Source organism: Allobosea sp. NPDC055353, assembly GCF_053644975.1.
Genome location: NZ_JBSHMC010000001.1, coordinates 2,334,578 through 2,449,920, shown reverse-complemented (window position 1 = coordinate 2,449,920; position 115,343 = coordinate 2,334,578). Strand labels below are relative to the sequence as shown.

Here is a 115,343-nt window from a genome sequence, read left to right as displayed (position 1 = left end):
GGCAAGGGTCTGCCTTGAGTTTCTGGTCGCCCAACTGCAGCTGGTGAACCTACAGATCGTGGAGACCGATCGACGGATCAGGACCAGCGCACGGTCCACCGAGGTCGGCCGCAGGCTGATGAGCATCCCAGGCGTCGGGCCGCTGCTGGCCAGCGCCCTGGTCGCGACGGTGGCTAATCCGACAGCCTTCAAATCCGGCCGTAACCTGGCAGCCTGGATCGGGCTCGTGCCGAAGCAGAACTCAAGCGGCGGCAAGGACCGATTGGGCGGGATCACCAAGCAAGGCGACCGCTATCTGCGGCAGCTCCTGGTCGTCGGCGCCTTGGCCGTGGTTCGCTACGCCGAGCGACACGGGACCCGCCGGCCGTGGCTCGTTCACTTGCTGGCGAAGCGACCGACGAAGGTGGCGACGGTGGCTTTGGCCAACAAGATCGCCCGGATCGCCTGGGCCATCATGACGAGGGGCGAGAGCTACCGCGAGCCGGAGCCGGCTGCCGCGTAGCTCAGGCGCTGGGGCGTCGACGAACTTGGGAAGGGCTCCGACGGACTAACGCATCCAGCCGGTCGATACCGAAGGACAGGAAAACCCTCTTGCGCCACTGCGCCTCCAAGCGCGCGGAATTGGTCGGGACCCGTCCTCGCGGAAGGTATTATGGCCAGCGGCTTTATGTGCCGCACCAACAGGTCGAACACATGGCCGCACCGACCAGCGCTGCCGCAGTCCAACTAGACCCTTGCCAACGGAGAGCCGTCCAAACATGGCGCAGAGACGAAGCGCGCTACGCGCCGATTTTGAGAGCCTAACTCACTGGCAGCACGCAGCTCGGAGCCAAGTGTATCGTTGCTTGTCCAACACGGCTGCGCGGGAAAGTGCGGAACTCCACCTACATTCGCGGTAACACTATACCTCGCTTCTCACAATCGGCGGCGAAGGGCTCTTCTTGAATATCTCTGGGATGTCGAATTATTTCGCGCCTGCGATGACGGTTCGCATTTGCACCGGATTCGGCCAACTGGAATCACCGAAGCGGCCTATGCGGGTCACCACACACTTGGCGCTGGCACATTGCCGTTTAGCTGACCGTCCACAGAGTCCGCTGGCCAGTTTCTCAGGGCGCGCCATAGACCTTCGACTGCTTCGAGGTCCCAGACCACCTGCGCCCCGATAGGTGAGAGATGCGTCTACGTGCAGTTCTAGAACTGTGCCTCGCCGCTGCTTAGCGGCGAGGCATTTTTTAGGTGCGGCACTCTTCCGATCACATCGAGGCGCGCTTTGGGTCAAAACGGCCATCGTTCGGGAGCGACTTCAAGAAGTGTGATGAGAGGGAAAGATCCCCGCAGCCACACGGATTTCGCCTTATTTCATTGGAGCCGTTGCATGACTGTCGTCTTCACACTTCCGCAATAGGGTGCAAAGCTCCTCCGCAAACCAGACGCTCGCCGCGGAGTTTCCCTTCGCTTCGGGCAGCAAAAAGCCCGGCTCGCGTCGTGCGAACCGGGCTTTTTTCTGATCAACGTTGGTTAGAGGTTTTGCGGGATTTCCGCTCGCCGGTAGAACGTGGCCGGTATGGCGGGCTTGCCGAAGCAGGGCGTGATGCCATGCTTCATGAGAGCCTTCTTCAGGGGTGCGAAGTGAATGCCGCGCTCGCGAGCGATCTCTTGGAGCGCCCCGAATGTCGTCTGAAATGTTTTCAGGTCAGCTGCTCTGACGGCCGTGTAAGGGCATCTGTTGATCGGACTGATGGCAGTCTCGGATGGAAGGATGCCAGATCGAACGAGCGCATCAACAACTCCAAATGTTGTCCGTAGGGATTTCTGGACGATCATCAGTGTCAGCATGTCGCCGTGGTCACCGCGAACAAGTCGCCGGATCTCCGCCACGTTGACCAGCATGGCCATGTAGCCGGTCTCGCTGCTGATCTGGCCAACCCAATCCAGCTTGCCGTCCAAGATCGCGCGCACGATCTCCATTGCACTGCAGTTGGCGCGCTTTGCTGCCTCAGGGATCCGATAGATCGGATCGGCGTGGCCTGCCATGACCTGCGCCTTTGCAGATAGCGCTGCGAGGAATCCTTCGAGTTCCCGTGAATCGTAAGCGTAAACTTTGAGCACCTCTTGCCCGGATGAAACGAAAGGCGTGATGAATTCAGCCTGCGCCAAGAGCCTGGTATGGACCCGCCCGGCATTCAGGTAGTCTTGGGCGTCGCGTTCGCTTATTGCGTGCTTGGCTTTTAGCAGGAATTCCTCGGCCTGCGCCGCGGAGAAGAGTACGCGGTCATCCGTCAACTCACGATGGTAGGGCGGAATCGTGCCGAAGGCGGCGAGAAGGCGGCGCAGCCGCTTCGGATGGAGGCCGGTTTCGAGCGCTGCAGTCCTGATGGAATGCAGCCGCCGATTCTCAACGATCTGGCGACCGTACATTCGATCATCCGGTCCGACCGGCGCCGTCTCGCGAACGAAATCAATCAGGACATCCCGAAGAGGATCGTAGCCGTCGTCGTCCATACCGGCCAGCCAAGTGTGGAGTCGTCCGAACCAGGCTTGCGGGCCGCTGCCATCGCTGTTGGATTCGGGATATGTGGACCGCATCCGCTCCAGAAACGCACGGATGCCGAGGTGGCCGCCGCTCGCGATCTCGTAGCCTGCAGCTCCTGCCTCTCGCCATTGATCGTCCGTCAGGGCCTTTATCGCGGCCTTGCGCCCGAAGACCTCGACAGCCCCGATCATCTCGCAGGTCCGCGCAGCCGCATACCAGGGCAACGCGCCCAACCAGGTTGGGTCCTGCTGCCCTTCAAGGCGATCGATCAGGTGTCGCTCAAGAGGAGACGGCCGCACCTCCTGAGCCTCGGCCGCCAAACGCGGGATCTTCACCAGAGAGGGGGCGACGCAGCGCGCGAAGTCGTGCAGCGGGGCCGGGGGATCCTCGTGACCGATCTCCACGAGCATCACCCCATGATGCCGGCAAGCCCGAATAGGATCGAGGAGCCAGTGGACGCGACCGCTGGCCATCCAGGGACTGGCCTCGTATGCAAGGTCCTCAGCGATGCACCGCGGGCAAACCAGCACCCTGGCGCGCCTCAAGCTCGCCTTCTGCACCTTCTGGCCGCGGTGGTTGAAGCCGGAGCCGATCCTGGTGATCGTCGCATTCTGGAGCGGCTCGACCGGGCAACCAACCAACTCAGCGACAAGCTGAACCGCTTCCGGCTTGCCATCGACGATGGCTTGGAATGGTGCGCCCATGTCGAGGGCGAAGCTGCGGACGGACAGGGCGTTGTGGCGAACCGCCAGTCTGGAGATCAGGCTGGCGGGGGTCTCGTCCAGGCGCGGCGGCACGGTGGGAAAGATGCGCATCAGTGCTTCCCCTTCTTCGACTTGCGGCCAGCCGACTTCGGCTTCGGATCGTCGGCGAAGACGGGGTCGGGCGGCATCCGATCGAGTAAGACCAAGCTGGCATCGATGTCGGGCCAATCCGGCGCGACGAACGGATTCATCCGATCCCCGCATCCGGTCCGGTCTGCGAATGCATTCGCGAAGTGGTGCATCGCGAGTTCGTCCTTGGCCGACATGAGACAATCCTCGATCGCCTCGTGGATCAGTTCCACGGCGATGCCGTAGCGATTGAGAGCGGCGTGTGCGAGCCGAGGCCCAATCGTTTCCGCAAGGCCCGCGGGCGTCGCGATCGCTGCGGCGGAGCAGCAGCGGGACAGCGCTTCGGCAATGAGCATGTTGTCGCTCGGCATCGACAACGTCGGCAGCTGGATGAAGCGCCCACGACGCCGTACCTCGTCGATTTCGCGCATGGCCGGGACGAGGCTGGGCAGGCCGCTAAGGACGAGGCCGATCGGCCAGTCGTCCGAGACCATGATCGACTTCATCGCCTTACGGATCGTATCGATCTCCAAGACGTTCGCGTTGTCCGTGAGATTATGCAGTTCATCGAGGTGCAGAAGCAGGATACCTGCCGTCTTCAGCGCCTCATGGACGCGCGCCCAAAGCAAATGCTCGCGGAGATCCCGCGCCAGCGGGTACCCAAGGCCGTGGAGTATCGTCATGCCGAGCGACTTGAGCGTGCACGGCGCCGGAACCGTGACGCTGACCAAAGGGCAACCAGAACCAGGCTGCCCGTAGCCCTTCAAGGCCGGGTGGGTTCGGAACAGCCGATCGATGGAAGCGGTCTTGCCCGTCCCGGCTTCGCCAACCACGACAATGGCACGAGCTTCCCTACGTGGCGAGTTGACGGCGGTCTGAGTAAGTGCGCGCTTGCTGACCATCGTGCGGATCAGGGCGTCCAAGCTCTTGCGAAGGCGGTCGTCCAAGTCGGTCTCGACGTACTCGGCACGAACCTGCGCCATCGTGTTGACGACGCGCAGTTCGGACTGGGGAAGGCATTCGCGGAGCTTTTCGACCGCGGAGGTGAAGGGAGTGTCGCTCACGCGGTCAGTTCCTCGACTTGATGATGCGGGAGGGAGCGGACCGCGGCTGCGGCGGCTCCGAGCTCGACTTGCCACTGGGGATGGCCTTTTCCAGCGGATCTGCGGTTGCCGAGGCTGCTGCAGTCGCGGCATCCTTCTGAGAGGGGAAGCCGAGACCGATCTGCAATTCGAGGGCATCGAGCTCGTTCTGGCTCGGCCGCGTTGCGAGGATGCCGGCGCGGAGCTGAGCCTTGCGGGCCATTTCCCAAGCATCGCGAACGGCTGCGGCCACGACGGCATCGGTCAGCTTTGCCTCGACGGCGTAGCGGCGCCTGAGGTCCCTGGACGCGGCCAGCCAGATGGAGGCGGGCACATCATCGAAGCCCGGGCGCATGCACGGAACTGCGACCCAACCCGCTCCGAGGCGCACGGACACGTGGCCCATGTCCGATGGATCGAGCTTCACCTCGATGGCGGCATCGCCGTGCCGCCGCCGGTGGGCCTGAAGCTCAAGGCAATTGTAAAACAAGCCCAGGCACCGGATGCCCCTAGGGGACGCGGTGCGCTTCAGGTCCGTGCCGAAGATGGCGCGACGGACATGACGATCGGGGGGCGGGATGATCCCGAACTTGGCGACGAGGCGAGACCAGGCGTTGGCCGGCGTCTCGCCGCCGAGACCTGCATGGGGCGTGTTGTGGTAGACGTCGACGACCCACCTGACCAAGACGTCGCAAAGCTCTTCGACGTTCAGGCTTGCCCGTTCCTCGGGCTGGTAGTCACCCTTTGCGTCAACGGAGCCGAACGTCCGCCCGGTGAAGGGGGCCAACGCCTGATCATGCATCGTGCGGAATGTCCGTTCTATGGTTCCGCGCAACCAGGGCACCCCGGCCGGAGGAGCGTCCGGATCGCAACCAAGGTCGATGATCACGCGTCGGAAGGATCCCGCCATGAAGGCGGGGCCCTGATCGTGAACGATGGACTCTGGGCTGCCGTGGTGTTCCCAAGCGGACCCCGCGCCGACAGCGTCCGCATACCGCCGCTTCGGCGTGACAACCATCTCCATGGTCTCGATCGCCAGTTCGGTGCTGACGCCTGGCGCGACCTTCATTCCGAGGATGACGCGGGTGGCGGCGTCGATCGCCACGCAGGCCCAATGCCGCTTCTTCTTGAGTTCGTCCTGCTGCTCCGGCGACAGTACCTCTAGGATCCCAGCATCCTGAATGAGCGTCATGAGGTCGATGCGCCACTCGTCCATCTCGACGCGCTGCAGAGGGCGCACAATATCGGAGCCATTTGCCACCATCTGGAAGCGCTTCATCGCAGCCGGCAGGCCGTATCGCCCAGCGTAGACGTCGAGCGCCGGCAAGGTCCTGATCTCGATGCCCAGCCGCTCATAGGACGGTGCCTTCAAAGCCGGGAGGCCATGCGCGACACGCTCGCGATTGATCGCTTCGAGAGCGGCCAGAAGTCGGCGGTAGACAGCGCGGATCGTCGGTCGATTCTCCGACGCATACTGGAGCGCGAATTCGGCAAGCAAACGCCGGATAGCCGGATCGAGCCGGACGGTGACCCGGTCTCCACAGCGCCGGTATCGAGAGCGCAGCGCCGTGGCGCGCAGTCCCGCGTTCTCGAAAGCCTTCACCCAGTTCCTCAGGGTGCGAGGGCTGATCGAGAGCGCCGCCCTCTTGTTTCCCGGGCGGACAGGGATGAGATCGCCATCGTCGTTTCGCTTGGCCTCTGCCTTGTGGAGATGGTCGACGTAGGCCTTGTCGATTTCTTGGATGGCCAGCTTCATCGAGGCGTCGGACCTCGTGGCCTTCTTCTCGGCCTCCATCTTGAGGAACGCCACCGCATAGAAACGGCGCCCCAGAACCATTTCGCGCTCGTTGACTGGAATATCCGCGACGATATCCGCGTCGCTTTCCGAGCGAGCCGCGATTGCGGCGAGATCGAACGCGCCGCGATCGAACCGGAACCTCGCAGTCTGAGACAGCAGGTGCAGTCGCTCATCGCTGAAGTCCTCGATAACGCCGGGGTCGTCGACGCGGGCGAGCACGTACCCCTGGGGCAGGCGCTGGCGCATGCGGTACTCAATGCCGTCGATGCCGAGACGGTCGTTGGGGCCGATGCGGAACATGGGGACACGGACGTTCATCACGCGACCTCCCCATCGTTTGCTGCCGTGACCGGCGTCGCGTAGCCGATGCGCGACTGGCCAACGACCGCGATCAACCCGTTGGCAATCAAGCGGGTGACAGAACGAAAGGCTTCCCCGCCTCTGCCGCTCTCGCGGACGAGTGTGCCGATCGTGGTGACCGAGGTCGCCCTGGCCAGTTTCAACACCGCAGCGTCGAGACCCTGATCAGGCGCTCTACGGGCGTGATGCAGGAGCGCCGAGTTGTGGACCAGGTCGCGTGGCAGGTCGGCATCCGTGATCAGCAGGACGCCGTCTGCGAAGCCGCGCGGGAGTTGGGTTGCGATCGAAGAGAGGACATCGGCGAGACGGTGGCGCTCGGCACGGGCCTTCGGCTTGACCGCCACGGCCAGCTTGCGGCCATCCTTCAGGGTGACGAGGAAATCGAAGGTATGGCGGTGCCTCTGGCCGGCGGCGTCAAACCATACGACCGATGGCGGCTGCTCGCTCAGGTCGGCGACCTTGGGATGTGTCAGGAGGAAATGCGCGGCCTTCTTTTCGAGGCCGCTCTCGCACATGATTTCCCGCGGCTCTGCACCACCTACGACGGACGGTCGGCAAGCGCCGCGGCTTTTCCCGTGCACATTGCGGGACGTGACTGAGGGACCTGGAGGGCACCAGATCGGAGCGGGGGAAGCGGGGAGGTTCTGCACTTGTTGGGTTCCAGTCGGTAGACGTGCGACCGCAATCCCGATCCGTGCAGTAAAAGACTACTTGCGTAACATTACGCAAAATGCTTCCACTGACGAGCGCCGGGCTTGGTCTTGCACTGAGTTGGGTTGCGATCCGCTTCCAAGGTTTCCTAGGCCTCGAATGGAAGCGGAAGATGGATGGGCATTCCGGTCGTTGATCGGAGTGCCCTTTATTTTCTATTTGATGGCCATGAAGTATCGGCTACGCGATGTATTAATGCGTATTCTCTATCTTCGAAAATGGCCGTGAGGCGCTTTTGCGCTACAGAGAAATTGTATTCGTTGTTACGATCTCCGCTGCTGTTTTCCATCTCTGCGCGTCGCGGCAAATCTTCGCCGCTTCCGCCCGAACAGCTATGATCGAATCTGCTTGGATCGTCGATTCAGCGATCTTGTTGGGCGTGCTGCGACCGGGCCAATCATCCGTGGATTGGAAGCTGTTGAAAACTTGCTGGCGCTTGACATGTGGGGTTGACGAACGACTGGCCCAGCCATGGACTGGGATGATCAGAACTGCTTCATCTTCCGCAAGCGTCTCGAGGATCGGAAGAATTTCGCTCGGAACGGCCGCTTAGCCGTGCAATGCATGCACGAGGGGCGCGGGTTAGAAAAAAGAGCCAGGGTCGAAAATTTTTCTTCCCCGCTATCCACCATTTCGGTGTTGCAGGCAGTCCTTTGGTCGATTCTCGTCGTCGCATCGCGCTCGTTCAACGCCTCTCGCGTGATTGGTCGCGGCACCGTTTAGGTATCCCGCCCGCACACATCAGCGGCGGCGCAGCACGTCGTGCAACGATGTTTCGGATCGGAACGTCAGAGATCCGACGAACCTAGAAACGTGCGTTCGAGGTAGGCGCGAATTTCGGCTAACGACGCGAGATCGCCTCTGGTCATTATGTCCACCGGCTGAAGACCGCCGAGAGCCGAATTCGGTCGCTTTACCCACGCGTAGCCGCGAGCCGGTTCCTTGAACAGCAGGCGAAGGTTCTTGTGAATTCCGATCAGCAGTGAGAGCCGGACCGCCAACTCGTGATCGAAGGGGCCATATTCAGTAGCACTCTTCCAGCGCGCGAACGTTTCTCGATCGAGATTTCCGAGGATCTGACGCGATTTTTCGTCTGAGAGCTTCCACTTCTCGAAAAGTCTGACAACGGCAGCGGCTGCCGCTTCCAATTCCGTAATCGTGAAATCTGGCTCGGCGGAAGCTGCTGAGGTCGCGCTAGCCCCGCGAGATGCCGCTGAACGCTTCCTAGCAGACCTGTCCCGCCGACCACTGCCCTTCAGCTTCCGCCGCGCCCGCTTCATCAACCGGGGGCCCGCGTCTGGCATGAGAAGAACGTGAAATCCGCGTGCCGCGGCACGCGCCTGACTTGCGTCATGAGATAGTCGACGACTGCCGCGATCGGATAGGGACCGTGCGTTTGGACCGGCTCCGTCTCGACAACACGAGACGGAGGACTGATGTCGGCGGGTTCGTCAAAAAGCGGCCTGAGAAGGACGATGACGACGCTGAGTGAGAGGAGACGGCGCAACTCTTCCGCTGCGCGGACCATGTGAAACTTCTCGCAGTCGGGAACGCCAATAAAGCTCATGGGCCGCCGGCTTCCAACTCTGGCGACGGCGCGTCAGTGGGCGGCGATGCGCAGTTCCCAAGGCGATACCAGCGCGAAAGCGTACGAGCGATGGTGCGATCCTGACTGATCCAGATTAGTGGGCTCGTGGTAATGTACCGATCTCCGAGGATCGGATGCCCGGTCGATCGGCCCCAGAACACTGTTTGACCGGTGACGGGATCGCCCGCGATCATCCAATCCTCAAGGATCACGGCATCACACAGATCAGCCGGTGAAGGCATCCACCCCTCTTCGAGCCGCCGCAGATCCGCAGCAGCTGCCCTAATCTTCTGCACCAGTTCCTGCATGGACCGTTCTCCCAATATGTCGCGAGCGAGCAGCCGGCCTCGTCGCCGGCTGCGACGGCGTTGCAGCGATGTCGAGAGGCCTGTTAGCGCTGGAGAGTTATGGTCGCTCCGGGTGGTCTCTTCAGCCGCTCGAAGTCGGCGCGCCGTTGGACAACGGATGCCAGCGCGCGCATTGCATCCACCGGATCGACACCCAATGTGGCCGCGAGATCACGTGTCGCCTTGAGGAGCCGGGTTTCGACCTCGGGCAAAACTTCTGCCATCCGATCCTTCTTGAGCACGTCGTCGAGATGGGTCACGCACACCTCCCAAATTCGTCCTGCGCCTCGCTGAGTTCGACAGGACCGATCTCGACAATCGATTTGATGTCGTCGCCGGATAGGTAGCCCTGGGCATCCAGCGCATTGGCGAGCGCGATCAATCTGCCCCGCTTTCGATCCAGCAGGAGCCGAGCTTTGTCCTCGGCCTCGTTTAAGTGCTCGTTGACCGCCTTATGCAGCTCCGGATGCTGGGCAAGATTCCTGACCTCGGCGAGGTACGCGCTGCCCGACGTGCCCAGCCCGCACTGCGTCTCGATGAGCATCGCGAAGCCGGTCGCTCTTGCCAGGTCGGACGAGATGTTCATGCCAGCTCCGGCACTCGCATCTCCCAAGATGAGACGCTCGGCAGCCCGCCCGGCCATGAGCACAACTATCTCGCTCTGAAAGCGATCGAATGTGGCCGACCCCGTCAGGTTGCTTTCGAACTCGAAGAACCCACCCCTGGAATGGATAGAGATTCCGCAGACCGTCCCGGCATCCAGCTCGTAGGCGGCCAACGCATGACCACTCTCATGCACCGAGATGCGCCAACGTGCCTCCGGCGAGAGGGCCGGTGCGGTTGCGGCTATGGCCGACATCAACGCTTCGAGCGTGAGTTCCCGCTTGGCGCGCCGGGCAGCGCCTTTGGCGCGACGCACGAGTGCCTCAACATCAGCGCCAGTCGCTCCGCGTGAAGCCAACGCCAGCGGCGTGAGGTCGGTGGACGGGGGGAGTGAAGCGCCAACGTAGAACCGGAATATCTCGACCAGCGCCGCGGTATCCGGTCGCTCGATCTGAATCTCCTGATCGAGTCTGCCCGCCCGTTTGATCGCGGCATCGATCCTATCGGGATGGTTCGTCGCGGCAATAACGACGACGCCGGGCCGTTCCTCGATGCCCGCTAGCTGTTCGAGCAGCAGGTTTACGATTTGCGTCCAGTACTCGACGTAATCGCCTTGCAGCTTGGACCGGTCAGAGATGCCGTCCAGTTCATCGATGAACAGGATGCTAGGTGCCTGCCTGCGCGCCTGCGAGAACGCATCCCGGATAGCCTGCAATGTGCCCGACAGGAATGGCGCGGTATTCCACTGCGCCACCGATGTCGCGACGAGCGGAACCCGCGCGGACTTGGCCAGAGCGCGCGCAAACTGGGTTTTGCCCACGCCAGGTGGCCCCGACAGGAGAAGACCCTTGTGGTCGATATCAGCCCAGCTGAGCTTCCCCGCGCGGTACTCATTCAGATCGTCCGCCAGCTGCAGACCCCATTCGCGGGCCGCGCCGTATCCCGCCAGCTCCGTGAGAGAGGGGCCCCCAATAAGGTACTCGCCCTTCTTCCTGACAACGTCTTCGATCGCGTCGAGGCATGCGTCGCCGGCTCGTCCAAAGCGGAATGCCAAAGGGAGATCGTCGACATCGAGCAGCCGGATGAGGTCCGGGTCCATTGCGCGTGTCGGTGCACGACCCGTCACCACCTCGATGACCAAGGCAAGGGCGGTTTGATCCAGCGTGGGAAGAACAAGACGAAACTCTGCGGTCCGCATAAGCGCCTGTGGCAGGTGCCGTGTCGGGTCGGGTGCGATACCCATCACCGGAATCCGACGCTGGAGCGCCGCTGCGATCTCCTTATTGCCCTTCTCGGGCCGATCCTCTCTCGCCGAACCATCCCGGGCCACGAGGACGGCTCGGGTCTGCGAGCCGACAATTGAGCCGGCCTCCACCACACGGGAGTGCGACGGCAGCACGCAGCTCTGCACAACCTCCTTGGCCATTTCGACGAGGTTCGGGCTATGAGTAGTCAGCACGACGATGGGAGCGTCCCGGCGGATGCGACGCGCCAGGCCAGAGACGCCCTCAATTGCCCGGGCGATCAGAACCGCGACAGCCGCCAGATCGGGCCTGAGGATCGAGACACCACCACCGTCGAAGCTATCCTCAAGGTCGTCGATTAAGCGCTCCAAGGCCTCGTCGGTGTAATCAGCGCGGAGCATAGGCTGGATTTTTGCTCCCGCCTCGCGGGCAAGGATTTCGAGGTAAGCCCGCGCCAGCAGGTCCTTGCGGGCTGGAATGGAGTGGTGGTTAGCTGCAGACGATTTTCCACGCTTCATGAATCCTCCCGTGCAATGTTGGCCAGAGAAGGCGATTGGCATGTGAGGTGCGCGCCGAAGACGCGCGGCAGCCGTCGGCCCGCTCAGTAGATCAAGGTTGGTTTGCCAGCCTCAACAGTCGCTCAGGCTGCCAGAATTGCCATTGCGGCCAGGTCGGGCCGCAGGAAAGTTCGGTCGTCGGCCATCGGCTCCTTCTCAAGATCCTCCAGAACCTCATCGATCGGATCCCCCGAAAAGCTTTCCTTGCAGTATGATGTTGGCCTTTGCCGCGTGCTCGGCTGCGAAAATGTGCAGAAGTGCTCGCGCAAGCAGTTCGCCTGATGGGGCCTCCGCTTCGGAAGAAGAAATGAGCTTGGATGAGACATAGCCACTCGTGCGGGCCTCCGGTCCACCTATTCAGGATTTGACGGCTATTCGCGCGGTGCCCGCCGATCCCTAAGGAGAGGCGGCCGAGAGGCTTTGTGCGTTTCGCGGTTGATCAGACTTGGTTTGCGATCCGCAATAAGAACTCCGGATCGCACTTCAGCTCATCGAAATCGTCATCGATGAATTCCAACGGAGACGGGTATTCTTCCAGTGCCCGTCGGTTCACTTCGCGCAAAACTGTTAGGCGGGACTTGATGGAAAGCCTGCGGTCCCTGAAGTTCTTGCTGCTATTGCCCGAAGTGCGGAAAGGATGACGGCGAGAGTATCCGCTGCGACAATGCGCTGGCATGCGACCTCCAGAAAATGAACGTTGGATTGGAAAAACCACGGCCATGTTCGGCACAGGGCGGAAGGCATGAGAGGATCGAAGCGGGGCGGCGGTGATCAACGCCGCACGTCCAAAGCGGTAGCGTTAAACGCGACTTAACGGGCGCCGTGTGCCAGCCTCAAAGACATGCGTATTATAAGGGCGCACATTGTGCGCTTTCAATGCTAAAATCTTAACGATCGATTTTACTTGGTGTTATGGTTAACGGGCCGGATCGGTGCCTTCTTTGGCAACGGGCGGCGGCGGATGAGAGCGGGTGAGCTTACGGCTTTCGTGCCCAGTGAAGAATTGCCGACCGAGCAGTTTCTGGAGGCCATCCTGCATCTCGCGCTGCTTCCAAAACCGCCTCGAGAATGGGGGTCAACGTTGACGTCGCCTCTTCAAGCGACGCCTTGTGATCGATCGAATGCGCGGAGCCGTTTGGCGGCGAAACCTTGTAGGTGAGCGCAAACTTCAACAGCTCGGCGATGTAGTCGGGAGGGCCCTTCGCAGCCCAGTTTTGCACCGTTCGGCGCGATACGCCAAAGGATCGTGCAAATTCGACCTCGGTAAGGCCCAACTGCGCGCGAGCTGCTCGAAATGCTGTTGAGTCCATCCCTAGGTGTTCTCGCGGAAGGAACGACGCGCCCAGTCGAAACATGGACAAACGACTCTCGGCATAGGACGCGGCGCGACACCATGATGTCAGACCGTAGATCGCACGCCAAGGATTGCTGGATCAATCCTTCTTCAGATCGCCAAAAACTCCATGCGGGGCTCAGCCTGGACACGTTCCCCCGGGTTGCAAGGCCAGCTCAAATTGCCTCTGTGCCGTGGTTTACCGCGCATGGCATGCGGCAACTCACCCATCGCGCGCCCCGCTTCTAGGCGGCAGCGAAGTAGACCCACTTCAAAAGATCTACGACCGCGGTAGAAGCAAACCTTTCTCGCGACTGGAGGAGAAAGGCCAGGAAAGCATCGTCGGAGGCTGATGGAAAAATCGCCTCCGTATTGAGTGGAGAAGTCCAACTAGCATGACCTCTCAGCCGCGCCGCCACATACACACGGTCCGCAGCTCGATTGACGGAGTCGCCCCAGGCGGACCCAAAAAAGAACGCCTTTTGCGCTTTTGGCCTTGCGCAATTCAACCAGGCGGGGGCGAGCTTTTCGTCCTCAAGCAGATCGTTTTCGAACACGCCTATTCCATAGATGATTGGGTCGTCTTCATCAGTCGCACGTCTGACCGACATCGCTCCGGTGATTGGATTGGTCTCGAACCGATGGAGAGCAAAATACAGGGCCACCCTGATGTCAGATGTAAGGTCTAGGCCAACGCTCGGAACCCCGTAATGCTGGGCCGTGGCGAGTCCCCAACCGCGATAATTGTAGCTAGCACGGAAGGACGCAGCCTGTTGACGGCGACGCTCCGATTGCGAAGCATCAAGGAGCTTTAAATTTTTCAGGTGTTCATCAATGTATATATCGAGTAATCCCGACCATGTCTCAAACAAATATGGGAAGTATATATTTTTTCGCGCGGCGGATGGCAGCAACGACGGCTCGTCAGCCTCAAGGTTGCCATATAGACGCAATTTATCGACTGATTCTCGTTTTAGGGTCCAATGCTGCGACTGTCCGCGCCACATTCCGGTTACGCTGGGGTCCTTGGATGTATTCCCGCGGCCGAATGCGAGCACTTCATCTACAGAGTGAAGATCAATAACTGGTATGCGTCGGAACGGAACGCGAAGAACGGCCTCTCCGTCGTCGAAGGGCCCTCGCGGTACAGCCTCGGTTCGGCCGTAGAGAGCAGCTTCGGGAGTCGGTATCCAGCTCCACACATTGCCAAACTGGCGGTCCCTGTAGATGCCGCCTTCGCCCACGTCTTGAAGCGACGGGATGTCGGCCGCGACCGACAAGCGGTCTTCGTACCAGTGTGCGTTTGTCAGATGGAGCGGTTCGCGATCAACCGAGGTCATCGAGCATCTTTTCCATTAGGACGCGCGCATATCCGACCAAATCGACATCTATTGGCGGGCGGCACCTCACGTTTACCGCTCGGTACGAGCGGTCGATTTCGCTCAAATGCATGGGGGTCGTGTAGGGGCCAATTGCATGCCCAAACGCATAAAAGCAGAGCGCCTCCAGCGTGGCGTAGAGGCGGCTGTCGGCATAAGGCCGGTGGAAAATCGTCGGGGCGCCGCCAGTGGTTTTCTTTGCCTCAGCTTTCAACGCGTGAGCACTTTCGGCTGACTCGTATCCAAACGTCAGGATGTCCATAAGGCATTGCAGCGGCGCCTGCAGAATCTCGATAACATGCGGCTCATCCTGAACAACGAATGCATTCGGCCCACCCGGAGGTGGCGGAACCGAATGGTCGAAAGCGACCAGCGGTGCCCGACTTATGGTGCCCGAGAAGCGTGCGGTGCGCAGGCGCTCAGCGGTCTCGTCGGAGATCATCGGATCAAGCGAGCGCGCTAGCTCGATCTTGCCAGTGGGCACCGCGTAGCCCGCAGCCATCCAAGTGACCGCGTGAAGAAACACCGCTTCGAACAATGCTCCGTGCCGCATCGGCATGATGAGTTGACTGCTAATCTCGTCGGTCGACAGGCTCCGCACCTCTAAATGGCGGGCGGCGGCCGAGATGGCCTGGACCGATGTCCAAGCGTTGAGCTCCGCAGCGACAGCAACGCATTGTTCAAGTGGGAAGAGACGCGCTTCTTCCGTTTGATCTTGGTCGGTCGCCATGAGCAGTCTTCGCGCTGGAGGATTGCGGATTGTCATTCTCCGGCTGACCCAAAGAATCGACGTGCTCAGCCAAACACGTCAATTCCTTGTTTGGCTACCAAGGTCGGTTAGCTGAATCCACTATCTTAGATTCTGAGGGGGAAACTGACCTGGCCCAACGATCGAAGCTCCCAAATTGCCAATGAGTCGCCAGAAATTTGGGCGCTGTCCATCAGACTGGCAAGCGCGCTTGTCGGATTCAACGGTCAGGAGATCATGATTATAGCGGTCTCAGCGGTGAAGATTTTTTCCTTGGCGAGTTGCAGAATCAGTTTTTCCAAACAGCAAAAATACCGACACTCTAAGTGCTTTGCCCAGCGGTCATCACGATGGGCTCCAACGCATGGCAATAGTGCTCACAGTCGAGGATACTTGGATTGATATCTCTCTTGAGGAGCTACCCATTCTGAGAGAAATCGAAGGGGGTCTTGCTCCCCAAGCATTGATCTGGCCAACGCGAGGCGCGCTTCAATTTCGGCCCGGCGCTCGTTATCGACCTTTGCTAGGCGCATTTCTGCCTCCTGAAAGAAGCGTTCAACTGCGGTTGCGGCCGCCCACTTCTCCATGATCTCCGCAAGCTGCTCCTTGCTGTCTGCCAGCGCTCGTTCGACAGCTCTACGGTCCTCTTGGCGGCTGTACCGTTCTTGCGATTCGGCCCACTCCTTACGGCGCTGGGCGGCAGCCTTTTCCTCTGCGAAGATCAGAGCTCTGAGCTCCGCCTCCGAGCTTTGCAGCCGTGAGACTATCGAAGGGACAAGCGACTTGAGGTCAGCCGAGTGTGTGTCCTGCCAACTCGCGGACCATTCGATGTTCGCGAGGGGGCAGTAAGCGACGAACCGAAAGCGGCCGCAGGGTAGGTCTTGCTCCGTGGTCCAGGAGTGCGTGAGTTGCCAAGGCCGGGCGGAGCGCACCAACTTGCTGTCTTCGCGCACATAGGAGCCGTCGAGGTACCGCATTGTCACGCGCTCAGTCATCTCGGTCAGCACGAGACCGACGGGGATCGAGCCGACGTAGGTGACCGTGGGACGGCGCGGCGACCAGATGCTGCCCGTCTGATAGCGCCCATACTTGCGGTCTTTGCGCGGAACCTCCTGCTCGTCGACGTGTATGCGCCGCATCTCCTGGTCTGCGGGCGCAAACATGACGCGATGCCCTCTCTGGTCGAGGGCGTTGTAAATCTCGTTTGCGATGTCGAGTGCGGCAGGCAAGTGGTCGGCCGAAGCCACGATATCGGGCAGGAGATACTTGTAGGGCCGCAGGAACTCGTTCGTCTCGTCGGTGCGCGACTTCCGGAAGAACTCGTCGACGCCGATTAGCATGGGATGGCGCGTCGGCCTTCGAGCGCGATCGGCCGCTTTCCGGTCCAAACGGCGGTACACGCGCTTCAGTGGAGGTGCTGAGAGCGGTGTGCCTCTATCCCAACAGACTTGGTCTCCGGGCAATGCGGCGGGCAGGTCGGGACGGGGCGCTTCCTTACCCACCGCCTTCTTCTGCCAGTATCCAGCGGGTGGTCTTGGCACGTTGAGCGCCTCGCAGATGCGTGCGAGTCGGTAGCTGTTCATGCCGAGCTCGTCGGCCAAATGGTTGATCGGGGTGGCCCAGACGCGCTCGTAAAGGTCTTCGCGTGTCATGCCAGCAGAAGCAGATGCTGCGGTTTCCAAGCTCATTGGTGCTCGCGGTTACATCCAGTCGGGCCTCACAATCTCTTGCAGGCGCACGCTTCATGGAAGTCAAAATAGAGGACTGTGGCCTACCTTAGAACGCGCCCGGTGATCTGAGCCCTTAAAACTGGATCGTTTTGAGCTAGAATTTTCCGCGTCGTTTCCCTTGGGCTGGCATGAAGATCAAGCCGCTTTCCAAGGCAAAGCTTGCCGCGCTCTTTGCGAGTGATCGATTTTGTGCCGCTGCAAAAAATATTCTTTCGGTGTCTCCATTTTAGAGGAAGTAGTTTTATTTTTTATCGAGGCAGGGGTATCGTCACGGGTAGCATACTGAATTTTGATCAAGGCTGAGTCGACCCGCTGGGACGTCGATCATAGTGCCCGTGATTGATTGCAGGCCGGACGGGCGTCGCTTTAGTCAAGTTTGATTGCCAGAAATGTCCCGTGCGCTGCGTTGGATATCGAGAAGGGGAGCGCTAGCGCGGCAATCTGTTCCTGGACCGGCGACTCGTGATTGAAAGGTGTCGGTTCCACCCGCCACGAGCCCACCCCCTGATCCAGGAACAGCGAGCCGGCACCCGCCGTCGTCACGATGCGCAGCTCTCGGCGATGCTGGATCTTTTCCTGGTGGCGCACCTTCGAGAGAGGGGACACGGTAGACAGCCCACCGAGCAAGACCAGATCGCGGGTGCCGAAGTCCTTCCAGTCGCCTGAAAGTCCGCCACTCCTTCGTCCAGGGCTCTGCCTCTGCGCCAGCGTCACGACTTCGACCCGCGTCGCAGGGTTGGCGAATGCTCTCACGACTTCCGTCACGAGCCGAACGACCAGAGGGCTTGAGACGTATTTGTCGGTGTACGTTATCGCGATACAGGACCCTGACAGCACTCGATCGAGCTCCGGCGATCCTGATCTCAGCAGAGTTTTGAGACGCTCCCCGAAGCCGTCGACAGATCCGTCGAGTTCGTCGCCCAAATCGAAGACCATCTCCCGCGCCGACTCCTGCAGCAGGCTCGCCGGTCCGATGGCGTCGGGGAAGACTGGGAGGTCGATCGTGCCACGCACAACTGGCGCGCCGGCCGGCGTCGAACTTCCCGGCGGCCGAATGCTGGATTCCCAAGGGATTCCCGCATGCCAAGCCATCGCCTTTCCGTTGGCGAGAACCAGGCCACTCAGCGGCATGCCTGCGGGACGGGAAACAAGGATCGCACCAACACGTTGGGCCCAGAAGACGATGTTGCGGCGGGTCACGGCGTCGGCGGCCCTCAAGGAAGCCTCGTCGACCACCAGATGGACGGTCCGCCCCCGTCTGCTCCAGCGCTCGATGACACGACCCGCGGGCCAGTTCGAGAAGTCCCATTCGCGGGGATCTTCGTCCAACCAGACCCACAGGCGCGACTCCTTGTCCCGCTCCATCGCCTTCGAATACGCCTCCGTCAGCGGCGAGGTTTCGTAGGCGGTCCCTGGCCCGAACAGTGCGTATCGGGCAGGTAGGTCGAGCCTACGGACGATATCGTCCAGTAGTTCGAATGCCGCCCTTCTGTCGGTGTCCTCCGCCGCATGCTGGCTATCTGCCGCAAGGACGCACCGTGGGCACGCGTGCACCGATTGCGGGTCCCCACACCTGCCGTCGGCACGACAATCAAGAAGGTCCCTGGCGGTCTTGATGAGCGCGACGGGGTCGCGGGCGAGCTCCGCCGAGAAACCCGCGCCGCCGCTGGCTCGATCGAAGACCACTGCGCTCCAGTTGGGAGCATCCGCGGGATGAACGGCCGACGGGGCGGAGAAGCCCATCTCGTCGGCATCGACGCCGAGGCGCCGTCCTATCGCCTCGCGCAGCGCCAGAGCGATGGTGAGCGCTGTCGCCTGGCTGCCGCATTGGAACAGCTGGAGCTCGGCGACGTCCGTGCGGATCTCGTGACCAAGATCCATGTTTCTGGCGGTTCCGAATGGGTTGATCTCAGGCGCGCCGCTGCACGTTATGTTGTCGGCCGCGCGAGGCCCTCCGCGCAGGGGGCGATGGCCTCCCAGGGCAGATATAGCGTCTCGGGACGTCTCTGGCTCCGATCTGCCGCAATGGAGGCAGATCTCGAAACCGAAGTGGTGGGGACCGGGATTGAACCAGAACACGAGGCCGTCGGGACCGATGCGCAGGCGGCCCAGGTCAGGATCGGGAAGCGAACGCCATTCGGTGGCACGGGTGGATACCCAGGGCGCCACGGGAGGTGGCGAGCCGACCTCGCTTGCGTCGTCGTGCACCTCGTAATTGATGTCCACCGCGAAGCCGGCGGGAGCCAGGTACGCCCGGGTGCTGAACTCGGACCCGCCGCAGACCGGACACGGCCGCTGCGTCACTGCCTGGGGAGAGGACAGCAACGCACCGCAGGTCTTGCACGATCTCATCAGTCGAAGGCTCTGGACCTCGCGTACGCCGGCCTCGTCGGCGGGACGCTTCCAATTTAAGGTGACCCCGCCCGATTTTCGCACCACGCCGTCGATTACGATGCTGCGCGCGGGCGCATACTCGAAGATCGCGATGTCGCGTTGCCGCGACGGAAAGCTACGCGACGTGAAGCGGCCGTCTTCCTCTGCATCTCGCCGTCGCTTCTCGTCCCCGGTCTCCGTAACGAAGGCGACGACGTCGCTCGGAAAACCGTGGGACGGCAAGAAGCCCTTACCGGAGAGCTCCCCGAGAAGGTATGCGCCCTGGAGGCGCTTGCGTTGAAACTCCCGGGCGCGGCCTGCAGCCACGTCCGAAGATACCCTCTCGTCCCGGAGCGCGTCCCATTCCGCCTCAAGCCCCGACCGCACCCGCTCGATGGCGTCCCGCGCCGCTTCGAACAACTCGTCATCCACCTCCACTGGCGTACCCCGCAGCAGGTCGAGCAGCTTGTCGCGTAGGCCGGCGTCGTCCGTCTCTGCGTCCAGCCAGGTTAAGAAGCGCTCGTACGGCGCGGGTCGGCCCGTTGGATCCGGATCGAGGCCCAGCGAGAAGAAGGCTCCGTTGGTCAGTTTGTGCAATTCGGCATTCTGGCTCCTGAGGAAGGTGGACAGAAGCAAGGCGTGGGCGTGCCGCCTTGCGATCGTCGGGCTTTCGAGACTCACCTTCGGAGCCGGCACCTGACGGGCCAGAAACGCTCCGGGTGCCGCGAAGGCCATGCGGTCCAGAGGGCGGTCCTTGCAGAGCGTCAGGCCCAGGGCGATCGGCTGGCCGCCGCGGCCCGCCCGGCCAATCCGCTGGCGATAGTTGGCGATCGCCGGCGGGGCATTGGTGTTGAGAACGGCCTCGATCGTGCCGATGTCGACACCCATTTCCATCGTCGTCGAGCAGCCCAGGACGTTGATGCGTCCCTTCTTGAACTCGGTTTCGTAACCCCGCAGGACGAAGCTCGGCTGCTGCGCGGAGTGCTCCGCGGTCCTTAGCCAGGGCGTGAACCGGGCCGCACGGTCCTGTTGGTCTCCCCAAGCTCCGATGTGACGAAGTTTCGCAATCCGTTCGTCGGACTTGAGCCATGAGTCCACTGTCGGCTCGCCGACCTGGCGTCCTTCGGCATCCCGCCCGCGGATGAAGGGAAGGATCGGCATGTCGTGCAGGACCGCGCGGGGATGAGTCCCTCCGGACGGATTGTAGGGGCTCAGACCGCGGAACGTTGTGTCGACCAACCGTCGCGTGGTGGGGCAGAACCAAGCCTTGTCCACGGGCGCCAAGGCGAGACCGTCAAGTTTGAGCCGGAAACCGCCGTCGACGGGACGCATGTACGGAAACAGTGCCTTCCAGACATCCTCGCAAAGCTCGGCCACTTCCACCCGCGCCGCCGCGTCGTCCAGGCTCAACGAGAGTGCCTGGGACACCATCCTCACGACGCGGCTTGGCCGTCTCGCATATGGATTCGGCCAGACTCGCGTTCGGGGAGGGAGCGCGAGGTTGGGCTCCCATCGAACAGCCGCGACATGCGCCTGGCGCCTGTCGATCCACCTGCGCCATTTGTAGAAATCAAAGTCGAGGATGACGTTCGTCCGAAGGAAATGCGTCACGAACAATCTGACTAGATCCTGCCAGTCTTCCACCGTGAGCCCCAGGCGCACGGCCGAAGGCGGGAGTCGAGCCGTCGGACCGTCGATGCCGGGCACGAGAAGTCGAGCCAGCCCCAGCGTTTCGGCACTGTTCGCGCGAACGGGTCGGCGCATGATCTCGCGGTAGAGAAGGAACTCAGCAAGCCGCTCGGGATCGTCGAACCCCTGGTCTCGTTGGGACCACAGCTCGCGCAGGAAATCCTGAACCGTATTTTCGGCGGCCAGGGCTCGGACGACCTCGCGCCACGGCCTTGCAGGTGGGGGCCCTGATGCCTTGGCGCGATTCTCGCGCGCCATGGCCAGGATGTCGGCAAACTCCGGCCCCATTCCTTCCAGCTTCGCGATATTTGCGTCCATCGTCGCGAGCGCCGCAGCATCTTGAGCCGGGCGGTCCTGCAGCAGATGATACAGGAAGCTGCGAACATACCCCCGCTCGGCCGCCACCTGTATCGTCGCGGCGTGACGAGCCGTTCCCTGGCGCGCGTCGGTGAACGTTATCAATTGCCGCCCCGATAACGGCAGTGGTGCCGCGCCAGGTGGCCACGGCGTCATTCCGCCGACCAGCCCCGGCGTGATCTGGGACATGAGGTAGGGAGCACCCGCCGCCAGCGACCGGAGGGCCGGTCGAGCGCCGGCGGACGGCGGTTGCGTCGCGCTGCAGCAGGGGCAGGCGTCCAACCCGTTGCTCGCCTCGAACCGCAGGCCCTCGGCCCCGAGGCCATCCTGGATGGCGCCGGTTTTTCGATCGAGCACGAGCCTGCGCGAAGGTCTTCCACGGTCCGCGGCCAAATATCGTCGACGCAACGCCGGCGGCCCGGCGTCCTCGACGTCTTCGTCGTCGCTCTCCTCGCCGTAGGTCTCGTCCCGATCCAAGGTCTGCTCGAACTCGTCGTTCCTGACGACCCCGGACCACGGACCGATCGCGCGCCCGCTGGGCGCCTCTTCTGCTTTGAAGGCGCCATCGCCGCATTGCGTGCAGAACGCCCATTCCAACACCATGGCCTCGCAATGGGGGCAATGTTCTCGCGGGTCGACGAATATCGCGCCGAACGCCCAATCGGCGGCGGCCCCGATAGCGCGAGGGCGCCCAGGGCAGGCGGGGTCGATGCAGGCCCAGAGGCCGACGAGCGTGCGGTGAAAGAGATGGACGCGAACAGGAAGAATCGCATCGGTCTTCGTGCGCTTCGTCGCTTCGTCGGCGTTCGGATCCCGGGCGGTCGCGGCCTGGATTAGAACCTCGATCGGGTCGGCATCGGCACCTGCGACCAGGTCCACCTGCTCGCGCCAGCCACGCCACGACAGGCTCTCTCCGTTCAGCAACCGCGTTCGGACGTCCCGCATGGCGCCGGAGCCAGCGAAGGATATCCCAGCATCTAACGGTTCGGATTTGCCCACCGTCTCCATATCGAGCGGCCGTCGGGAAAGACTCGTCGGAGCGGGCGGCAACGGGGCCCTTCGTCCGCGCACGACGTGCACGTTCTCCTCTGGCGCACCCGACAGGTCACGAAGGAACGCCTTCAACTCCCCGACGTCGTCGCCGCCGATCGTGGCCGACGTCGCGACCCAGCGCACCTCCTCGGGTCTACGCCCGAATGCCATCGCCACGCGACGTAGCAGCAGCGCGATCTCGGCGGCCTGCGCTCCGACGTAGCTGTGCGCCTCGTCGAGCACGACGAAATCCAAGGTGCCAGCCGATCGCGCGAGGATGGGGGCGTCCTGTTGGCGGATCAGCATGTATTCGAGCATCGTTACGTTGGTGACGAGCACCGGCGGGGGCGACGCGCGCAGCGTGCTCCTGTCGGCCACCTTCCAAGGTTCGATACGGCCGGCCGTGCTGCGAACGGAGGTCGGGGTGTCGCCGTTGTAGAGGCAGTATCGGAAGAGGCCGCCGAATGGCTCGAACCACTTGGATAGACGCTCTTCCTGGCTCGAAATGAGTGCGTTCAACGGATAGAGCATCAAGGCCCGAACCCCTTCGAGACGCGTCGTGCCGCTGGAGGATGCCTTCACCAGTCGGTCGAGTATCGGCGTCAGGAAGCATTCGGTCTTGCCGCTGCCTGTTCCGCTGGTCACGATCACGGACCGCGGAACGTCGCTGCACAATTCCACCCATGCCTCGACCTGGTGATCATAGGGGGCATGAGCAACCGTCTTGAGCACCTCCACCGTGCGCGGATGCAGCAGACCGTGCGGAAGTCCCTCCCAACCGCTGTCGCGTAGACGCCACGGGAAGGCGCCTTCGAGAAAAGGCTCCGCCAAAACCGAGCCCGGCGCGCCGGCCGGGCCTCCCAGCGATGCCGCCAAATGCGTTTTGAGGTCGACGGAGTTCAGGCGCGCCATCCCGACGATTGCCTCTGCGGCGTCGCGAGGAAGGATCTTCAGCAGACGCGCAAGCTCGATCATCTCGTCTTCTCCAAGACCGGCGTTTGCGCTTCTGTGAGCAACGCTGCACGGAATGCGTCCTCGAAATATTCGCGATCCCATGTCCAGGCCGCGCGGCATGCCGCGACGGTCTGAGAATCTGCTACGATGCGCCCTGCGGCCGAACGCGCCGCAACGACCGGCGCGGCCAGCACTTCTGCGAAACGCTGGCCGTCACCGAATTTCCTGCACAAATCGGCCTGGTTGCCCGCGAGATCTGAAAGCCGGGGCAGGGCAATGATCCTATCGTCGGGGCGCCGGGCGACGAGCCGTTGGGCGACTGTGGCTAGGTCGTCGTGCTGCAGACGCCGGGTCAGCACATTTGGGATGTCGATGGACGACACGTTCCCGAGACCGTGAATGCAAAGGCGGGCGTGGGTCGACAGGACGGGCAGCGCATCGACGATTTGCCCTAATCCGCGCAAAACCGCCCCTGCTGCGACCGAAGCATAATCGTCGAAACCCGCTGCCTGGAACTGTCCGCGAAGGGCGGCGTTCGCGGCGGAGAATGCCGATTGCCAACCTCTGATCTCGGTCATGCACCACATGAATGGAAGACTGCCTTGAACCTCCAGGACAGCGTAGCGTTCATCCGGCGTCCGGCATGCCGCCAAGACCGCAGGGGCCAGACGGTACGACTTCGAAAGCACCCGCAGGGCGTCCACTGCCACATAGGGCGCCTCTATCGATTTTGCCGCCGTGCATAGGTCGATCAGCCACCGCAATTCCTCCCGGCTTACGGCCACTGCGCTTCCGGACCCGTCGGACAGAGTGTCGTCGACTGCTCCGGCAAGTTCACGGACCGCCGATGTCGGGTCGGGAAGCGTCGAGCTTCCTGGAATATCCGGGACGACGACGGGACGCATGACCGATCCGTCGGAAGCCGTGCCCGTACACAACCAAGGACCTGGGGCAAGCTCGCGCCGAAGGACATCTGAAAGCATCACCGGGTCGTTCTCGACCAGGTCAGCGAGCAATCCCGCGGAGGGCGCCTGTAGGCTGATCGCTCGCCGGCGTCCCGTATATCTCGTCGCCAAGGCTGCAAAGACGGAACCTGTCCGTGTCGGTTGGAGCGGTTGCCTAGTTCCCCACCTCCTCACCTCGGCAAACCAGTCCCCACGGTTCGCCCAGTTCAGCCTCACAGTGGCATCGAGATCGTCGAAAGCGCCCAGCAGTTCCTCGATGACTTGCTCGAATGCGGCCAGCGGCATCGATCCAGACGTGATGCGGTGGATTTGGATGGGCTGCGACCCTGCCGAGCGTCCCTCGAACGTCAATTCGTTCGCGCCTAGCGACAGCAACCGATATCCCTTTAGGCGGGAAAGGGTCAGAGAAACGTGCGGGGGTGCCTGCGTTCCGTTTTCTGCCAGGAGCATCGGCTCTGCCAAAGGGTCGTCAAGCGACAGCTCCAGCACCGATTCCCAGGTCAGCGCCAAATGCAAGGTGGTTCCCGGCGGCAGCCGTCCCAACGGGGCGGTGAATCCCGAGTGGGTCGCCGTGAGCGTCAGTGCCGATCGGTCCACTTTTGCCCGAACCTCGGCGCCGGCTAGGCCGTCGATCAACAATCGTCGCTCGGCACGGTTTGTAAGGAGCCGGAGGCTGCGAGGCGCCACAGTCGTCCGACACATCACGGTAGCTTGCCCGGCGCGTCTCACGGCAATGTAGATCGAGCCATGCGGCGTCGCGGTTGAGACCGTTCGCCACTCGCCCCGTCCTACGGGCTTCCATTGAACGTGCGACGGGCGGACCGATGACATGCAACCGTCGCTCTCCAGCCAGACCGTAGGTGGTCCGCTGAACACGGATTCGCGTACGTCGGGCACGCGAGGGCCGACAAGCACAAGTCGATCGGTCAGCTCGGCGCTCGCATTCGTCCTCCAGACGAAGACCTCGCTTTCGATCGATATGCGGACGCTGCCGCTGAACGCAAGCAGCCGACGGCCGTCCCGCGTCGTCTGGGGCAGGTAGTAGTGGTCGCCTTGCACCGAGGCCTCCGCAGCGGCCTTATCGCCTAAAGCGAGGACGAGCCAAGGCCGCGTCGTGGACACAGGAGACGTGCCTAGCACTTCCAGGACGCGGGCTTGGCGAGGGTCATCGGTATCGCCCAAACGAAGCGCTATTACGGGCCCGACCAGCGACTCGCCACCTAACGGGACAAAATCCGCGGTCTGATGTGCGCCGGCCTCCACGGCCAACCTCACCTCTTGGTGGTGGTCCAGTGAAGGCTGGTATCTGGCGACGAGCGGACGCAGGCACCATCGCTCGCCACCGCAGTCGTCCGGCTCGCGCTCCAGCGCGGCGATCGGCGTCGTCCAGCGTGCGGCCTCGCCACGCGGATAGAGCCTGGCGCGGGTGTAGCCAGCGAGCCCGGCCATGAGATCGGGCGGGGCCCGCGTATCGTCCAGGGCGCCGTTCAACTTCATCTCGGCTTGGCCGATCCAGACGCCCTCCAAGAGGACGTAGCGCCTTTCCACGCGCAGCGCCGGGTCCTCGCCCTGTCGGGCGACGACCAGCTCCTCGACCAAGTGGCGAAAATCGTCGTCCCGCACGTCGAATGGCAGGCTGGCTCGCCAGGAAGGCTCGCAGCGATCAAGTGCCGCCAATGCGTCGCCTGGCGCGCCGGCCACTTTCGCCCGTAGTCTTACGATGGCCTCGCAAAGCTTCACGACCGAAGGAAGGAGGACTTTGGCCAGCGTCTCCGGTGCGCGCCAGGCCTCGCCGGCGACGGCCTCGTAGGCGTCCAGGCCTCGCTCGGCGGTGAGGACCGCCCGACGAAGCCATAACCCTAGGCGCCCCTTTGCGACGTCGGCGGCCGGAAAGCCGCTTTCCTGGACGACGGTGGTCAGCAGCGAACCCCGGGCCGGGACAGGCCGTCGCCACAGCCGAAGCCCGGTCTCGACACAATCTCTAACCTCAGGATATCGAACGTCGGCTCCAGCGGCGGTGGGGTGATAACGGATGCCTATGAGTCCAAGCGGGGTGACCCAATCCCATCCGCCACCGTGGCGCTCGCGTCGAAACCATTCGGCCAGGTACATGACTAGAAGGGCGCCACCCGCAGGGTCGCGGAGCGCGTTCGCACCGCCCCTGCGAAGGAGTTCTCGGACCCCGTCGAACTCACTGGCCTCGAATCGGTAGTTATAAAGCGGCGAGCCGTCCGGCACCGCCATGTGCCTAGAAAACAACAACGCTTGCCGCGCCCCATTCAGGGTCAACTGCGGTTCGACCATCTGATTCTCCCGCAATATTACGCACGCTCCCGGCATGGTTGTGAAGGCCGAGCACGAGTTGATGATCTTGATCTGACATCGTCTGCATTCACATGCCGGCTTGAGAGGATGGCTGCATGTAAAAGGGCCCGAAATACTGGCCCCGAACCGGAGTGTGCCTCATTAGAGGGATACGCGCGGCGGGCGGTCACGCCGCGTATCAAGCTGCGTTTCGAGCGCCGTTTGGAGCTGCGGCGCAAGAATTTTGCGGCCGAATGCGGTTGAAACGACGAGGTCGCAGGTTTCTAATTTGGGGTGTCTTCCGTGGCGCGGGCTGACCTCATCCACCGCGCCCGCCGAGAAAGGCCGCGTCAGGCTTCTGGTTTCTAATCCGCGACATGGAAGGCGTATTATTCCGTCGGTCGGAATACCCAATAGTCGATCCCGTCCTTCGCTTTCGTTTGGAGGCCGGGCCGAGATGCAGGTGGCAAGTCCGTCAAGATCAGGTTTTGAAGATCGGCTTGGAGCCGCACGCTTCGCATCATGTAGCCATGGCCCTTGTCGCAAGGGCTCGTGATCCAACCCAGCGCCGGCCACCGGTCGGTGGAAAGGAAAGGCGCTGTCGGCTCCGCTTCCGTTGCGTCTATCGTCTCCAAGCCGCTAGCGACGAAGATATCCGGTCCCGCCTCGCCAAGGCGTCTGTTGCCGCCATGGACCTTGCGCGAGCAGAGCAGGGCCGTGTCCTTGTTCGAGGCGTAGATCGTCACCCTAGTCGTTCGACGTTGAAATGCGGGCGACGCGGTCTTGAAGATGTTCACGTAGACGTCCGGGGCAGCCATGACGGCATGGTGGAACAGCTTCGCTTTGCCATCTTGCGACGAACCGTCGAACCGATCGATCGCCTCCAGGATCAGCCTGTTCCCCATGCTGTGCGCGGCCACGTGCAAGCGTTCGACGCCTGCCGTCCGGCTCACCTTGTCGACGAACTTCAGGAAGTTGTCGCGGCTCGCTCTCACTTCCTCCTCGTCGCTGCCATATCGAGTTGCGGCTCCGTCTGAGGGCCAGCTGAAGAGGATCGGAACCCCGCCGAAGTGGACGTCCGAACTAATAAGTGCGAGCGCTCGGGACGCACTCTCGAAAGCATTGTTGAAGCCGTGGACGAAGATCACGATTTCCTTCTTAGTGGCGACCTCAAGAGCGGCCGATAGTCTCGTCTCGAACTCGGAGCCGGAGAAGGAACCAACGTCGGTCATCCTGGCTTGGCCTTCGTCCGTCGCACCCATTCGCCGGCTAGGGTCGATGTTGAACGTGGCCAGACCGAAGGCCAATTCGCCCCGGCGACCCGTGATCCTATACCGAGGTTCCGGATCGTGCTCGAATGCCCGGTCCGTAGCGAAGAGCACTTCGCCCGGCTTGAGACCGCGCGGCCCGATCGCGGATGCGGGCTTGACGAGGGGATCGTTCAACGCTCCCCTTCTATCGGGGCTCGCCCCAGTCGACGGGCTCGATTTTCGGATTTCCTCGATGATTGGGAGGATTGTGTCGTTGAATCGCGCGACGTCGATGTCCTTGGCTCGATTCCAGACCGGTAGGGCGGACTTTGAAAACGCTACCGACGAAACCGGTGTGATCGACGCTCTTTTCGAAAGCGACTCGAACGCTTCGCTGTCCTGCTTGAATGCACTCTCCGTCGCCGACGCCGACGCCTTCTCGCTCTCCTCCGCGATAATCGATTGCGCTCGATAAGGGAGCTTTCGCCAAACCGCCTCGCTGATAAGGAGGGCGGAGACGTTCGGACGTATTGGAGTCACCGCCGCGTAGGGAAGCGAGCCACCAGCAGGTGAAAGCAGGATCGCTGTTTGCGTGGAAGTCTCAAGTCCGTCGACGGCACCCATCGCCAACGCCGCGGAAACTTCGGCTGCCTGCATCGTCACGGGGCTGGCGCCTAGCTGAGAGATCGCCGAACCGCCGGATTGGGTCGCCACGCGGATTTTCTGGCCCTGGAAGTCGGCGGGAACCTTCGGCACCGTCCGCGTCAGGACCGAATTGACGCCGTTGTTGAAATAGTTGAGCCCCACAAAGCCACTGCCTTCGAGAGCGGCCATGGCGACGGACCCGGCTATCGTTTGCTGGACCGCTGCGACCTCTTTGGCGTTGGCGAAAAGAAACGGCAGATCGAACAATGCGAACGCACCACGGGCAACTCCGCCCAGTTCAGTAGTCTGGGTGATTGCGATTTCGGCCCGGTCGCCCTTGAGCATCGACAACGAAGTATTTTCGTTCGTTCCGTCTGGAGAGCGCTCTGGCCGCACGACGCTTACCGAGTAACTCGGTCCTAGACGCTCTTGCAGGCGAGACGCGAGGCGCTGGACGGCAGCCCCGACCGGAGTGTCAGTTGCGAAGGCCGAAACGATCCTGATCGGCGACGTCGAAATCGTTTGGGCCGATGCGGAATTCGTCGCCGTGAAGATGATAACGATAGTCGCGATAAACTTCGTAAGACGGAACATGAAACCCCCGTCGCGCGCTTTTCGATTGTTGAAGCAGGGGGTCATGCAAGCGGTTGTGCTGTCAATGGTCATTCTTAAGGACGCCTCGGGCCTTCCGGACCGCCGGCATTCATCACTGTCGCTCAATCTGGGTATCCGTCCTGGACTTTGTGCCGAGGCTCGGAGGATAGCGGCGCAACACGGGCAACGGTTTTTGGGACAAAGGCCACTCAGCGTCCCATCGAACCGGCGCGATCGCGACGCGTTGGCGGTTCGAGCGCGAGGCCGACGATGCGGGCCGGTACGCGGCGATACGTCATCGATTGAAACTTTCGCTCTTCGATACGACAATTCCTAACTTGGATTCGCCTCGGCTTTCGGGGCGGCTTTTGGAACACGCATGAAGATCACGGGACTGTTCGCCGGTATTGGTGGCCTAGAGGCCGGCTTGTCAGCCGCAGGCCACCAGACATCGCTCCTTTGCGAGATCTGGTCGCCGGCGCGCGCCGTCCTGTCAGTTCGTTTCCCCAACGTCGACGTCGCACCCGACGTGCTGAAGCTGGCGTCCCTCCCGGCCGACACCGAGGCGGTCGTAGGAGGGTTTCCCTGCCAGGACTTGAGCCAAGCCGGAAAGACCCTCGGCATCGGAGGCGAACGCTCGGGCTTGGTGGGCCAGGTATTCCGACTGCTGGATGATCGGCGCGTTCCCTGGGTCGTGCTCGAGAACGTCAGCTTCATGCTCCATCTCGACCAGGGCAAGGGCATGCGGATGCTGGTCGAAGCCTTCGAGGAGCGTGGATATCGCTGGGCCTATCGGGTCGTGAACTCGATGAGCTTCCTGCCTCAGCGGCGCGAGCGGGTGATCTTCGTCGCGACGACGACCGACGTGGATCCGGCCAGCGTCGTCATGGCGGACGAAGCCGTGCCCCCGCCCCATCCGACCGAGCTCTTCACGCACGCCCACGGCTTTTACTGGACGGAAGGTATCCGTGGGCTCGGGTGGGCTGCCGACGCCATTCCTACGTTGAAGAACGGGTCCACCGTCGGCATCGCTTCGCCGCCGGCCATCCTTATGCCTGACGGCGCGGTCATCACGCCGGACATTCGCGACGCCGAGCGCCTTCAGGGCTTCGACGCAGACTGGACTCTTCCGGCGGAAATGGTCGGCCGGCCTTCCTTGCGATGGTCGCTCGTCGGCAACGCCGTCTCAAAGCCCGTCGCCGAATGGCTGGGCGATCGCCTGATGACTCCAGGCGTGTACGAAAGCGATCGCGACCGTCCCCTGGCCGACGGTGAGCGGTGGCCCCGCGCCGCCCGGTTCGACGGGTACGCGCGGCGTCGCGTCGAGATCGGGGCCTTCCCGGTTTGGCGGGATCGCGAGCCCTTGGCGGAATTCCTACGCCATCGCGGAAAGCCGTTGTCGGCTCGAGCCACGCGCGGGTTCCTTTCCCGTACCGACAAGGGGACGCTTCGCTTCGTCCCGGGCTTCCGCGAGCGCCTTCGCCGCCATCTCGCGCGAATGGAAGCTTCCCCTGGCCTCGATGGCGACGTGCTGGCGGAAGCGGCGATCGCAGCCGAATGAACTCCGGTCCACTGACCGACCCGGCTCGAAGCGAGCTGATGCGCCGGATTCGGGAAAAGGGGACCGCAGCTGAGCTCGCCGTCGCCGCCGAATTGAGGGCGAGGAAGGCAACCTATCGCCTGAACGTGCGCTCGCTCCCAGGCTCGCCGGACTTCGCCAACAAACGGCGGAAATGGGCGATCTTCGTCCACGGGTGCTTCTGGCATCACCACAAGGGTTGCCGGCGCGCGACCGTGCCCAAGACCAATTTCGAATTCTGGTTGGAGAAGTTCCGGCGCAATCGCGAGCGCGACGCGGCGGCGATCCATGCCCTGCGGCGCCTCGGCTTCCGCGTCGGCGTGATCTGGGAATGCGAGATCCGCGACGCCGATAGGCTGTCGCAAACGCTAGCCGAGATCCTTGAACCGCGTGGCGTAGATGTGTCCGAGCCGGTCGATCATTGAACCGTACTCGTAGATGTCGCCGGATTGTGGCGCCGGCGGCGACGAGGACAAGCGAACCGGTCTTCCGTCGTTGGCGCAGTCAATAACGATGATGGAGAGCGCGTCGTAGCCTACGTCGCCGACCCTTGACCGCTTCGGCAGCTGGCGGATCTTGTCCACCGCCAATCCGGCGTCCCTGGGCTGCTTATGCTGGCTCCACTCCGGGAAGGCTTCCCGGTTCCTCTTGTTGAGATCGGGGCTGAGATAGCGATCCGCTATATTGACCATTGCGAATCCAGCCGCAATCGCCTGATCGGAGGCGCCGTGGACCGTGAGGTGCGAGCTATTCAGCTCGTCGTAGAGCCGGGGCAGGGCACGCTGATGCGCCGTCATGCATGCCTTAGCTTCCAGAGCCATGAGTACTGGTCCGACAGGGCTACGGGCCAACGTCGGCAAAGCCGCCAACTCCACCCTTTCCTGTCCCGACAGCTCGATCTCGTAGTCGTCCGCCAGCGAAGCTAACGTCTGATGACCCGGCGCCTTACCGGATCCGGGCGTGCAAAGCACCAGATCGAGGTTCTTCTTCCGATCGTGAACGAAATCGCGCATCTCGTGGTTGATGCCAAACTTCACGGTCCCGTCCGCTACATGCCTACGAAGCAGCGGGCTCGTCCGCAAAAGATCGAATACGATACCCCAACAGGCGACCTTCGAATGGTGATCGCTGCGGGAATGATACTGCCAGAGGTTGCCGAAGCGATCCTCCCTGGTGGCGTTGCTCAGCGTTCGTGCGAGTATTTCGGGACCGAGCATTGACGACTTTCGTGGGAATCACGGCTGGGCAACGATACGCTATATGGCCAAACCCAAGCCAGGGGCGAGCCAGGCCAAAAAAGTCGCTCTAGGCTGTAGACTCATAAGCTCGGAGCCACAGGCGCATTGAGGCGAGCTGGACCATGGCGAGGAAGTTGTCCGCGAGCTTGTCGTAGCGGGTGGCGACACGGCGGAAGTGCTTCAGCTTGGAGAAGAAGCGCTCGATCAGGTTCCGCTCGCGGTAGAGCCGTTTGCTGAAGCAAGGCTTCCACTTGCGGTTGCTCTTCGGCGGGATGTTGGGCGTGGCGCCCTGATCCTGGATCAGCGCGCGGATGCGGTCGGCGTCGTAGGCCTTGTCGGCCAGCACGATGGTGCGCGGTCCGAGGTGGTCGAGCAGCGTGTCGGCGATCTGCCCGTCGTGCGTCTGCCCGGCGGTCAGGCCGAGCCGGATCGGGAGGCCCTGCGCGTCGACGACGACGTGGATCTTGGTCGTGAGCCCGCCGCGTGATCGACCGAGACAGTGATCTGCATCCCCCTTTTTGCCGTCGCAGCCTGCTGGTGGGCGCGAACAGAGGTGCTGTCGATCATCTGAATGTCGCCGTCGTGTGCGGCAGTGATGGCGTCCATCAGCCGGTCCCACACGCCTGCCTTCCGCCATCGCACGAAGCGGTTGTAGCAGGTGGTGCGCGGGCCATAACGCTCGGGCAGGTCGCGCCACGGCGCACCGGATCGCAGCACCCAGAAAACCCCGTTCAGCACGCGGCGATCATCGACGCGCGGCACGCCCCGCGGTTTGTTGGGCAGGAGCGGTTCGATCACGCGCCACTCAAAGTCGGTCAGGTCATATCGGCTCATGCCGATGCTGAATCAGACTTCTGCGTAAGGTGGAAGTCCCGGCTCCAGATTGCCGCAGTTGCCGACGTTGAGCGAACGTGGGAAGCACCCTCATGCAGATCAGCATTTATCAGGACGGAAACGTCATTGGCACCGCGATCCTTGAGCATCTAGACCCACCTATGGGCGTCGCCTTCGGCCCCTTCTCGCCGGTGGAGCAGTATGATCGCGACCAGCACGCGAACACCGTTGAAGGTGAGTACATCGCCGACCGGGGGCAATCATTGTCGGTGGTTTCCGATCCGCACGGTCGCCTCGAAACCGCGTCGATCGCGATTGAGGATTGGAGCGATCCCCAACTCGGAATGCAGCTGACCGTTTGGTTCAAGGATGGTCATACCTTTGCAGCGCTATTCTCAGCCCATGCCGATTACCGCGCCTACTACGATCGCTAGGCCATCGTCCCACGGCGTTACGCTTCTGCTCAGTTTATGAGTGCACAACCTAATGGTGTCCGAAGGCAAATCTTCTTCTTCGGGCGGAAGCGTCAGGCAGGTAAAGTGCGCAAGGCATCTCCGGAGGGCCTACGGCGCGTTGCCATGCTGGTTCCATCAATCCGAGCAGATCACCCGTAAATCTACATCCACGGTCTGCTTGATATACGCAGCCGCCGCCCCCAGCACGATCGCCTGATCGTCGGTCATAGCAAAGTGACGCGAACAATCACCTCTGGACAGCGCATGTCAGTAGCTTTGCTCGGCACGATACGATCAGAACCGATATTTCCACGATAACATCGGTTCCTCGCCCGCTCGTAACGCTGTGAATTTCACCGCGCTTTGAAAACCCGCCCAGATGGCATCCTAGGTTCGTATTCTACAGCGATTATGGAATGCTTGGCGCTTTAACGAAGAGGAATGGCGGAGGCCGTCCTTGGATGATCATGATCAATGGCGTCGCGAGGCAAGCTTGACTACCTCGTCGATCAGTTCCGACGCCGACGCCACCGTAAGCCAGCGCGCGGTCGGCACGTGCGCTGTCACCAGTTCGCCGATCTTGTCGCCGGCGAGCTGCCTGAAGGCGGCGTCGGCGTCGCGATCCGGCCCCAGCGGAACTCGCTTGTCGAGGACCGTCGCCGCGAACCAGTCGTAACGAGCCTGATGGGCCAAAGCGATCCGCTCCAATTCCAGGCGCCGGATTTCGTCAATGCGGCGGCCGGTTGCGTCCAGGGCGGCCAACAGGTAGCCCAAGGCGTCGAGAAGCGGGCGATCGACGAGGACCACCTCGAACTTCAGGGCTGCCTCCATCTCCTGCCGCAGCCCTTCGGCCATGATCCAGAGCGTGCTTTCGTAGACATGGTCCCGGAGGATCGGGAAACCGGCTGCGCGGGCTCGGGATGCGGTGTCGACAACTCTGCCGACCGAAACTCCGTTGGCGAGCAGCCGCCTTTCAACCTGGTCCAGGAAAGTCGACTTGCCTGTCGAGTGCGTGCCGGCGACCGCGATCGTGGTATGCGCGAACCTCACAGCATGAGCCCTGTCTGCCTTCCGATGATGTCGGCCTCGTCAAGCAAAGCGGACCTCTTCGACTCCGGCGTGCTCAATAGGAGCTCGGCGAAAAGAGCAACGGTGACGGCGACGTCGTAGGGGGCCGAATGCGCGCCGGTGCGATAGTCGCCTTCCGTTTCGGGGGTGACGCCAAGCCCTTCTGCAAGTTTCGTGAGAGCGTAGGACTGCAAGCCCGGCCTCACTGATTTCGCCAACCTCAAGGTGTCGATGGCGGCCCGAGGGGTCCAATCCGGAAGAACCCGCTTCAACGCTTCGAGGTCGACCTTCACGTTGTGGCCGACGATGGCGGCGTTCTCGATCCAGACCAATACATCATCGGCGATCTCATCAAAGCTCGGCGCGCCCGCGACGTCCTCGTTCCTGATGCCATGGATGCGCGTGACCGCCGCGGAGATTGGCTCATTCGGGCGAATGAGCCAATGACGCCGGTTACCCGTGGGGACCAACGCCTTGATCTCGGCCATCGCCAGCTCGACGATTTCCGGGGGAGTGGCACCATTTCCTTCGACATCGACGATCCAGAATGCATCATCCCACTTCATGACCATCCGACCTCCGCTCGTCCATGCCTACGGGGCAGATGAGGCAGCGCCTTGTCGTGGACCTGGTAATTCAACGCATGCTGGATAAAGTAGCGCTGTTGCTCCGTGCTGTTCCCGACCTCGATGCGTCGCTGGTCGATGTCGAGGTGGTCGAGCGATAAGCCGCACTCGTCGGCGAGCGCCCCTAACGTTTCGATTGATGGGGCCGCATGAGCGGCAGCGCAACGCTCGATCTGTTCCGTAGGGCAGATGTCGCAGACGTCCTTCAGCCCAAAATGCCCATTGTAGTCGACAGTGCCGTGAGCGAACCCGATGCCGCACGACGTCTTCCGAAAAAGCGGCCTTCCGGCGAATGCCTCCAACACCCGAGCCTCCAGATCCCTCGGCAGGATCTTGCGCCGTGCCACTTCCGGATAGGTGTCCTCCACTCCCACCGAGCGAAGATAGGATCGGATCTCCTCGCGGTGAAAAAGCCCGCTGAAAACGGTTGCCGACACGTGTTCGGACAGCTCCCGGGCGCGCGCGAGATGCTCGTCGGTGTCGTTGATCCCAGCGATCAGAGGACGCCAATAGAGGATCGCCTTGGTCCGGCCCGCGGTCGATCCCAAGGCGTGAAGAGATGCTTCCGCGATCCCGCTATCCACGGGCTCCAGCCTTTTATCTTCGATGCCCGACCACGTCACCAGGATCGTCAACCGGATATGTGAGAGGCGATCGAGCCATTTGACGTCGTCAGGCGTCACCTCCCATCGCGTGATCACCAATATCGGGTTTCGCAGCCGCTCTCTGTCGAGTATCTCCAGTGTCCGGAACAAGTGGTCCTTCACCCCAGGAAGAAAGGGGTCGGTCGCCCGGTTTAGCAATTGGATGGGAGTGAGGTCCCGTCGGAAGGCCCAGTGCTCCATAAGTTCGCGAACGGCCGCCTCGTCGTCTACGACCAGATGCGGCTTCTTCATTTCGAAGTTCGCGAAAAGGTGGCGGACGCAATATCCACAATCGAGCGGACAGCCGACGATGTGGTTCAGGCTAAGCCCGCTCTTGCGATAGTCGACGATCTGCCGGAGCGATGCCGGCAGATCGGACGGGGCGTTACGCAGTCGGATATCGGCTCTCATCTTTCGCTCGCTGATCAGTCAACCATGCGCAACTGACAAGGCGACGGATCGACCGTTGTCATGACGGGCCGCGTCAAGTGCGTGAACGAACACAATGCCTGTCCCGGAGCGAGGTTCGGAAGCGACTTCCACGTAGCCTCATTAACGCCAGGCACGACCTTGCGCAGCCGATTGACGACGCCGCTGTCGGTGAGCTTGTGAAGCATCCAATTGTTCACCAGGCCGAGAACTTCATCCGGAAGATGGCTGGGCAACTGGGTTACGAACACAAGGCCGAGATACCGTTTGCGCCCGCGGCGAGCGATGCGCGCAACCTGGTCAAAAAGGTTCGGCATCTGCTTAATGCGTTGCGCTGACAGGAATTCGTGCGCCTCCTCGATGAAGATGTTGACCCTTGGCATCGGGCGCTGTTCGACGCCGTCGCGCTGGGCCGCTTCCCGGGCAGTGTAGAGTTCATCCTGTCGAACTTGAAGCGCCCGGAGCATCTGCGCGATCACCAGGTTGCGCAGGTAAGGGCCATCCATGTCACTCAGGTCGATGATCGCGATTTGACCGGGGACAATCAACTCGTCGATGTTGATCCTCTCCCTCGGATGGTTCGAGAAGACATCCGCCTTCTTCATGCGCCACAGTCGCTTGGCGATGGCCTTCCAAGACCTCGCATCCTTCTCGATCTTGCGAGCGTTGATGTTCTGGAACAGAATTGACTCCTGATCACGAAACTCAACGCTCTTTGCCTTGAACCCGTCTGTCGTCCCGTCCGCGTTCTGGATTGCCGCGCTAACCGCGTCGAGCATCATGTCGACCGTCATGCGGGGCCAGCCCCGGGCGAGTTCGTCGATATCGAGAGCTTCCAGTTGTTCGGCGGGCGTTGACGGGTAGATCTGCAACCGCTCCATCGTGATGCGGCAGATGTCATAGGCCTCCATCAACCGGCGCTCTTGGGGCTCACTGAGATCCAGCACCTCCGCCAGGACGGCTGGGGACAGTTCATCGAATGGAATCTTGAACTCGCGTCGATTGGGATGAGCGGGGTTGGCTGGCACACGGCCTGTCAGATGAAACAGTCGCGTGTTCTCCGCGCCGCGGCTCGGCAGCGCGCGCCTCTTCAGGGCGGCCAGCATCTGCGGGTTCGCCGTCGGTTCGTTCATGGTGGTGTATTCGCCCTCGATATCGAAGACGACCACAGCGTTACCGGCATCGGCGAGGTTCGTCACCATGCCGGACACCGTCGTGCTCTTGCCGCCGCCTGTGGTGCCGAGGATGGCGGTGTGCTTGAAGAGCACGGATTTCTTGGCGGCAGGGATCGTGACCGGTAGTGCCTCGCGGCCGCCGAGCAGCCCAAGCCTGAAGGGCTTCTCGTCGCCTGGGACGTCGAGCCCCAGAACCTTTTCCACCTCGGCGTCGCCAAGGAGGAAGACGGCGCTGTTCGGGCACGGGCGACGCACGGGCGGGATCACCGTGCCGTCGATGCGCTCCCCGAAGATCTCGACCTGGGCGATGCCATGATACTTGGGCGTCAGGACGGCGCCATGCGCGGCCGCCACCACCAACGTCGGAGCATGGGCGCCGAGTGCGTCAGGCTCCGCGAAGGGGCCCGAGGAGACGGCACCAAGATACTCGGCCTCGACCTCCTTCGTCCTCGCATGGATGCTGGCGATTCTGACGTAGGCCTCGCGCGGCACGTTGCCAATCTGGATTTCGGGGATCAGGATGGTGACGGTCCCATCCTCGGAACCTGGCCGATCGAACATGGTGCGGGCCACCGAGCCACGGTAGGCCTCAGGCTCCTGATACGGGCCTCCGTTCTCGTTGGCGGTCTGCTCAAGAATTTCGGCGGCGGCGGCGATCTTGTCGACGGGCATTTCGAGCTCCGATGCGTTGATTTCAGGCGCGCGTGCTGCGCTCCCCGAGAAAGCGGAAGGGTGAGCCAGTGCGAGCCAGTGCGGCGTGAACCTGCGCGGAGACCCCGCTGGCGTCGAAGATGCCCTTGCAGCACCGGTCCGCGACGTCGATGAGGTTGGGAAAGCCACGCGCTTCCTGGAGCGCGCTGTCGGCCATTACGATCTGGGCGGCTTCGTGGACGTGGTCCTCGTGAGCGTAGAAGATCTGCCCGGGGCAGATTGCCGATGCCCTGTAGACTCCCAGCACGACTTTTGAGCCGGCATCCTCCTGGAACGCGCGGACAGCCTGATAGAGCCCCGATTTCTGGTAGTTCGGACGATTGAAGCTGCTGCCCTGGATATAGCCTTCGATGATGTCCCTGGTATTCCGCAGGACCGCGTATTGCAGCGGCTTGAGGGCGTTCGCGATCGTGACGATGGCTTCGTCGCTGATCTCGCTGGGCACGAAGATGAAGCGCTTGTGGTCGAGAAGCAGGCGTCGAAGCATCTCCATGCTAGCGAACGACATCTCGTTGCGGCCAGACCCCGTGATCAATTCGTGCGGCATTGGGCCGCCATGGCCCATCCTCCAAGCCGCTTGGGAGCGGTCACAGAGCATCGCGCGTTCGACATAGATCATGAGGGCCCGGCACATCATGTCACTGATGCCAAGACTCTGACCGTCATCGCCGAACCGTTCTTGTGCCAGTTCCGACTTCTTCCGACGCGCTCTGCGGCTCAGGAAGTCCAAGACCTCTCTCTCCGGGTCCTCGTTGCGGCGCATGATGTCTTGCCGATAAAGGCGATTGCCAATCGTGCCGCCGTCCCCCGTTCCCTGGTAAGACGTCATGCAGATCCCGATCTGGTACACCGTCACCGGCAGCGTAGGCACGGTGATGCGGGTTCCGTCAGCCGCCTCGACGCACCCATTGAAAAGGATGTTGCGGGTCGCGTTGACGACGTTGTCGACGGTCAGGGTGTAGATGCCGCTCTCGGTCGAGCGGTCCGGCGCGGTGGGCAGGCCCGCCTTCAGCGCTGCCATGACCCGCGGCCCGATCTCATCCTCGAACTTGGCGGCCAGTTCCACCTCGCGCTCCAGACGGGCAGCCAAGGTGTCCATCCGTTCGCCGCTCGTCCACGAATTCAGGTCCAGCGCTTGCAGAAACTCGCTACCGGCGTCCCCGGCATCGTGGTCGTCGTCCGGCGCGGAGGCATCACGGGCATCGATGTGGAAAGCATCGGCATCGCCGTAATCGTATTCGCCGCCGTCGGCGTCCGCGAGGATCTTCTTTATTTCGTCGAGAGCCATGCCGGTCTCCGGTTCATCCAGGCAATCCTTCGATTGGGACGCCGGAAGTTCGACAACTTATTTTTTCCCGAACAGACTAAGCACTCCAGGCATCGTTCCAGCAGGCGAGATCAACGCGGCCAGTCGGGTCGCAACCGACGCGGGCAGACCGAAACGTTGCCGGAGTGCACTCGGCGCGGCCCCGCGCATCTTCTTGAGTTCACGCCACGGAGCCAACAACTCGATCGCCAAGTCGTCGGCCTCGTCTTCCATGGCCCCGACCGCTCGGCCATGGACTGGCGAGCGATCCATCGCATGTTGATACGGCTCGATTGGAACGTTCCTCAGGGCGGAAGAGAGTCGTTCGCCAATCGTTGGCGAACGGGTCCGGTCAAGCACGGCGATGATGCCGGGGCCGAACGCTGTGACGGCGTCCTCGCGCGGCTGAAGATAGTGTAGCAGCAGATGGGCCACTTCATGGGCCACTGTCATCCGCCGTTCGTCCTCTGGATCGTGCTGATCAACCAGAACCATGGCCTTACCGCCGTCGGCGACGAGGCATCCTCGGAGCAATCTCGGGGATTTATCCAGCCAAGGACTCGCGCCAATCCCTGCCAAGATCTGCGTCACCAATTGAGTGTCGAGATGAGGGATCAGCCTCACAGCAACAGGCAGGACGAAGGCTGCCGCAAGCCCGATGTCTGCGGGTTCGCCAAACCGATCGCGACCGCCCGCCTGCTTCCAGAAACTCTCCGCAATTTCCTCCCTAGGGCGAGGCGGCATCACTCTTCCTCGTCGCGGTCACGGGCCGCGAGAAGCATACCGACAGCGGCGTTTTCAGTTGGGTGAGCATCGCCCAAGCGCTCGATCGCTTCCGCTGTTCGCAAGAAGATCGCCAGCCGCGCCTTGTCGATGTCGAGAGAGCCCGCGATCTCCTCCACGTCTGCCATCCAGCTTTCGGTCCGAGGGCGGAGACATAGCGAAAGCTCTGACAGGTTCTGCATCCGGCAACCGAGTTCAATCTCAGGCTGACCACTTGGGAAGGCCTTACGCCAACTCTTGACGAGGGTAGCGATCAGCGGCGCCGTCGATCGCGCTGCACGGCTGGCCGCCCGCTCCAGATCCCCATCCCCGTTGCGTTCAAAGGTCATTCCGCAGCCTCTTCAGACGAAGCAACATGCGATCCTTGGCCTGCTTGACGATCTGATCTACCTCGGCAGCGGAAGGGTCTACCCCAAGCGCTTGTGCAAAGGCCTCGGTTCGCTTTTCCTCATTGAGGATGAGAACGAGAACGTTCGCCTCTGCTTGGTTGGTGACCAACCTGCCGCCGTGCAACCTCATGATCCTTCGCGCATCGATCGCATTTTCGCCATCCGAAGTATCTTTCGAGCGAGAGGCCCAGAACTCGACATCCGTCTCGACTCTTTTCTGCAGAAGCGCGTGGTCCCGCGCTTGCTTGCGCGTCAGGTCGATCGCGTCCCGCTTGGCAATCGTGCAGAGAAAACTCCAGAGAGAGCTCTTGCCGGGATCGCAGATTGAAGGATCACCCAGATATTCGAGGATGGCGTCATTCGCGAGGTCGTGGATCTCGTCGTCCGAGAGTCTTTTGAACTCGTTCCGAAGGAACCCCCCGAGAGGACCAGCAGCCTCGCGGAACAGATCCAAGGATGCCGTCCGACTGCCGGCCAGAAGGCGCACATGGATTTGATCGAGGCGTGCCTTCAGGTCCACGGCGGCGCCTTATTTCGGCTCGATGCCATTCAGGCGCTGACGGGATAGATTGACGTAATGGCTACTTAGCTCGATGCCGATCGCTGGTGATCCCCTGTCCAGGGCCACCTGCAACGTCGTGCCGGAACCGGCATAGGGGTCAAGCACGACGCCACCTGCGGGGCAGCCAGCAGCCAAGCACCGATCGACAAGCGCCTCGGGGAAAGGCGCGGCGTGTCGGAAGCGGCGCTTCGCATTCGGGGCGGGGATGTCCCAAACGTCTTCCTGGCCGTCGAGTCCTGATCTATCGAAGTGATAGCTGGACGATTTCGCCAAGATGAAGATCGTTTCGGTGGTGGTCCAAGGGCGGTCCTTGACACTGGGCTCTGCGAGCCCCTTCGGCTTACGCCAAACTACCGCGGACCTCAGCACCCAGCCATCCGCTTGCAGTGCCAGCGCGACTCGCCACGGGATGCCGATGAGCGATTTCTGTGGCAGGCCGAAGCCCGGGCGGTCCACTGCTCGGTATTTTCTGCGCGCGAAGCTCCGCCAGATTTGCTTCGGATCGCCTCCCTTGGGCTGTCCGTTTCCGGAATAGTAGGTATCGCCGATCACGATGAAAGCCGTGCCACGCTTTTTCAGCACGCGACGAACTTCCTTGAAGACCTGGACCAATGCCCTGACATAGGCCTCGACGGTATCTTCATGCCCTGTCTGGCCTTCGACCTCGTAGTCCCGCTGCCAATAGTAAGGGGGGCTCGTTACCACACAGTCGACGAATTCGTCAGGGAGCCGGGAAACACCCGCATGGGCATCGTCGTTGCTGACGACCCAAGGTGAACCGCCTCGATGGCCCCACTTGGGGCTCTTGAGCGACGCGAGCTCCAGGAGTTCGAACGTAGGTGCCTCAGGGCCGTCGAGCGTCGAAAGGCGCGGCTGGACTTCCCGGACCGTCGGGTGAGGTTCCTGGAGTGTCCTGAGGATATCCTTTATGGTCTTTTCTGTTTTCACGGCAGCCGCCCAAGTCGAATCTGTATGATCACCTGACGACGTGCGGAGAACAAGGGGCCCCGCCGCCTATTCTGCAGAGTTAGCAATTGGAGAAGTTCGCCCTCCTTAACCTAATCGGTGGGAAGAGCTCGCCTGGGAGGGGGGGCATGCTTTGCCTAGGTCGGCGAAGGGGGGCGGCACTAAGTGCCGCCCCCCTGTTTTTGCGGAAGTCGAAGCTCAAAAACGGGGAACTTCGCCTCTCATTTCAAGAAGAACAAGCAGTCGGAATAATCAACTGCACCCGGTTGTGGATCCGCAGGTGTTGCACTTCAGGCAGGTGCCGTTGCGGACCAGCGTGAAGTTGCCGCATTCGCCGCAGGAGTCGCCGACATAGCCCTTCATGATCGCCTCGGCTCGCCGTTCCGAGGCCGTCGGCTGGGCGGCCGGCGCCGCGAAGCCGAGCTTGGCCATATCCGCCTCGCCATAGGCTTCCGGCTCTTCCTTCAGCGCGGTGGCGCCGGCGGTGGCGAGGCCGATCGCCGAGGTAGTCGAGCGGGCGACCGCATCGTTCGCAACATAGCTTCCCTGGCCGCCGCCCTGGATGGCGAGCAGGTTGATCGGCTTCCCGCGGCGGAAGCCGGTGGAGGCGAGGGGGGTCGTCACGATCGGGGTCGCATCCGGGGCCTTGTCCTGGCCGACGCCGCTGCCCAACACGTCATGGCCGATCTCGCTCGGATCGACATGCGCGAGGTCGTTGCGGCCGAGATAGGAGATCGCGAGCTCGCGGAAGACATAGTCGAGGATCGAGGTCGCGTTCTTGATCGACTGGTTGCCGGCGACGAAGCCCGAGGGCTCGAAGCGCGTGAAGGTGAAGGCCTCCACGTATTCCTCCAGCGGCACGCCGTATTGCAGGCCGAGCGAGACCGCGATGGCGAAGTTGTTCATCATCGCCCGGAAGGCCGCGCCCTCCTTGTGCATGTCGATGAAGATCTCGCCGAGGCGCCCGTCCGAATACTCGCCGGTATGGACATAGACCTTGTGGCCGCCGACCGTGGCCTTCTGGATATAGCCCGTGCGGCGATCCGGCATCTTCTCGCGCTCGCGCTTGCGCTCGATGCGCTCAACGATGCGCTCGACGATCTTCTCCGAGATCTGCGTGGCGCGCGCCGCCATCGGCGCTGCGACCAGCGTCTCGACGGCGTCGTCGGCCTCGTCGTCCTCATCCGAGATCAGCGCCGAGTTCAGCGGCTGCGAGAGCTTGGAGCCGTCGCGGTAGAGGGCGTTCGCCTTCAGCGCGAGCTTCCACGAGAGCATATAGGCACTCTTGCAATCCTCGACCGTGGCGTCGTTGGGCATGTTGATGGTCTTGGAGATCGCGCCCGAGATGAAGGGCTGGGCCGCCGCCATCATGCGGATATGGCTCTCGACCGAGAGATAGCGCTTGCCGATGCGGCCGCAGGGGTTGGCGCAATCGAAGACGTTGTAGTGCTCGGTCTTGAGGTGCGGAGCGCCTTCCAGGGTCATCGCGCCGCAGACATGGACGTTGGCGGCCTCGATCTCGGCCTTGCTGAAGCCGAGGAAGGGCAGGAGCTCGAACGACATGTCGTTGAGCTTCTCGGCCGGGACCTTCAGCGTGTCGGTGAGGAAATCCTCGCCCAGCGTCCACTTGTTGAAGACGAACTTGATGTCGAAGGCGCTCTTCAGCCCCTTCTCGACCGCCTCGATCTTCTCGTCGGTGAAGCCCTTGGAGCGCAGCGAGCCGGGGTTGATGCCGGGCGCCTGCTTCATCGAGCCGTGGCCGACCGCATAGGCCTCGATCTCGGCGATATCGGCCTCGCGGTAGCCGAGCGCACGCAGCGCGTCCGGCACGGCGCGGTTGATGATCTTGAAGTAGCCGCCGCCGGCGAGCTTCTTGAACTTCACCAGCGCGAAATCGGGCTCGATGCCGGTGGTGTCGCAATCCATGACGAGGCCGATCGTGCCGGTCGGCGCGATCACGGTCGCCTGGGCGTTGCGGTAGCCGTAGCGCTTGCCCTGCTCCAGCGCCTCGTCCCAGACGATGCGCGAGCGCTCCGCCATGGTCACGGCCGAGCCGCCGAGGCGGGCGAGCGTCGCATGGTCGAGCGGGACCGGGGTGACGCTCAGGCCCTCATAGCCGTCGGCGAGGCCATGGGCTGCGGTGCGGTGGTTGCGGATGACGCGCAGCATGTGGCTGGCGTTCTTCTTGTAGCCGGGGAAGGGGCCGAGCTCGCCCGCCATCTCGGCCGAGGTCGCATAGGCGACGCCGGTCATGATCGCGGTGAGCGCGCCGGCGAGAGCGCGGCCCTCGTCGGAATCGTAGCCGAGGCCCATGGTCATCAGCAGGCCGCCGATATTGGCGTAGCCGAGGCCGAGCGTGCGGTACTCGTAGGAAAGCTCGGCGATCTCGCGGCTCGGAAACTGCGCCATCGTCACCGAGATCTCGAGCACGACGGTCCAGAGCCGGCAGAGATGCTCATAGGCCGCGACGTCGAAGGCCTTGGTCTCGGTATCATAGAACTGCAGCAGGTTGGCCGAGGCCAGGTTGCAGGCGGTGTCGTCGAGGAACATGTACTCGGAGCACGGGTTGGACGCCCGGATCCGGCCGGAAGCCGGGCAGGTGTGCCAGTCGTTCATCGTCGAGTTGAAGTGCAGGCCGGGATCGGCCGAGGCCCAGGCGGCGTAACCGATCTTCTCCCAGAGGTCGCGGGCCTTCAGGGTCTTCATGACCTTGCCGGTGGTGCGGCCGGTCAGGTTCCAGTCGCTATCCGTTTCCACCGCGCGCAAAAAATCGTCGGTCAGCGAGACCGAGTTGTTCGAGTTCTGGCCGGAAACGGTGAGATAGGCGTCGGAATCCCAGTCGGTGTCATAGGTGTCGAAGGAGATATCCTTGTAGCCCTGCTTGGCGAACTGGATGACGCGCTTGATGTAGTTATCCGGCACCAGCGCCTTGCGGGCGAGCTTGATCTCGCGCTTCAGGGCCGGGTTCTGCTCGGGGTCGAAGCAGGAATCGCCGTCGCCCTCGCAGTTCACGCAGGCCTTGAGCACGGCCTTCATGTGCTTCTTGACGGTCTTGGAGCCGGTGACGAGGGCGGCGACCTTCTGCTCCTCCTTCACCTTCCAGTCGATATAGGCCTCGATATCGGGATGGTCGGCATCGACCACGACCATCTTGGCGGCGCGGCGGGTGGTGCCGCCCGACTTGATGGCGCCGGCGGCGCGGTCGCCGATCTTGAGGAAGGACATCAGGCCGGAGGACTTGCCGCCGCCGGCGAGTTTTTCGCCCTCGCCACGCAGCATCGAGAAGTTCGAGCCGGTGCCGGAACCATACTTGAACAGGCGGGCCTCACGGACCCAGAGGTCCATGATGCCGCCCTCGTTGACGAGGTCGTCCTGCACGCCCTGGATGAAGCAGGCATGCGGCTGCGGATGCTCGTAGCTCGACTTCGACTTCACCAGCTTGCCGGTCTTGAAGTCGACGTAGAAATGGCCCTGGCTCGGGCCGTCGATGCCATAGGCCCAGTGCAGGCCGGTATTGAACCATTGCGGCGAGTTCGGCGCGACGCGCTGGGTCGCGAGCATGAAGCGCAGTTCGTCATGGAAGGCCGCGGCATCTTCCTCGGAGGTGAAATAGCCGCCCTTCCAGCCCCAATAGGTCCAGCAGCCGGCAAGGCGGTCGAAGACCTGCTTGGAGGAAATTTCGGAGGCGTAGCGCTCGCCCTCGGGCAATTCGGCGAGAGCGGCCTCGTCGGCGACGGAGCGCCAGAGGAAGGAGGGGACGTCGTTCTCTTCGAATTTCTTCAGGCGCGCGGGCACGCCGGCCTTGCGGAAATATTTCTGCGCGAGCACGTCGCTCGCGACCTGCGACCAGGCCTCGGGAACCTCGATGCCTTCGAGCCGGAAGACGACGGAGCCGTCCGGGTTCTTGATCTCGCTGACGGCCGATCGGAACGGGATCGCGGCATAGGGCGACTGTCCGGCGGAGGTGTAGCGGCGCTCGATGCGCATGATCTTCATCCCTTGATCTGCCGCGGACTTGCCTTGAAGCCACGCGCGGCCGGTTGATCACCGGCTCCTGATGTCAGCCCAAACTCGGTTCGATGCCCTGTGGGGCCTCGGCGGTGTCACCCCGCCGATGGTCCCGGACGCGCTCAAATGCCCGCGCAAATCCGTTCGCTTCCGCTGTTGATGGCGGATGCGGCGGCAGGCCCGGAACACACTGGAAAACTAGGGTTTCGCAGTCATCCAGAGGGGGTGCCGCCGGCCGTCATGCGATGGTCAAAATCTAGTGCAGATGCCGGTCTGGCGTCAAGGAATAGTGTCTATCGATCCCTGTGGACACGACATCTGGTAGGTATATGTGGGTTACGGGGATAAGTTGCAAGGCGCCCGCTAAGCCTCGGAAATCGCCGGGGAATCGGATTCAGCTCGGCAAGATTGCCACAGTGTGGGAGGAAGCGCAGTCCCTAAAATCCCCGCTATCATGGTTGACGGGCGATGAATCCGGTGGGTCCGCGACCTGGCCGCGCGTTCCGCTTTCAAAGCCTCCCGGAAGTGGCTGATCTCGGAGCACTTCCCGGCGAATGCAGTGCAGGCGGGCCGCCCCGAATCGCGGCCGAATCGTGGCGGGCGATTCACAAGCGCACAGATTTATCGATCCGCGGCGTGCGCAGCTCGCGGCGGGCAAGCCGGGCAGAGGAAGCCGCGCCCGCGGCGGGGGCTCATTCGATTGTGATGCGGCCAGGGGCGAACATTGCGTGGTCGGCAGGGTCGGCCTATCGCGGGCTGGACAGCGGGCGGTGCGAGAGCCATAAGTCGCCCGATTGTTTCAGCATCGCGCGCACGGACTTGAGGACGATGAAGGACTGGCTGCTGCAGATCTTCACCTGGTGGAACGGCCAGACGATCGGCACGCGTTTCCACACCTGGCGCTTCGGCGAGCGGGTGGGAGAGGATGAGTTCGGCAATGTCTATTACCGCACTGCGGGTGGGGTGAAGGACAAGGCGCTCGGCTTCCAGCGACGCTGGGTGATCTACAAGGGCGATGCGGAAGCCTCCAAGGTGCCGCCGGGCTGGAACGGCTGGCTGCACCATACCGTCGATGTCGCCCCCTCCGAGGAGAGCTACCAGCCGCGCGAATGGCAGCAGCCGCATCAGCAGAACTGGACCGGCACGGCTTTGGCCTATCGCCCGCAGGGCTCGACGCTCGCCGAGGGTGAGCGCCCGGCCGCAACCGGCGACTACGAGGCCTGGACGCCCGGCCGCTGAGAGAAGACCGCCTCTGAGAGAAGACCTGCAAGCCGAGCTTGCGAAATACCAGGCCGCTCCTTTCGGGGCGGCCTTTTTGCTGCCAGTCGGAGGTTTGGCCGTCATACCCCAAGCTTTCAGGGGCGATGCCCTTTTTCCGCTGCGATTGCCGTGTTACTGCGCGCCATCGCGGTCCTTCCGCGCCGTCGAAGAGATTCGCGCCCGCATGCCGTCGTTCTTTCGCTTCCCGATCCTGGCAGGCCTCGCCTCGAGCGCTCTGGCGACGCTGGCGGCCACGGGCCCGGCACAGGCCGATCGCATCCGCAATCCGACCGCGGTCTTCGCCGGGCTCGACAAGATCACCGGCCGCATCATCTCCTTCGAGGTGGCGATCGACGAGACCGTGCAGTTCGGCGCACTTCAATTGACTCCGCGAGTCTGCTGGACGCGCCCGCCGACCGAGGCGCCGCAGACCGATGCCTTCGTCGAGGTCGACGAGGTCACGGTCAAGAACGAGTACCGGCGCATCTTTACCGGCTGGATGTATGCGGCGAGCCCGGGCCTGCACGGTGTCGAGCATGCGATCTACGATGCCTGGCTGACCGACTGCAAAGGCGGCACCGAACTCGTCGTCGATCCCAAAGAGCCGGAAGCGCCGCCAGCCGAAGACCCGCGCCAGCCACGCACGCCCAACCAGCCTCCGGCCGCGCAGCAGCCCGCTTCGCCGCCGCGCGGCGGGCGTATCGATGTCGAGCCGCCACGTGGCGTGCCGGTCCAGCCGCAGCGGCCGAGCCAGCGCTTCTTCCCGACCAATCCCTCGCCGGGCCGCGATCCGACTGCCGGCGGCGGCTGATCCTGCCGGTAAGGCGATCCGGCGCTCAGAGCCGGGCGAGGGCCTCCCGGCCGCTCATCGCTGTTGAAACGGGCCAGGCGTGCCAGTCGCCGAGATGCAGCAGGGCGTCGTCGAGCAGGCGGCGATAACCGTCGCGCGGAATCTCGATCGTGCCGAACTGCGCGAGATGGCCGGTCTGGAACTGCGTATCCAGCAAGCGATAGCCGCCATGCCTCAACCGGGCGACGAGATGGACCAGCGCGACCTTCGAGGCATCGGTCTCGCTGTGGAACATGCTCTCGCCGAAGAAGGCGCTCCCCAGCGAGAGGCCGTAGAGGCCGCCGACCAGCCGGCCTTCGCGCCAGCATTCGACCGTGTGGACATGGCCGAGCGCGAAGAGTTCGCCGAAGATTTCGCGGATGCGCGGGTTGATCCAGGTTTCCGCGCGGTCCGGCTTGGCCTCGGCGCAGGCCGCGATCACGGCGTCGAAGGCGGTATCGACCCTGATCTCGAAACGATCCGAGCGCACGGTGCGGGCGAGCCGGGAGGAGAGGTGGAAGCGGTCGAGCGGAATGATGCCGCGCAGCTCCGGCTCGACCCAGAACAGGCCGGGATCATCGGCGCTCTCCGCCATCGGGAAGATGCCGGCAGCATAGGCGCGCAGCATGATCTCCGGCGTGATCGCAGGGGTGCGGACGGGCACGGAACGAGCCTTCATGACCGGATGGGAGCGCGGGGCGGGGCTTGTGTCAAACGAGGGCCGATCGTCATTGCGAGGAACGGAGCGAGGAAGCAATCCAGGTAGCGGGGCTCAACCATTCAACCCAGTCCTCCTGGATTGCTTCGCTACGCTCGCAATGACGGCTGGTGCCGAGATTGCGCTGGGGAACCTCCGCGTCATCCCGGGTCAAGCCCGGGATGACGGCGTGGTTCGATGCGAATCCTGGTACTCCCACTGCGGGCGCCATGGCTTCAGACATTGCATGAAGCCATGACCGCAAGAGGCTGACAGATCAGTCTTCCGTAGGCTCGACGTTCGGCGCTTCGTCGTTCGGCTCGGCGTCTTCGTCACCTTCACCATCGTCGTTGATGCACTCGACCGAGACGACCTTCTCGTCCTTGGCGGTGTTGAACACCGTCACGCCCTGCGTCGAGCGCCCGGCGATGCGGATGCGGTTGTCCGGGCCGGCATCGACCGGCACGCGGATGAGCTGGCCGCCATCGGTGACGAGCATGAGCTGGTCCGAGTCGAGGGCCGGGAAGGAGGCGACGAGCTTGCCGTTGCGGTCGTTCACGACCATCGCGACGATGCCCTTGCCGCCGCGCCCGGTGACCCGGTACTCGAAGGACGAGGTGCGCTTGCCGTAGCCACGCTCCGAGATGGTCAGGATGAACTGCTCGGCCGCGCCCATTGCGGCATATTTCTCCTGCCCGAGCTCGATGTCGCCGGCGCTCTCCTCGGCATCGGCCTCGACCGGAACTGCGGTTTCCGCGCCATCCTCGGCCTCGCCGGTGAGCGCCCTGCGGGCGGCCGCGGCGCGCTTGAGATAGGCGGCGCGCTCGTCCGGCGTGGCGTCGAGATGGTGCAGGATCGCGAGCGAGATCACCTCGTCGCCCTTGGCCAGATTGATGCCGCGCACGCCGGTGGAGTCGCGGCCCTTGAAGACGCGCACCTCGGGCACGGCGAAGCGGATGCACTGGCCGAGGGCGGTGGTCAGCAGCACGTCGTCGTTCTCGGTGCAGATCTGCACGTCGACGATGTGGTCGCCCTCGTCGAGCTTCATCGCGATCTTGCCGGCGCGGTTGACGTTGACGAAGTCGGAGAGCTTGTTGCGCCGCACCCCGCCCGAGGCTGTCGCGAACATCACGTCGAGCGTCTCCCAGCTCGCCTCGTCCTCCGGCAGCGGCATGATCGTGGTGATGCGCTCGCCGGCCTCGATCGGCAGCATGTTGACCAGTGCCTTGCCGCGGGCGTTCGGCGCCGAGAGCGGCAGTCGCCAGACCTTCTCCTTGTAGACCTGGCCTTCCGAGGAGAAGAACAGCACCGGCGTATGGGTCGAGGCCACGAAGAGGCGGGCGACGAAATCCTCGTCCTTGGTCGCCATGCCGGAGCGGCCCTTGCCGCCGCGGCGCTGGGCCCGGTAGGTCGAGAGCGGCACGCGCTTGATGTAGCCGCCATGGCTGACGGTGACGACCATGTCCTCGCGGGCGATCAGGTCCTCGTCGTCGAGGTCCGAGCCCCAGTCCTGGATCTCGGTGCGGCGCGGCGTGGCGAAGGCGTTCCTGACCTCGGCGAGCTCGGTCTTGACGATCGACTGGATGCGGGCGCGCGAGCGCAGGATGTCGAGATAATCCGCGATCTCCCTGGCGAGCTTCTCCAGCTCGTCGCCGATCTCGTCGCGGCCGAGGGCGGTGAGACGGGACAGGCGCAGTTCGAGGATCGCCTTGGCCTGCGCGTCCGAAAGCCGGTAGGTGCCGTCCGGGTTCATCGGGTGGCGCGGATCGTCGACCAGCGCGATCAGCGGGGCGATATCGTCGGCCGGCCAGTCGCGCGCCATCAGCGATTCATGCGCGGCGGCCGGGGTCGGTGCCGTGCGGATCAGGCGGATGACCTCGTCGATATTGGCGACGGCGGTGGCGAGGCCGCAGAGCACATGGGCGCGCTCGCGGGCCTTGTTCAGGAGGTAGCGCGTGCGCCGCGAGACGACCAGCTCGCGGAACTCGACGAAGGCCGAGATGAAATCCCGAAGGTTGAGGACTTCCGGGCGGCCGCCGTTCAGCGCCACCATGTTGGCGCCGAAGGAGGTCTGCAGCGGGGTGAAGCGATAGAGCTGGTTCAGCACCACATCGGCGACGGCGTCGCGCTTGATCTCGATGACGACGCGCACGCCCTCGCGGCTGGATTCGTCGCGCAGGTCGGAGATGCCCTCGATGCGCTTCTCGCGCACGAGATCGGCGATCTTCTCGACCATCGTCGCCTTGTTCACCTGATAGGGAATCTCGGTGACGACGATCGCCTCGCGTTCCTTGCGCATTTCCTCGATATGCGTCTTCGAACGCATCACGATCGAGCCGCGGCCGGTGTGATAGGCGGAATGGATGCCGCTGCGGCCCATGATCGAGGCGCCGGTCGGGAAATCCGGGCCGGGCACGATCTCGATCAGGTCGTCGATCGAGATCTCGGGATCGTCGATATAGGCGACGCAGGCATCGATGACCTCGCCGAGATTATGCGGCGGGATGTTGGTGGCCATGCCGACGGCGATGCCGCCGGCGCCGTTGACGAGCAGGTTGGGATAGCGCGCCGGCAGGACCGTCGGCTCATGCTCCTTGCCGTCGTAGTTGGGCTGGAAATCGACGGTGTCGAGATCGAGGTCTTCCAGCAGCGGCATCGCCGCCTTGTCGAGGCGGGCCTCGGTGTAACGATCGGCGGCTGCGCTGTCGCCGTCCATCGAGCCGAAATTGCCCTGGCCGTCGATCAGCGGCAGGCGCAGCGAGAAATCCTGCGCCATGCGCACCAGCGCGTCATAGACCGCGAGGTTGCCGTGCGGATGGTACTTACCCATCGTGTCGCCGACGATGCGGGCGCATTTGGTATAGGGCCGCTCGGGCACATTCTTGTTCTCGTGCATCGAGAACAGGATGCGGCGGTGGACCGGCTTCAGGCCGTCGCGGACATCGGGCAGAGCGCGGCTCACGATCACGCTCATGGCGTAATCGAGATAGCTCTTCTTCATCTCGTCGGTGATCGCGATCGGCTTGATGTCGCCGCCGAAATCCGGGGCGTTGTCGCGCTTGTCGTCGGTATCGTCGCTCAAGGGGAAATGTCCCGATTCCTGCTGGTTTTTCAGCCTTCTGGCTATCCGATTCCGGCAGGAGAAGCCAGTAAAAGCAGGCTCTGTCCAAGCAAAAATTCTTTAAGTGAATTCAATGTCTTATGGGTAACTTTCGGATGCCTTCCGGCGCGTCGCCATATTCCGGCCTTTCTTGGCGCGTGACGGCGGGCTTTGGGCATGCTGATGTGGCGCCATGTTCGTCGAATTCGCTACCGCAGCCCTCGTCACCATGCTGGTGACGCTCGACCCGCCGGGCCTTGCGCCGATCTTCCTCTCGCTCACGCGCGGGATGTCGAAAAGCGAGCGCAAGCAGGTCGCGATCCGCGCCTCGATCATCGCCTTCTGCATCATGGCCTTCTTCGCCGTGGCGGGCGACATCGTGCTGAAGGCGCTCGGCGTCTCGCTGCCGGCCTTCCGCATCGCGGGCGGGCTTCTGCTGTTCTGGATCGCCTTCGAGATGGTGTTCGAGCGCCGGACCGAGCGCAAGCAGCAGACGGCCGAGACGGCGATCACCCAGGATCACATCCGCAATGTCGCAGCCTTTCCGCTGGCGATCCCGCTGATGGCGGGGCCGGGCGCGCTGACGGCGATGATCCTGCTGGCCGGCCGCGCCGGCGGCGACCCGCTGCTGCTGGTCACGCTCGCGGTGATCTGCGGGCTGGTGGTGCTGTCCTGTCTTCTGGTGTTCCTCTCGGCGACGGCGATCGCGAAGCTTCTGGGCGTCACCGGCAATATCGTGCTCACGCGCCTGCTCGGCGTGATCCTGGCGGCGCTGGCGGTGCAGTTCGTGATCGACGGGATCAGGGCCGCGGCGCAGGCGGCGTAGGGCAGGCCGAGCTCCGTACACGGCCCGATGCAGCCGGTTGAAAAGCGTCTCGGTCTGAACCGGCGAGACCCCACACGTAGCCTTGCGGCTCGCGGGTGAAAGCCGAGCGCGCCTGGTTTCAATCGTAGAGATAGAGGCGGTGCCACAGCTTGCGTTCGATTTCGCTGCCCACCTTGTAATTCAGTTCGGTGATGTCGAGGTGCCGAGGGCCGGTTTGGCAGCGGTAAGCAAGGCGAAACCACCTGTTGCGGCTTCTGAAGGCGGCGCCATCTGCTATGAGCCGATTGCTTTTCTGCGTCGGACTTTGAAATGTGTAGGCTATGACTTTATCCACGGTGAATTCCGGGTGGTCGCGATTAATCTGAAGCATCACTTCGGTATCGCAGACCTCTTCAAGCCGGGTTTGCAACTCGACACGCTCGAACTGCTGGCGAAGACGTTTTTCGTAGGTCGCTGCCTGCGCCTGACCAACGATCGTCAGCGATGCCAAAAAGCCCGCAAGCCAAAGCTGCGCCGGGCCTATGCGCATTGATCTCATGTCAACGATACCTATCAGCAGCCCTCTGGGCATTTCGACCCGAGGTCTATCGCAATCGATAGCGGTGGATCAAATTTTCAGAACCCCAAGACCTTCACCGGCTGATCTCTGTCGCCGACCGGTTCGTTGACGGGTTCCCACTGTTCAGCGCTTCGGCCCCATGGTCCCGATCGTCTTCAATCGCGCCGACCTGACCCAGCCGCTGACGTCGTTGCCGGTCCGGGAGTTGAGATACATCACCGACGACCAGCCGTCCCGCGTCTGCGCATAGGCGATGACCTCGTCCTTCGGGATGATGAAGATGCCCGTCATCGGGCAGGCGCGGTCCGGCGCCGAATGGAATTGCAGGCGGCCGGAGCCGATCACGACCTGGCTCAGCGGCGGCGAGAAGGCGGGGGCCTGATCCGAACCAGTCTGCGGCTCCGAGCAGGCGGCCTGTGCCGGGGGAGATGACAGCAAGGCGCATAAGAGGACAATTGCCGGCCCGATCATCCTCATGGCGTGCTCTTTCGTGCTCAGCCTCGGCTCCGCAGCAGGTTAGCACAAGCTCCTGGCGCGGAGCCTCTTGCGATTCACATAAGTTATCGCTTATGTGATGCCATGATCGAGAACGAGATCTTCAAGGCGCTGGCCGATCCGACGCGGCGCGCCATCCTCGACAAGCTGACGGCGGGCAGCCTGAATGCCAGCGCTTTGCGCGAGGGCATGGCGATCAGCCAACCGGCGATGTCGCAGCATCTCGCGGTGCTTCGTGGCGCAGGCCTCGTTCAAGAGGAGCGGCAGGGGCGCTTCGTGAACTACCGGGTCGACCCGGAGGGGCTGGCGCTGGTCGCGCGATGGCTGACGAAATACCGCGCCTTCTGGCCGGCGCGGATCGACGATCTCAGGACCTTGCTCAAGGAGATGGATCAATGAGCGGCGACCATAGCGAAGCGGCGACCGATCCTCTCGTCTTCGAGTTCCGGTTCGACGAGCCGCCCGAAAAGCTCTGGCGCGCTATCAGCACGCCCGGCCTGCGCGAGCATTGGCTGCCCGATGCGGAGCTGGCCGATCCCGAGCCGAGCGTCGTCACGCCGGGGGAGGCGCTGCGCTACCGGATGCGCGACAGCGAACCGCCCTTTCTGGAGAGCGTGGTCACCTTCCGGATCGAAGGGCGCGAGAGTGGCGGTGCCAGCTTGCAGGTGATCCATGAGCTGGCGGATCGCCGCGTCGGGCTGGATCTCATCCCGGCGAACAGCAACGCACCGCCGGTCATGCGCGCCGCCGCCTGAGGCGGCGCGAAACCACCATCTATCCACATCCTAAACTCTGGAGTTCGCCGATGCGCGAAGCGATGCAACTCGTCCCTATGGTCGTCGAACAGTCGAGCCGCGGAGAGCGCTCGTTCGACATCTATTCGCGGCTGCTGCGCGAGCGGATCATCTTCCTCAATGGCGAGGTCAACGACGCGCTGAGCGCGCTGGTCTGCGCGCAGCTTTTGTTCCTGGAGGCGGAGAACCCGAAGAAGCCGATCCATCTCTACATCAACTCGCCCGGCGGCGTGGTGACCAGCGGCTTCGCCATGTACGACACGATGCGCTACATCCGCTCGCCGGTGCATACGCTGTGCATGGGCACGGCGCGTTCGATGGGCTCGTTCCTGCTGATGGCGGGCGAGCCGGGCGAGCGCGGGGCGTTGCCCAATGCCAGCCTGCATGTCCACCAGCCGCTCGGCGGCTTCCAGGGGCAGGCTTCCGATGTCCTGATCCATGCCGAGGAGATGCGGCAGACCAAGCATCGGCTGACCCGGCTCTATGCCGAGCATTGCGGGCGAACTTACGAGGAGGTCGAGCGCACGCTCGACCGCGACCGCTTCATGACGGCGGAAGAGGCGCTGGAATGGGGCCTGATCGACAGGATCGTCCACCGTATGGAGGAGCCGGCTGCGGCGTGAGCCATGCAGGCTTGGGTCGGGCGTAGCGAAGCGAAGACCCGGGATCCATTCCGGAACGGTTCAGGCATGGATCCCGGATCGGCGCGGCTGCGCCGCTTGTCCGGGATGACCCTCAGGTGAGCGAGGGGGTTCAGGTCACTTCTCCAGAAAGGCCCGGATCGCGCCTTCGGCCTGTTTCATCGAGATCACGCCGTCGAGATGGCCGCGCGAGCCGTCGATGGTGGCGTGCGTTATGTCGCGCCCCGCCGCCTTCGCCGCCTTCACCGTGGTCGCGACCATGTCGGGCGTGAAGACGAGATCCTTCGGCTGGGTGATCAGCAGCATCGGCGCCCTGATCTTCGCCATGCCATCCGCGAGCGAGGTGCCCCCAGTGGCGAAGAGCTGGTTCGCCTTGACGAGATAGAGGAAGTGGTTCGCGTCCGAGACCTTCGCGCGGGCCATGCCGGCATTGTCGAGCACGCTCTGGACCTGGAACTTGTTGGCGAGCGCCTTGGCCGGATCATCGCCCTCCTTGGCCGGGCGGCGGCCGAAGGTAGCGTTGGCCCAGTCCTGGTGGTTGGCCTGCAGCGTCACCGCCGTCAGCGCCTTGGCGAGGCCGGCAAGCGGCGGGGCCTTGCCGTAGTAATCGCCATTGTTCCAGTTGGGGTCGACGAGGATCGGCGCGGCCCAGACATCGAGCCAGGCGATCAGCATCGCATCGGCCTCGCCGGCGCCGATCACCGGCATGGCCTTGGCGACCATCTCGGGATGGCTCGCCGCCCATTCGAAGGTCTGGAGCGAGCCCATCGAGGGGCCGGCAACCAGCGCGAGCTTCCTGATGCCGAGGCTTTCGACCAGCCCCTTCTGGACCTCGACGAAGTCGCGGACCGTGACGATGGGGAAGTCGAGCCCATAGGGCTTGCCGGTATCGGGATTGATCGAGGCCGGGCCGGTTGTCGTGGTCTTGGGGTCGCCGGTGTTGAGGTTCACCAGCGTGTCCGAGGACAGGACGAAATACTTGTTGGTGTCGATCGCCTTGCCCGGGCCGATGATCGCGTCCCAGTAGCCCGGCGCCGGGTCGTTGGCGGCGTATTTGCCGGCGGCATGCGAGTTGCCGGAGAAGAAGTGGCAGATCAGCACGGCGTTGGATTTGTCGGCGTTGAGCGTGCCGTAGCTTTCCCAGCCGACGCGGACATTCTTCAGCGTCCGTCCGCTCTGGGTGGTGAAGCTCGCGAGCTCGAAGACCTTCTTCTCGACCGTCAGATCCTGCGCCTCGGCCATGCCTGCCGTCATCCATCCTGCGAGCGCGAGAGCGCCCATGAGCCACATCTTCATCGCCGCATCCTTCCCACCGTCGCAACAAGGTCCGGCCGCATCAGAGCGGATTTCCGGGGAGCGCGAAAGCGGGGTTGAGCTACCGGGTGAGTAGCGTCGGCACGACGGAGGCACCACCGGCGGGGCTGAGGAAGGCCTCCGCCTCGATATCGAAGGCCGGAGCATCGATCGGGCCCTTGAGCCGGAAGGGCAGCTTCAGGTTGCCATTCGGCGAGGTGAGCAGCGCGGTCATGTCGAGGGTGCGGGTTCGCAGCGAGGCGCTGCCGGCCAGGTTGAAGCGGTAGTTCGAGCCGTTCATTTGCGCCTCGGTCAGGGCGAGAAGGCCGCCGGCGATCCCGGCATTGGCGGAGATCGTCTCGAACGGCGTCTTGCCCTGCCGCCAGTCGCGCAGGGCCTGGGCCGGGCTGCGTTCGGCACGGCGGAGCAGTTCGCCGAAGGCGACGCCGCCGATCTCGCCCTGCCGGGCCGCGAGGTTGACCCTGCCGGTGAGCGAGCCCAGCAACTCGTCGAAGGAGCGCCCGACGCCATCGAGCGTGAGCTGCAGGCCACCGGTACCGCTGAGGCGCGCCAGTTGCGGCAGGTCGGAAGCAGCCTGGCCGATATTCACCTTGTCGAGGCCGGCCTGGAGCTTGACGTCGACGCCGGCGGGAACGCCGACCGCGAGCAAGCGGCTCTTGACGCTGCCGCCATAGGCGCCGGCCCGCAGCAGGCCCGTTTCGAACCGGCCCTTCTTCACCAGGAGATAGGTCGCGACGTCGGTGAGCTTTGCGCCTTTCAGGCGGACGGCGTCGACCGATATCCGCAGATCGATGTCGCGCGCGGTCCAGGCATCGAGATCGAGGGGCGCGGTATCGGCAGCATCGACGGCCGGCACCGGCAGGCGGTCGACGAGGCGGCCGAGATCGAGCGTCGCGCCGGCAAGCGTGCCCGACAACGCGAAGCGCCCGCCGACCTCGGCAAGCTTGATCGCGCCGTCGAGGCGCTCGCCGTCGAGACTGACGATGGCGTTGTTGAACGAGACCTCGCGCGGCTTCACCTGGATATCGGCCGAAACGGCGACGGAGCCAAGCGCCGATGCCAGGCGCGATTCCTCGCCGAACCAGCCGAAAAGCCCGGGAAGTGAAGGCGTCGAGAGGGCAAGCAGGCCGTTGATCACCGGTGCGCCGGGGCCGGAGCGCGTGCCCTCGAAGCGCAGCTTCAGCAAGGAGGAGGTCGCCGAGAGAGCGGTCTTGGCGCTGCCTCCCACCATCGGCCAGAGCAGGCTCACCTCGGTCGGTACGCCGCGCCAGTTGAGCGAGCCGGACAGGGCGAGAGGCTCGTTGAGGCTGCGCTCGTCGATGACGAGATCGAGATCGCGCACGACGCTCTGGATCGCACCATTCGCCCGCAGGAAGACAGAGCCCGAACGGACGACGATCTTGCTCTGGCTTTGCAGCCGCTCGAATTCGGCGAGCGGGGTGCTGAGCCATTCGGTGACGCCGTCGCTTCCGGCAGGAACGGCGACGTCGATCCGCGGCGCGATCAGATCGACCCGGTCGAAGCTGATCCGCCCGCCCAGTAGCGGCAGAAGCCGCAACTGTGCCTTGACCCGTACGGCCTCGCCGGAGAGCGCGCCGTCGCGCTGGCTGAAGGCGACCTGCGACAGGCTGATGCGCGGCAGCGGGAGCAGGGCGATTTCGGCGCGTTCGATCGCCTTGACGACAAAGCCGGTCCGCTCTTCGATCGCGCTGACGGCTGCGCGCTGGACACGGCCCAGCGCAACGTCCCACGACCGCGAACCGAGCAGGCCGATGGCGACGACGAGGCTGAAGGCGATGATCGCAGCGCGTCTGGTCATGGACTTCCGAATCGGCACCGGGCCGAAATTCAGCCAGCCCCCTGGCGGCACAGGGTTTAGGCCGATGCCGAGAGCTTGTCGAGGCGGGAAAGCCGGCTATCCCGCGCGATTCGTGCCGGCTTTCGCCAGCACGAAGGCTGGATAGAGGCCGGCCAGGATGATCAGCAGTGCCGCCAGCGCGCCATCCTCGAAGACGCCGCGTGAGGCATGGCCATAGACCACGGTCGCCAGCGTGTCGACGTTGAGCGGGCGCAGCAGCAGCGTCGCCGGCAGTTCCTTGAGGCAGTCGACGAAGACGAGAAGCCCGGCGGCAGCGATGGCCGGGCGCGCCAACGGCCAATGAATCCGCCGCAGCACCTCCGGTCCGGGGGCACCAAGCGCGCGGGCTGCATCGTCGATCCGCGGCGAGACCCGCGCCAGCCCGCTCTCGACGCCGGAGACCCCGATGGCGAGGAAGCGCACGGTATAGGCGATGACGAGCGCGGCGCCGGAGCCGATCAGGATCAGGCCCGGCTTGAGGCCGAACAGGGCGGATGCAGCATCGGCCAGCAGGTTGTCGAAGGCCGCGAGCGGGATCAGCAGGCCGAGCGCGAGCACGGTGCCCGGCACGGCGTAGCCGAGGCTGGCGATGCGGGCGAGGGGCTTCAGCCAGGTCTCGCGACCGCTGCGGCTGGCCGTGGCGATGCCGAGCCCGAGCGCCACGACCAGAATTGATGCGAGGCCGGAGAGCAGCAACGCATTGCCGAGAAGCCGCAACAGCGCGGCGTCGAACTGGGCCAGCAAGCCACGTTGCAGGATTTCGGTGAGGAGATAGCCGATCGGCAAGGCGGCACCGAAGAACACGGGCAGGGCGCAGGCGAGGGCGGCCAGAGCGGCGCTGCGACCATGCAGCGGCCGGCGCGTTACCGGGCGGGGCTGGCGGACCGGCAGGGCGAAGCGGCGCTGTCCGCGCAGCTGCCTCTCGGCGAGGATCAGCGCGAAGACGATCAACAGCATGACGCAGGCGATCTGGGCTGCGCCGGGCAGCGAGCCGCGATTGACCCAGGTTGTATAGATCGAGAGCGTCAGCGATCTCACGCCGAGATATTCGGTGGCGCCGATATCATTCAACGTCTCCAGCAGGACAAGCGTCAGGCCGGCTGCCAGGGCCGGGCGCGCCAGCGGCAGGCCGATGCGCCAGAACAGGCGGCCGGGCGCCGCGCCGAGATTGCGCGCGGCCTCGACGATGCTGGCGCCCTGCACGCTGAACAGCGCGCGCGTGCTGAGATAGACGTAAGGATAGAGAACGATGGCCATGATCGCGATCGCGCCCGGCAGGTTGCGCGGATCGGGAAACCAGTAGTCGCGCAAGGAGCGCCAGCCGGCCGCGGCGCGCAACGCGCTCTGGAGCGGCCCCTGGAAGCCGAGGAATTCGACGTAGATATAGGCTGTCAGATAGGTCGGCAGCGCCAGCGGCAGCACGAGCAGCCATTCGAAAGAGCGCCGCCCCGGGAAATCATGCTGCGTCACCAGCCACGCCGTGCCGACGCCGATGACGGCGCAGGCCGTGCCGACGCCGGCCAGCAGCAGACTGGTCTGGACGAGGGCCGTCGGCAGGACGTTGGCGGCGAGATGCGGCCAGATCTCTGCGGCCTGCCGTGAGGACAATGCGGTCGCGACGAGCGCAAGCAGCGGTAGCAGCACGAGCGCCGCACCGCCGATCGCGGCATAGGCGAAACGTGTCGACGGCCGCCACGAGAATGGCGACCGTCGCGTAGCGTGGAGCGGTTGGCTCAGGCTCAATTGTCGAAGCCGACCTTGTCGACGAGGTTGGCCGCCGCCTTGCGCTGCTTGGCCACCTCGGAGAGCGGCAGCTTGTCCGGCGTGACGGCGCCGAGCAACTTGACGGCGGCGGAGTCGGTCACGGCCGCGTTGACCGGGAACTCGAAATTGCCGTTCGCGTAGAGGGCTTGCGCCTTGTCGCCGAGCATGTACTCCACCAGCTTGACGGCGTTGTCCTTGTTCGGAGCGTTCTTGGCCAGCGCGGCGGCCGAGACGTTCACATGGGTGCCGCCGCCGGCGAAGGTGGTCTTGAGCGGCTGGATCGCGTCGAACCAGCCCTTCTGCTCGTTCTTCGCCTGGCTCATCAGGCCGATATAGTAGGTGTTGATGATGGCGATGTCGCAGAGGCCCGACTGGATGTCGCGGGCGACGTCGCGGTCGCCGCCGCCGGGCTTGCGGGCGGCGTTGGCGCGCACGGCCTTGAGCCAGGTCTCGGTCTTCTCGGCGCCGTGATGGGCGAGATAGGCGGCGAAGAGCGCGTTGTTATAGGGGTGCTGGCCGGCGCGGATGCAGAACTTGCCCTTCCACTTGGGGTCGGCGAGGTCCTCGTAGGTGATCGCGTCCTGCTTGACGCGCTCCTTCGAGACGACGACGACGCGGGCGCGCTTGGTCAGCGTGACCCAGTTGTTGTCGGGGCGAAGCTGCGCCGGGACGGCCTTGTCGACCACGTCCGACTTGATCGGCTGGGTGATGCCGGCATCGACCGCGGCGTTGATCTCGCCGACATCGACCATCAGCATGACGTCGGCCGGGCTGTTGGCGCCTTCGGCGCGGATGCGCTCCTGCAGGCCGTCCTTCAGGAAGACGGCATTGACCTTGATGCCGGTGTCCTTGGTGAAGGCTTCCAGCACCGGGTTGAGCAAAGCGGGCTCGCGGGTGGTGTAGAGGTTCACGCCCTGCGCGAAGGCCGGGGCGGCCAGCAGGCAGGACGACAGCGCCAGGGCGTGGAGATAGGTCTTTGCGATCATTCTTCTGCTCCGTCGATGGGCGCGATCAGCGCGACGGGCGAGCGATAGAACGCCGGGGAGGGGGCGTCAATGAAGTAATCCTATGATATCAATGTCTTAGACGAATTCTAGGCAACTTCTTATTTGGACGAATTCTAATAAGCCAGGCATTGCCTTGGAAAGACGAAGAGATTTCGGACGCGATCCGGTCGTACGTCTTTTGGATGAGGCGACCGGCCGCGGCTGGGCCGGCCGTTTCTCGTCGAACGTGGGCGCAGTATCGGCTCGCATGATGCTCCCAGCCGTCGTCATTCCGGGGCGTGCCGGAGGCGCGAAGCCCCGGAATGACAGGGAGCGTCGAAAGTCTCGACACTCAGCGCGTCGGCAGCGGGATCAGCCGAACCGACTCCTGCGCCGTCGGGTCGACCGTGCCGCGCAGGATCGCGTCGCTGGCGATGGTATCGTCGTGCAGACGCGCTTCGCGGACGCGCATCTGGCGGCGGACGCTGCGCGCCTGCGCTTCCATGCGGGAAATGCCGACCCGCTCGTCGATCTGCTTGCGTTGGGACTTGCTGAGCTCCGACGCTGTGCGGAAGTCGCGGAAGTCGCGCCGGCTATAGGGCCAGCTCGAACCGCCGGTGAAGGTCGAGACCTTGCCGTCGAGCACGACGCTGTCGCCCGGCCGCAAGGTGATGTCGCGCAGCAGGGAAATCCGCCGTTCGCCGACCTGGACGATGGGGGCGCGGCAGGCCGGGTCGGCCGCCTTCTCATGGCTGAAGGCCATCGGCAGGGCGCCATAGCGCTTGCCGTCGGCCGCCACGGCGTCCGCCATGCCGGTCGCGCCGGCGGCCATCCTGAAGACCTTGACCGGAACACCCGGATTCGCCGCCTGGCACAGCGCTTCATGGGCCTTCATGTCACCGGGCGCGCGGAGATAGCCGATCGGAGCGGGAAAACCATCGCAAAGGCGGACGCAGAAGGTCTGGGCGCGGCTTGCCGCGCCGGTGACGGCATCCAGCGACGCGGTGGCGGTGCCGGCGACCTTGCGCCGGCGCTCGGCGGGTTTCCGGGCGGATTTGCGGAAGGGGTTGAGGTCGATCGGCGGGTGGGCCAGGCGGCCGTCCGGCAATGTCTGCATGAGCGGCAGGCGCCAGCCGCGGCTGGCGGGGGCATAGGCATTGGCTTGCGGAGTATAGCGCGTCGAGGTGTAGGCGGCATTGCGCAGGCGCGTCTGCTCGGTGTGGCGCGCGGCTTCCTGCATGATGAATTCACGCGCGCCGGCATCGCCCTCGGCCTGGACCATCGAGGCCGTCAGCACGATGCCCCCGGAGCCGAGGGTGGCGCCGAGCGCGGCGAGCGCCAGGAGGCGTGCCGCGGGGCTGCGCCGGGTGCTCTTCTTCGTCTTGCCGGAAACGGCAGCCAAAACCTCACCGTCGCGGGCGAAAACCCGCGCCGGGACTTCACGGACACGCAACATCGCGTCACTCCAAACTACGCTTGTCCACCGTCCGCCGCCATTCGGGGTGTAGTTTACTTTTCGTTAAGCTTCAACGCTTCCCGGCTCGCAGCCGGCGGAAACGGGTGGAATGCTTAACGGGAGCGAGGCGAGGCAAGCCCGGTCTCCCTCAGAGCACGGAGATGAGGACGCCTAGCCACATGCAGAACAGCGCGATGACGCCGATGCCGTAGATCGCGCCGCGCAGCTTCAGCGGGTTGGGGCCGATATGGACCAGGGTGTGGACGATCCGGGTCGCGACATAGAGCCAGGCCAGGAGCGCCATGACATAGCCGGTCGCGCCGGTCTCCATCGCGACCATCACGAGCGCGAAGAAGATCACCGGCGTTTCGAACTGGTTGGTGAAGTTCGCTGCGGCGAGCCGGGCCGGGACCGGGTAGCGCTCGGTCGAGACGGTGACCTCGTCGGGCCGGACGGCACCGCTGGTGAAGGCGTTCTTGCGGCGCAGCGCCAGGATGACGCCGACGACGAAGATCCAGAAGATCATCGCCAGCGTCGGATAGATCAGCTTGAGAGTCATGGTTGCGCGTCGCCTCGTGTCGCACCGGCCCGGATGAGTCGGGCCAGTGCTGCACAATGCCCGCGATGACTCAAGAGCGGGTTGGGTAGTTCGGGCTTTCGCGCACGATCGTCACGTCATGGACGTGGCTCTCGCGCAGGCCGGCGCTGGTGATGCGGATGAAGCGCGCCTTGGCCTGGTAGTCGGCGAGGTCCTTGCCGCCGACATAGCCCATCGCGGCGCGCAGGCCCCCGGCGAGCTGGTGGAGCACGTTCGAGACCGGACCCTTGTAGGCAACCTGGCCCTCGATGCCCTCCGGCACGAGCTTCAGCGAATCCTTGATGTCCTGCTGGAAGTAGCGATCGGCCGAGCCGCGCGCCATCGCGCCGACCGAGCCCATGCCGCGATAGGCCTTGTAGGAGCGACCCTGGTACAGGAAGGTTTCGCCGGGGGTCTCGTCGGTGCCGGCGAGCAGCGAGCCGACCATGGCGCAGGAGGCACCGGCCGCAAGCGCCTTGGCGAGGTCGCCCGAATACTTGATGCCGCCATCGGCGATGACCGGGACGCCGGCCTTCGCGCCGGCGGAAGCCGCATCCATGATCGCGGTGAGCTGCGGCACGCCGACGCCGGCGACGATGCGGGTCGTGCAGATCGAGCCCGGGCCGATGCCGATCTTGATGGCGTCCGCGCCGGCATCGATCAGGGCCTGCGCACCGCCGGCGGTCGCGACGTTGCCGGCGATGACCTGGACGGAGTTGGAGAGCTTCTTCACCCGGCTGACGGCTTCCAGCACCTTGGCCGAATGGCCATGGGCGGTGTCGACGACGATCAGGTCGACACCGGCATCGATCAGCATCTCCGAGCGCTCGAAGCCCTGGTCGCCGGTCGTGGTCGCGGCGGCGGCCAGCAGCCGGCCATGCGCGTCCTTGGCGGCGTTCGGGTGGGCGACCTGCTTCTCCATGTCCTTGACGGTGATCAGGCCGATGCAGCGGTAGTGATCGTCGACGACGAGCAGCTTCTCGATGCGGAACTGGTGCAGCAGGCGGCGTGCCTCCTCGGGATTGACGCCCTCGCGCACCGTGATCAGGCGCTCCTTGGTCATCAGCTCCGAAACCGGCTGGGCCGGATTGGCGGCGAAGCGAACGTCGCGGTTGGTGAGGATGCCGACGAGCTTGCCGTGGTGGCCCTGCGGGCCGCGCTCGACGACCGGAATGCCGGAGATGCCGTTGTTCTTCATCAGCGCCAGCGCGTCGGCCAGCGTCTCGTCGGGATGGATGGTGATCGGGTTGGCGATCATCCCCGATTCGAACTTCTTGACGAGGCGGACCTGGGCGGCCTGCTGGTCGGCGTCGAGATTGCGGTGGATGACGCCCAGCCCGCCGGCCTGTGCCATGGCGATCGCCATGCGGGCCTCGGTGACCGTGTCCATGGCCGAGGCGATGATCGGCAGGTTCAGCGAGATGGTGCGGGTGAGCCTGGTGCGGATGTCGACATCCGCCGGCATGACCTCGGACGGGCCCGGCTCGAGCAGCACGTCGTCGAAGGTAAGACCGTCGCGAATCAGACCGTCGAGGGAAAGCGTCATCGTCAACTCCGACCGCCGGGCGAGGCCGGCTTTTCAAAGGGGCAGGGCGAAAGGCCCATTGCCGAGTTGACGAGGCCCGTTAGCACGGGTGTGGCGGAGCCGCTAGTGCATCGGTCAGGATTCTTTTGCAGTGCGGAAACGGCGCGGGCGAGTAGCTGCGCCGTTTCCGCTGCGTCACCCGGATTATCGGACCAGCCGAGTCGCTTCTGGCTGGACGGGCGCGTCCGGTGCGATGCCGAAGCAGCCGGCCTCGAAGATGGTCCGTCCCGCCGCATTGGCCATGCGCTGGCAGGTTTCGAGGCGCAGGCATACGTCATAGCGCAAACCTTCGCCGCCGCTGCCGGGGATCGTCTTGAACTGGCAACCGGTCTTCCAGCCATCGGACGCGGCTGCAGCCGGGGTCGGCGCCCCGCTCAGGCCGGCAATCAGCGCGAAGCCGAGAGCAAACAGTCCGGGAGACAGGCTGCGCGCGGCGGCAAATACAGGTGAGATTCTGATCATGGCGCTTCTCCGAGATTGACGGCGCGCGCCCCTCGCGACGGTCCGGTACGACCGGACATGAAGAGAATGGTGCTGCAGCCAGAACCGAGGCAGTGAGGGCAGCGCATGGCGGCGTTGTGTCTATTGCTGAACCATTATCCTGATGCATGGCGGAAGCGCGCGGGCAGCAGGCAAATCGGCCGATAAACCGCGATTTCGCTCTCGTCACTCCGTGCACATGGCATTAATAGCCGAGCTTATGATTTCATGCGCGCCTAATTCTGCGGCGCGGAAGGCCGGAAATCCTAAGGTTCGACGTCTTGCAGCGCTCCAAACTCCTGCCCCTGATCGTCGCTTGTGCGCTGTTCATGGAGAACACCGATTCGACGGTGATCGCGACCTCGCTGCCGGTGATCGCGAAATCGCTCGGCGAGGACCCGATCGCGCTGAAGCTGGCGCTGACCTCCTATCTCGTCAGTCTCGCCGTCTTCATCCCGATCTCCGGCTGGATGGCGGACCGCTTCGGCGCCCGGACGATCTTCCGCTCGGCGCTCTGCGTGTTCATGCTGGGCTCGCTGCTTTGCGCGGTCTCCAACTCGCTCGGCGCCTTCGTCGGCGCGCGCTTCATCCAGGGCATGGGCGGGGCGATGATGGTACCGGTCGGGCGGCTCGTCATCCTGCGCAGCGTCAGCAAGTCGGAGATCGTGGGGGCGCTCGCCTATCTGACGATTCCGGCGCTGGTCGGACCTGTCGTCGGGCCACCGCTCGGCGGCTTCATCACCACCTATTTCGACTGGCGCTGGATCTTCCTGATCAACATCCCGATCGGCCTCGTCGGCCTGGTGCTGGCGAGCCTGTTCTTCGAGGATGTCCGCGAGGAGGACGTTCCGCCCCTCGATATCCGCGGCTTCCTGCTCTCCTCCTTCGGCTTCGCCAGCCTGATGCTCGGGCTCAATACGGGCGGCCGCCATCTGGTGCCGGAGGCGGTGTCCTATGCCTGCGTGCTGGGCGGCGCGGCGGCGCTGACGGCCTACTGGTTCCATGCGCAGCGCGTGCCCTATCCGGTGCTCAACCTGTCGCTGTTCCGGATCCCGACCTTCCGGACCGGCGTGATCGGCGGCTCGGTCTTCCGGACCGGCATCGGGGCCATTCCGTTCCTGCTGCCGCTGATGCTGCAACTCGGCTTCGGGCTGGATGCGCTGCAATCCGGCCTGATCACCTTCGTCTCGGCGGCCGGCGCGCTGATCATGAAGACGCTGGCGAAGTCCATCCTGACGCGTTTCGGCTTCCGGCGGGTGCTGACCGTCAATGCCGTGATCGGCGCCGCCTTCCTCGCGGCCTCCGGCCTGTTCACGCCGACGACGCCGCACGCGATCATATTGTCGGTGCTGCTGGTGGGCGGCTGCTTCCGCTCGCTGCAATTCACCGGCATCAACGCGCTGAGCTATGCCGACGTCTCCAATCGCGAGATGTCGAGCGCGACCAGCCTGTCCGGCGTGGCCCAGCAGCTCTCGTTGAGCATCGGCGTCACCATCGGCGCCTTCGCCCTGGAGAGCGCCCATGTCCTCCATGGCGGCAAGACGCTTGCAGCCGGGGATTTCTGGCCGGCCTTCCTGATCGTCGGCCTGATCTCGGCGTCGTCGGTGTTCTGGATGATGCAGCTCGCTCCGGATGCCGGCGCCGAGGTTTCCGGCCATGTCCCGGTCAGCGCGCGCAAGGTCACCGCCGAGGCGATCGCGGAGCAGAAGCCGCTCGACTAGCTTGCCAGGAAGAGCGAGTTGCCGCAGGGTCAGGGCATGCAAGCCGAACCCGCGCCCTCAAGCGAGACGCGCTACAATCTCTGTGTCGGCGACGGCGCGGCCCGGCTCAAGCTTGCCGAAACCGAGCTGACGCTCAGCGACGACGGCATCGCCTATGAACTCGATGGTCGTTCGGGCCTCAGGCCCTTCGCCAATCTGACGAGCGTGCGTCTGCAGGCGGTCGGTGGCGGGCCGCGTTCGGCCTGGGAAGCCTCGGCGGAGCTGACCTTCAGAGCTGGCCGGCCACTCTTCGTCCATTCCAGCGGAGCCTGGGGAACGGACGACGCGCGGCGGGATGCGGATTTCATTGCGTTCATCGAGGACCTGCACCAACGCCTGATCGCGGGCGGCCACGGCCATGTCGCGTACCGGCGCGGCATTCCGGAAGGGCGGCACCGCGCCCTGATCGTCGTCGCGCTCATCGCTGCCATCGTCTTCGGCGGCGCCGGGCTGCTGGTGCTCTATATCGGCCTGAGCGGCAAGGCCGGCTTCTTCGAGGTGGCGGGGCCGCTCTTCGCGCTCGGAGGGTTCGGCTTCTGGATCTGGAATTCCGTCGTGCGGAACGCGCCGGGCACCTACGATCCCAAGCACCTGCCGCGCGACGTCTTCCCGGAGTGACGGCTAGAACCCGCAGGCGAGGCACTCGGCGCCATCGGCCGTGCGGTATTCCGCCTTCCAGTAATGCGGGTCGTTCAGCGCGGCATGGATGATGCCGGCCGGCGCCGGATAGCGCTTCCGGAACGGGCGGGCGAGCTGAACGAAAAGCCGGCAATTCGGCGGCCATTCGCCGACGCTCAGGATGGAATTCCCCCGCGCGATCTCGGCGTCGAGGATCGCCTGAAGCGCCGGGACCATGTTTGGCAGGGGCTGCATGGCCACCTCGACGGTATCGGTCAGGCGTCGTCGCCTTCGGGCTGCTGTTTCCGACGGTAACCTGTCGCCAGCACATAGAGCTCGGAGGAATCGGCGCGGCTCGCTGCAGGCTTGACGTTGCGCACGGTCGTGAAGTCGCGTTTCAGCGTGGCGAGAAGCTCGGCGCTGTCACCGCCCTGGAACAGTTTTGCGAGGAAGAAGCCGCCCGGTGCCAGCACGTCATGCGCGAACTCGATCGCGGCCTCGGCGAGCGCGATGATCTTGAGGTGGTCGGTCTTCTTGTGGCCGGTGGTATTGGCGGCCATGTCCGACATCACGCCGTCCGCCCGGCCGCCGAGACGCGCGGTCAGCAGGGCCGGCGCCTCATCGGCCATGAAATCGAGCTGGATCAGGTCGACGCCGGGAATCGGATCGACCGGCAACAGATCGATACCGACGATGTACCCCTTGCCCTGCTCCAGCCCGATGCGCTTGGCGGCGATCTGGCACCAGCCGCCAGGCGCGCAGCCGAGATCGACCAGGCGCTGGCCGGATTTCAGGAACTTGTAGCGGTCGTCCATCTCCTCGAGCTTGAAGGCCGCGCGCGAGCGGTAGCCCATCTCCCGGGCCCGCTTGACATAGGGGTCGTTGAGCTGGCGCTCGAGCCAGAGCTGCGAGGAATGCTTGAGCTTGCCGGCCTTCTTGACCTTGACGCGCATGTCGCGCGCGCCGGCAGGCTTGCCGCCTCCGCTGGTTTTGGCCGAGCCGCCCTTGCCGCCGGATTGTCCGCTGCTCATCGCCTCAAAAGCCTATTTCCGCCGCCACCAGGCGCGGTCCTCATGCATCATGCGCAGCAGGATGCCCTCGCGCAGGCCGCGATCGGCGATGCGGACGCGCTCGCTGGGGAAAGCGCGGCGGATCGCCTCGAAGATCGCGCAGCCGGCCAGCACCAGATCGGCGCGCTCGCGGCCGATGCAGGCATTCGCCGCCCGGGCGGCATAGTCCATCTCGATCAAGCGGTCGATCACCGTGAGGATGTCGCGCTGATGCATCCACAGCCCGTCGACCTCGCGCCGGTCATAGCGCGGCAGGTCGAGATGGATGCCGGCGACCGTCGTGACCGTTCCGGAGGTGCCGAGCAGGTGGAAGCTGCGGGCATCCTTGGCCCCGGCCGCCTTCTTCGCGAAGGGCGCCAGCGCCTGCGCGCAGTCATCGACCATCTTCTCGAACAGGTCGCGGCTGACCTCGATGCCGCCATAGCGTTCCGCGACGGTGACGACGCCGATCGGCAGCGAGGCCCATTCGCGGATGCGGGCGGCGGGATCACGCGCCTCGCTGCGGCCGCCGAGCCAGACGATCTCGGTCGAGCCGCCGCCGATGTCGAAGACGATGACGCTCTCGGCGGCCGGATCGGTCAGGGCGGCGCAGCCTGAGACGGCGAGCGCGGCTTCCGTGCGCTGGTCGATGACCTCGAGCGAGAGTTCGGCCTCGGCTGCGACGCGACGGATGAAATCGAGCCCGTTGGTGGCGGCGCGGCAGGCTTCGGTGGTGACGAGCCGGGCGCGGGTGACGCCGCGATTCGCCATCTTGCCGCGGCAGATCTTCAGCGCCTCGACAGCGCGGTCCATCGCGGCATCAGCGAGGCGGCTGCTCGCGGCCAGGCCCTCGCCGAGGCGCACGATGCGGGAGAAGGCGTCGACGACGCGGAAGCCGTGCTGCGCCGGCCGGGCGATCAACAGGCGGCAATTATTGGTGCCGAGGTCGAGTGCGGCGTAGGTCGCGGATGAGGGACGCGGGGCAGAGGGCTGTTCGAAGTTCCTGAACGGCGTCACAGACGGAACCGCACCGGCCCGCTGCGGATCGGCGTTGCTTCTTTGCGGAGGCGCCACTGACGTGACGTCCCGTTGTTGCCGGTCCTCGACCGCCACCGATCCCAATCCCTCAACCTGTCCGATGCCCTGGAGCACGGACAGGGGCCGCGACACGGCGCGGCCCTGCTTCGTGATCAAGCTAACTACAGGGCAGACCACATGCCAAGCAGAACCTTGCCGGCAGGGCGCCTCGCCAGACACCGGACGGCTTGCGCCGGAACCGGTTGATCGGCCAGTCTCCGCCGGCTTCATGCAAGACAGGGCAGGGAACCGACATGGCCGCCAGACATATCCTCGCCATCGACCAGGGCACGACCTCCTCGCGGGCGATCCTGTTCGATGCGTCGCTCGGCGTGGTGGCCAGCGCTCAACGCGAGTTCCCGCAGCATTTTCCGGCCTCCGGATGGGTCGAGCACGAGCCGGAGGATATCTGGGAGAGCGTGCTGGCGACCGCAAGGGAGGCCATGGCCAAGGGCAGCGCGAGCGCTGCTGACATCGCCGGCATCGGCATCACTAACCAGCGCGAGACGACGCTGATCTGGGACCGCCGGACGGGCCGGGCGATCCACCGCGCCATCGTCTGGCAGGACCGGCGCACGGCAAAGGCTTGCGCGAATCTCATCGCTGCCGGTCATGAGGAGCTGGTCGCCGAGCGCACCGGTCTGCGCATCGATCCCTATTTTTCCGCGACCAAGATCGCCTGGCTGCTCGACAACGTTCCCGGAGCAAGGCGGCGGGCGGAAGCGGGCGAGCTCGCCTTCGGCACGATCGACTGCTTCCTGCTCTGGCGCCTGACCGGCGGGGCGGTGCACGCGACCGACGCGACCAACGCGGCGCGGACCATGCTGTTCGACATCGGCCGCGGCGTCTGGGATTCCGAACTGCTCGACCTGTTCGGCATCCCGGCCGCGCTGCTGCCTGAGGTGCGCGATTGCGCCGCGCATTTCGGCGATACCGCGCCGGAGCTGTTCGGCGCGTCGATCCCGGTGCGCGGCATCGCCGGCGACCAGCAGGCGGCGACGATCGGGCAGGCCTGCTTTTCGCCCGGCATGGTGAAATCGACCTATGGCACCGGCTGCTTCGCGCTGCTGAACACGGGCGATACGCCGGTGCGTTCGAAGCACCGCCTGCTCAGCACCGTCGCCTATCAGCTCGGCGGCCAGCGGACCTATGCGCTGGAAGGCTCGATCTTCATCGCGGGCGCGGCGGTGCAATGGCTGCGCGACGGGCTCGGCATCATCGAGAAGGCGAGCGAAACCGGGCCGCTGGCGGAGGCCGCCGATCCCGAGCAGGACGTCTATCTGGTGCCGGCCTTCGTGGGCTTGGGTGCCCCGCATTGGGACGCGCATGCGCGCGGGGCAATGTTCGGATTGACACGCAATTCCGGGCCGCGCGAGTTCGCACGCGCCGCGCTGGAAGGCGTCTGCTACCAGACACTGGACCTTGTCGAGGCGATGCGGGCGGACTGGCCGGATGCCGGCGCCGGCAAGCAGTCGGTGCTGCGGGTCGATGGCGGCATGGTCGCCTCCGACTGGACGATGCAGCGCCTCGCCGACATCCTCGACGTGCCGGTCGACCGGCCGAATGTGCTGGAAACGACGGCGCTGGGCGCGGCCTATCTCGCCGGGCTCGATGCCGGCCTGCTGCCGGAGCCCGATCGCTTCGCCGACATGTGGCGGCTGGAACGGCGCTTTTCGCCGGCCATGGCCGGGAGCGAGCGCAAGCGCAAGGTCGCCGGCTGGCGCGACAGCGTCAGGCGGACGCTGAGCGGAAGCTGAGGCGGGCAGCTCCGGCTACGCTCGGGTTCAGACACCACCCTTGTCATTCCGGGGCTTCGCGCCAGCGAAGAACCCGGAACCCACGACTGGGTGAGCGGCTGACAACGCGGCATGAAATCTCTCACCCGGTCGTGGGTTCCGGGTTCGCGCCTGCGGCGCGCCCCGGAATGACAAGGACGGTGCTCGAAACCGTTGCGATCAAATGGCAGGCGTGCCTCACCCCGAAAACGCCAGCCAGCGTCGCTCCGCCGAGGAAGCCACTGCGCCTTCGATGAAGCGCACGCCGCGGGCGCCGTCTCCGACCGTCGGATAGTCGGCGTCGAGCGGATCGGCTGTCGTGCCGGCCTTGCGGGCGCGTATATCGGCGAAGACGCCGCGATAGACATTGGCGAAGGCCTCGATGAAGCCTTCCGGGTGGCCTGCCGGAATGCGTCCGGCGCGGCGGGCCGATTCGCAGAGCCAGGGCGCGCCACGCGTGAAGATCTCGGTCGGCCCCTCGCGGCGGTGATGGACGAGCCGGTTCGGCTCTTCCTGTCGCCATTCCAGCGTGCCGTTCTCGCCGGAGACGCGCAGGCGCAGGTCGTTCTCCAGCCCGGCATTGATCTGCGAGGCGACGAGGACACCGCGCGCACCGCCCTTGAAGCGCAGCAGCATACTGGCGTCGTCGTCGAGCGCGCGGCCGGGAACCAGCGCGCCGAGATCGGCGACCAGCTCCTCGATTTCGAGCCCGGTCACGGTCGCGACGAGGTTCTCGGCATGCGAGCCGATATCGCCGAGCGCGCCGGCAATGCCGCTACGGGCCGGATCGGTGCGCCAGCTCGCCTGCTTGTTGCCGGTCGCTTCCAGCGCGGTCGCAAGCCAGCCCTGATTGTACTCGACCACGACCTTGCGGATGGCGCCGAGCACACCCGAACGCACCATCTCGCGCGCCTGCCGGACCATCGGATAGCCGGTGTAGTTATAGGTGACGCCGAAGATAGTGCCTTGGCTGGCGACCGTCTCGACCAGTGTCGCGGCCTGCTGGCCGGTATGGGTCAGCGGCTTGTCGCAGACGACATGGAAACCGGCTTCCGCGAAGGCCTGCGCGATCGGGAAATGCGTGTCGGTCGGCGTGACGATGACGACGAGGTCGACGCGCTCCGCGGCCGGGCGGGCGAGTTCGGCTTCGAGCAGGGCCTGCCAGCTTGCGTGGTTATGGGCATCGGCAAGACCCAAGGCGCGGCCAGATTCCCGGGCGCGTTCCGGGGTCGAAGAGAGCGCGCCCGCAGCCAGTTCCGCCTGCCCGTCGAGCGCGATGGCATGGCGGTGCACGGCGCCGATGAAGGCATCGCGGCCGCCGCCGATCATGGCATAGCGCAGCTTGCGCGGGAGGGCGTCGTTCATCGCGGGACCTGACGTTTTAGGCGGTGTGGTCAATTGCTGGGTGGCTCCATATCGGAACCACCTTTGTCATTCCGGGGCTTCGCGCAGCGAAGAACCCGGAACCCACGACTGGGCGAGCCCTCATAACCCAAGTCCAAAACTCTCACCCGGTCGTGGGTTCCGGGTTCGCGCCAGCGGCGCACCCCGGAATGACAGCGCTGTGGTTCGATGTCGCTGCGATCAAGTATCAACAGCGGCTCGAAGTGCTATCCGCTCAGAACGGCGAGTCGGGGTGGTAGAAGTCCTTGGCGTTGCTCTTGTCGATCAGCACCGAGGGAATGATAGTGGTCGCCGGCAACTTCTCGCCTTTCAAGCGAGCTTCCGCCGTCAACTTGATGGATTCATAGATGAATTTTGGAGAGTAGCTGACATTGGCCTGGATGCGCGGGTCCTTCCCGTCGAGGATGATCTTGACCATGTCCTTGGCCCCGGCGCCACCGAAGATCACCTTGATATCCTTGCGCCCGGCCTGGTCGATCGCGCGGATGGCGCCGAAGGCCATGTCGTCATCGGCGGCCCAGAAGGCGTCGATATCCTTGAAACGGGTCAGGAAGTCCTGCGTGACCTTGTAGGCGTCGTCGCGGTTCCAGTTGGCGTATTTGGCGTCGAGTAGCTTGATGTCGGGGTGGCCCTTCAGGACCGCGTTGAAGGCGTCCATGCGCTCGTTGTCGAGCGTGGTCGGGATTCCGCGGAGCGCCACGACATTGCCTTTGCCACCGAGCGTCTTGGCGATGTACTCGGCCGGAATCCTGCCGAAGGCGGTGTTGTCGCCGGCGACATAGGCATCCTGCGCCGAGGTGTCGGTCAGGCCGCGGTCGACCACCGTCACATAGGCGCCCTTGGCCTTCACATTCGCGACCGGCCGGGTCAGCGCGGCCGACTCGAAGGGGAAGACGACGAGCGCGTTGATCTTGCTGACCGTGCTCAGGTCCTGGAGCTGGTTGGCCTGCTCGACGGCGTTGGCGGCGGTGCGGATCGTGATCTTGAGGTCCTTGTGCTTGGCCTCGAGATCCTTCTTCGCCTGGTTCGCCCAATAGTTGATGCCGCCCATGAAACTGTGCGTCGCGGCAGGGATGGACACGCCGAGATGGACGGGTTCGGCGGCGGCTCCGCTCGCCGCGAAGGCGAGGCCCGCGGCGGCGGCAAGCATGAGGCTGCGTCTGGTCTGCATGGACATCGCTTCTCTCCCTGTATGGCCGCCCTAGAGCACGCGCCGATCAGATTGCTTCGCAATCGGATCGGATCACGCGTTCTCTCTCTTTGAGTGAGAGACGGATTCACCGATCAGGCCAGGATGGCCAGATCGGATCCGGCTCTAGCGGCGGCCTTTCTGCAAAAACGCGACGGTGATGATGACGAAGCCCTGCACGGCGGCGTTGAGGTAGACGCTGATCAGGCTCGTCAGGTTGAGGATGTTGCTGATCACCGAGAGCAGGATCGCGCCGATGACCGTGCCGGTGATGCTGCCGTGGCCGCCCTTGAGCGCCGCGCCGCCGACGATGACCGCGGCGATGGCTTCGAGCTCCCAGAGCAGGCCGGTGGTCGGCGAGGCCGAGCCCAGGCGCGGTACATAGAGCAGCGTGGCGACGCCGACGCAGAGGCCGAGCAGCATGTAGGTGAGGATCTTGACGCGCTCGACATCGACGGCCGCGTAGCGCGCCACGGTCTCGTTGGAGCCGATCGCCTGGACATGCCGGCCGAAGATCGTGCGGTTCAGGATCAGCGCGCCGAGCAGCGCGACCAGCAGGAACACCCAGACCGGGATCGGCACGCCGAGGAAGCTGCCGTAATAGACCGGCGCGTAGAGATCGGCCAAAGCGTTGTCGAGGGTCAGCGCTCCGCCATCGGCGAAATAGGTGAGGTATGCCCGGTAGATGCCGAGCGTTCCTAAGGTGACGATGAAGGGTTCGATCCGCCCCTTCGCGATCAGGATGCCATGGAGCAGGCCGAAGACGCCGCCGAGCACGACGGCGAGCGCCGCCCCGCCGATCACCGCCATCAGCGGCGAGCCGAAGGCGCCGGCCGCCCAGTTGATGAAGAGGATGACGCAGCCGGCGATCAGCGCCGCCATCGAGCCGACCGAGAGGTCGATCCCGCCGAGGATGATGACGAAGCACATGCCGACCGCGATGATGCCGATGAAGGCGGTGCGGGTGAGCACGTTCAGCGCATTGTCGAGCGTGGCGAAATCGCTGTTCAGCGCTCCGCCGGCCACGCAGAGCAGCACCAGGCCGATGATGGGACCGAAGGCGGCGATACGGTCGCCGAGCGGGACGGTCGCCTCGCGGGTGCGGGCCTTGGTACGCTCTGCGGCTTCAGGCTGCGACATGGCGGGTCCCCGTGGCATGGGCGATCATCGTCGCTTCGGTCATCTCGTCGCCTTCCACCGTCGCGACGAGCCGGCCCTCGCGCATCACCGCGACGCGATGGGCGAGGCCGATCAGCTCGATCAGCTCCGAGGAGATGACGATGAGCGCGAGGCCCTGGGCGGCGAGCTTCTGGATCAGGAAATAGATCTCGCGCTTGGCGCCGACATCGACGCCGCGCGTCGGCTCGTCGAGGATCAGCACGCGCGGTTCCGGGTGCAGCACCTTGGCCAGGGCCAGCTTCTGCTGGTTGCCGCCCGAGAGCGAGGCAGCCTTCATGCCGAGCGAGCCGGCGCGGATGCCGAACTCGCCGACGGCCGTTTCCAGCGCGCGCTGCTCCGCCTCGTGGTCGAGCAGCGGCTTGGCATAGCGTTCGAGCGCCATCAGCGTGAGGTTCGGCCGCAGCGGGAAATCGACATGCAGGCCCTTGCCCTTGCGGTCCTCGCTGAGATAGGCGAGCCCGTGGCGCGTGGCGTCGCGTGGCGAGTTGAGCTGGATTGGCTTGCCGTCGCGCTTGATCGTACCGCTGCCTGGCCTCAGGCCGAGTATGCCTTCGAATAGCTCCGTGCGCCCGGCGCCGACCAGCCCGGCGAAGCCGAGGATCTCGCCCGGCCGCACGGAAAACGAGATGTCGCTGGCCCAGCCCGGTACGGAGAAGTTCTCGACCGCCAGTGCTGGAGGCAGCGCGGAATCGGCGGCGATCTTCTCGGGAAAGAGATCGGCGATCTCGCGCCCGACCATCATCGTCGCCATGGCATGGCGGGTGAGCGAGGCGGTGGGAGCGCGGCCGACGAAGCGGCCGTCGCGCATGACGATGACCTCGTCGGTGATGCGCTCGACCTCGTCGAGCTTGTGCGAGATGTAGACGACCGTGATGCCCTCGGCCCGCATCCGCTCGATCAGGGCGAAGAGTCGTCCGGCCTCGGAGGGCGTCAGCGTGGCGGTCGGCTCGTCCATGATCAGCAGGCGGGCTTTTCGCGACAAGGCCTTGGCGATCTCGACGAGCTGCTTCTCGGCGACGATCAGGCGACGCACAGGCGTATCGGGGCTCCGCGCCAGACCGACCTGATCAAGGGCAGCCTGTGCTCCGCTGCGCATCGCTTCCTCGTCGAGCAGCCAGCCCTTGCGGCGCTCATGGCCGAGGAAGATGTTGCCGGCGATGGTCAGGTCATCGGCCAGATTGAATTCCTGGTGGATCAGGACGATGCCCTCGGCTTCCGCCTCGCGCGAGCCGGCAAAGGCAACCGGCGCGCCGTCGATCAGGACGCGCCCCTCGCTCGGCTGCTCGTAGCCGGAGAGGATCTTCATCAAGGTCGACTTGCCGGCGCCGTTCTCGCCGAGCAGTCCGTAGACCTTGCCGGGTTCGAGGTCGAAGGAGACGCCGTGCAGCACCTCGACCGGGCCGAAGCGCTTGACGATGCCGTCGAAGGCGACGGCGAGGCCGGCGGTCGCGCTCATGCCGGGCCTCCGCTGCGCAGCGCCTCACGCATCGCGAGAACGCCCGCGCCGATCAGTCCGGTCTCGGGGCCGAGCGGGGCGGAGGTGATCTCGAGATGGCGGGTCGAGAGGGCGAGCGAGCGCTGGTTCACGCTCTGGCGGATCGCGGCGAGGAACATCGGGCCGATCGCCGAGACGCCGCCGCCGATGAAGATATGAGAGGGATTGTAGAAATTGACGAGCGCGGCGAGCACCTGCCCGATCAGGTGGCCGGAGCGGCGCACGATGGCGTCGGCCTCGGCATCGCCGGCCCGGCTGGCGGCACCGATATCGGCGGCTTCGAGCCGGCCTTTCGTGACGAGGCGATCCGCCAAAGCCGGGCTGCGGCCGGCCTGGGCTGCTTCCAGTCCCATGGCGACGATGGCGGGGGCGGCGGCCATGGCCTCGACGCAGCCGCGATTGCCGCAGCGGCAGAGCGGGCCTTCGGGATCGGCGCAGATATGGCCGATATCGCCGGCCGAGCCGTTCGAGCCACGATAGAGCTCGCCATGGCAGACGATACCGCAGCCGATGCCGGTGCCGATCTTGATGACGAGGAAATTCTCGATCTGCTTGCGCTGGCGCCAGAGCACGCCGAGCGCCATCAGATTCACGTCGTTGTCGACGAAGATCGGCGCGTCGGTGACCTCGCGCAGATCCTCGCGGATGGCGTAGCTGTCCCAGCCCGGCATGAGCGGCGGATTGACGAGCTGGCCAGCTGCGAAATTCACCGGGCCGGGCACGCCGATGCCGACAGCGAGCACCCGGTCAGGCGCGATGCCGTTCTCCGCCAGCATCGTCGGCAGAAGGGTGCGCAGGCGCGCCATGATCGGGCCGGGGCCGGCCTGGACATCGGCCTCCTGGGCATGGCGGGCGATGATGCCGAGATCGGGGCGGAGCAGCGCGATATCGAGGCTGGTCGCGCCGATATCGATGCCGACGAGCACGCCGATGCGGCGATGGACGCAGAGGGTCTCGGGGCGGCGGCCGCCGGTGGAGTGCTGGACGCCGGCCTCGTCGAGCAGGCCTTCCTCGATCAGCCCGGCCGCAATCGCATTGGTCTTGCTGCGTGAGAACTGCAGGCTGTCGGCAAGCGCATGGCGGGCCGAGCCCCCGGACCAGAAGGTGGCCTCGAGCAGCGCGAGCTCATCCGGGCTCAGCCTGTGCCAGGGCAGGGCGATCGCAGCCTCCTGTCGTTTCCCGCTCGGCCTTGTGTTGGCCGTTGCAATGCAGGCTAGGTGAGGGCATCGAACCCGCTCAAGACCGAACTTAAGCCTAATTCAGGCTGAAGTTAATTTGAAGGTGGGGCGGAGATCGACGCGCCGTGATCTGGACGACCGCCGGTCCCCGGGCGAAGCTGTGCCGGTCTTATGGAGGAACAGCCGATGCCGGCGACGATGCAGGGTCCCGCGATCTTTCTCGCCCAGTTCGCCGGCGACAAGGCGCCGTTCGACAGCTGGGCGGGGATCACGGCCTGGGCTGCGGGTCTCGGCTATCGCGGCGTGCAGTTGCCCAGCGGTGACCAGCGCTTCTTCGATCTGGAGAAGGCGGCTGCGTCTCAGGATTACTGCGACGAGATCACCGGCGTGGCCCGCGAGAACGGGATCGCGATCACCGAGCTTTCGACCCATCTGCAGGGTCAGCTCGTCGCCGTCCATCCGGCTTATGACGCCGCCTTCGATGTCTTCGCGCCGGCAGAGGTTCGCGGCAAGCCGAAGGAGAGACAGGCCTGGGCGGTGGAGCAGATGAAACTTGCCGCGAAGGCCTCGCGCCGGCTCGGGCTGGCCGGCTCGGTCAGCTTCACCGGCGCGCTCGCCTGGCCTTTCCTCTATCCCTGGCCGCAGCGGCCGGGAGGGCTCGTCGAGGAGGCGTTCGGCGAATTGGCGCGGCGCTGGCGGCCGATCCTCGATGCCTATGAGGAGGAGGGCGTCGATGTCGGTTTCGAGATCCATCCGGGCGAGGATGTCTTCGACGGCGCGACCTTCGAGCTCTTCCTCGACCGGCTCGGCGGGCACAGGCGCTGCCGGATCAATTACGATCCCTCGCATTTCCTGCTGCAGCAGCTCGACTATCTCGCCTTCATCGACATCTATCACGAGCGCATCAGCGCCTTCCATGTGAAGGATGCCGAGTTTCGGCCGGACGGGCGGCAGGGCGTCTATTCCGGCTTCTCGCCCTGGATCGGGCGGGCCGGGCGCTTCCGCTCGCTCGGCGACGGACAGGTCGACTTCAAGGCGATCTTCTCGAAGCTCGCGCAATACGGCTATGACGGCTGGGCCGTGCTCGAATGGGAATGCGCGCTGAAGCATCCCGAGGACGGCGCGCGCGAGGGCGCCCGCTTCATCGCCGACCACATCATCCGCGTGACCGAGACCGCCTTCGACGACTTCGCCGGCGGCGGCGATCCGGGGCTGGCGCGGCGGATGCTGGGGTTGGCGTAGCCCTGCCCGGACTTCCACACGCTTGTCATTCCGGGGCGCGCCGCAGGCGCGAACCCGGAACCCACGACTTGGTGCGACATCGGAAGCCGGGTTGCAGACCGCTCACCCGGTCGTGGGTTCCGGGTTCTTCGCTACGCGAAGCCCCGGAATGACAAGGGGACCGGCCAAAACGATCCAGCAATTGCAATCGGGCTAGGAAAGGCGCCGGTCGAGCGTCTCGGCGATCCGCTCGACAAGGGCGGCATGGTCCGTCAGCAGGTCCTGGAGCGGGCCGATCGGGCGGAAGGCGCGCGAATCCTGCGCTTCCTCGCCCTCGCTCTCCCAGGTTTCGATCGCCTCGTCTGCGGCCGCTAGCCAGACTTCCAGCGACGCACCTTCAGCCGGTGCGCCGGCTTCCAATGCGAGGCGCTCCGCGATCCGGCGGCGCAGCGCATCGCGGGCGGCCCGGAGCGCGTCGAGTTCGTCGGTGTAGCGCATGGAACGCCGCGCCTCCGCTCAATGCACGGTGGCGAGGTCGTCGTCGTCGGGATTGATCAGCCGGTCGAGGCCGAGCTGCTCGACACCATCGGTGAACTCGGCGAAGGCGTCGGCATCGGTGGCGAAGGCGTCCTGCCAGACGGTCGAACCGCCATCCTCGTCGATGAGTTCGAGGGTCCAGCCGTCGGTGCCCTCGATCTTGTAGATCTCCACCCGCACAGTCAGGCCGTCATGGGTGAAGGACTGCGACAGAGGCGAGCGAATGATGTGGGGGAATTCAGTCATCGCGGCAGTTTAGAGCATTTTCGAGCGAAGTGGACACCGGTTCGCGAGAAAATGCGACAAGATAGAGAGCCGGAGGCATTCCGCGTTTCGGAAAAATTGCGGAATGCCTCCGGCAGCTGCCTCGGGAGGGCGCAGCCGTTGCCGGCCGCGCCCAGCCATTCATTCGGCAGTGGTTGCTGCCGCGGGCTCCGTGCGCCGCCAGCGCCGGACGAGGCGCACCACGACGACATAGAGCAGCGGCACGAAGAATACGCCGATCACGGTCGCGGCGATCATGCCGCCCATAACGCCGATGCCGATCGAGTTCTGGCTCCCCGATCCAGCGCCCGTGGCAACGGCCAAAGGCGTCACGCCGAGCACGAAGGCGAGCGAGGTCATCAGGATCGGCCGCAGGCGCTGGCGGGCCGCCTCCAGCGTCGCCTCGACGAGGCCCTTGCCCTTGGCTTCCTGCTCGATCGCGAACTCGACGATCAGGATCGCGTTCTTGGCCGCGAGGCCGATCGTCGTCAGCAGGCCGACCTTGAAATAGACGTCGTTGGTCTGGCCGAAGATGGTCGCCGCGAGCAGGGCGCCGAAGATGCCGATCGGCACCGAGAGCATGACCGCGAAGGGGATCGACCAGCTCTCGTAGAGCGCTGCGAGGCAGAGGAAGACGACCAGCATCGAGAGGGCGTAGAGCGCCACCGCCTGGCTGCCCGAGAGGCGTTCCTGGAAGGACAGCCCGGTCCATTCATGGCTGAAGCCGTTCGGCAGCTGCGTCATCAGGCGGTCGATCTCGTCCATCGCCGCGCCGGAGCTGACGCCGGCTGCGGCTGCGCCCTGCATCTGGACGGCGGCCGAACCGTTATAGCGCTCCAGCCGCGGCGAGCCGTAGGTCCAGCGCCCCGAGGAGAAGGCCGAGAACGGCACCATCTCGCCGCCCTGGTTGCGGACATACCAGCGCCCGATATCGCCGGGCTGCATGCGGAAAGGAGCATCGGCCTGGACATAGACCGATTTCACCCGGCCTCGGTCGATGAAGTCGTTGACATAGGCCGAGCCCCAGGCGGTCGACAGCGTGTTGTTGATCGCGGCGAGCGGCAAGGTGAGGGCGCTCGCTTTCTCCTGGTCGACCTCGACGGCGTATTGCGGGGTGTCCTCCTGGCCGTTCGGCCGCGTGCCGGTGAGCTGCTTGCTCTGGGCGGCAAGGCCGAGAAGCTGGTTACGGACCTCCATCAGGCGGGAATGGCCGGCGCCGGCGATATCCTGCAGATAGAAGTCGAAGCCCGCGGTATTGCCGAAGCCCTGGATCGCCGGCGGAGCGAGCGCGTAGACCGTGCCGTCCTTGATCGAGCGGAACGCGCCCATGGCGCGGCCGGCGATGGCCTGCGCCGTCGCCTGCTTGCCGACGCGCTCGGCGAAGGGTTTCAGCCTGACGAAGGCGAGGCCGACATTCTGGCCCTGGCCGCCGAAGCCGAAGCCTGCAACGGTCAGCACGCCCTCGACGAGATCCTTCTCCTTTTCGAGATAGTGCTTCTGCACCTGGTCGAGCACGCGCAGCGTCCGGTCCTGCGTGGCGCCGACGGGCAACTGCACGCTGGTCAGGAGGATGCCCTGGTCCTCGTCGGGCAGGAAGGAGGAGGGCATGCGGGCAAAGAGCCAGGCCATGCCGCCGCTGATCACCAGGAAGAGCAGCAGGAAGCGCAGCGGCCGCCCGATCATCCCGGCGACGCCGGAGCGGTAGCCGTTGGTGGTGCGCTCGAAATTGCGGTTGAACCAGCCGAAGAAGCCCTTGCGCGGGCCATGATCGCCGACCGGCTTGAGCAGGGTGGCGCACAGCGCAGGCGTCAGCACCAGCGCGACGACGACCGAGAGCGCCATCGCGGTCACGATCGTCACCGAGAACTGCCGGTAGATCACGCCGACGGAGCCGCCGAAGAAGGCCATCGGCACGAACACGGCCGAAAGCACGGTGGCGATGCCGACAAGCGCTCCGGTGATCTCGCCCATCGACTTGATCGTCGCTTCCTTGGGCGAGAGCTTCTCCTCCTGCATCACGCGCTCGACATTCTCGACCACGACGATGGCGTCGTCGACGAGCAGGCCGATGGCGAGCACCATCGCGAACATGGTCAGCGTGTTGATCGAGTAGCCTGCCAACGCCAGCACGCCGAAGGTGCCGAGCAGCACGACCGGCACGGCCAGCATCGGGATGAAGGTCGCGCGCAGGTTCTGCAGGAAGACGTACATCACGATGAAGACGAGGATGATCGCCTCAAACAGCGTGTGCACGACCTTCTCGATCGAGAGCGTCACGAAGGGCGTGGTGTCGTAGGGGTAGGTGACCTCGACGCCTTCCGGCAGGGTCTGCTTCAGGCGCTCGATCGTCGCGGTCACCGCCTTGGCGGTGTCGATCGCATTGGCGCCGGTCGCAAGGCTGATGGCGAGGCCGGTCGTCGGCTGGCCGTTATAGCGCGAGACGGTGTCGTAGCTCTTGGCGCCGAGTTCGACGCGGGCGACATCGTTCAGCCGGACGATCGAGCCGGAGGCGCCGCTCTTGAGGATGATGTTCTCGAATTGCGAGACCGTCTGCAGGCGAGAGAGCGCGGTCACGGTGGCGTTGAGCTGCTGGCCGCTGACCTGCGGCAGACCGCCGAGCTGGCCGGCCGACACCTGCGTGTTCTGCGCCTCGATTGCCACGGCGATGTCGGCGGGCATCAGCGCGTATTTGCGCAGCTTGTCCGGGTCGAGCCAGATGCGCATGGCATAGCCGGCGCCGAAGAGCTGGGTCGTGCCGACGCCTTCGACCCGCTTCAGCGTGTCGTTGAGGGTCGAGTCGACATAGTCGGCGAGGTCCGTCGTCGACATCCGCCCGTCCTTCGAGACGAAGGCGACGACCATCAGGAAGCCGGTGGAGGCCTTGGCGACCGAGATGCCGGTGCTCTGCACCACCGAGGGCAACTGCCGGGTGACGAGCTGCAGCTTGTTTTGCACCTGCATCTGCGCGACGTCGGGATCGGCCTGGCTGTTGAAGGTCAGGGTGATCTGGGCGTTGCCGGTCGAGGTCGAGGTCGCCGTCATGTATTGCAGGTTGTCGAGGCCGGTCATGCCCTGCTCGATGACCTTGGTCACCGAGTTCTCGACGGTCTGCGCGTCGGCGCCGGGATAGTTGGCGCTGATCTGGACGGTCGTCGGCGCGATCTGCGGATATTGCGAGATCGGCAGGGAGCGCAGGGCGAGCAAGCCCGCCAGCATGATGACGATGGCGACGACCCAGGCGAAGATCGGCCGTTCGATGAAGAAGCGCGACATGGTGTCAGTTCTTCGCCGTGTTGCCGGTGGCGGGCATTTCAGCCCGGCGATTGGCCGATTTCAGCTCGCCGGTGGCCTCGTCGACGCTGACCTCGTTCGCCGTCACGGTCTGGCCGGCGCGGACGAGCTGGCCGCCCTCGACGATGATGCGCTCGCCGTCCTTGACGCCGCTGTCGACCAGCCAGTTGTTGCCGATATTGCGGCGGGTCACCAGCACGCGCTCCTCGACCTTGCCCTCGGCCGAGACGAATTTTGCCGTCGCCTCGCCCTTGGTGTTGCGGCCGACCGCGCGCTGGGGCAGCAGGAAATTGTTCTCGGCGATGCCTTCCTGGATTTCCGCCCGTACGAACATGCCGGGCAACAGCAGCCGCTCCGGATTGGGGAACTCGGCGCGGACACTGAAGGTGCCGGTGGTCTCGTTGATGTTCGCCTCGGCGAATTCGAGCTTGCCGGATTGGGCATAGGCGTCGCCAGTATCGAGCTTGAGCTTCACCGCGACATTCGGGCCGGTGAATTTCAGCCGGCCCGAGGCGATGTCGCTGCGGAATTTCAGCAGGTTGGTGCTCGACTGGGTGACGTCGACATTGATCGGGTCGAGCTTGCGGATCGTGGTCAGTACCGCCGCCTGATTGGCGGTGACCAGCGCGCCCTGGGTCAATGCCGACTTGTCGATGCGCCCGTCGATCGGCGCCGTCACCTTGGTATAGGCGAGGTTGATCCGGGCCGCCTCGACATTGGCCTTGGCGGCTGCGACATCGGCCTGGGCCTGACCCAGCGTCGCGGCAGCGTCGTCGGCATCCTGCTTGCTGCCGGCATTGCGCTGGAGCAGCTCGCGATAGCGATCGGCCCGCACCTGCGCATTGGTGACGGCGGCCTCGGCCTTGTGCTGGGCGGCGACGGCGCTGTCGAGGGCGGCCTGATAGGGGGCGGGATCGATCTCGTAGAGCACGTCGCCGGCCTTGACCTCGCCGCCCTCGCGGAACAGCCGCGACTTGATGATGCCGTTCACCTGCGGCCGGATCTCGGCGATCAGGCTGGCGGAGACGCGGCCCGGCAGCTCGGCCGTGATCGCCACGGGCTGCGGATGCAGCGTGACGACGCTGACCTGGAGCTGCGGCTGCGGCGGGGGCGCTGCCGCCTTCTCGGAATTGCAGGCGGCCAGCACCGCTGCGAGGAGCAGCGCGCTCGGCAAGGCGTGGCGGGAAGAGGAAGGGGCGCGCTTGGCCGGCATGCGGGTTCTCTTTTTGGAAACTGAAGAGTTTCTTATCTCTTGATTTCCGAGCCTGTCAAACTCAAGAATGCGGCACGATGGTGGGCGCAATGATGACAAGCGGAAAAACGAGCGAAAAATCTGCACCGATCCGGGTGCGCGGGCGCCCCAAGACGCGCTCCGACGAAGCAGAGCGTCAGCGAATCGTGCAATCCGCCCGCGACCTGTTCCTCGATGTCGGCTATGGCGCCACGACGATGGACGCGGTTGCGGCGCGCTGCGGCGTCTCGAAGCGCACGCTCTACCGGCTGTTTCCGGCCAAGACCGATCTGTTCCGCGTGATGGTGGCCGATCACCGGCGCTCGATGCTGGCGTTGCCGCGCGACTCCGACGAGGACCTGCCGCTACCGGACGTGCTGGCTGCGATCTTCCGGCTCGATATCGACGAGATCGACAATCGCGAGCGGCTGGCCTTCGTCAGGCTCGTCCTCGCCGATTCCGACCGTTTCAGCGAGATCGGGGAGATGATCGTGCAGGAGGGCTCCGAGCCGGCCCTGCGGCTTCTGGAGGACTGGCTCGTCGCCCAGCAGGCGAAGGGCAGGCTTCGCGCCTTTCCGCCCGATGCGCTGGCGCGGATGCTGATGGACATGATCTTCTCCGTGCTGATCAAGCGCTTTCCGGGCGACCGGCTGCTGACGGTCGAGGAGCGCGCGCGTCATGCAAGGCTTTGTCTCGAGGTGTTCCTGGAGGGGGCCGCGACGACGGCCTCATGATCGGAAGGGACGCGTCCTGCGACCGGTGATCGAGGCACGCTGGAACGCACCCGTTGACCCGCTTGCAAATGGTGATTTCGGCTTGGCCGAGCCACGCGAGTGGCTGGGGGACTAGGATTCGAACCTAGACAACCAGAGTCAGAGTCTGGGGTCCTACCGTTAGACGATCCCCCAACGACAGGGCGCTTTGGGCCGCGCCGCGTTGGTGAGCCGGGGTCTAATCAATGCGATCCGGCTTGGCAAGAGCAGAATTCATCGTCTCTGCGAAACGATCACCGGAAAAGGGCTTCCCTCGTCGGCTTCAAGAGAATTCGCGGGTTCCCGGCTCCGGGCAGCGAGAGGCGATTGCAAAGCCTCCATGGGAACCTCCTGTCATCGGCCGATGGGGCCGGGTGGAGCGGCTTGCGCCTGCCGCTGCGGCCGCGCCCGCCCGCTCGGTCGCGACCTCGGCTTGCGTTTCCGGCCTGCACAAGACGCATGCGAACCGCCTTGCGCGGCAAGGGCTTCTTCGGTGAACATCGCCCCATGAAACAGCAAGATTCCGCCGCCGCGCTCTCCGTCTGGGTCGCGCTCGAAAGTCCCACCAGCCATCCAGCCGGCGTGAACGGCATGATGGACCTCGTCCAGAAAGATGTCGCGGGGCTGCCGATCGCAGTCGAGCGCATTCCCGGCCGCGACGGGCTGGGCGATATGGTCGTGCTGCGTGCCGGCCTCGACAACGGCCAGCCCGCCGTCGCGGTGATGTCGCATCTCGATACCGTGCATCCGGTCGGCACCAGCGCCAAGGAACTGCCGGTCAGGGTCGATGGCGACCGGCTCTACGGCCCAGGCGTCTACGACATGAAGGGCGGCGCCTGGCTCGCCCTGCAGGGCTTCAAGCAGGTCGCGGCTGCCGGCTCGGCCAGGCGGCCGATGGTCTTTCTGTTCACGCCCGACGAGGAGATCGGTTCGCCGACAAGCCGCGGGCTGATCGAGGAGATCGGCCGGGGATCGAAGGCGGTGCTCGTCACCGAGCCGGCCCGCGAGGGCGGCAAGATCGTGACCGCGCGCAAGGGTGTCGGGCGCTTCGATGTCAGGCTGGAAGGCCGGCCGGCCCATGCCGGCTCGCGCCATGCCGATGGGCGCAGCGCGATCCGCGAGGCTGCGCACCAGATCCTCGCCGTCGAGGGCATGACCGACTATGCGCGCGGCATCACCACCAGCGTCGCGCTGGTCGGCGGCGGCACGGCGGCCAATGTCATCCCGCAGCATGCCTGGTTCAGCGTCGATTGCCGCGTCACCACGCTCGCCGACGGCACGATGATGGAGAACCGCATCCTCAGCCTGAAGTCGCATGATCCCGATGTCGCGCTGCGCATCACCGGCGGCATGAACCGCCCGCCCTATGAGAAGTCCGCCGCGGTGGCGGAGCTGTTCGCGCTGGCCCGCAAGGTCGCGGCCGATGCCGGCTTCGACCTGCAGGATTGCCCGATGACCGGCGGCGGCTCGGACGGCAACTTCACCGCGGCGCTCGGCGTGCCGACGCTCGACGGGCTCGGCATCGACGGCGATGGCGCGCATACGCTGCAGGAATACGGGCTGATCTCGTCGATCGCGCCGCGCCAGGCGCTGATCAAGGGCTTGCTGGAGACGATCTGAAGCGCCGTGGCGCTTTCCAGGAGCGCGCTGTCATCCCGGGCGACCGCAGGGAGACCCGGGATCCATGCCTGAACCTCCCACGGAAGCGCTCCGGCATGGATCCCGGGTCTGCGCTTCGCTCCGCCCGGGATGACCCGCGCTTGAGGTTTGAAGGAACAGCAATGCAAAAAGCCCCTCGCATCGCGAGGGGCTTTTTCATGTCGGAGACTGCCGGAGGCTCAGGCTTCCGGCTCGCCCATGCCGCCGGCGGCGAGGAATTTCTCGAGCCAGTGGATGTTGTAGTCGCCGTTGAGGATGTCCGGGTTGCGCACCAGCGTGCGGAACAGCGGCAGCGTCGTGTCGACGCCGTCGACGACGAACTCGTCGAGCGAGCGGCGCAGGCGCATCAGGCATTCGTCGCGGTTGCGGCCGTGGACGATCAGCTTGCCGACGAGCGAATCGTAATGCGACGGGATCGTGTAGCCCTGATAGGCGGCGGAATCGACGCGCACGCCGAGGCCGCCCGGGGTGTGGAACGAGGCGATCTTGCCGGGCGAGGGGCGGAAGGTCGCGTGATGCTCGGCATTGACCCGGCATTCGATGGCGTGGCCCTCGATGACGATGTCCGACTGCTTGAGCGAGAGCGGCGCGCCGGCGGCGATGCGGATCTGCTCGTTGACGAGGTCGATCCCGGTGATCATCTCGGTGACCGGATGCTCGACCTGGATGCGGGTGTTCATCTCGATGAAGTAGAACTCGCCGTCCTCGTAGAGGAACTCGATCGTGCCGGCGCCGCGATACTGCAATTCGCGCATCGCCTTGGCGCAGACCTCGCCGATCCGGTCGCGCTCGCCGGCATTGAGGGCGGGCGAGGGGCCTTCCTCCCAGACCTTCTGGTGGCGCCGCTGCAGCGAGCAGTCGCGTTCGCCGAGATGGATCGCATGGCCGCGACCGTCGCCGAGCACCTGGATCTCGATATGGCGCGGCTTTTCGAGATATTTCTCGATATAGACGGCGTCGTCGCCGAAATTGGCCTTGGCCTCGCTGCGGGCGGTGGAGAGTAGTACGGACAGCTCATCCTCGCTGCGGACGACCTTCATGCCCTTGCCGCCGCCGCCTGAAGCGGCCTTGATGATCACGGGAAAGCCGATCTCCCGGATGATCTTCAGCGCCTCCTGGTCATCCGCGACGCCGCCTTCGGAGCCCGGCACGCAGGGAATGCCGAGGCGCTTGGCGGTACGCTTGGCCTCGATCTTGTCGCCCATCGAGCGGATATGCTCGGCCTTGGGGCCGATGAAGGCGATGTTGTGCTGCTCCAGGATCTCGGCGAAGCGGGCGTTCTCCGAGAGGAAGCCGTAGCCGGGATGGACCGCGTCGGCCCCGGTGATCTCGCAGGCCGCGATCAAGGCGGGGATGTTGAGATAGCTCTCGCGGGCCGGCGGCGGGCCGATGCAGACGCTCTCGTCGGCGAGGCGCACATGCATGGCGTTGGCGTCGGCCGTGGAATGCACCGCGACGGTGGCGATACCGAGCTCCTTGGCGGCGCGCAGCACGCGCAGCGCGATCTCTCCACGGTTGGCGATCAGGATCTTGTCGAACATCTTGAAACCCAAATCGGACCCGACGGCGCGCGGCGCCACGCTCACTCGATCACCAGCAGCGGCTCACCGTATTCCACCGGCTGGCCGTCCTCGACCATGATGGCCGTGACCTTGCCGGCGCGGGGCGCGACGATGTCGTTGAAGGTCTTCATCGCCTCGACGAGGAGGATGCGCTCGCCCTGCTTCACCACGCTGCCGACCTCGACGAAGGGCTTGGCATCGGGCGAGGGGCGGCGATAGGCAGTGCCGACCATCGGGGAGGGCACGGCGCCAGGATGGGCGGCGGTCGGCCTGGCCTCGGCCGGGGCGGACGCCGCGACCGGAGCGGGCATCGCCATCGCGGGAGCGGCGACGGCGGCCGGGACCTGGACCGTCGCCGTGATGTTGCGGGCGACGCGGACGCGCAGATCGCCCTTCTCGACCTCGATCTCGGTGAGATCGGTCTGGTTCAGGAGCTCGGCCAGCTCGCGGACAAGTTCGGGGTCGATCGGGCTCTTGGTCGCCATGGCGGGTATCACCGTCTTCTTCGGATATTCGGATGGGAGCGGCGGTCGTGCCGTGCTCCCGTTCAATGGCTCAGGCGGCTTTCGCCGCCCGCTTTTCCAGCAGCGGTACGATCGCGTCGAAAGCCAGGTCGTAGCTCGCGACGCCGAAGCCGCAGATCACGCCGACGCAGACCGGCGCCATATAGGAATGGTGCCGAAATTCCTCGCGCGCATGTACGTTGGAAATATGGACCTCGATCGCCAGCGCATCGACGCCCTTGATCGCGTCGCGCAGGGCCACCGACGTATGGGTATAGGCGCCTGCATTGATGATGACGCCGGCGCCGGCCAGTCCCGCCTGCTGGATGAAGGTGACGAGCTCGCCCTCGAAATTGGTCTGGCGGAAGGTCAGCTCCACGCCGGCCGCCTCGGCCTTGCGGCGCAGGCGTTCCTCGACGCCGGCCAGCGTGACCGCGCCATAGGTTCCGGGCTCGCGGGTTCCGAGCAGGTTGAGGTTGGGTCCGTTCAGGACGTGGACGGCGACCATAGGTGGCGTTGATTCCGGCACCGCGCGCGGGCGGCAGGAGCCGCCCTCATAAACGTTGCGGGCCGGCAGGGGAAGCCTGAAGCACCCTGCCGGCCCAGCGGATTGCGTGAGAGACGGCCGATCAGCCGGCGCAGTCGGTCTTGCCGCAGCGCCGCACGGAATCGATCTTCGCCTTGAGGGCGGCCTGGCCGACCGCGCCGAAGACGATCTCGTCGCCGATGATGAAGGCTGGCGTGCCGGTGAGGCCGAGGCGGTCGCCGAGCGCGACGGTATCCGCAATCGCGGCCTTGGTGGCGGGAGCCTCCATGTCCTTCTTCAGCTGGGCGATGTCGGCGCCCGCTTCCTTGGCGACGTCGAGTGCCTTGGCGGCGTTGACCTTGCCCTTCACGGCCATCAGCTTGTTGTGGAACTCGAAATATTTCGGACCCTGGAGCTGGTTCTTCGCGGCGACGGCGACGCGGCTCGCCTCGACCGAATCAGGGCCGAGGATCGGGAAGTCCTTGAGCACGACGCGCAGCTTCGGATCGGCCTTGGAGAGCGCCGTCACGTCCTCCATCGCCCTTTTGCAGAAGCCGCAATTGTAATCCATGAACTCGACCAGGGTGATGTCGCCCTCGGGATTGCCGATGATGACCGAGGTCGCCGGGTCGGTGATGCGGGCCTTCTCGGCGGCGACCGCGTTGCGCTGGGCATCGGCCTGGGCGACCGTGTTGCGCCGCTCCAGCTCGATCAGCGCGTCCTGGATGATCTCGGGATTCTTCAGGATCGTCTCGCGGATCAGGTCGGTCACCGCCTTGCGCTGCTCGGGCGAGAGCGGCTGGCCCTGCGCCATGGCCGGCGCCGCGGAGGCCGCGAGCCAGAGGCTCAGCGCGAGAGCGGCGGGCCGCAGGCAGGCGCGTGCCAGGCTGGTCAGGGTCGGGAAAGCCATCTCGTCATCCTTTCAGAGCCGCCGGCCTGGATCACGCCGGCGGAAGCAATGCGTCTGGGCGCGAGCTTGTGGGTCCTCGCGGGGTGAAGGTCAAATCACAGCTCTGCCAGTGGTCGCGACCGATGGTTGCAGGCCGCGGCCGGCTCGGCTACGCGATCACGCCTCCTCGCGAACCCGGACAAGCCGATGTCGAAGCCTCTGATCGTGCCCGCCGCCTTGCCCGCCCTGGCCGAGCGCGCCGAGCGCGTCGCTCCCTTCATCGTCATGGATGTGATGAACCAGGCGGCAGCCATCGAGCGCCGCGGCGGTTCGGTCGTGCATATGGAGGTCGGGCAACCCTCGGCGCCGACGCCGGGCTCGATCCGCGCTGCCGCCAGCCGGGCGCTGGAGCACGGCCGGATCGGCTATACCCAGGCGCTCGGCACGGATTCTCTGAGGGAGCGCATCGCGCGCCACTATCAGGATGCTTATGGCGTCGCGGTGGCGGCCGAGCGCGTCGTGGTGACGACCGGTTCGTCCGGCGGCTTCATCCTGGCCTTCCTCGCCTGCTTCCAGCCGGGCGCACGGATCGCGATCACGGCGCCGGGCTATCCGGCCTATCGTAATATCCTGATCGCGCTCGGGCTGGAGCCGGTGGCGATCGAGGTCGGCCCCGAGACGCGCTTTGCGCTGACGCCGGACCTGATCGAGCGGGCCCATCGCGAAAAACCGCTGGCTGGCGTGCTGACGATGAGCCCGGCCAACCCGACCGGCGTGGTGATGACGCCTGAAGCCATCGCCGATGTCGCTGCCTGCTGCCGCAAGCTCGGGCTCTGGTACATCTCGGACGAGATCTATCACGGGTTGACCTACGAGACGCCGGCGACGACGGCGCTCGCCGCCGATCCCGACGCGATCGTCGTCAACTCGTTCTCCAAGTATTATTGCATGACCGGCTGGCGCGTCGGCTGGCTCGTGGTGCCGCAGCGCCTCGTGCGCACGATCGAACGGCTGCAGCAGAATTTCTCGATCTCGGTGCCCTATCTCAGCCAGGTGGCGGGCGAGGCGGCTTTCGACGCGACCGCCGAATGCGAGGCGATCAAGGCCGGCTATGCCGCGAACCGCAGCTTCCTGCTGAAGGCATTGCCGGAGATCGGTCTCGGCGATTTCCTGCCCGTGGACGGAGCCTTCTACATCTATCTCGACATCGGCCGGCACTCGAACGATTCCATGGCCTTCTGCCGCAGCGTCCTCGAAGAAGCCGGCGTCGCGATCACGCCCGGGCTCGATTTCGACGAGGCCCGCGGGGCGCGCACGATCAGGCTCTCCTTCGCCGGTTCGCTCAGTGAATGCGAGGAGGCGGTGACGCGGATCGGCACCTGGATGAAAAAGCGCTGAGCGACGGCGGGCGCGGCCTCGGAAACCGCTTGCCAGATTTCAGGGAAGCCTCGCATTCTGCCGCCGTGGGATAGCGTGGAGGCTTGTCATGAACGTCGCTGCACCGGGCGCATCCGTCCCGCGGCGAAGCGTTATCCGATGGGCCGTTCTTCTCGGCTGGCTGGCGCTTGCTTTCGTGTTCCTGGGGTCGACCACGCCTGCTGCGGCTCAGGGCCAATCCTCGGTCGTTCTCAACCTGCGCGGCGACGAGACACCCGAGACGATCCGCAAGATGGTCGATGCCCTGTCCGCTCCGGGGCGGCAGGTCGAGATCCGGGTCGGCGCCGCCGCCGCGGTCGCGCCCGTTGCAGCACCGCCTGCCGAGCCCGCCGGCAACGCAAAGCCCGCCGCCGCTCAACCTGCGCCAGCCCCTTCGATGGCCGATGAAGCGGGCTTCCAAGCCGAGGTTAGTGCCCTCGCCGACCGTTTCATCGACGGCGTCGAATATGGCGGCACCTCGATCCCCGCGATCAGCGAACTGCCGGACAGCTGGGGGCGTGCCTGGCTGCGCAATCTCAATGGCCGCGAAGGCACGACCGCCGGTTGGCGCCTCGTCGGGATCATCTGCCTTGCGCTCGCGGCCGCTTTCGCCTTCCGGATCGCCTCTGCCCGCTGGTTCGCGCGCAGGATGCAGCCTGCGGGGCCTGAATTCACGCCGCGCCTGATCGCCTCGTCCTGGCTGCTGCTCCAGGATGTCGCGACGGTCCTGCTCGCCCTGGCCGTGGCGCGCGTCGCCCGCAACGCCTGGCTGCCGGAACATGATCTCGCCAATATCGCCCTCACGACGGGCGCCAATGGCGCAGCGATCGGCGCCATTTACATCGCCATCGGCCGCTTCCTCGTCTCGCCACACGCGCCGGATCGACGGATCATGCCGCTGCCGCGCGCCGAGGTGCATTTCCGCAGGCTGGTCGCCTACGCGATCCTGACGCCGCTGATCGTGACCGGCATCCTGCTCGCCCACCATGTCAGCGCCGGCCCGCGGCCCGTGACGGGGCTGATCGCGCTGACCGGAATCCTCATCACGCTGTTCAAGATCTGGTGGTTCCATGACGGACGGCACGATCTGGAAGCGCTGGTCCTGTCGGGTTCGTCCGAGCCGGGCCCGATCCGGCGGCTGATCGCGAGTGGAACGGCCTGGTTCTATATCGGGACCACGGTCCTTTTGTGGATGGTCAGCAGCGCTGCCGCCATGATGTCGAATGGCGGACGCTGGGCCGAGGCCTCGGCCCTGACGCAGGTGGCCATCGTCATCATCCCGATCCTTGCCGTCGGCGTTGCCAGCCTGCTCCGGTGCCATGCGATGCGGCACGAGGCTGAGCATGGCGTAACCCCGATGCGGCGCGCCGGAGGCGCCGCCTTGCGTGCGGCGGCTGTCGGCGTGCTATGGGCCGCCGGCTTCTTCGTGCTGTCGCGCCTCTGGGCCGGCTTGCTGCTCGGCGTCAGTTCGGCGCAGTTCGCCGCCGTGATGCGCCAGACGGCCGGCGTCGCGATCTTCGCCTTCGTCGGCTGGGTGGCGCTCGTCTTCCTGCATGCCTTCTTCGAAGCCTACACACCGAAGCGCGCCACGATCGGGCCGGCCGACGAGGACGCCGTTCATGAAGCCGGCGTGCCGACGCGGCTGGCCACCGTGTTGCCGGTACTGCGCGGTGTCGTGCTCGGCGCGGTGCTCGGCCTCACCGTGCTGATCGTGTTGTCGCGGCTGGGCGTCGATATCGGGCCGCTGCTTGCCGGCTTCGGCATTCTCGGCCTCGCCATCTCCTTCGGATCGCAGGCGCTGGTGCGGGACATCGTCTCCGGCGTGTTCTTCATGCTGGAGGATGCGTTCCGCGTCGGCGAATATGTCGATACCGGCCGGCTCAAGGGCACGGTCGAGAAGATTTCGCTGCGCTCGATGCAATTGCGCCATCAGAGCGGACAGATCCATACCGTGCCCTTCGGCCAGGTTCAGTCGCTGACCAATTCCAGCCGTGACTGGGCGACGGTGAAGTTCAACGTCCGTCTCGACCATTCCGCCGATATCGAGCTGGCGCGGAAGGCGATCAAGAAGACCGGGATCGCGCTGCTGGAGGACCCAGAATTCGGGCCGCAATTCATCGCCCCGCTGAAGATGCAGGGCGTCGCGGAGATCGCCGACAGCGCCATCGTCATCCGGTTGAAATTCACGAGCAAGCCGAACCAGGCCTCGATGATTCAGCGCGAGGCGCTGAAGCGGGTCTACCGCGCCCTGAACGAGGCTCGCGTGCCCTTCGCCTCGAATGCCGTGACCGTGCGCGGCGGCGAGGGCGGCGCGCAGGGCCATGCCGCTGCGGCGATCGCGACCGTTCCGCCGCCAAGCCCGCTGGTGCCGGCGGCGGGCTGAGGGGATTTGCCGAACCCGTGAAAAGAAAAAGCCCGCTGCGCAACGCAGCGGGCTTTTTCATTCATGCGGTTCTGGCGCTGCGATCAGGAGCGGCCGGCGAGCCTGTTCCACCAGCCGCCACGCTTCGGCCGGTCCGGGTCCGGCTCGGTCAGCACGACCGCGACGGGCTCCTCGGCAGGCGCGCGCGCGGGAGCGGGTTCCGGCGCCGGCGCCGGAGCGGGCTCGGCCGGGGCCGCCGCGGTCTCGGGAGCAGCGACCGGCAACTCGGCCTTGGTCTCGACAGGAGCCGGAGCAGCTTCCGCAGCGGCTTCGCCCCCCTCGGTGATCGGCACGACCTTCTTGCGCGAGCGGCTGCGCTTGGGCTTCTCGGCCTCGGCGGGAGCAGTTTCGGCGGCGACGGTCTCGGCCTTGGCCTCGGTCTCCTTGGCGGCCTCGGCCTTCGGCTTGCGGGCGCGGCTGCGCTTCGGCTTGGCGGGCTCGGCCGTCGGCTCCTCGACGACCGGTTCCGGGGCGACTTCGGCCGCGGCTTCGGCAACCGGCTCGGCTGTGGCCGGGATGGCAGCGTCGTCGCCGTCTTCCTCGCCCTCGTCGCCTTCGTCGTCAGCCTGCGCGCCGTCGAGCTGCTGGCCCTGCTCGTCACGCTCGCCGCCACGCCGGCGGCGACGGCGGCGGCGGCGGCGACGGCCATTCTCGCCCTCGCCACGCTCGGACTGGTCCTGGGCCTCGGCGGCGGCGGTCTCGGTGCCGCCGGTCTCGGCGTCGAGGGCGGCCGCTTCCGCGGCGGCGTCGAGCGCCTCGTCGTCGACATCCGACGCGATCGCCTCGGCCTTGAAGCTGGTCGGGATGACGCGCCCCTCATTGCCGACGAACTCGCCGCGCTCGACCTCGAAATAGCGCGTGCCCAGCAGGTTCGCGTCGGTCGAGATCGTGATTGCGATGGCGAAACGGGTCTCGAGATCGGCGAGATGGGCGCGCTTCTGGTTCAGCACATAGAGCGCCACCTCGGGACGGGTCCGGACGGTGAGGTTGTGAGCGGCGCTCTTGATCAGCGTCTCCTCCAGCGCGCGCAGGATCTGCAGCGCGACGGAAGAGGTCGAGCGGATCATGCCGGCGCCGGCGCAATGCGGGCAGGGCACCGAGGATGATTCGAGCACGCCGGTGCGGATGCGCTGCCGCGACATCTCGAGCAGGCCGAAGGCCGAGATGCGGCCGACCTGGATGCGGGCGCGGTCGTCCTTCAGGCACTCCTTCAGCTTCTTCTCGACGGCGCGGTTGTTCCGGTTCTCCTCCATGTCGATGAAATCGATCACGATGAGGCCGGCGAGATCGCGCAGGCGCAGCTGGCGGGAGATTTCCTCCGCCGCCTCGAGATTGGTCTTGAGGGCGGTGTCCTCGATATTGTGCTCGCGGGTCGAGCGGCCCGAGTTGATGTCGATCGCGACCAGCGCCTCGGTCTGGTTGATGACGATATAGCCGCCGGATTTCAGCGTGACCGTGTTCGAGAACATCGCGTCGAGCTGGCTTTCGACGCCGAAGGACGCGAAGAGCGGGGTCTGCTCGCGATAGGCCTTCACGCTCTTGGCCTGGCTCGGCATGAGCATACGCATGAAGTCCTTGGCCTCGCGATAGGCCTCCTCGCCGGCGACGTGAACCTCGTCGATATCCTTGTTGTAGAGGTCGCGGATCGAGCGCTTGACGAGGTTGCCCTCCTCATAGACCAGCGCCGGAGCGACCGAGGCCAGCGTCAGCTCGCGCACGCTCTCCCACATCCGCATCAGGTATTCGTAGTCGCGCCGAATCTCGACCTTGGTGCGCGAGGCACCGGCCGTGCGCAGGATCAGGCCCATCCCCTCCGGGACCTCGAGCTCGGTCGCGATCTCCTTGAGGCGCTTGCGGTCCTCGGCATTGGTGATCTTGCGCGAGATGCCGCCGCCCTTGCCGGTGTTGGGCATCAGCACCGAGTAGCGGCCGGCCAGCGAGAGATAGGTGGTGAGCGCCGCACCCTTGTTGCCGCGCTCTTCCTTGACGACCTGGACCAGGATGATCTGGCGGCGCTTGATCACCTCCTGGATCTTGTACTGGCGGCGGTGGCTGCGCTGGCGCCGCTCCGGCATGTCGTCGAGGGCGTCACCGCCGCCGAGCTGCTCTGGAGCCTCTTCGGTCTCCTCGTTGCCGTTCTCGTCGTCGCCATCGTCCTCGGACGGCTTGCGGGCCTCGGTGTCCGAGCCCTCCGGCGCTTCGACCGAAACCTCGGTCGCTTCGACGGAGACGGTCTCGAAGGTCAGCGGCGCAGCGTTCGCAGCGGCGTCCTCGGTGGTCGATTCGGCGACATCCGGGGCGAAATACTCACCGAAAGCGGGCGCGCCCTCGTTGACCATGGCGGCTTCCTTGCCGTCGGTCTCGACCTGGACGTCATCGCCGGTGGCCTCGACCTCGGCGGAGACGGTCTCGTCGGCGGCAGCCTTCTTGGCGCGGTTGTCGCGATCGCCGCGGCGGCCACGGTCGCGGCGGCCGCGCTTCTCGCGCTTCTCCTCGTCGCGCTCCTCGTCACGCTCGGCACGGGCTTCGTCGTCGAGCAGCGCCTGCCGGTCGGCGACCGGGATCTGGTAATAGTCGGGATGGATCTCGGAGAAGGCGAGGAAGCCGTGGCGGTTGCCGCCATACTCGACGAAGGCGGCCTGGAGCGAAGGCTCCACCCGCGTCACCTTGGCGAGATAGATATTGCCGCGCAGCGGCTTGCGGCTGGCGGATTCGAAATCAAACTCTTCGACGCGGGACCCGCGGACCACCACGACCCGGGTCTCCTCCGGGTGGGTGGCATCGATAAGCATCTTGTTGGCCATAAGTCGTTTCCATTGGCGCGGCCGCCGACCAGGGCTGCGCGGCTACGGATGCTAGTCCGCCGCCGCGGGCAGGGGCGCCGCGAAAAGACCGGGATGAGCCGGCATGTTGCAGGAGGGAGAAGGAAGCGGTCGAGACAGGAAGGCGGCTCGGAACAGCAACCCGGGCGCAAAGCCCCGCGCGGTTCCGCAGGTTCGGACGGTTCACCGATGGTGCTAGCGGCGTCTTATGCCCCGTCATCTGTCCTGACCTGCGATGCTCCGGCCGGGCGGCCAGGCGCATCGCGTTTGCACGCTCGCAAGACAGGGCAGGGCGCAGAAAACACGCAATCCCGATGCCAACCGTCTGCGGACGATCCGTTGCGGTCGTCTTGTTGCCGCCACTCCGGTCAGGAGCGGCAGCCCAGCCTGCTTCGGACGCCGACGGATCGCACGATCCGGATGTGTCCCTCGGGCAGGCTGACAAGCAACCTGTTCCATTACAGACAGGTGATAGTGATTTGCAAGTCACATGACGCGTGCATCTCACGCCGCCCTCGGCAGGGCGGTTCACGGTCTCGGGAAGAGATGGTAACGGGCTGTTAGGATTTCAGCCCCGTTATGGTTAAACCCTCGTAACAATAAGCGGGATCTTTCACCTGTTCTCGTGCATCCGCCGCGCCGATTCGAGCCGTTGCGATGCGCCGTGGCGATCCCGGGCGCTGCGGTGCGTGCTCGCCGTCGCTTGCCTGCTGGCGACCGGCTTTTCGCCGGCCCGGGCGGAGACGAAGGCCGAGCCGCGGCCGCAGAGCGAGTATCCGGTCGCGACCGACGCCCGTATCGAGCAGAACGGCGAGACCGTAAGCCTCTCGATGATGCTGTCCTCGGCCGTCGCGGTCGATGCCTGGGTGCAGGCCTCTCCGGACCGGGTCATCGTCGAGCTGCCTTCGACCAATTTCCAGATCCGGCCTTCGGTGAAGCGCAGCGCCGGCTTCGTCAGCGGCTATCGCTATGGCCTGTTCACCGCCGACAAGGCCCGAATCATCATCGATCTGTCGCATCCCGCCGTCATCGCGAAGGCCGAGGTGAAGACGGTGCGGGGCGGCTTCGGCGAACTGACGATCGAACTGAAGAAGGTCGCGCGGGCCGAGTTCCTGGCCGAGGCCGAGAAGGTGCGCAGGCCGGGGTCTGTGGCTCCTGCTACGGCGCCCGCAAAGGCTGCCGGCGAGACGCGCCGCACCATCGTGATCGACCCCGGCCATGGCGGTATCGATCCGGGTGCGACCGTCGCTGCCATCGCCGAGAAGGTCGTGGTTCTCGCCTTCGGCAAGGCACTCAAGGAGCAGCTCGAGGCCAGTGGCCGCTATCGCGTCGTCATGACCCGCGACGACGACCGTTTCGTCTCGCTCGGCGATCGCGTGCAGATCGGGCGCGGCGAGCAGGCCGACCTGTTCATCTCGATCCATGCCGATTCGCTGACCCAGGCCCAGGAGGTCCGCGGCGCCACCGTCTATACCCGCTCGGAGCGGGCGACGGACGCCGAGGCCGCCCGGCTCGCGGCCAAGGAGAACGAGGCGGATGCCGCCGCAGGACTGGAAACCAGCGAGGAACTGCAGGATGTCGCCGGCATCCTGCTGGATCTCGCCCGGCGCGAGACGCGGACCTTCACCGGTGTCTTCGCGCGCAATCTGGTCGAGAAGCTCGGCGGTTCGATCAAGATGCACAAGGTCCCGCTGCGCTCGGCGCGGTTCTGGGTGCTGAGCGCGCCGGATGTGCCGTCGGTGCTGATCGAGCTCGGCTACATGTCGAGCCCGAAGGATGCCGAACTGCTCAATTCGCCGGAATGGCGAGGCAAGGCGGTGACGGCCGTTTCTTCTGCGATCGAGGATTATTTCGCCCGCGAGCGGGCTTCCGTCGGCAAGGCGGCCGAGAACCGGAACTAGGAGCGTCGATGCCCGGCAAAGCGGGTTGTCATCCCGTGCGCGCTGCGGCGCGCAGTGCCGCTGCGCAGACACGGGACCGTCAACCGGAAGGGGCGCCTTTTCGGGTGACGAGGAGGGGCGGGGTACGAAGCGGCACGCGGTCCCGTGTCGGCGCAGCGGCATTTCATGCCGCAGCGCGCACGGGATGACAGCGTCGCTTCGTTCCTCGTAAGGACGGTGTGAGATGGTGCGGAATGTGGTCGCGAAGCCACGGTTCCGCCATCTCCGTCATGTTATAGCTTTGATTTGCGAAGCGCCCCGATCTGGCGCCCGCCGGTGAGAATTACGGGGTCCAGGGCCTGAGATGCGGTTCATTCTGCGAATCTTCGGATGGTTGTTCGCCGCCGGTGCGATCGCTTTCGTGATCGGCGCCGCCATCGCCGGCGGATTGATCTGGCATTACTCGCAGGATCTGCCTGACTATGCCCAGCTTAGGAACTACGAGCCGCCGGTGATGACCCGCGTCCATGCTGGCGACGGCAGCCTGATCGCCGAATATGCGCGTGAGCGACGCCTCTATCTGCCGATCCAGGCCGTGCCGAAGCTGCTCATCGACGCCTATCTCTCGGCCGAGGACAAGAATTTCTACAAGCATATCGGTGTCGATCCGGAAGGCCTGGTTCGTGCCGCGATCTCGAACTTCCGCAACCGCGGCGCGAATCGCCGGCCGCAGGGTGCCTCGACGATCACCCAGCAGGTCGCGAAGAACTTCTTCCTCAGCCCCGAGCAGTCGATCGAGCGCAAGATCCGCGAGGCGCTGGTCGCTCTGAAGCTCGAATCGACCTATTCGAAGGACAAGATCCTCGAGCTCTACCTGAACGAGATCTATCTCGGCGCGCCGGCGCCGGGGCAGGGCAGCTATGGCATCGCCGCCGCGGCGCTGAACTATTTCGGCAAGTCGGTGCATGAGCTGAACCTGCAGGAGGCCGCTTACCTTGCAGCGCTGCCGAAGGCGCCGAGCGACCTGCATCCCTTCCGCAATCGCGACCGCGCGATCGAACGCCGCAACTACGTCATCGATCGCATGGTCGAGAACGGCTATGCCAAGCGCGAGGCGGGCGAGGAGGCGAAGAAGCAGCCGCTGGGCGTCAATCCGCGCACGGTTTCGCCCAACAACATCGCCGCCGGCTATTTCGCCGAGGAGATCCGGCGCGAATTGCAGGACCGCTATGGCGAGAAGAAGCTGCTCGAAGGCGGCCTTTCCGTCCGCGCCACCGTCGACCCGAAGACCCAGTTGATGGCCCGCAAGGCGCTGGTCGACGGCCTCGTGCGCTTCGACGAGGCGCGCGGCTGGCGCGGCGCCATCCAGAAGATCGACCTTGGCGGCAAGGACTGGGGTGCGGTGGTCGGCGAACTGCCGGTGCTGGGCGATGTCGCGCCATGGCGGCTCGCGGTGGTGCTCGACGTCAACGGCGACAGCGCCAAGCTCGGCCTGCATCCGCTGCGCGATACTGCCGGTCATCTCAACAAGGAGCGCCAGATCCTGACGCTCGCCGCCGACGGCATCAAATGGACCCGCCGCGGCCGCATCTCGCAGGTCGTTTCCGTCGGCGATGTCGTCTATGTCGAGCCGATGGAGAGCCGGCCGGGTTATGCGCGGCTGCGGCAATTGCCGGAGGTCAACGGCGCCATCGTCGCGATGGACCCGTTCTCGGGCCGCGTGCTCGCGATGGTCGGCGGCTTCAGCCACGATCAGTCGGAGTTCAACCGCGCGACGCAGGCGCTGCGCCAGCCCGGCTCCTCCTTCAAGCCCTTCGTCTATGCGACTGCCCTCGACAACGGCTACACCCCGTCCAGCATCATCCTGGATGCGCCGATCGAGATCGATCAGGGGGCCGGGCTCGGCATGTGGCGCCCGGAGAACTACGACGGCAAATCGACCGGGCCGCGCACGCTGCGCTACGGCATCCAGTTCTCGAAGAACCTGATGACGGTGCGGCTCGCCAAGGATGTCGGCATGCCGCTGATCGCCGAATATGCACGCCGCTTCGGCGTCTATGACGATCTGCAGCCGGTGCTGTCGATGTCGCTCGGCGCCGGCGAGACGACCGTGATGCGGATGACCGCGGGCTATTCGATGCTGGTCAATGGCGGCAAGCGAATCCGGCCGACCCTGATCGACCGCATCCAGGACCGCTCGGGCTCGACGATCTTCCGGCACGACCAGCGAGTCTGCGAGGGCTGCAACGCCGAGAAATGGGCCAACCAGCCCGAGCCGCGCCTGGTCGACAACCGCGAGCAGGTCCTCGACCCGCTGACCGCCTACCAGATGGTCTCGATTCTCGAGGGCGTGGTCAACGCCGGCACGGCGACGGTGGTCAAGGCCGTCGGCAAGCCGCTCGCCGGCAAGACCGGCACGACGAACGATGCCAAGGACGTCTGGTTCGTCGGCTTCTCGCCCGACCTCGCCGTCGGCGTCTATATGGGCTTCGACAAGCCGAAGTCGCTGGGCACCTCCGCGACCGCCGGCCAGTATGCCGCGCCGATCTTCCGCGACTTCATGACCGCGGCGCTGAAGGACAAGCCGGCGACGCCGTTCCGTGTTCCGGCCGGCATCAAGCTGATCCGCGTCGATCCCCGCACCGGCATGCGCGCCGGCGGCGAGGGCGGTATCCTCGAAGCCTTCAAGCCGGGCACGGCGCCGCCGGACAGCTATTCGGTGATCGGCGCCGCCGGCGACGGCAGCGCGCCGCTCTCTGTCGGGCCGGGAGGCGGCGGCCGTGCCGTTGGTTCCGGCACCGGCGGGCTCTACTGAGCTGACAGCAGGCTTTTTGACGCCCGGAGACGACTCCGGGCGTTTTTCCTTTGGGACCGACGATCATCGTCGCCCCGATCCGACGAGCGGATGACCGCTCGGGCGTTTACAGCGCCGGCTTTCGCCCCTATCTCAGCGCTCAAGTTCAGCCCACAAGGACGTCCAGACGGAATCATGCGCCCCGAAATCCAGACGCAACTCGATAACGCCAAGCAGTCGATCGGACTGCTGAGGAGGCATCTTTGACTGGGATGTCGCTCAACGCCGCCTAGCGGAACTCAACGCCCTCTCCGAGGGACCCGATTTCTGGAACGATGCCGAAACCGCGCAGAAGCTGATGCGCGAGCGCACCTCGCTGGAAACCCAGATCGAAGGCATCGGCAAGCTCGAGCGCGAGCTCGACGACGCGCTGACGCTGATCGAACTCGGCGAGATGGAGAGCGACGACGCCACCGTCACCGAGGGCGAGCAGGCGATCAAGGCGGTGCAGGACGAAGCGGCGCGACTGCAGGTCGAGACCTTGCTTTCGGGCGAGGCCGACATGCTCGACACCTATGTCGAGATTCATCCCGGCGCGGGCGGCACCGAGAGCCAGGACTGGGCCGAGATGCTGCTACGCATGTATCGGCGCTGGGGCGAGCGGCGGAAGTTCAAGGTCGAGACGCTCGAGTACCAAGACGGCGATACGGCTGGCATCAAGTCGGCGACGCTGCAGTTCAAGGGCCATAACGCCTATGGCTGGCTGAAGACCGAATCGGGCGTGCATCGCCTCGTGCGCATCTCGCCCTTCGACTCGAATGCCCGGCGGCAGACCTCGTTTGCGTCGATCTGGGTCTATCCGGTCGTCGACGACCGCATCGTCATCGACGTCAACGAATCCGACTGCCGCATCGACACCTATCGCGCGCAGGGAGCCGGCGGCCAGCACATCAACACGACGGATTCGGCGGTGCGTATCACGCATATCCCGACCGGAATCGCGGTGTCCTGCCAGCAGGAGCGTTCGCAGCACAAGAACCGGGCCAAGGCCTGGGACATGCTGCGCGCGCGCCTCTACGAGGTCGAGCTGAAGAAGCGCGAGGACAAGGCCAATGCCGAGCAGGCCTCCAAGACCGATATCGGCTGGGGCCACCAGATCCGCTCCTATGTGCTGCAGCCCTACCAGCTGGTGAAGGACCTGCGCACCGGCGTCAGCTCGACGGCGCCGTCGGAGGTGCTCGATGGCGATCTCGATGCCTTCATGGAGGCGTCGCTGGCACAGCGCGTCTACGGCACTGAGGTGGAAGTCGAGGATATCGACTAGTTTCGGCTGAAGGCGAACAAATGAAGAAGGCCGCGCCCGAAGCGCGGCCTTCTTCATTTCGGGCTGGTCCTGTCAGAGCGCTTTCGCGAGCAGCTTGCCGCCGGCACGCAGGAAGCGGGTCGGGTCGACCGGCTCGTCGTTGATGCGGGTTTCGTAATGCAGGTGTGGTCCGGTCGAGCGGCCGGTGGTGCCGACCCGGCCGACCACGGTGCCGGCCTTGACCATCTGCCCGGTCGAGACCGAGATCGCCGACATGTGGGCGTAGCGGGTGCTCAGGCCATTGGCATGCTCGACCTCGACCATGTTGCCGTAGCCGCCATTGTACTCGGCCACCACGACCTTGCCCGGTGCGGTCGCCAGAACGGAGGAACCCGTCTCGGCCCGGAAATCAACGCCGGTATGCATGGCGAGGCCGCGGGTGAAGGGATCGGTGCGGTAGCCGAAATTCGAGGTGAAATCGTGGTCGCCGGCCATCGGCCGGGCGAGTGGCAGTTGCTCGATCACGCCGCGCAGGCGCAGGACCGACGCGACGCGCGGCTGGAGGGCGCTGAGCGTGGCCGCGAAAGGGCTCTCCGACGGGTCGAGCTTCACCGGCACGAAGGGGCCGCCCATGCCCCCGGCCGAGGCAGCCGGTGCGGCGAGGCGATCGGCATCAAGCCCGGTTTCGGCAAGCGCGCTGCGCAGGCGCTTCTGCGTCGCGGCGAGGGTCTCGTCCATCTCCTTCAGCGTCGAGATCTGCGCGTTCGACGTCCTGGCCATGGCGCCGTCGAGCTTCGTCAAGGCGGCATCGACACGCTTCGCTGGCGGCTCGGCCGGTGTCTCGCCCGACTGCCAGCCGCCATCGGCGCCGCGCAGCGAAGGAGTCTCGGGCGCAGGCGTCGGCTTGCCCGGCATGATCGGGGCGAAGCTGGTCACGCCGGAGGCGCGGATCGGTTCGCCGGGCTTGATGACCTGCGAGCGCAGCGGCAGCTTCGCGGCCGGCATCAGGCCATTGGATTGCAAGGTGTCGGTGAGCGCCGCCACGAGCGACTGGCGCGATTCGATCTCGGCCTGCCGGCTGGCAAGCTCGTCGACGCGCGATTCGACGCCGTCCTGATCGAGAAGGGCGCGGCTGGCGTAGCGGTCGATATCGGCCCGCAGCGCCGAGATCCGATCCTCATAGGCGTATTGGCGCGATGTCTCGCGGGCGATCAGCCGCGCGGCGAGATCATCCCTGCTGAGGATGTACCAGCCTGCGCCGCCGCTGCAGGCCGTGCTCAGGGCGAGCCAGGCAAGCCCTGCGAGCATGGTGGAGCGGCGCACCGTATAGGTCTTGTGCGAGACCAGGCCGACGGTCGGGAGGGCGGGAGACGTCTGGGACTGATGATGCATACGCGGAACCGGTAATCACGCTGCCGATACCCTCATCAGACATTGTTAGGGTTAATCTTTCGCAAATCCCGGCATGCGCAATGCTCCTGCGATGCTTCAAAGTTTCTGGGCTGCCGCGAGCACCTCTTCGGCGTGGCCGGCCACCTTCACCTTGCGCCAGATCCGGGCGAGGCGCCCTTCGGCATCGATCAGAAAGGTCGAGCGCTCGACCCCCATATATTTGCGGCCATACAGGCTCTTCTCGACCCAGATGCCATAGGCGTTCACCAGGGCTTGCGTCTCATCGGCGAGGAGCGGGAAGTCAAGCTCGTATTTGCGTTTGAAATTGTCGTGCTTCTTTGCCGAATCGGGCGAAACGCCGATGATCTCCGTGCCGCAGGCCGCGAATTCCCGGCGCAGGCGATTGAAGGCGATCGCCTCCTCGGTGCAGGCCGGGGTGTTGTCCTTCGGGTAGGCGTAGAGCACGATCTTGCGCCCGCGCAGCGCGCCGAGGCTGATCTCGCCACCGCCGTCGCGGGCCAGCGTGAAATCCGGCGCCTTGTCGCCTTCCTGCAATGCCATGGCCGCCGCCTTCCTTTCGTCGCGTTCTCGCTGCATGGAGCGCGTGACCCGGCATGGCGGGACGGCTCGCGGCAAAAGCCTGCGAATCGTCGGACGATTCCGTTTCCGGATTGCCGAATCGCTTCGTCTGACCGCATCGACATGCATGCCGCCTTCGGGGATTGCGGCAAGAGGCGATCGGCCGCACCCTGACACAAGCCGGCGCAGGCGCCGAAGAGGACCAGGCGGATTTTGGCAGACCAGGAAGCAAGGGCTGTGGCTGCGGGGCAAGGCGAAGCGTTGCCCGCGAGCGAAGCCTGCGATGTCGCGATCGTGAAGCAGCGCGCCAGGGCGGGTCTCGTCACCATCTGCGTCGCGGTCACGGTCGCCGTGCTGGTGCTGGCGGCGGCGGCAGCGATGCTCATGGTCACGGGCATCGTACCGCTGTCGGGCCTGGAAGGGCGCATCACGGCTGCCATCGAAGAGCGCCTGGGACCGGACTGGAAGGTCACGGCAGCCTCTGCCGAGCTCGGCCGGATCGACGGGCATTCGCAACTGCGCGTCCGGCAGGTCTCGTTCCAGCACGTCAGCGGCGCCGTGATCCGGGCGCCGGAAGCCGTTCTCGGCTATGCGCCGCTCGCACTGCTCAAGGGCGAGATCAAGCTCGTCTCGGTCGATCTGCGCGGCGTCAATGTCCGCCTCGGCGTCACCAAGGACGGCGCCCTCGTGGTCAACGCCGATTCGGCGCCGGCCGAGACGCCGCCGCAGCCGAGCGTCCCGGATGCGGCGCAATGGAACGCCTTCACCGGCATCATGGGGGCGATTTCGACGCTGGCGCGCGGCGACGGCATTCTCGGATCGCTCGAGGAAGCCGGCATGAACGGCGCACGGCTCTCGCTGGTCGACCCGGAAGGGCGCCAGAAGGCCGGGCTGGAGGATGTCGAGATCAAGCTGACCCGCATCGCCGATCGCGGCACGCGGATGACGATGAAGGGGCGCACCGGCCAGCGCTGGAAGGAGCTCGCCGTCGATCTGTCAACCGAGGCCGACGGCACGCAGCGCGCCGATATCGACATCCTGCGCTTCGAGCCGGCGGAAGCGGTCGCGCTTGCCTTCGGAAAGGGCGGCGTTCTGGTCGAGGGCCTGCCGCTGCAGGGGCACGCCATCTTGCGGCAGTCCCCGGACGGCAGGAAGTCGATCACCGCCCGGATCGCGGTCCGGTCCGGCACGTTGCGCTTTCCCGAAAGCCCGGTCTCGTCCTTCGCCCTGGATTCGGCCGATATCGAGATGGCGAGCGGCGCCGACCTGTCCGAGCTCAACATCGTCCGCAGCGAGATCAAGGCCGGCGCGACGCAGCTTTCGGCGACGGGCTCGCTGCGCGAGGATGGTGGCGGCTGGCGCATCGCACTGGATGCCAAGGGCCAGCTTGCCGGCGTCGACGCCGATCCGCCGGTCCAGATCGACAGCCTGAAGGCCGCCGTCAAGCTCGACCCTGCCAATAATGCCGTGACCATCGACTCCGTTTCGTTGCGCGGGCCGCTCGCCACCGTCGACATGTCGGCCATGGTTCAGCGGGTGAACGGCTCGCCATTGCAGCGCTTTGCGATCAAGGCGAGCGATTCCGATCCCCGCGCGCTGCTCGCGATCTGGCCTGCCTTCACCTCGCCGGATGTGCACGGCACGTTGCGGCGGCAGCTCGCGGCGGGGCGCATCAAGTCGCTGTCGGTCGATCTCGACCTCGCACCGGAGGATCACGCCCGCCTGCTCAGGGGCGAGGGCATGCCGGATGCCGCGCTCTCGGTGATGATCGACGCCGACCGTGTCCGCTATCTCCCCGATCCCGGCCTGCCGCCTCTGGTCGATGCGACCGTGTCCGGCCGGGTCGGCGGCCGCACCGTCCAGCTCGCCATCGGCAAGGCGACGGCCGAGCTCGGCGGTGGCCGCAAGCTCGAGTTGAGCGAAGGCAGCTTCGCCATGCCCGACTATCATGTGCACCGCGCACAGGCGCGGATCGGCTTCCGCTCGGTCGGCTCGATGGATGCGCTGGCGGCGCTCTTCGCCTTTCCGGCCCTGAAGGAGTTCAACCCCGGCAAGATCGATCCGGCGGCGATCAAGGGCACGAGCGACCTCAAGGTCGGCATCACCCTGCCGCTTGCCGATGACCTGAAGCCGGACGAGGTTGTCGTGACCGGCACCGGATCGCTCGCGAGCGTCGCTTCCGACACGCTGCTGGGAACCGAGAAGCTCGACGCCGGCAGCTTCGCCGTCAATCTCGATCGCAACGGGCTGTCGCTGCGTGGCGATGCGCGGGTCGGCGGCGACAAGGCGCAGGTCGAGCTCAAGCAGAACGGCAAGGGGCAGGGCGAAGCGATCCTGCAGCTTGCGCTCGATGCCGCGGCGCGGCAGCGGCGCGGCTTCGGCGCCGATAGCGGGATTTCCGGGACATTGCCGGTGAAAGTGGTCAAGTCGCTCGGCAAGGGCGCGGAGCAGCCGCCGCGCGTCGAGATCGATCTCGCCAAGGTCGCGCTCGACGGTGTCGTTCCCGGGCTCAGCAAGCCGTCGGGGCGGCCTGGCAAGGTCAGTTTCGCTTATGTCGCGGATGCGGATGGCCCCGACCTGGAAGATTTCTCGCTCGATGCGGGCTCGGCCCTGATCAAGGGGCGGATCGAGCTGAACAAGCAGAACGGGCTGGACAGTGCGAGTTTCTCGCAATTCCGCCTGTCGCCGGGTGACAACCTGAAGGTCGATGCGCGGCGGGACGGTAGCGTCGTCAAACTGACGGTGCGGGGCGCTGTCGCCGACCTGCGCCCCTTCATCAAGGACCTGCAACGCCCGGGATCGTCAGGCAAGGGTGGCAAGCCCGGAGCCAAGGGCGGCGATTACGACGTCGATCTCGACGTGCCGATCCTGACCGGCTTCAACAGCGAGGCGATCACCAGCGCTACGCTGAAACTCGTGAAGCGCGGGGGCGATATCCGCTCCGCCAATTTCCAGGGTCGGATCGGCAAGGCCGATGTTTCCGCCCGGCAGGGCCGCCAGGGCGAGGGCGGGCAACTGGTCGTCCAGTCGGAGAACGGCGGCTCGCTGCTGCGCTTCCTCGACCTCTACAACAAGGCCCATGGCGGCGATCTCGTGCTCACGCTGGGGCCGGGCGAGAACCAGAGCGGCGACCTGCTGTTCCGCAACTTCATGGTCCGGGATGAGCCGGCGCTGCGCCGCGTCGTCGGCGCGCAGTCGCCGCGGGCCTTCGCCGGCGATGGCGCCGCCGAGCAGCGCATCGATGTCAGCGAGGTCGCCTTCACCAAGCTCAAGGCCGAATTCACCCGCTCGGCCAGCCGGCTCGACGTTTCCGACATGGTGATCTGGGGCCAGCAGGTCGGCTTCACCTTGCAGGGGCATGTCGATTACGGCCGCGACCGCGTCGATATCGGCGGGACCTTCGTGCCTGGCTATGCCTTCAACAACGCCTTCGCCCAGGTCCCGGTCGTCGGGGCGCTGCTCGGCGGCGGCAGCCAGTATGGCGGCCTCTTCGCCGTGAATTTCCGCATCTCCGGCGCGGCCAGCGCACCGACCATGTCGATCAATCCGTTGTCGGCGCTGGCACCCGGCATCCTGCGTCGCTTCGTCGATCCGCTCGGCGGCGCGCCGGCGCAGAAGCCGAGGCAGACGCAGCCGCGCTGAAACGTGTCATCCCGTGCGCAGTGCTGCTGCGCAGATGCGGGATCGTCCTCAGAAAGCGGCGCCTTCTCGTCATGCGGTCCCGTGTCTGCGGCGCATCGCTTCGCGCTGCACCGCGCACGGGATGACAGACGTCCTTATTCCGGACGCAGCAGGATGTGCTTCTTCTTGCCGAAGGAGAGCTTGATCACGCCCTCCGATGTCAGGTCGCCAAGGCCGAGCGAGGCGCGCTCATCGGTCACTACCACGTCGTTGACGCGCAGGCCACCAGCCTTGACCTGACGGCGGGCCTCGCCGGTCGAGGGCACCAGCCCCGCCTTGACGAAGGCGGTGAGCACGCCGATGCCCGGCTCGACCTCGGCCCGCGCGATCGCGACGCTCGGCAGGTCGGCGGCGAGCCCGCCTTCCTCGAAGGTCTTGCGCGCGGTCTCGGCCGCGGCCTCGGCTGCCTCGCGGCCATGGACGATGGCCGTGATCTCGGTGGCGAGGATCTTCTTGGCCTCGTTCAATTCGGCCCCCCCGAGGGCTGCGAGCCGGGCGATCTCGTCCAGCGGCAGCCGGGTGAACACCTTGAGGAAGCGGCCGACATCGGCATCCTCGGTGTTGCGGAAATACTGCCAGAAATCATAGGGGCTGAAGACATCCGCGTTGAGCCAGACCGCGCCATTGGCGGTCTTGCCCATCTTGGCGCCGGACGAGGTCGTCAGCAGCGGCGTCGTCAGGCAGTAGAGCTGCGGGCCGCCCATCCGGTGCGAGAGGTCGACGCCGTTGATGATGTTGCCCCACTGGTCGGAGCCGCCCATCTGCAGGCGGCAGCCATAGCGCCGGTTCAGCTCGGTGAAGTCGTAGCCCTGCATGATCATGTAATTGAACTCGAGGAAGGACAGCGACTGCTCGCGGTCGAGCCTGAGCTTCACCGAATCGAAGGAGAGCATGCGGTTGACCGAGAAATGCCGGCCGACATCGCGCAGGAACTCGACATAGTTCAGCTTCAAGAGCCAGTCGGCGTTGTTGGCCATCATCGCATCGGTCGGCCCCTCGCCATAGCGCAGGATGCGGCCGAAGACGCGCTTGATGCTCTCGATATTGGTCGCGATCTCCTCGACGGTCAGCAGCTTGCGCTGGTCGTCGCGGAAGGAGGGGTCGCCGACCATGGAGGTGCCGCCGCCCATCAGCGTGATCGGGCGGTGGCCGGTCTCCTGGAACCAGTAGAGCATCGTCAGCGAGATCAGGTTGCCGATATGAATGCTCGTCGCGGTCGCGTCATAGCCGACATAGGCCGTCTGCGTTCCCTGCCGGCACAGAGCATCGAGGCCTGCCGGATCGGAGACCTGATGGATGAGGCCGCGCTCGTCGAGAACGCGCAGGAAATCGGATTTGTAGGTGGTCATGGCGGCTTGCGATCTGCTGGATGTCGTTCCGCCGTCGTCTAGAGCATCGGGCCGAAAAGTGGAAATCGCTTTTGCGGCAAAGGCCCTTCCAACCTCATCAGGGAATGCGGTTGAGCCAGAAATCGGCGGCGTCGCGCAGGTGCAGTGGCTCCACGACGTCGCGCGCGAGGCCGAGATCGCAGAGCGCGCGATCGTCCAGCGTCGCGAGGCGATGCTGCGTGCGGATGGCTGCCGCGTGGCGCTGCCAGAGCGTGAGCAGGGCGTGCGGAAGGGACGAGCCGCCGGACATATCCAGCGGCGCCGCATGGGAGGCGCAGGTCATGATGGGTATCCTCTCGGAGGCAGGCTTCACGCCCGCTTTGTGAGGTGAATCTGAGCCGGATGGGGCGAGACTACAAAGCGGAAGATTGCCACCTGCCATAAAGAGGGCTTATGCTTCTTCATGCCCTCGCATCCGCCGCCGCCCAAGCTTCCGCCTCTTGCCGCGGTCCGCGTCTTCGAGGCTGCGGCACGCCACCAGAACTTCACCCGCGCCGCCGAGGAGCTCGGCATGACGCAGGCGGCCGTGAGCTATCAAATCCGTTTGTTAGAGGATCGTGTCGGGGCGCCGCTCTTCCTGCGCCAGCCGCGCCAGGTCGTACTGACCGCGATCGGCCAGCGCTTGGCCGGTCCGGTCGGCAAGGCGCTCGCCGATATCGGGACGGTGTTTCGCGACATCTGCGAGGAGAACCAGACGGTCCTGACGATCTCCTCGCTGCAGACGATGGCGATCACCTGGCTGTCGCCGCGATTGGCGCAATTCCAGATGGAGAACCCGCAATTCGCGGTGCGCGTCCGGACCTCGCAGCACCTCGTCGACTTCACCACCGAGGCCGTCGATCTCGCGGTGCGCTATGGGCCGGGCTCGTGGCCGGGCGTGACGGCGGAGAAACTGTTCGATTGCCATTACGCGCCGCTCTGCTCGCCCGAACTGCGCGAACGGCTGCAATTGCGCGAGCCGGCCGACCTGCTGCGGGCGCCGCTGCTCAGCGCCGATGAGGGGGCGTGGAAGGACTGGTTCGCCGATCTCGGCCTCGATATGCCCCGGCCGGGCGGGCGGACGATGTCGCTGGAGATGCAGGCGATGAGCGTCCAGGCCGCGATGCGTGGGCATGGTGTCGCGATGGCCGTGCCGGAGCTCTTCGCCTATGACATCGCGGCCGGACGGCTCGTCTATGCCGTCGAACATGTCGTGCGCGACGCCTGGGCCTACTGGATCGTCTATCCGACGGAGCGTCAGCGCGAACGCAAGATCAGACTGTTCCGCGACTGGATACTGGCGGAGGCGCGGGCAGCGCAGATGACGCTGCCCGTCATGGCGTCGAGCCGGGGGCTGACCCACCCGTCTCCTTGAGCAGGCAGGCTCAGGCCTGTTCCTGCTCGCTCTTGAGGATTTCTGGGCCGACCTTGCCGTCGAGATAGGCGCCGACCTGCTCCATCAGCACATCGACCTTGCCGTCGAAGAAGTGGTTGGCGCCCTCGACGACCGTGTGCTCGATCTGGATGCCCTTCTGGGTCTTCACCTTCTCGATCACCGCCATCACCTCCTTGACCGGGGCGACGCGATCCTCCGAGCCATGGACGAACAGGCCTGAGGACGGGCAGGGCGCCAGGAAGGAGAAGTCGTAGCGGTTGGCCATCGCCGCGATCGAGAGGAAGCCCTCGATCTCCGGCCGGCGCATCAGGAGCTGCATGCCGATCCAGGCGCCGAAGGAGACGCCGGAGATCCAGCAGCTCTTGGCCTCGGGGTTCAGCGCCTGCATCCAGTCGAGCGCCGCGGCCGCGTCCGAGAGCTCGCCGGCGCCATGGTCGAAATGGCCCTGGCTGCGGCCGACACCGCGGAAATTGAAGCGCAGCGCCGAGAAGCCGCGGTTCACGAAGGTGTAGAACAGGTTGTAGACGATCTGGTTGTTCATCGTCCCGCCGAATTGCGGGTGCGGGTGCAGGATGATCGCGAGCGGTGCACCCCGCTTCTTGGCCGGCTGGTAGCGGCCCTCGATCCGGCCTGCCGGCCCGTTGAAGATAACCTCTGGCATCGTCTCACCGCTTCTTGCGGCAGTGCCGGCGCGGGCGGGCAGAAAGCGGGCGCATGCCTGCTCGAAACCCGGCCACCCTTGACGGCGCCACCATGCGCGCCCTAGATGAAGGGCGCTTAGAATAGTTCTAACAGCCGTGAACAAGTCGAGAACAAAACGGTGGATCGCTTATGCGAGCCGCGTTTCGACCATTCCGGCCGGTTCGGATGGGCGGCTATAGCACGGCGCACAGGTGCGATTTCAAGCATTTCGTATCAGTGACCGAGCGATGACGAGAATGGAGCAGGCAGGATCGTGACGGCGGGACGCGCCTATCTCGACCACAACGCCACAACCCCGGTGCGGCCGGAGGTGGTGGAAGCGGTCGCGCATGCGCTGACGCTGCCGGGCAATCCGTCCTCCGTCCACGGTGAGGGGCGCGCGGCACGCGCCGCCATGGAGCGGGCGCGCGAGCAGGTCGCCAGGCTCGTCGGTGCCAAGGCCTCGAACGTCGTATTCACCAGCGGTGGCACGGAAGCGAATGTCGCGGTGCTCTCGCCCGGCCTGATGGATTGCGACGGTGGTCGCGATTGCGTGCGGACGCCCGCGACGCTCCTGCTTCATGGCGCGACCGAACATGCCTGCGTGCGCGACGGGCATCGTTTTCCCGGTGGTGCTGCCGAGGCAATTCCCGTCGACGAGAATGGGCTAGTCGATCTCGCCTGGCTCGATGCGCGGCTGACGCGTTTCGTCACTGAGACCCCCGGCGCGCGCGCTCTCGTCTCGATCCACCTCGCCAATAACGAAACCGGTGTGATCCAGCCTGTCGCCGAGGCGGCAGCGATCGCCCATCGCCATGGCGGCCTCATGCATAGCGACGCTGTGCAGGCTGCCGGCAAGATCGCCATCGATATCATGACGCTCGGCGCCGATGTGCTGACGCTCTCGGCCCACAAGATCGGCGGGCCGAAGGGCATCGGTGCCATCGTCTTCAGGACGGGCGCGCTCGAACTGGCCGACAAGCCGATGCGCGGCGGCGGGCAGGAGCGCGGCTGGCGCGCCGGGACCGAAAACCTGCCGGGAATCATCGGCTTCGGTGCGGCGGCTGAGATCGCCGGCAAGCTTATGGCCGATGAGGCGGTGCGGGTTTCCGGATTACGCGATCGTCTGGAAGCAGGGCTTGCTGCGCTGTCGCCGGAAACTGCGATCTTCGCCCGGTCAGCGCAGCGCCTGCCCAATACCACCGCCTTCGCGACGCCGGGCCTCAAGGCCGAGACCGTTCTGATCAGGCTCGACCTCGCCGGGGTGGCGCTCTCGTCCGGCTCGGCCTGCTCGTCCGGCAAGGTCAAGCGCTCGCATGTGCTCGATGCGATGAAAATCGACCCCGCCATGAGCGCGGGGGCCTTGCGGGCGTCGCTCGGATGGACCACCTCCGAGGCAGATATCGATCTCTTTCTCGCGGCCTACGAAAAGCTCGTGGCCGCGCAACCCGATCGGAGCGCCAAGGCTGCCGCCTGACGCGTTCCGCAACACGAAGACCAAACCGGCGGGCCTTGAACCCGCACTGGAGACTGAGAAATGGCAGCGGTCCAGGAGACCATCGATCAGGTCAAGTCCATCGACGTGACCGAGTATAAATACGGCTTCGTGACGGAGCTGGAGGTCGACAAGCCGGCCAAGGGCCTCACCGAGGACACGGTCCGCTACATCTCGGCCCGCAAGAACGAGCCGGAATGGATGCTGGAATGGCGGCTCGACGCCTTCCGTCGCTGGAAGACCATGACCGAGCCGACCTGGTCGCGCGTGAACTATCCGCCGATCGACTACCAGGACCTCTACTACTACGCCGCGCCGAAGAAGGGTGCCTCGCCGCAATCGCTCGACGACGTCGATCCGGCCATCCTGGAGACCTACAAGAAGCTCGGCATCCCGCTGCGCGAGCAGGAAATCCTGGCCGGCGTCGCCCCTGAGAACCGCGTCGCGGTCGATGCCGTCTTCGATTCCGTCTCGGTGGTCACGACCTTCAAGAAGGAGCTGGCGCAGGCCGGCGTGATCTTCTGCTCGATCTCCGAGGCGATCCAGGAGCATCCCGAGCTGGTGAAGAAGTACCTCGCGACGGTCGTCCCGGTGACGGACAACTATTTTGCGACGCTGAACAGCGCGGTCTTCACCGACGGCTCCTTCGTCTACATCCCCAAGGGCGTGCGCTGCCCGATGGAGCTGTCGACCTATTTCCGCATCAACGAGCAGAATACCGGCCAGTTCGAGCGCACGCTGATCATCGCCGACGAAGGCGCCTATGTCAGCTATCTCGAAGGCTGCACGGCGCCGAAGCGCGACGAGAACCAGCTTCACGCCGCCGTGGTCGAGCTGATCGCGCTGGACGATGCCGAGATCAAGTACTCGACCGTGCAGAACTGGTTCCCCGGCGATGCCGAGGGCAAGGGCGGCATCTACAACTTCGTGACCAAGCGCGGTGATTGCCGCGGCAAGAACTCGAAGATCTCGTGGACGCAGGTCGAGACCGGCTCGGCGATCACCTGGAAATATCCGTCCTGCATCCTGCGCGGCGACGGCTCGCGCGGCGAGTTCTACTCGATCGCGGTGTCGAACGGCATGCAGCAGGTCGATAGCGGCACCAAGATGCTGCATCTCGGCAAGAACACGACCTCGAAGATCATCGCCAAGGGTATCGCGGCCGGCAAGTCGGACTCGACCTATCGCGGCATCGTCTCGGCCCATCGCAAGGCGACCGGCGCGCGCAATTTCACCAACTGCGATTCGCTGCTGATCGGCGACCAGTGCGGCGCGCACACGATCCCCTATATCGAGGCCAAGACCGCGACCGCGATCTTCGAGCACGAGGCGACCACGTCGAAGATTGGCGAGGACCAGATGTTCTACTGCCAGCAGCGCGGCCTCTCCGAGGAGGAGGCGGTGGCGCTGATTGTCAACGGCTTCGTCAAGGAGGTGCTGCAGCAGCTCCCGATGGAATTCGCCGTCGAGGCGCAGAAGCTGATCTCGATCTCGCTTGAGGGCTCGGTTGGATAAGGGCGGTCTTCCCGCACGCGCTGCGGCACAGGGTGCCGCTGCGCAGATGCGGGACCGTCATCGGAATTAACACTGGACATAACGGTCCCGGGTCTGCGGAGCAGCACTGCGTGCCGCACCGCGCACGGGATGACACAGGAACGAAACGATGCTCGAAATTCGCAATCTGGTCGTCAAGATCGCCGACGAGGACAAGCAGATCCTCAACGGCCTGAACCTCACCGTGAACGATGGCGAGGTCGCTGCCATCATGGGGCCGAACGGCTCCGGCAAGTCCACGCTGTCCTACGTCATTGCCGGCAAGGAGGACTATGAGGTCCTCGATGGCGAGATCCTGCTCAATGGCGAGAACGTGCTGGAGATGGAGGCCGATGCCCGCGCCGCCGCCGGCATCTTCCTCGCCTTCCAGTACCCGCTGGAGATTCCCGGCGTCGC

General features: G+C 65.1%; 87 protein-coding genes, 1 tRNA gene and 2 pseudogenes (2 of these 90 running past the window's edge). 27 read left to right on the top strand and 63 right to left on the bottom strand.

What is annotated here, in order from left to right; genetic code table 11:
- Positions 1 to 502, top strand: a pseudogene (locus tag ACWIEX_RS11255) (IS110 family RNA-guided transposase); it begins 524 nt to the left of the window's first position.
- A gap of 1,019 nt (positions 503 to 1,521) precedes the next feature.
- Here ACWIEX_RS11255 and ACWIEX_RS11250 read toward each other — a convergent pair.
- Genes ACWIEX_RS11250 through ACWIEX_RS11235 form a run of 4 tightly spaced genes read right to left on the bottom strand, consistent with a single transcriptional unit; the run spans position 1,522 to position 7,124 of the window.
- Positions 1,522 to 3,351, bottom strand: coding sequence for a TniQ family protein (locus tag ACWIEX_RS11250; RefSeq protein WP_454033116.1), 1,830 nt, complete (start codon positions 3,349 to 3,351; stop codon positions 1,522 to 1,524).
- On the bottom strand, positions 3,351 to 4,433 hold the full coding sequence (locus tag ACWIEX_RS11245; RefSeq protein WP_454033115.1) for an ATP-binding protein: 1,083 nt from the start codon (positions 4,431 to 4,433) through the stop codon (positions 3,351 to 3,353). The genes ACWIEX_RS11250 and ACWIEX_RS11245 overlap by 1 nt, the downstream gene beginning before the upstream one ends.
- 4 nt (positions 4,434 to 4,437) lie before the next feature.
- Positions 4,438 to 6,567: a Mu transposase C-terminal domain-containing protein gene (locus ACWIEX_RS11240; RefSeq protein ID WP_454033114.1), complete on the bottom strand. Its 2,130-nt coding sequence runs from the start codon at positions 6,565 to 6,567 to the stop codon at positions 4,438 to 4,440.
- Positions 6,567 to 7,124, bottom strand: a complete 558-nt coding sequence (locus tag ACWIEX_RS11235) for a TnsA endonuclease N-terminal domain-containing protein (protein WP_454033113.1) — start codon at positions 7,122 to 7,124, stop codon at positions 6,567 to 6,569. Before ACWIEX_RS11235 ends, ACWIEX_RS11240 begins: the two co-directional genes overlap by 1 nt.
- A gap of 667 nt (positions 7,125 to 7,791) precedes the next feature.
- Here ACWIEX_RS11235 and ACWIEX_RS11230 point away from each other — a divergent pair.
- Positions 7,792 to 8,043 (top strand): hypothetical protein, encoded by a 252-nt coding sequence (locus ACWIEX_RS11230; protein WP_454033112.1) that lies wholly within the window; start codon positions 7,792 to 7,794, stop codon positions 8,041 to 8,043.
- A gap of 65 nt (positions 8,044 to 8,108) precedes the next feature.
- On the opposite strand, the gene ACWIEX_RS11225 is transcribed toward ACWIEX_RS11230, so the two are convergent.
- The 12 genes from ACWIEX_RS11225 to dctP all read right to left on the bottom strand — a co-directional run bounded on the left by ACWIEX_RS11225 (position 8,109) and on the right by dctP (position 29,084).
- Positions 8,109 to 8,468 (bottom strand): MbcA/ParS/Xre antitoxin family protein, encoded by a 360-nt coding sequence (locus ACWIEX_RS11225; RefSeq protein WP_454033111.1) that lies wholly within the window; start codon positions 8,466 to 8,468, stop codon positions 8,109 to 8,111.
- A gap of 131 nt (positions 8,469 to 8,599) precedes the next feature.
- Positions 8,600 to 8,887: a hypothetical protein gene (locus ACWIEX_RS11220; protein ID WP_454033110.1), complete on the bottom strand. Its 288-nt coding sequence runs from the start codon at positions 8,885 to 8,887 to the stop codon at positions 8,600 to 8,602.
- On the bottom strand, positions 8,884 to 9,216 hold the full coding sequence (locus ACWIEX_RS11215; RefSeq protein ID WP_454033109.1) for a DUF6634 family protein: 333 nt from the start codon (positions 9,214 to 9,216) through the stop codon (positions 8,884 to 8,886). The genes ACWIEX_RS11220 and ACWIEX_RS11215 overlap by 4 nt, the downstream gene beginning before the upstream one ends.
- An 83-nt stretch (positions 9,217 to 9,299) precedes the next feature.
- The gene (locus tag ACWIEX_RS11210) at positions 9,300 to 9,515 is read right to left on the bottom strand and encodes a hypothetical protein (RefSeq protein WP_454033108.1); all 216 of its coding nucleotides are present in this window, start codon (positions 9,513 to 9,515) and stop codon (positions 9,300 to 9,302) included.
- Positions 9,512 to 11,620, bottom strand: a complete 2,109-nt coding sequence (locus tag ACWIEX_RS11205; RefSeq protein ID WP_454033107.1) for an AAA family ATPase — start codon at positions 11,618 to 11,620, stop codon at positions 9,512 to 9,514. Before ACWIEX_RS11205 ends, ACWIEX_RS11210 begins: the two co-directional genes overlap by 4 nt.
- Before the next feature lie 122 nt (positions 11,621 to 11,742).
- Entirely contained in the window at positions 11,743 to 11,928 is a 186-nt protein-coding gene (locus tag ACWIEX_RS11200; protein ID WP_454033106.1) for a hypothetical protein, read from the bottom strand.
- Positions 11,929 to 13,237: 1,309 nt separating this feature from the next.
- Positions 13,238 to 14,332, bottom strand: coding sequence for an FRG domain-containing protein (locus ACWIEX_RS11195; protein WP_454033105.1), 1,095 nt, complete (start codon positions 14,330 to 14,332; stop codon positions 13,238 to 13,240).
- Positions 14,319 to 15,101 carry a hypothetical protein gene (locus tag ACWIEX_RS11190; protein WP_454033104.1) on the bottom strand — a complete coding sequence of 261 codons (783 nt, stop codon included), beginning with the start codon at positions 15,099 to 15,101 and terminating at the stop codon, positions 14,319 to 14,321. The genes ACWIEX_RS11195 and ACWIEX_RS11190 overlap by 14 nt, the downstream gene beginning before the upstream one ends.
- 395 nt (positions 15,102 to 15,496) lie before the next feature.
- Positions 15,497 to 16,807, bottom strand: coding sequence for a hypothetical protein (locus tag ACWIEX_RS11185; RefSeq protein WP_454033103.1), 1,311 nt, complete (start codon positions 16,805 to 16,807; stop codon positions 15,497 to 15,499).
- Between the two features lie 408 nt (positions 16,808 to 17,215).
- Positions 17,216 to 23,275, bottom strand: a complete 6,060-nt coding sequence (locus tag ACWIEX_RS11180; protein ID WP_454033102.1) for a DEAD/DEAH box helicase — start codon at positions 23,273 to 23,275, stop codon at positions 17,216 to 17,218.
- Positions 23,272 to 26,523 carry an STY4851/ECs_5259 family protein gene (locus tag ACWIEX_RS11175; RefSeq protein WP_454033101.1) on the bottom strand — a complete coding sequence of 1,084 codons (3,252 nt, stop codon included), beginning with the start codon at positions 26,521 to 26,523 and terminating at the stop codon, positions 23,272 to 23,274. The genes ACWIEX_RS11180 and ACWIEX_RS11175 overlap by 4 nt, the downstream gene beginning before the upstream one ends.
- A gap of 389 nt (positions 26,524 to 26,912) precedes the next feature.
- On the bottom strand, positions 26,913 to 29,084 hold the full coding sequence (dctP, locus tag ACWIEX_RS11170; protein ID WP_454033100.1) for a TRAP transporter substrate-binding protein DctP: 2,172 nt from the start codon (positions 29,082 to 29,084) through the stop codon (positions 26,913 to 26,915).
- A 307-nt stretch (positions 29,085 to 29,391) separates the two neighbouring features.
- On the opposite strand from dctP, the gene ACWIEX_RS11165 reads away from it, so the two are divergent.
- Both ACWIEX_RS11165 and ACWIEX_RS11160 read left to right on the top strand, forming a co-directional pair.
- Positions 29,392 to 30,573, top strand: coding sequence for a DNA cytosine methyltransferase (locus ACWIEX_RS11165; RefSeq protein WP_454033099.1), 1,182 nt, complete (start codon positions 29,392 to 29,394; stop codon positions 30,571 to 30,573).
- Positions 30,570 to 31,016, top strand: coding sequence for a very short patch repair endonuclease (locus ACWIEX_RS11160; RefSeq protein ID WP_454033098.1), 447 nt, complete (start codon positions 30,570 to 30,572; stop codon positions 31,014 to 31,016). The genes ACWIEX_RS11165 and ACWIEX_RS11160 overlap by 4 nt, the downstream gene beginning before the upstream one ends.
- On the opposite strand, the gene ACWIEX_RS11155 is transcribed toward ACWIEX_RS11160, so the two are convergent.
- Together ACWIEX_RS11155 and ACWIEX_RS11150 are read right to left on the bottom strand one after the other, a co-directional pair.
- Positions 30,960 to 31,808, bottom strand: coding sequence for a hypothetical protein (locus ACWIEX_RS11155; protein WP_454033097.1), 849 nt, complete (start codon positions 31,806 to 31,808; stop codon positions 30,960 to 30,962). The genes ACWIEX_RS11160 and ACWIEX_RS11155 overlap by 57 nt on opposite strands.
- Before the next feature lie 88 nt (positions 31,809 to 31,896).
- Positions 31,897 to 32,663, bottom strand: a pseudogene (locus ACWIEX_RS11150) (IS5 family transposase).
- A 92-nt stretch (positions 32,664 to 32,755) separates the two neighbouring features.
- On the opposite strand from ACWIEX_RS11150, the gene ACWIEX_RS11145 reads away from it, so the two are divergent.
- Entirely contained in the window at positions 32,756 to 33,097 is a 342-nt protein-coding gene (locus ACWIEX_RS11145; RefSeq protein WP_454033096.1) for a hypothetical protein, read from the top strand.
- Positions 33,098 to 33,589: 492 nt separating this feature from the next.
- On the opposite strand, the gene ACWIEX_RS11140 is transcribed toward ACWIEX_RS11145, so the two are convergent.
- The 10 genes from ACWIEX_RS11140 to ACWIEX_RS11095 all read right to left on the bottom strand — a co-directional run bounded on the left by ACWIEX_RS11140 (position 33,590) and on the right by ACWIEX_RS11095 (position 45,764).
- The gene (locus tag ACWIEX_RS11140; RefSeq protein WP_454033095.1) at positions 33,590 to 34,168 is read right to left on the bottom strand and encodes an AAA family ATPase; all 579 of its coding nucleotides are present in this window, start codon (positions 34,166 to 34,168) and stop codon (positions 33,590 to 33,592) included.
- On the bottom strand, positions 34,165 to 34,752 hold the full coding sequence (locus tag ACWIEX_RS11135) for a 3'-5' exonuclease (protein ID WP_454033094.1): 588 nt from the start codon (positions 34,750 to 34,752) through the stop codon (positions 34,165 to 34,167). Before ACWIEX_RS11135 ends, ACWIEX_RS11140 begins: the two co-directional genes overlap by 4 nt.
- Positions 34,749 to 35,867 (bottom strand): radical SAM family protein, encoded by a 1,119-nt coding sequence (locus tag ACWIEX_RS11130; RefSeq protein WP_454033093.1) that lies wholly within the window; start codon positions 35,865 to 35,867, stop codon positions 34,749 to 34,751. Before ACWIEX_RS11130 ends, ACWIEX_RS11135 begins: the two co-directional genes overlap by 4 nt.
- Positions 35,868 to 35,881: 14 nt before the next feature.
- Positions 35,882 to 37,732: an ATP-binding protein gene (locus ACWIEX_RS11125; RefSeq protein WP_454033092.1), complete on the bottom strand. Its 1,851-nt coding sequence runs from the start codon at positions 37,730 to 37,732 to the stop codon at positions 35,882 to 35,884.
- Positions 37,733 to 37,754: 22 nt separating this feature from the next.
- Complete coding sequence (locus tag ACWIEX_RS11120; protein ID WP_454033091.1) at positions 37,755 to 39,059, bottom strand: hypothetical protein; 1,305 nt, start codon at positions 39,057 to 39,059, stop codon at positions 37,755 to 37,757.
- A 57-nt stretch (positions 39,060 to 39,116) separates the two neighbouring features.
- Positions 39,117 to 39,821 (bottom strand): ImmA/IrrE family metallo-endopeptidase, encoded by a 705-nt coding sequence (locus ACWIEX_RS11115; RefSeq protein ID WP_454033090.1) that lies wholly within the window; start codon positions 39,819 to 39,821, stop codon positions 39,117 to 39,119.
- Complete coding sequence (locus tag ACWIEX_RS11110) at positions 39,821 to 40,189, bottom strand: hypothetical protein (RefSeq protein ID WP_454033089.1); 369 nt, start codon at positions 40,187 to 40,189, stop codon at positions 39,821 to 39,823. Before ACWIEX_RS11110 ends, ACWIEX_RS11115 begins: the two co-directional genes overlap by 1 nt.
- Positions 40,179 to 40,769 (bottom strand): sigma factor, encoded by a 591-nt coding sequence (locus tag ACWIEX_RS11105; RefSeq protein ID WP_454033088.1) that lies wholly within the window; start codon positions 40,767 to 40,769, stop codon positions 40,179 to 40,181. The genes ACWIEX_RS11110 and ACWIEX_RS11105 overlap by 11 nt, the downstream gene beginning before the upstream one ends.
- Positions 40,770 to 40,778: 9 nt before the next feature.
- On the bottom strand, positions 40,779 to 41,759 hold the full coding sequence (locus ACWIEX_RS11100; RefSeq protein ID WP_454033087.1) for a DNA-methyltransferase: 981 nt from the start codon (positions 41,757 to 41,759) through the stop codon (positions 40,779 to 40,781).
- 270 nt (positions 41,760 to 42,029) lie between these two features.
- On the bottom strand, positions 42,030 to 45,764 hold the full coding sequence (locus ACWIEX_RS11095) for a vitamin B12-dependent ribonucleotide reductase (protein WP_454033086.1): 3,735 nt from the start codon (positions 45,762 to 45,764) through the stop codon (positions 42,030 to 42,032).
- Between the two features lie 849 nt (positions 45,765 to 46,613).
- Between ACWIEX_RS11095 and ACWIEX_RS11090 the strand changes: the two genes are divergently transcribed.
- Together ACWIEX_RS11090 and ACWIEX_RS11085 are read left to right on the top strand one after the other, a co-directional pair.
- On the top strand, positions 46,614 to 47,024 hold the full coding sequence (locus ACWIEX_RS11090) for an NADH:ubiquinone oxidoreductase subunit NDUFA12 (RefSeq protein ID WP_199084477.1): 411 nt from the start codon (positions 46,614 to 46,616) through the stop codon (positions 47,022 to 47,024).
- A 205-nt stretch (positions 47,025 to 47,229) separates the two neighbouring features.
- Positions 47,230 to 47,856, top strand: coding sequence for a DUF2155 domain-containing protein (locus tag ACWIEX_RS11085; RefSeq protein ID WP_454033085.1), 627 nt, complete (start codon positions 47,230 to 47,232; stop codon positions 47,854 to 47,856).
- Positions 47,857 to 47,881: 25 nt separating this feature from the next.
- Here the strand turns inward: ACWIEX_RS11085 and aat are convergent, their stop codons facing one another.
- Together aat and gyrA are read right to left on the bottom strand one after the other, a co-directional pair.
- Positions 47,882 to 48,553: a leucyl/phenylalanyl-tRNA--protein transferase gene (gene aat / locus ACWIEX_RS11080; RefSeq protein ID WP_454033084.1), complete on the bottom strand. Its 672-nt coding sequence runs from the start codon at positions 48,551 to 48,553 to the stop codon at positions 47,882 to 47,884.
- Between the two features lie 295 nt (positions 48,554 to 48,848).
- Complete coding sequence (gyrA, locus tag ACWIEX_RS11075; protein ID WP_454033083.1) at positions 48,849 to 51,653, bottom strand: DNA gyrase subunit A; 2,805 nt, start codon at positions 51,651 to 51,653, stop codon at positions 48,849 to 48,851.
- A gap of 211 nt (positions 51,654 to 51,864) precedes the next feature.
- Here gyrA and ACWIEX_RS11070 point away from each other — a divergent pair, with 211 nt between their 5' ends.
- Complete coding sequence (locus tag ACWIEX_RS11070; protein ID WP_454033082.1) at positions 51,865 to 52,497, top strand: MarC family protein; 633 nt, start codon at positions 51,865 to 51,867, stop codon at positions 52,495 to 52,497.
- Between the two features lie 118 nt (positions 52,498 to 52,615).
- Here the strand turns inward: ACWIEX_RS11070 and ACWIEX_RS11065 are convergent, their stop codons facing one another.
- Together ACWIEX_RS11065 and ACWIEX_RS11060 are read right to left on the bottom strand one after the other, a co-directional pair.
- Positions 52,616 to 53,035, bottom strand: coding sequence for a DUF930 domain-containing protein (locus tag ACWIEX_RS11065; protein WP_454033081.1), 420 nt, complete (start codon positions 53,033 to 53,035; stop codon positions 52,616 to 52,618).
- Between the two features lie 144 nt (positions 53,036 to 53,179).
- Complete coding sequence (locus ACWIEX_RS11060; protein ID WP_454033080.1) at positions 53,180 to 53,494, bottom strand: hypothetical protein; 315 nt, start codon at positions 53,492 to 53,494, stop codon at positions 53,180 to 53,182.
- A gap of 141 nt (positions 53,495 to 53,635) precedes the next feature.
- On the opposite strand from ACWIEX_RS11060, the gene ACWIEX_RS11055 reads away from it, so the two are divergent.
- The 3 genes from ACWIEX_RS11055 to ACWIEX_RS11045 are packed head-to-tail and all read left to right on the top strand — an operon-like array spanning position 53,636 to position 54,968.
- Positions 53,636 to 53,950 carry an ArsR/SmtB family transcription factor gene (locus ACWIEX_RS11055; protein ID WP_454033079.1) on the top strand — a complete coding sequence of 105 codons (315 nt, stop codon included), beginning with the start codon at positions 53,636 to 53,638 and terminating at the stop codon, positions 53,948 to 53,950.
- Positions 53,947 to 54,306 (top strand): SRPBCC family protein, encoded by a 360-nt coding sequence (locus ACWIEX_RS11050; RefSeq protein ID WP_454033078.1) that lies wholly within the window; start codon positions 53,947 to 53,949, stop codon positions 54,304 to 54,306. The genes ACWIEX_RS11055 and ACWIEX_RS11050 overlap by 4 nt, the downstream gene beginning before the upstream one ends.
- Positions 54,307 to 54,356: 50 nt before the next feature.
- Positions 54,357 to 54,968 (top strand): ATP-dependent Clp protease proteolytic subunit, encoded by a 612-nt coding sequence (locus ACWIEX_RS11045; RefSeq protein ID WP_454033077.1) that lies wholly within the window; start codon positions 54,357 to 54,359, stop codon positions 54,966 to 54,968.
- A gap of 135 nt (positions 54,969 to 55,103) precedes the next feature.
- On the opposite strand, the gene ACWIEX_RS11040 is transcribed toward ACWIEX_RS11045, so the two are convergent.
- The 8 genes from ACWIEX_RS11040 to ACWIEX_RS11005 all read right to left on the bottom strand — a co-directional run bounded on the left by ACWIEX_RS11040 (position 55,104) and on the right by ACWIEX_RS11005 (position 64,988).
- Positions 55,104 to 56,282, bottom strand: a complete 1,179-nt coding sequence (locus ACWIEX_RS11040) for an E22 family MetX-like putative esterase (protein WP_454033076.1) — start codon at positions 56,280 to 56,282, stop codon at positions 55,104 to 55,106.
- Positions 56,283 to 56,361: 79 nt separating this feature from the next.
- Positions 56,362 to 58,119: an AsmA family protein gene (locus ACWIEX_RS11035; RefSeq protein ID WP_454033075.1), complete on the bottom strand. Its 1,758-nt coding sequence runs from the start codon at positions 58,117 to 58,119 to the stop codon at positions 56,362 to 56,364.
- Between the two features lie 96 nt (positions 58,120 to 58,215).
- Positions 58,216 to 59,901 carry an ABC transporter permease gene (locus ACWIEX_RS11030; protein ID WP_454033074.1) on the bottom strand — a complete coding sequence of 562 codons (1,686 nt, stop codon included), beginning with the start codon at positions 59,899 to 59,901 and terminating at the stop codon, positions 58,216 to 58,218.
- A complete protein-coding gene (locus tag ACWIEX_RS11025; protein WP_454033073.1) occupies positions 59,898 to 60,908 on the bottom strand; it encodes an extracellular solute-binding protein in 1,011 nt (336 codons plus the stop codon). The genes ACWIEX_RS11030 and ACWIEX_RS11025 overlap by 4 nt, the downstream gene beginning before the upstream one ends.
- Before the next feature lie 352 nt (positions 60,909 to 61,260).
- Positions 61,261 to 62,364 carry a DUF2865 domain-containing protein gene (locus ACWIEX_RS11020; RefSeq protein WP_454033072.1) on the bottom strand — a complete coding sequence of 368 codons (1,104 nt, stop codon included), beginning with the start codon at positions 62,362 to 62,364 and terminating at the stop codon, positions 61,261 to 61,263.
- A 148-nt stretch (positions 62,365 to 62,512) separates the two neighbouring features.
- Entirely contained in the window at positions 62,513 to 62,923 is a 411-nt protein-coding gene (locus ACWIEX_RS11015) for an MAPEG family protein (protein WP_454033071.1), read from the bottom strand.
- A 70-nt stretch (positions 62,924 to 62,993) separates the two neighbouring features.
- Positions 62,994 to 64,487, bottom strand: a complete 1,494-nt coding sequence (guaB, locus tag ACWIEX_RS11010) for an IMP dehydrogenase (RefSeq protein WP_061967710.1) — start codon at positions 64,485 to 64,487, stop codon at positions 62,994 to 62,996.
- 183 nt (positions 64,488 to 64,670) lie between these two features.
- Positions 64,671 to 64,988 (bottom strand): hypothetical protein, encoded by a 318-nt coding sequence (locus tag ACWIEX_RS11005; RefSeq protein ID WP_454033070.1) that lies wholly within the window; start codon positions 64,986 to 64,988, stop codon positions 64,671 to 64,673.
- A gap of 299 nt (positions 64,989 to 65,287) precedes the next feature.
- On the opposite strand from ACWIEX_RS11005, the gene ACWIEX_RS11000 reads away from it, so the two are divergent.
- Together ACWIEX_RS11000 and ACWIEX_RS10995 are read left to right on the top strand one after the other, a co-directional pair.
- Entirely contained in the window at positions 65,288 to 66,727 is a 1,440-nt protein-coding gene (locus ACWIEX_RS11000; protein WP_454033069.1) for a DHA2 family efflux MFS transporter permease subunit, read from the top strand.
- A 36-nt stretch (positions 66,728 to 66,763) separates the two neighbouring features.
- The gene (locus ACWIEX_RS10995) at positions 66,764 to 67,384 is read left to right on the top strand and encodes an MIP/aquaporin family protein (protein ID WP_454033068.1); all 621 of its coding nucleotides are present in this window, start codon (positions 66,764 to 66,766) and stop codon (positions 67,382 to 67,384) included.
- A gap of 3 nt (positions 67,385 to 67,387) precedes the next feature.
- Here ACWIEX_RS10995 and ACWIEX_RS10990 read toward each other — a convergent pair whose 3' ends face one another.
- Genes ACWIEX_RS10990 through ACWIEX_RS10980 form a run of 3 tightly spaced genes read right to left on the bottom strand, consistent with a single transcriptional unit; the run spans position 67,388 to position 69,546 of the window.
- Positions 67,388 to 67,639, bottom strand: coding sequence for a hypothetical protein (locus tag ACWIEX_RS10990; RefSeq protein ID WP_454033067.1), 252 nt, complete (start codon positions 67,637 to 67,639; stop codon positions 67,388 to 67,390).
- Positions 67,640 to 67,659: 20 nt separating this feature from the next.
- A complete protein-coding gene (locus ACWIEX_RS10985) occupies positions 67,660 to 68,415 on the bottom strand; it encodes an RlmE family RNA methyltransferase (protein WP_454033066.1) in 756 nt (251 codons plus the stop codon).
- Between the two features lie 12 nt (positions 68,416 to 68,427).
- Positions 68,428 to 69,546, bottom strand: a complete 1,119-nt coding sequence (locus ACWIEX_RS10980) for a Ppx/GppA phosphatase family protein (protein WP_454033496.1) — start codon at positions 69,544 to 69,546, stop codon at positions 68,428 to 68,430.
- 218 nt (positions 69,547 to 69,764) lie between these two features.
- Between ACWIEX_RS10980 and glpK the strand changes: the two genes are divergently transcribed.
- Positions 69,765 to 71,267, top strand: coding sequence for a glycerol kinase GlpK (gene glpK / locus ACWIEX_RS10975; RefSeq protein WP_454033065.1), 1,503 nt, complete (start codon positions 69,765 to 69,767; stop codon positions 71,265 to 71,267).
- 216 nt (positions 71,268 to 71,483) lie between these two features.
- On the opposite strand, the gene ACWIEX_RS10970 is transcribed toward glpK, so the two are convergent.
- From ACWIEX_RS10970 to ACWIEX_RS10950, 5 genes are all read right to left on the bottom strand, one after another.
- Entirely contained in the window at positions 71,484 to 72,650 is a 1,167-nt protein-coding gene (locus tag ACWIEX_RS10970; protein WP_454033064.1) for a Gfo/Idh/MocA family protein, read from the bottom strand.
- A gap of 253 nt (positions 72,651 to 72,903) precedes the next feature.
- A complete protein-coding gene (locus ACWIEX_RS10965) occupies positions 72,904 to 73,866 on the bottom strand; it encodes a substrate-binding domain-containing protein (protein WP_454033063.1) in 963 nt (320 codons plus the stop codon).
- A gap of 138 nt (positions 73,867 to 74,004) precedes the next feature.
- Positions 74,005 to 75,018 carry an ABC transporter permease gene (locus ACWIEX_RS10960; protein WP_454033062.1) on the bottom strand — a complete coding sequence of 338 codons (1,014 nt, stop codon included), beginning with the start codon at positions 75,016 to 75,018 and terminating at the stop codon, positions 74,005 to 74,007.
- Positions 75,005 to 76,513, bottom strand: coding sequence for a sugar ABC transporter ATP-binding protein (locus ACWIEX_RS10955; RefSeq protein WP_454033061.1), 1,509 nt, complete (start codon positions 76,511 to 76,513; stop codon positions 75,005 to 75,007). Before ACWIEX_RS10955 ends, ACWIEX_RS10960 begins: the two co-directional genes overlap by 14 nt.
- A complete protein-coding gene (locus ACWIEX_RS10950; RefSeq protein WP_454033060.1) occupies positions 76,510 to 77,478 on the bottom strand; it encodes an ROK family protein in 969 nt (322 codons plus the stop codon). The genes ACWIEX_RS10955 and ACWIEX_RS10950 overlap by 4 nt, the downstream gene beginning before the upstream one ends.
- A 438-nt stretch (positions 77,479 to 77,916) precedes the next feature.
- Here ACWIEX_RS10950 and ACWIEX_RS10945 point away from each other — a divergent pair, with 438 nt between their 5' ends.
- Positions 77,917 to 78,972, top strand: a complete 1,056-nt coding sequence (locus tag ACWIEX_RS10945; protein WP_454033059.1) for a sugar phosphate isomerase/epimerase family protein — start codon at positions 77,917 to 77,919, stop codon at positions 78,970 to 78,972.
- Between the two features lie 192 nt (positions 78,973 to 79,164).
- On the opposite strand, the gene ACWIEX_RS10940 is transcribed toward ACWIEX_RS10945, so the two are convergent.
- The 4 genes from ACWIEX_RS10940 to ACWIEX_RS10925 form a co-directional block, all read right to left on the bottom strand.
- The gene (locus ACWIEX_RS10940; protein WP_454033058.1) at positions 79,165 to 79,449 is read right to left on the bottom strand and encodes a hypothetical protein; all 285 of its coding nucleotides are present in this window, start codon (positions 79,447 to 79,449) and stop codon (positions 79,165 to 79,167) included.
- A gap of 18 nt (positions 79,450 to 79,467) precedes the next feature.
- Positions 79,468 to 79,734 carry a hypothetical protein gene (locus tag ACWIEX_RS10935; RefSeq protein WP_091859585.1) on the bottom strand — a complete coding sequence of 89 codons (267 nt, stop codon included), beginning with the start codon at positions 79,732 to 79,734 and terminating at the stop codon, positions 79,468 to 79,470.
- Between the two features lie 159 nt (positions 79,735 to 79,893).
- Positions 79,894 to 83,025 carry an efflux RND transporter permease subunit gene (locus ACWIEX_RS10930; RefSeq protein ID WP_454033057.1) on the bottom strand — a complete coding sequence of 1,044 codons (3,132 nt, stop codon included), beginning with the start codon at positions 83,023 to 83,025 and terminating at the stop codon, positions 79,894 to 79,896.
- A 4-nt stretch (positions 83,026 to 83,029) separates the two neighbouring features.
- A complete protein-coding gene (locus ACWIEX_RS10925; protein ID WP_454033056.1) occupies positions 83,030 to 84,256 on the bottom strand; it encodes an efflux RND transporter periplasmic adaptor subunit in 1,227 nt (408 codons plus the stop codon).
- 185 nt (positions 84,257 to 84,441) lie between these two features.
- On the opposite strand from ACWIEX_RS10925, the gene ACWIEX_RS10920 reads away from it, so the two are divergent.
- A complete protein-coding gene (locus ACWIEX_RS10920) occupies positions 84,442 to 85,008 on the top strand; it encodes a TetR/AcrR family transcriptional regulator (protein ID WP_454033055.1) in 567 nt (188 codons plus the stop codon).
- A gap of 100 nt (positions 85,009 to 85,108) precedes the next feature.
- On the opposite strand, the gene ACWIEX_RS10915 is transcribed toward ACWIEX_RS10920, so the two are convergent.
- Positions 85,109 to 85,182 (bottom strand) — tRNA-Gln (locus tag ACWIEX_RS10915).
- A gap of 351 nt (positions 85,183 to 85,533) precedes the next feature.
- Here ACWIEX_RS10915 and ACWIEX_RS10910 point away from each other — a divergent pair.
- Positions 85,534 to 86,646, top strand: coding sequence for a M20 family metallopeptidase (locus ACWIEX_RS10910; RefSeq protein ID WP_454033054.1), 1,113 nt, complete (start codon positions 85,534 to 85,536; stop codon positions 86,644 to 86,646).
- 218 nt (positions 86,647 to 86,864) lie between these two features.
- Here the strand turns inward: ACWIEX_RS10910 and accC are convergent, their stop codons facing one another.
- From accC to ACWIEX_RS10890, 4 genes are all read right to left on the bottom strand, one after another.
- The gene (gene accC / locus ACWIEX_RS10905) at positions 86,865 to 88,226 is read right to left on the bottom strand and encodes an acetyl-CoA carboxylase biotin carboxylase subunit (RefSeq protein ID WP_454033053.1); all 1,362 of its coding nucleotides are present in this window, start codon (positions 88,224 to 88,226) and stop codon (positions 86,865 to 86,867) included.
- A 41-nt stretch (positions 88,227 to 88,267) separates the two neighbouring features.
- Positions 88,268 to 88,732: an acetyl-CoA carboxylase biotin carboxyl carrier protein gene (gene accB, locus ACWIEX_RS10900; RefSeq protein WP_454033052.1), complete on the bottom strand. Its 465-nt coding sequence runs from the start codon at positions 88,730 to 88,732 to the stop codon at positions 88,268 to 88,270.
- Positions 88,733 to 88,802: 70 nt separating this feature from the next.
- Positions 88,803 to 89,258: a type II 3-dehydroquinate dehydratase gene (aroQ, locus tag ACWIEX_RS10895; protein ID WP_454033051.1), complete on the bottom strand. Its 456-nt coding sequence runs from the start codon at positions 89,256 to 89,258 to the stop codon at positions 88,803 to 88,805.
- Between the two features lie 121 nt (positions 89,259 to 89,379).
- Positions 89,380 to 90,186 (bottom strand): DsbA family protein, encoded by an 807-nt coding sequence (locus ACWIEX_RS10890; protein WP_454033050.1) that lies wholly within the window; start codon positions 90,184 to 90,186, stop codon positions 89,380 to 89,382.
- A 186-nt stretch (positions 90,187 to 90,372) separates the two neighbouring features.
- On the opposite strand from ACWIEX_RS10890, the gene ACWIEX_RS10885 reads away from it, so the two are divergent.
- Together ACWIEX_RS10885 and ACWIEX_RS10880 are read left to right on the top strand one after the other, a co-directional pair.
- Positions 90,373 to 91,563: a pyridoxal phosphate-dependent aminotransferase gene (locus ACWIEX_RS10885; protein WP_454033049.1), complete on the top strand. Its 1,191-nt coding sequence runs from the start codon at positions 90,373 to 90,375 to the stop codon at positions 91,561 to 91,563.
- Between the two features lie 175 nt (positions 91,564 to 91,738).
- Complete coding sequence (locus ACWIEX_RS10880; RefSeq protein WP_454033048.1) at positions 91,739 to 93,964, top strand: mechanosensitive ion channel family protein; 2,226 nt, start codon at positions 91,739 to 91,741, stop codon at positions 93,962 to 93,964.
- Between the two features lie 83 nt (positions 93,965 to 94,047).
- Here ACWIEX_RS10880 and ACWIEX_RS10875 read toward each other — a convergent pair whose 3' ends face one another.
- Positions 94,048 to 96,807: an Rne/Rng family ribonuclease gene (locus ACWIEX_RS10875; protein ID WP_454033047.1), complete on the bottom strand. Its 2,760-nt coding sequence runs from the start codon at positions 96,805 to 96,807 to the stop codon at positions 94,048 to 94,050.
- Between the two features lie 707 nt (positions 96,808 to 97,514).
- Here ACWIEX_RS10875 and ACWIEX_RS10870 point away from each other — a divergent pair.
- From ACWIEX_RS10870 to prfB, 3 genes are all read left to right on the top strand, one after another.
- On the top strand, positions 97,515 to 98,726 hold the full coding sequence (locus ACWIEX_RS10870; protein ID WP_454033046.1) for an N-acetylmuramoyl-L-alanine amidase: 1,212 nt from the start codon (positions 97,515 to 97,517) through the stop codon (positions 98,724 to 98,726).
- 343 nt (positions 98,727 to 99,069) lie between these two features.
- Positions 99,070 to 101,520 carry a penicillin-binding protein 1A gene (locus ACWIEX_RS10865; RefSeq protein ID WP_454033045.1) on the top strand — a complete coding sequence of 817 codons (2,451 nt, stop codon included), beginning with the start codon at positions 99,070 to 99,072 and terminating at the stop codon, positions 101,518 to 101,520.
- A gap of 174 nt (positions 101,521 to 101,694) precedes the next feature.
- Positions 101,695 to 102,823 (top strand): peptide chain release factor 2 gene (prfB, locus tag ACWIEX_RS10860; protein WP_454033044.1). Its coding sequence is split into 2 segments (ribosomal slippage): positions 101,695 to 101,763 and positions 101,765 to 102,823, totalling 1,128 coding nucleotides; the frame shifts between segments, so codons are not numbered across the junction.
- 72 nt (positions 102,824 to 102,895) lie between these two features.
- On the opposite strand, the gene ACWIEX_RS10855 is transcribed toward prfB, so the two are convergent.
- Both ACWIEX_RS10855 and ACWIEX_RS10850 read right to left on the bottom strand, forming a co-directional pair.
- Complete coding sequence (locus ACWIEX_RS10855; protein ID WP_454033043.1) at positions 102,896 to 104,194, bottom strand: peptidoglycan DD-metalloendopeptidase family protein; 1,299 nt, start codon at positions 104,192 to 104,194, stop codon at positions 102,896 to 102,898.
- Positions 104,195 to 104,290: 96 nt separating this feature from the next.
- Positions 104,291 to 104,755 carry a peroxiredoxin gene (locus tag ACWIEX_RS10850; protein ID WP_454033042.1) on the bottom strand — a complete coding sequence of 155 codons (465 nt, stop codon included), beginning with the start codon at positions 104,753 to 104,755 and terminating at the stop codon, positions 104,291 to 104,293.
- A 255-nt stretch (positions 104,756 to 105,010) separates the two neighbouring features.
- Here ACWIEX_RS10850 and ACWIEX_RS10845 point away from each other — a divergent pair, with 255 nt between their 5' ends.
- Positions 105,011 to 108,415 carry a hypothetical protein gene (locus ACWIEX_RS10845; RefSeq protein ID WP_454033041.1) on the top strand — a complete coding sequence of 1,135 codons (3,405 nt, stop codon included), beginning with the start codon at positions 105,011 to 105,013 and terminating at the stop codon, positions 108,413 to 108,415.
- Positions 108,416 to 108,549: 134 nt separating this feature from the next.
- On the opposite strand, the gene tyrS is transcribed toward ACWIEX_RS10845, so the two are convergent.
- Positions 108,550 to 109,803: a tyrosine--tRNA ligase gene (tyrS, locus tag ACWIEX_RS10840; protein ID WP_454033040.1), complete on the bottom strand. Its 1,254-nt coding sequence runs from the start codon at positions 109,801 to 109,803 to the stop codon at positions 108,550 to 108,552.
- A 97-nt stretch (positions 109,804 to 109,900) separates the two neighbouring features.
- Positions 109,901 to 110,125 (bottom strand): YjiS-like domain-containing protein, encoded by a 225-nt coding sequence (locus ACWIEX_RS10835; RefSeq protein ID WP_454033039.1) that lies wholly within the window; start codon positions 110,123 to 110,125, stop codon positions 109,901 to 109,903.
- Between the two features lie 120 nt (positions 110,126 to 110,245).
- On the opposite strand from ACWIEX_RS10835, the gene gcvA reads away from it, so the two are divergent.
- The gene (gene gcvA, locus ACWIEX_RS10830) at positions 110,246 to 111,196 is read left to right on the top strand and encodes a transcriptional regulator GcvA (protein WP_454033038.1); all 951 of its coding nucleotides are present in this window, start codon (positions 110,246 to 110,248) and stop codon (positions 111,194 to 111,196) included.
- Positions 111,197 to 111,206: 10 nt separating this feature from the next.
- Here gcvA and ACWIEX_RS10825 read toward each other — a convergent pair whose 3' ends face one another.
- Positions 111,207 to 111,878 (bottom strand): alpha/beta hydrolase, encoded by a 672-nt coding sequence (locus ACWIEX_RS10825; RefSeq protein WP_454033037.1) that lies wholly within the window; start codon positions 111,876 to 111,878, stop codon positions 111,207 to 111,209.
- A gap of 291 nt (positions 111,879 to 112,169) precedes the next feature.
- Between ACWIEX_RS10825 and ACWIEX_RS10820 the strand changes: the two genes are divergently transcribed.
- The 3 genes from ACWIEX_RS10820 to sufC all read left to right on the top strand — a co-directional run.
- Positions 112,170 to 113,375 carry a cysteine desulfurase family protein gene (locus tag ACWIEX_RS10820; protein ID WP_454033495.1) on the top strand — a complete coding sequence of 402 codons (1,206 nt, stop codon included), beginning with the start codon at positions 112,170 to 112,172 and terminating at the stop codon, positions 113,373 to 113,375.
- Between the two features lie 60 nt (positions 113,376 to 113,435).
- A complete protein-coding gene (gene sufB, locus ACWIEX_RS10815) occupies positions 113,436 to 114,908 on the top strand; it encodes a Fe-S cluster assembly protein SufB (RefSeq protein ID WP_454033036.1) in 1,473 nt (490 codons plus the stop codon).
- A 148-nt stretch (positions 114,909 to 115,056) separates the two neighbouring features.
- Positions 115,057 to 115,343, top strand: partial view of a Fe-S cluster assembly ATPase SufC gene (sufC, locus tag ACWIEX_RS10810; protein WP_061967769.1) — the beginning only. It continues 466 nt past the right edge of the window; only the first 287 of its 753 coding nucleotides appear in the window; it begins with the start codon at positions 115,057 to 115,059; the stop codon falls past the right edge of the window.

Excerpts from the sequence above, each read along its gene's own strand:
- ACWIEX_RS11250 (WP_454033116.1), bottom strand. The coding sequence starts at position 3,351 with ATGCGCATCTTTCCCACCGTGCCGCCGCGCCTGGACGAGACCCCCGCC.
- ACWIEX_RS11240 (WP_454033114.1), bottom strand. The coding sequence starts at position 6,567 with ATGAACGTCCGTGTCCCCATGTTCCGCATCGGCCCCAACGACCGTCTC.
- ACWIEX_RS11235 (WP_454033113.1), bottom strand. The coding sequence starts at position 7,124 with ATGTGCGAGAGCGGCCTCGAAAAGAAGGCCGCGCATTTCCTCCTGACA.
- ACWIEX_RS11230 (WP_454033112.1), top strand. The coding sequence starts at position 7,792 with ATGGACTGGGATGATCAGAACTGCTTCATCTTCCGCAAGCGTCTCGAG.
- ACWIEX_RS11220 (WP_454033110.1), bottom strand. The coding sequence starts at position 8,887 with ATGAGCTTTATTGGCGTTCCCGACTGCGAGAAGTTTCACATGGTCCGC.
- ACWIEX_RS11215 (WP_454033109.1), bottom strand. The coding sequence starts at position 9,216 with ATGCAGGAACTGGTGCAGAAGATTAGGGCAGCTGCTGCGGATCTGCGG.
- ACWIEX_RS11205 (WP_454033107.1), bottom strand. The coding sequence starts at position 11,620 with ATGAAGCGTGGAAAATCGTCTGCAGCTAACCACCACTCCATTCCAGCC.
- ACWIEX_RS11195 (WP_454033105.1), bottom strand. The coding sequence starts at position 14,332 with ATGACCTCGGTTGATCGCGAACCGCTCCATCTGACAAACGCACACTGG.
- ACWIEX_RS11190 (WP_454033104.1), bottom strand. The coding sequence starts at position 15,101 with ATGGCGACCGACCAAGATCAAACGGAAGAAGCGCGTCTCTTCCCACTT.
- ACWIEX_RS11185 (WP_454033103.1), bottom strand. The coding sequence starts at position 16,807 with ATGAGCTTGGAAACCGCAGCATCTGCTTCTGCTGGCATGACACGCGAA.
- ACWIEX_RS11180 (WP_454033102.1), bottom strand. The coding sequence starts at position 23,275 with ATGATCGAGCTTGCGCGTCTGCTGAAGATCCTTCCTCGCGACGCCGCA.
- ACWIEX_RS11175 (WP_454033101.1), bottom strand. The coding sequence starts at position 26,523 with ATGGTCGAACCGCAGTTGACCCTGAATGGGGCGCGGCAAGCGTTGTTG.
- dctP (WP_454033100.1), bottom strand. The coding sequence starts at position 29,084 with ATGACCATTGACAGCACAACCGCTTGCATGACCCCCTGCTTCAACAAT.
- ACWIEX_RS11165 (WP_454033099.1), top strand. The coding sequence starts at position 29,392 with ATGAAGATCACGGGACTGTTCGCCGGTATTGGTGGCCTAGAGGCCGGC.
- ACWIEX_RS11160 (WP_454033098.1), top strand. The coding sequence starts at position 30,570 with ATGAACTCCGGTCCACTGACCGACCCGGCTCGAAGCGAGCTGATGCGC.
- ACWIEX_RS11155 (WP_454033097.1), bottom strand. The coding sequence starts at position 31,808 with ATGCTCGGTCCCGAAATACTCGCACGAACGCTGAGCAACGCCACCAGG.
- ACWIEX_RS11145 (WP_454033096.1), top strand. The coding sequence starts at position 32,756 with ATGCAGATCAGCATTTATCAGGACGGAAACGTCATTGGCACCGCGATC.
- ACWIEX_RS11135 (WP_454033094.1), bottom strand. The coding sequence starts at position 34,752 with ATGAAGTGGGATGATGCATTCTGGATCGTCGATGTCGAAGGAAATGGT.
- ACWIEX_RS11130 (WP_454033093.1), bottom strand. The coding sequence starts at position 35,867 with ATGAGAGCCGATATCCGACTGCGTAACGCCCCGTCCGATCTGCCGGCA.
- ACWIEX_RS11125 (WP_454033092.1), bottom strand. The coding sequence starts at position 37,732 with ATGCCCGTCGACAAGATCGCCGCCGCCGCCGAAATTCTTGAGCAGACC.
- ACWIEX_RS11120 (WP_454033091.1), bottom strand. The coding sequence starts at position 39,059 with ATGGCTCTCGACGAAATAAAGAAGATCCTCGCGGACGCCGACGGCGGC.
- ACWIEX_RS11115 (WP_454033090.1), bottom strand. The coding sequence starts at position 39,821 with ATGCCGCCTCGCCCTAGGGAGGAAATTGCGGAGAGTTTCTGGAAGCAG.
- ACWIEX_RS11110 (WP_454033089.1), bottom strand. The coding sequence starts at position 40,189 with ATGACCTTTGAACGCAACGGGGATGGGGATCTGGAGCGGGCGGCCAGC.
- ACWIEX_RS11095 (WP_454033086.1), bottom strand. The coding sequence starts at position 45,764 with ATGCGCATCGAGCGCCGCTACACCTCCGCCGGACAGTCGCCCTATGCC.
- ACWIEX_RS11090 (WP_199084477.1), top strand. The coding sequence starts at position 46,614 with ATGAAGGACTGGCTGCTGCAGATCTTCACCTGGTGGAACGGCCAGACG.
- ACWIEX_RS11085 (WP_454033085.1), top strand. The coding sequence starts at position 47,230 with ATGCCGTCGTTCTTTCGCTTCCCGATCCTGGCAGGCCTCGCCTCGAGC.
- aat (WP_454033084.1), bottom strand. The coding sequence starts at position 48,553 with ATGAAGGCTCGTTCCGTGCCCGTCCGCACCCCTGCGATCACGCCGGAG.
- ACWIEX_RS11070 (WP_454033082.1), top strand. The coding sequence starts at position 51,865 with ATGTTCGTCGAATTCGCTACCGCAGCCCTCGTCACCATGCTGGTGACG.
- ACWIEX_RS11065 (WP_454033081.1), bottom strand. The coding sequence starts at position 53,035 with ATGAGATCAATGCGCATAGGCCCGGCGCAGCTTTGGCTTGCGGGCTTT.
- ACWIEX_RS11055 (WP_454033079.1), top strand. The coding sequence starts at position 53,636 with ATGATCGAGAACGAGATCTTCAAGGCGCTGGCCGATCCGACGCGGCGC.
- ACWIEX_RS11050 (WP_454033078.1), top strand. The coding sequence starts at position 53,947 with ATGAGCGGCGACCATAGCGAAGCGGCGACCGATCCTCTCGTCTTCGAG.
- ACWIEX_RS11045 (WP_454033077.1), top strand. The coding sequence starts at position 54,357 with ATGCGCGAAGCGATGCAACTCGTCCCTATGGTCGTCGAACAGTCGAGC.
- ACWIEX_RS11040 (WP_454033076.1), bottom strand. The coding sequence starts at position 56,282 with ATGAAGATGTGGCTCATGGGCGCTCTCGCGCTCGCAGGATGGATGACG.
- ACWIEX_RS11035 (WP_454033075.1), bottom strand. The coding sequence starts at position 58,119 with ATGACCAGACGCGCTGCGATCATCGCCTTCAGCCTCGTCGTCGCCATC.
- ACWIEX_RS11025 (WP_454033073.1), bottom strand. The coding sequence starts at position 60,908 with ATGATCGCAAAGACCTATCTCCACGCCCTGGCGCTGTCGTCCTGCCTG.
- ACWIEX_RS11020 (WP_454033072.1), bottom strand. The coding sequence starts at position 62,364 with ATGTTGCGTGTCCGTGAAGTCCCGGCGCGGGTTTTCGCCCGCGACGGT.
- ACWIEX_RS11015 (WP_454033071.1), bottom strand. The coding sequence starts at position 62,923 with ATGACTCTCAAGCTGATCTATCCGACGCTGGCGATGATCTTCTGGATC.
- guaB (WP_061967710.1), bottom strand. The coding sequence starts at position 64,487 with ATGACGCTTTCCCTCGACGGTCTGATTCGCGACGGTCTTACCTTCGAC.
- ACWIEX_RS11005 (WP_454033070.1), bottom strand. The coding sequence starts at position 64,988 with ATGATCAGAATCTCACCTGTATTTGCCGCCGCGCGCAGCCTGTCTCCC.
- ACWIEX_RS10995 (WP_454033068.1), top strand. The coding sequence starts at position 66,764 with ATGCAAGCCGAACCCGCGCCCTCAAGCGAGACGCGCTACAATCTCTGT.
- ACWIEX_RS10990 (WP_454033067.1), bottom strand. The coding sequence starts at position 67,639 with ATGCAGCCCCTGCCAAACATGGTCCCGGCGCTTCAGGCGATCCTCGAC.
- ACWIEX_RS10985 (WP_454033066.1), bottom strand. The coding sequence starts at position 68,415 with ATGAGCAGCGGACAATCCGGCGGCAAGGGCGGCTCGGCCAAAACCAGC.
- glpK (WP_454033065.1), top strand. The coding sequence starts at position 69,765 with ATGGCCGCCAGACATATCCTCGCCATCGACCAGGGCACGACCTCCTCG.
- ACWIEX_RS10970 (WP_454033064.1), bottom strand. The coding sequence starts at position 72,650 with ATGAACGACGCCCTCCCGCGCAAGCTGCGCTATGCCATGATCGGCGGC.
- ACWIEX_RS10965 (WP_454033063.1), bottom strand. The coding sequence starts at position 73,866 with ATGTCCATGCAGACCAGACGCAGCCTCATGCTTGCCGCCGCCGCGGGC.
- ACWIEX_RS10960 (WP_454033062.1), bottom strand. The coding sequence starts at position 75,018 with ATGTCGCAGCCTGAAGCCGCAGAGCGTACCAAGGCCCGCACCCGCGAG.
- ACWIEX_RS10955 (WP_454033061.1), bottom strand. The coding sequence starts at position 76,513 with ATGAGCGCGACCGCCGGCCTCGCCGTCGCCTTCGACGGCATCGTCAAG.
- ACWIEX_RS10945 (WP_454033059.1), top strand. The coding sequence starts at position 77,917 with ATGCCGGCGACGATGCAGGGTCCCGCGATCTTTCTCGCCCAGTTCGCC.
- ACWIEX_RS10940 (WP_454033058.1), bottom strand. The coding sequence starts at position 79,449 with ATGCGCTACACCGACGAACTCGACGCGCTCCGGGCCGCCCGCGATGCG.
- ACWIEX_RS10935 (WP_091859585.1), bottom strand. The coding sequence starts at position 79,734 with ATGACTGAATTCCCCCACATCATTCGCTCGCCTCTGTCGCAGTCCTTC.
- ACWIEX_RS10930 (WP_454033057.1), bottom strand. The coding sequence starts at position 83,025 with ATGTCGCGCTTCTTCATCGAACGGCCGATCTTCGCCTGGGTCGTCGCC.
- ACWIEX_RS10925 (WP_454033056.1), bottom strand. The coding sequence starts at position 84,256 with ATGCCGGCCAAGCGCGCCCCTTCCTCTTCCCGCCACGCCTTGCCGAGC.
- ACWIEX_RS10910 (WP_454033054.1), top strand. The coding sequence starts at position 85,534 with ATGAAACAGCAAGATTCCGCCGCCGCGCTCTCCGTCTGGGTCGCGCTC.
- accC (WP_454033053.1), bottom strand. The coding sequence starts at position 88,226 with ATGTTCGACAAGATCCTGATCGCCAACCGTGGAGAGATCGCGCTGCGC.
- accB (WP_454033052.1), bottom strand. The coding sequence starts at position 88,732 with ATGGCGACCAAGAGCCCGATCGACCCCGAACTTGTCCGCGAGCTGGCC.
- aroQ (WP_454033051.1), bottom strand. The coding sequence starts at position 89,258 with ATGGTCGCCGTCCACGTCCTGAACGGACCCAACCTCAACCTGCTCGGA.
- ACWIEX_RS10890 (WP_454033050.1), bottom strand. The coding sequence starts at position 90,186 with ATGGCTTTCCCGACCCTGACCAGCCTGGCACGCGCCTGCCTGCGGCCC.
- ACWIEX_RS10885 (WP_454033049.1), top strand. The coding sequence starts at position 90,373 with ATGTCGAAGCCTCTGATCGTGCCCGCCGCCTTGCCCGCCCTGGCCGAG.
- ACWIEX_RS10875 (WP_454033047.1), bottom strand. The coding sequence starts at position 96,807 with ATGGCCAACAAGATGCTTATCGATGCCACCCACCCGGAGGAGACCCGG.
- ACWIEX_RS10865 (WP_454033045.1), top strand. The coding sequence starts at position 99,070 with ATGCGGTTCATTCTGCGAATCTTCGGATGGTTGTTCGCCGCCGGTGCG.
- ACWIEX_RS10855 (WP_454033043.1), bottom strand. The coding sequence starts at position 104,194 with ATGCATCATCAGTCCCAGACGTCTCCCGCCCTCCCGACCGTCGGCCTG.
- ACWIEX_RS10850 (WP_454033042.1), bottom strand. The coding sequence starts at position 104,755 with ATGGCATTGCAGGAAGGCGACAAGGCGCCGGATTTCACGCTGGCCCGC.
- tyrS (WP_454033040.1), bottom strand. The coding sequence starts at position 109,803 with ATGACCACCTACAAATCCGATTTCCTGCGCGTTCTCGACGAGCGCGGC.
- ACWIEX_RS10835 (WP_454033039.1), bottom strand. The coding sequence starts at position 110,125 with ATGACCTGCGCCTCCCATGCGGCGCCGCTGGATATGTCCGGCGGCTCG.
- gcvA (WP_454033038.1), top strand. The coding sequence starts at position 110,246 with ATGCCCTCGCATCCGCCGCCGCCCAAGCTTCCGCCTCTTGCCGCGGTC.
- ACWIEX_RS10825 (WP_454033037.1), bottom strand. The coding sequence starts at position 111,878 with ATGCCAGAGGTTATCTTCAACGGGCCGGCAGGCCGGATCGAGGGCCGC.
- sufB (WP_454033036.1), top strand. The coding sequence starts at position 113,436 with ATGGCAGCGGTCCAGGAGACCATCGATCAGGTCAAGTCCATCGACGTG.